Here is a 115,343-nt window from a genome sequence, read left to right as displayed (position 1 = left end):
CTGTTTTTCAATCAGCGTCTGGCGGAGTTGCTGACCTCGCTGTCGGATTACACCGCCGGCGTGTTGTTGGTGCTGCTGGCGTCGACGGTCTGGACGTTTTACGCGCTGGGTCAGAAGCAATTGCTGACGGTGTGGAATTCGTTGCAGGTGATGATGGTGATCTACCTGTTCTGCGCGTTGTTGCTGACACCATGGGTGCACCCGCTCGAAGCGCTGGAGCTGAGTCCGTTGCAGGGTTGGTTGCTGCTGGCGTGCTGCATGAACACGTTGATTGCCTATGGCGCGTTCGCCGAAGCGCTGGCGCATTGGGAGGCATCGCGGGTCAGTGCGACGTTGGCGATTACGCCGTTGGTGACGTTTGGCGCGGTGGCGATTGCGGCAGGGATCTGGCCGGAGTACGTGCATGCCGAGCAGATCAATGGACTTGGGTATGGCGGGGCGGTGTTGGTGGTGTTGGGCTCGGCGCTGGTGGCGTTGGGGCCGTCGTTGATTGCCGGGCTCAAGGCGCGGCGGATGAAGATTGCGGCCAGTTAGACCGCGTCGCCTCCATTCGCGAGCAGGCTCGCTCCCACAATTGACCGCGATCCCATGTCAGGAATGCGATCGAATGTGGGAGCGAGCCTGCTCGCGAAGACTGACTCACAGGCGCTGAAAATCTCAGCCCTTGGCCCCAGCCTCAATCATATTCTCCGGCCGCACCCACGCATCAAACTCTTCATCGGTCAGATAGCCCAACGCCAACGCCGCCTCACGCAACGTCAGCCCCTCGCTATAAGCCTTCTTGGCTATTTCCGCCGACTTGTCATAACCAATGTGCGGGTTCAGCGCCGTAACCAGCATCAACCCACGCTCCAGATGCCGCGCCATGACTTCCGCATCCGGCTCCAGCCCGGCAATGCAGTGCTGCTGGAAGTTGCTGCAGCCATCGCCAAGCAGGCGGATCGATTGCAGCAGGTTGTGGATGATCACCGGTTTGTACACGTTCAACTGTAGGTGACCCTGACTGGCGGCGATGCCGATCGTCACGTCGTTGCCCAGCACCTGACAGGCCAGCATCGACAGTGCCTCGCACTGCGTCGGATTGACCTTGCCCGGCATGATCGAGCTACCCGGTTCGTTCGCGGGTAGACGCACTTCGGCAAAACCGGCGCGTGGGCCGGAGCCGAGCAACCGTAGGTCGTTGGCGATTTTCATCAGCGCCACGGCGAGGGTTTTCAGCGCACCGGAGAGGCTGGTCAGCGGTTCGTGGCCGGCGAGGGCGGCAAACTTGTTTGGCGCGGTGACGAAGGGTAGGCCCGACAGCGCCGCCAGTTCGGCAGCAATCGCTTCACCAAAACCGTGCGGCGAATTCAACCCGGTGCCGACCGCGGTGCCGCCCTGTGCCAGTTCACACACCGCTGGCAGCGCGGCACGGATCGCCCGTTCGGCGTAATCCAGTTGCGCGATAAAACCGGACAATTCCTGACCGAAGGTGATCGGCGTCGCGTCCATCATGTGCGTGCGCCCGGTTTTCACCAGTTTCATGTGCCGCGCGGCGAGTTCGGCGAGGCCACCGGACAGCTCGGCAATCGCCGGCAGCAGTTGTTCCTGCACGGCTTGCGCGGTGGCGATGCTCATGGCGGTGGGGAAACAGTCGTTGGAGCTTTGCGAGCGGTTGACGTGATCGTTCGGGTGCACCGGCGTCTTGCCGCCGCGCGGATTGCCGGCCAGTTCGTTGGCGCGACCGGCGATCACCTCGTTGACGTTCATGTTGCTCTGGGTGCCGCTGCCGGTCTGCCAAACGACGAGCGGGAACTGGTCGTCATGCTGGCCGTCGAGGACTTCGTCGGCGGCCTGTTCGATCAGGCGGGCGATGTCAGCGGGCAGGTCGCCGTTGCGGTCGTTGACCCGTGCCGCGGCTTTCTTGATCAGGGCCAAGGCGTGCAGTACCGGCAGCGGCATGCGTTCCTGACCGATGGCGAAGTTGATCAGCGAGCGTTGCGTCTGAGCCCCCCAGTAAGCATCGTCCGGGACGTCGATCTGGCCCAGGCTGTCGGTTTCGATACGGCTCATCGTGCACACTCCTGTTGGTCTGTTTGCGCAGTTTAGGCCGGGTTCGGCCCGGGTGGTTCCATCGAATCGATTGTTGACCGGTAAAACCCCGCCAATCAAGCGCGGCAAGGCTTGGGGGGTTGAGCCGCAGCGATTTTTAGGCGCAGAATGGTCGCCCTTGGGGTTTTACCTCGCTTTGCTTAAAAGGAAACTCGATGACTCGTCTTCGTGCCATCTGTACCGCGGTTGCACTGGTTTGCGCCAGCGGCCAGGTGCTTGCCGATACCGCCAGCCACAACGCCAGTGCCGAAGCTTTCCTGACACTGGCCCACGCTGACAAACTGGGCACTCCGGTGTACATGCAAGTGCAGCAAATGTTCGCTCAGCGCTTTGAGCAGACCAAAGCCCCTGAAGCTAAAAAAGCCGTGCTGGAAACCTACCAGGCCAAGGCCAACGCCGCGCTGGATCAGGCCATTGGCTGGAACAAGCTGAAGCCGGACATGGTCAAGCTGTACACCACCAACTTCAGCGAATCCGAGCTGAAAGATCTGGTCGCGTTCTACCAGTCGCCACTGGGCAAAAAAGTCCTGGAAAAAATGCCGCAGCTGACTCAGCAATCGGCCCAGATGACCCAGGCCAAACTGGAAAGCGCCGTACCGGTAGTCAACAAGCTGCTGGAAGACATGACCAACGAGCTGGCCCCGAAAGGCGCTGCTCCGGCCAAGAAAAAGCCGTAAGCGGAGTTCGTGATGAGCATGCAACAACGCATCGAATCTACGCTGGGCCTGTTACAGCCTGAGCATCTGCAAGTGCTGGATGAAAGCCACATGCACAGTCGCGGGTTGCAGACCCACTTCAAGGCAGTGGTGGTCAGCGCGCAGTTCGAAGGCCTGAACCGGGTCAAGCGCCACCAGAAAGTCTACGGCACGCTCGGCGAGCTGATGGGCGAGTTCCATGCGTTGGCGCTGCACACCTACACCCCGCAGGAATGGGCAGAGACCGGCGCCGCCCCGGCATCGCCGACCTGTGCCGGAGGAAAGCAGCGATGAGCTTCAAGCGGAAAGCTGCAAGTAAAAGGCGGGTGTTCTTGGCTTGCCGCTTGAAGCTCGCCGCTTGAAGCTGCTTTTTTGCTAGAATCCGCAACGCGCCGCTCACCCGGCGCGTTTTTTTTTTGCATCCGGTTCACCCTTTGCGAGGGTAGCCACCTGGAGAAATAACCATGACACAACCGATTGTCGTGGCGGCACTGTATAAGTTCGTCACCCTCGAAGATTACGTCAACCTGCGCGAGCCCCTGCTGCAAGCGATGGTCGACAACCAGATCAAAGGCACCCTGCTGATCGCCGAAGAAGGCATCAACGGCACGGTGTCCGGCACTCGCGAAGGCATCGACGGCCTGCTCGCCTGGCTGAAGAACGACCCACGCATGATCGACATCGATCACAAAGAGTCGTACTGCGACGAGCAGCCGTTCTATCGCACTAAGGTCAAACTGAAGAAAGAAATCGTCACCCTCGGTGTCGAAGGCGTCGACCCGAACAAAAAGGTCGGCACTTACGTTGATCCGCAAGACTGGAACGCGTTGATCAGCGACCCGGAAGTGCTGTTGATCGATACGCGCAACGATTACGAAGTGTCGATTGGCACCTTCGAAGGCGCCATTGATCCGAAAACCACCAGTTTTCGCGAATTCCCTGACTACATCAAAGAACACTTCAACCCGGCCGTGCACAAGAAAGTCGCGATGTTCTGCACCGGCGGCATTCGCTGCGAGAAAGCCTCGAGCTACATGCTCAGCGAGGGCTATGAAGAGGTTTACCACCTCAAGGGCGGCATTCTGAAGTACCTCGAAGAGGTGCCGCAGGAAGAAACCAAGTGGCAGGGTGACTGCTTCGTGTTCGACAACCGCGTGACCGTGCGTCACGACCTCAGCGAAGGCGACTACGATCAATGTCATGCCTGCCGCACACCGGTCAGCGTTGAAGATCGCGCCAGCGAGCATTACGTCGCCGGCATCAGTTGCCCGCATTGCTGGGACAAGCTGAGCGAGAAGACCCGCCGCAGCGCCATCGACCGGCAGAAGCAGATCGAACTGGCCAAGGCGCGCAACCAGCCGCACCCGATCGGCTACAACTATAAGCAAGCATCCACCGAGGCTTAATCCATGTCTGCGCGCCTGCTCTATGTGATGGATCCGATGTGTTCGTGGTGCTGGGGTTTTGCTCCAGTGGCCAAGGCATTGGTGGAGCAGGCGCAGGCAGCCGGGGTCGAGCTGCATCTGGTGGTCGGCGGTTTGCGCACCGGCAGCGGCTCGGCGTTGGAGCCGACCACGCGGCGCTACATTCTCGAACACTGGCAAGCGGTCACCGAGGCTACTGGCCAGCCGTTCCAGTTTGACGGCGCGTTGCCCGACGGTTTTGTCTACGATACCGAGCCGGCCTGTCGCGCGATCGTCACCGCGCGCAGCCTCGCGCCGGATTGCGCGTGGACACTGGTCGGACTGATCCAGCACGCCTTCTACGCCGAAGGTCGTGATGTCACTCAAGCCAGCGTGCTGGTGGAACTGGCCGAGCAGGCCGGCGTGCCGCGTATCGAATTTGCTGCGTTGTTCGACCGTGCCGATCAGCACGAAGCCACGTTGGCCGATTTCAATTGGGTGCAGGATCTCGGCATCGCCGGGTTCCCGACCTTGCTAGCCGAGCGTAACGGTCAATTGGCGTTGCTGACCAACGGCTATCAACCGCTCAGCGAACTGTCGCCATTGCTCGGCCGCTGGCTGGAGCGCGCTGCCTGTGCCTGACCTGGCCGATGACACGCCAGCCGTAAAGCGTGTCGACCGGCTAAGCTGGGCAGAAGTCCGGCGATTGGCTCTCACACACAAAAAATCCCTGTGGATCGCTAACGGCGTGGCTGTTCTGGCGACGCTGTGCAGCGTGCCGATTCCGCTGCTACTGCCATTGCTGGTCGATGAAGTCTTGCTCGGCCACGGCGATGCGGCACTGAAAGTCATGAACCATGTGTTGCCCAGCATGTGGCAGCAAGCGGCGGGTTACATCGGCCTGATGCTGGTGGTGACGCTGACGCTGCGTTGCAGCTCGCTGTGCTTTGGCGTGTTGCAGTCGCGATTGTTTGCGCGACTGGCCAAGGACATCGTTTACCGCATCCGCGTACGCCTGATCGAGCGGCTCAAGCGGATCTCCCTCGGTGAATACGAAAGTCTGGGCAGCGGCACGGTGACCACGCACCTGGTCACCGATCTCGATACCCTCGACAAATTCGTCGGCGAAACCCTCAGTCGTTTCCTCGTGGCGATGCTGACCTTGGTCGGCACCGCGAGCATCCTCATGTGGATGCACTGGAAGCTGGCGCTGCTGATTTTGCTGTTCAACCCGCTGGTGATTTACGCCACGGTGCAGTTGGGCAAACGCGTCAAACACCTGAAGAAACTCGAGAACGACAGCACCGCGCGCTTCACCCAGGCGCTGAGCGAAACCCTCGACGCGATTCAGGAGATCCGTGCCGGCAACCGGCAGGGGTTCTTCCTCGGCAGGCTCGGCCTGCGCGCGCAGGAAGTGCGCAATTACGCGGTCAACTCGCAATGGAAAACTGACGCCTCCAACCGCGCCAGTGGTTTGTTGTTCCAGTTCGGTATCGATATTTTCCGTGCGGCGGCGATGCTCACCGTGCTGTTTTCCGACCTGTCGATCGGCCAGATGCTCGCGGTGTTCAGTTACCTGTGGTTCATGATCGGCCCGGTCGAACAACTGCTCAACCTGCAATACGCCTACTACGCCGCGGGCGGTGCGCTGACGCGGATCAACGAGCTATTGGCGCGAGCCGACGAGCCGCAGTATCCCGGCGGCGTCGATCCGTTCAAGGGTCGCGACACCGTCGGTATTCAGGTGCAAGGATTGAGCTTCGGTTACGGCGATGAACTGGTGCTCGATCAGCTCGATCTGTCGATTGCCCCCGGTGAGAAAGTCGCGATTGTCGGTGCCAGTGGCGGCGGCAAAAGTACTCTCGTGCAATTGCTGCTCGGGTTGTACACGCCGCTGTCCGGCACCATCCGCTTCGGCGGATCGACCCAGCAGGAAATCGGCCTCGATACGGTTCGTGAAAACGTCGCGGTGGTGCTGCAGCACCCGGCGTTGTTCAACGACACCGTGCGCGCCAACCTGACCATGGGTCGCACGCGCGACGACGAAGCCTGTTGGCAGGCGCTGGAAATCGCCCAGCTCGAAGCAACCATCCGCGCCTTGCCGGATGGCCTCGACAGCATCGTCGGCCGCTCCGGCGTGCGCCTCTCCGGTGGTCAGCGCCAACGTTTGGCGATTGCGCGGATGATCCTCGCCGAGCCAAAAGTGGTGATTCTCGACGAAGCCACCTCGGCCCTCGATGCCGCCACCGAATACAACCTGCATCAGGCCATGGCGCGCTTTCTCAACGGTCGCACCACGCTGATCATTGCCCACCGTTTGTCAGCGGTGAAGCAGGCCGATCGCGTGTTGGTGTTCGACGGCGGGCAAGTGGCCGAAGACGGCGATCATCAACAACTGATCGCCGATGGTGGTTTGTACGCCAAGCTCTACGGGCATTTGCAGCGCCACTGAGTTATCGGCATCCATGCCGCTTGCCGTGAGCCCAAACGCCTCCTAGTCTAGGAAGGTGGTCTGATCGGAAGGGATGATCAGGCAGTGCCATACAAGGGATCCCATGAAGCAAAAGCGGACGCTCGGAACGCCACGTTTGTTGGGCATCGTCTGGCCTTTCATTGCCGACGTGTTGTTTCAGGCGTTATTGGGCGGTGTCAGTCTTTATGTCCTGTCGGCCGTGCGTGGTTACGTGGCGGGCGAGAGCCTGTGGTCGAAAGGTCAGAAAGACGCCATTTATTACCTCAACCTGTACGCCGACAGTCGTGACGAGGCGATCTTCCTCAAGTATCAGGACGCCATTGCCGTGCCGCAGGGCGGTCATCAATTGCGCGTCGCCCTGGATCGTCAGCCGCCGGATCTGGAATCGGCGCGTGAAGGCATTCTCAAGGGTGGCAACCACCCGGATGACGTCTCCAGCCTGATCTGGCTGTACCTCAATTTTCGTCATTTCAGTTATCTGGAAAGGGCGATCGACCGCTGGACGGTGGGCGATGCCTATCTGGTGGAGCTGGATAACGTGGCTCGCGAGATGCACCACAGCATCACCGAGAACACCGCGTCCGATGCTGATGTTCGCCTCTGGAAAGCGCAGATTTTTGATATCAACGACGGCGTGACGCCGGCGGCCAAAGCGTTCAGTGATGCTTTGGGTGAAGGCTCGCGGGTGATTCTGCGGCTGTTGCTGTTTACCAACCTCGCCACCGCGCTGGGGTTGATCGTGCTGGCGCTGTTGCGCACACGCAAGTTGCTCAAACAACGCCACGCGTTTGCCGAAGCCCTGCAACTGGAAAAAGATCGTGCGCATGTCACGCTGCATTCGATTGGCGACGGGGTGATTACCACCGATGTCGACGGCGCTATCGATTATATGAACCCGGCTGCCGAGGCCCTGACCCACTGGAAAGCCGAGCAGGCTGCCGGGTTGCCGTTGGCGGCCTTGTTCAATTTGCTCGATGACAACGCGCAGGCCGAAGGGCTGACGCTGATCGAACACATTCTCAGCGGCCAGCTCAGTGGTGGCAGCGAACACTCCAAACTGATTCAGCGACTCGACGGCAGCACGGTGTCGGTGACGCTGGTCGGCGCGCCAATCCGTAATGCCGGCAAAGTCAGCGGTACGGTGCTGGTGTTGCACGACATGACCCAGGAGCGGCAATACATCGCCAATCTGTCGTGGCAGGCGACCCACGATGCGCTGACCGGGCTGGCCAACCGCCGCGAGTTCGAATATCGCCTGGAGCAAGCCCTGCACAACCTCACGCGGCAGGGCGGGCGACATGCGCTGATGTTCCTCGATCTCGACCAGTTCAAACTGGTCAACGACACCTGCGGTCACGCGGCGGGCGATGAGTTGTTGCGGCATATCTGCGCGTTGCTGCAATCAGGCCTGCGCGAGGGCGACACCCTGGCGCGGCTGGGTGGCGATGAGTTCGGGATCTTGCTGGAGAACTGCGCGCTGGAGGCAGCGGAGAAGATCGCCGACAGCCTGCGCCAGACCGTGCAGAACCTGCATTTCGTGTGGAAGGGCCGGCCATTTCTGACCACCGTCAGTATCGGCCTGGTGCATGTCGGTCAGACGCCGACCACCCTCGAAGCGTCGCTGCGCGCCGCCGACATGGCCTGCTACATGGCCAAGGAAAAGGGCCGCAATCGGGTGCAGGTCTATCACGCCGACGATTCGGAGCTGTCCCTGCGCTTCGGCGAGATGGCCTGGGTGCAACGCTTGCACATGGCACTGGAGGAAAACCGCTTCTGCCTGTACGCCCAGGAAATCGCTCCGCTGGGCGGCATTCAGGATGGCCGCGCGCACATCGAAATTTTGCTGCGCCTGCATGATGAATCCGGCCGGATGATTCTTCCGGACAGTTTCATTCCGGCCGCTGAACGTTATGGATTGATGAGTCAGTTAGATCGTTGGGTTGTGCAAAACGTATTTAAGGTTATTGCTCAATGTATTGCAGAAGAACATGAAGGCCCGTTGGCGATGTGTGCGATTAATCTGTCAGGCATTACTATAGGAGATGACGCGTTTTTGCACTTCCTGAGGGAACAGTTTGTTAACTATGCCATCCCGCCTGAAATGATTTGTTTTGAAATTACAGAAACCAGTGCTATTTCAAATTTAGGCAGTGCAATACGTTTTATTAATGAACTCAAAGGCTTAGGTTGTTACTTTTCGCTGGATGACTTTTGTGCCGGAATGTCTTCATTCGCTTACTTGAAACATTTACCTGTAGACTTCCTGAAGATCGACGGGAGTTTCGTAAAGGATATGCTGGACGACCCGATTAACCGCGCAATGGTCGAAGTGATCAATCACATCGGGCATGTCATGGGTAAGCAGACAATTGCCGAATTTGTTGAAACAACCCAGATCGAACAAGCCTTGCTTGAGATCGGAGTTGATTACGCTCAGGGTTACGTTATTGAGCGCCCGCAGTTGTTTACCTGTGACAGTTTGCAAAGTCGGCCCGCCAGACCGCAGCCGCTGTTATTCAAAGCGCCTGGCACGTTCCGTTGAAATCTCTTGCCGATCCTTATAATCACAAATCAAAAGGAGCCGAACAGTGATCGACACATTCAACCGAACCGGACCACTCATGGAAGCTGCAAGTTATCCTGCCTGGGCACAACAGCTCATTGAGGATTGCAGCGAGAGCAAGCGCCGGGTTGTCGAACATGAGTTGTATCTGCGCATGCGTGATAACAAGCTCAGCGCAAAAACCATGCGTCAGTACCTTGTCGGGGGCTGGCCGGTAGTTGAGCAGTTCGCGTTGTACATGGCGCAGAACCTGACCAAAACCAAGTTCGCCCGCCACCCGGGTGAAGACATGGCGCGGCGCTGGTTGATGCGCAATATCCGCGTCGAACTCAACCACGCCGATTATTGGGTGCACTGGAGTCGCGCGCACGGTGTCAGTCTCGAAGACCTGCAAGCACAACAAGTGCCGCCGGAACTGCATGCCTTGAGTCATTGGTGCTGGCACACCAGTTCCGCCGATTCGCTGATCGTGGCCATTGCCGCCACTAACTATGCAATTGAAGGCGCAACGGGTGAGTGGTCAGCGGTGGTGTGCTCCACTGGCGTCTACGCCGCCGCGTTCCCGGAAGAGGATCGCAAGCGCGCGATGAAGTGGCTGAAGATGCATGCGCAGTACGATGATGCGCATCCATGGGAAGCGCTGGAGATCATCTGCACGCTGGCGGGGATGAACCCAAGCAAGGCCTTGCAGACCGAGCTGCGTCAGGCGGTGTGCAAGAGCTACGACTATATGTACCTGTTCCTCGAACGGTGCATGCAACTGGAAACGTCCGAGCGTTTGCTGGTAAGCCGTGAGCGCAGGGCGGTAGTTACGCAGTAAAAAATGTTGGAGCGGGCTTGTGTGGCGAGGGGATTTATCCCCGATCGATTGCGAAGCAGTCGAAAATCAGCGAATTTGGTTTTGGGGCAGCTACGCTACCCATCGGGGATAAATCCCCTCACCACACAAGCCCGCTCCCACAGTTGTTTTGTGGTGTATGGGAGGGCTTAGCCCGCCATTGCCAAGCGGTTACGACCTTCGCGCTTGGCCACATACAGCGCACTGTCCGCGCGGCGCAACAGGCTCTCCGCCGATTCCCCCGGCAGCAGCGTCGAACAACCCAGACTCACCGTCAACTCGATCAACTGGCCATCGGCGTAATACTCGGCAGCCTGCGCCGCATAACGCAGTCGCTCGCCAACCATCGCCGCCGCCTCGCGGCTGGTGTTGGACAGCAGAATCAAAAACTCTTCGCCGCCATAACGAAAGACCATGTCGACGTTGCGCAGCTGACCCTTGATCGACGCCGCCACGGCTTTGAGCACGTTATCACCGGCGCTGTGCCCATGGCTGTCGTTGACGCGTTTGAAGTGGTCGATATCCAGCATCAACACAGACAGTGGCTGCCCGTGCCGGCGCGACATGTCGATCTCGCGTTGCAGGGTCTGCTCCATGGCAATGCGGTTGCCGGCGCCGGTCAGCGGATCTCGCAGAGCACTTTGCGTCGCGGCGCGGTAGAGCAGGGCGTTGCGCATCGGGTACAGCAGCGACGACAGCAGTGATTCGAGGTTGCCCTGATCCTGTTCGTTGAAACGCTGATTGCGGCGGAACACCAGTTCGCCCATGTGCTCGCCTTCGTGGCTCAAGCTGTAGCTGACCGAATGGTGACCGCGAGCGCCGAACTCCAGGCGCAGGTCGCTGCCCTGATGCACGTAGCTCAAGGCGTCCAGCGGCACGAGGCGTTGAACCTCACGGAAAAACAGCCCGAGGATACGCTGCGGTTCAAGACTGGTTTGCAGTTGCAGGCTCAGTTGCTGGCGCAACTGCGCAAGACTGGTCGGTCGCTCCAGCAAGGGAGGCAGTTGACCGAAGCCCAGGCGTTGCAATTTGGCGCTGTCGAAGTCAATTGCATTGGTCTGGGAGGGTGATTTCATATGGCGTGAACCCTTAGCAGTAAGTCTGTCTTACAGGCTGGGTGAGAGCGGCTATGGGCTGCGCGTCATACTGATCCATCAGTCCCGTAGGACGTTTGGCGTAAGTTTAGTCTGCCTGATGACGATTAGTAAGCTATCGAAATCGGCCTCGCCCCATTGCCTTCACGCGGCTTGCTTTGAGGAAAATTAGAGCGAAAGTCGTGCCATTCAGTTCATATTTGTTAAAACCGTTTTTATTCAATGGCTTGCGAGCTTTGGGGGAAAATTAGCGCTGGATAATTGACTAAATTGTGACGGCCGCGAGCGGCAAATGTTGGCCGCGACGGGAATCCGCCGCGGCAACAAAGCCGACGTATGGCACTACTGAGCGTTGAAAGCCTGGCCGTTGATGCCGGTGCTGTCCGGGCCCATCAGATACAGATACACCGGCATGATCTCTTCTGGCGTCGGGTTGTTCAGCGGATTTTCCCCCGGATACGCCTGAGCACGCATGCTGGTGCGAGTGGCGCCGGGGTTGATGCTGTTGGAGCGCACCGGCGCCACGGTTTCAACTTCGTCGGCGAGGGTTTGCATCAAACCTTCGGTGGCGAACTTCGACACCCCGTAAGCGCCCCAATAGGCGCGGCCCTTACGGCCGACGCTGCTGGAGGTAAAGACAACAGAAGCATCCTGCGACAGCTTGAGCAGCGGCAACAGGGTGCTGGTCAGCATGAACATGGCGTTGACGTTGATCTGCATGACGCGCATGAAATTTTCGCCAGACAACTGCTCGATCGGCGTGCGCGGCCCGATGATCGAGGCGTTGTGCAGCAGGCCGTCGAGATGGCCGAATTCAGCTTCGATCATCGCCGCCAGTTCATCGTATTGATGGGGCAGGGCGGTTTCGAGGTTGAACGGAATCACCGCCGGCTGCGGATGGCCCGCCGCTTCGATCTCGTCGTAGATCTGCGTCAGATTGGCTTCGGTCTTGCCCAGCAGCAACACGGTCGCGCCGTGAGCGGCGTAGGTTTTCGCCGCAGCCGCGCCAATGCCACGCCCGGCACCGGTGACCAGAATGACCCGATCCTTGAGCAATTCGGGACGAGCGGAGTAATCAAACATAAAAACCTCACAATCCATTAATAGCTAAAAGATCGCAGCCTGCGGCAGCTCCTACAGGGCAGTAAATATCTGTAGGAGCTGCCGCAGGCTGCGATCTTTTGACCTTGATCAGCAGCTGCAGAGCGCGCTATCGAGCACCTTGCGCAACTCCGACGGATGATCCACCACCACGTCCGCTCCCCAATGCCGCGGGTTGTCGTCCGGGTGGATGTAGCCAAACGTCACCGCCGCGGTTTTCGTACCGGCGTCGCGCCCCGATTCGATATCGCGCAGATCATCGCCCACAAACAGAACCGTCGATGGATCCAGATCAAGCATCTTGCACGCGAGGATCAATGGCTCCGGATCCGGCTTGCTGTTTTTCACGTGATCCGGGCAGATCAGTAGCGCCGAACGTTCTGCCAGCCCCAACTGCTGCATGATCGGCTCGGCAAAGCGCAGCGGCTTGTTGGTCACCACGCCCCAGATCAGATTGGCCTTTTCGATGTCGGCGAGCAGTTCGCCCATGCCGTCGAACAGCTTGCTGTGTACGGCGCAACCGACCAGATAGCGCTCAAGGAACTCAAGACGCAATTCCTCGAAGCCCGGCGATTCCGGATCCATCGAGAACGTCACCGCGACCATGGCTTTGGCGCCGCCGGAAATCTCGTCGCGAATGTGCTTGTCGTTGATCGGCGGCAGGCCACGATCGGCGCGCATTGCCTGGCAGATGGCGATGAAGTCCGGCGCCGTGTCGAGCAGGGTGCCGTCCATGTCGAAGAGAACCGCTCTGATGGCCATCGGCTTACTCCTCGCGCAGGGTCTGGATCATGTAGTTGACGTCAACGTCGCTGGCCAGTTTGTAGTGCTTGGTCAGCGGGTTGTAGGTCAGTCCGATGATGTCCTTGACGGTCAGACCGGCCATACGGCTCCAGGCGCCGAGTTCGGACGGGCGAATGAATTTCTTGAAATCGTGAGTGCCGCGCGGCAGCAACTTCATGATGTATTCAGCGCCGATGATGGCGAACAGGTACGCCTTCGGGTTGCGGTTGATGGTCGAGAAGAACACTTGGCCGCCCGGTTTGACCATGCGGAAGCAGGCACGGATCACCGAAGATGGATCCGGTACATGCTCAAGCATTTCAAGGCAGGTGACGACGTCGAACTGCTCAGGCATTTCTTCTGCGAGGTCTTCGGCAGTGATCTGGCGGTATTCGACGTTGACGCCGGATTCCAGCTGATGCAGTTGCGCGACCGCCAGCGGCGCTTCGCCCATGTCGATGCCCATCACGGTGGCGCCACGTTGGGCCATGGCTTCGCTGAGGATGCCGCCGCCGCAACCGACGTCGAGGACTTTCTTGCCGGCCAGATTGACCCGCTCGTCGATCCAGTTGACGCGCAGCGGGTTGATGTCGTGCAGCGGTTTGAATTCGCTTTCACGATCCCACCAGCGATGGGCCAGGGCTTCGAATTTGGCGATTTCGGCGTGGTCGACGTTGCTCATGTTAAATCCTCTAAAACTTGAAAAAGGTTGTAGCCCCGGTGTGTGTTCCGGGGTTTTTACGATTCTTTGTGGCCGCTGATGCGCTGGCCCCAGGCCCGGGCGGTGGCGCCCAGTTGTGCTTCGTCCAGTCGCGTCAGGCGGCGGTCGTCGAGCAGTTGTTTGCCGGCGACCCACAGATGCTTCACGCAGTCGCGGCCGGTCGCGTATATAAGCTGCGACACCGGGTCGTACACCGGTTGCTGGGCCAGGCCGGACAGGTCGAAAGCGACGATGTCGGCGGCTTTGCCGATTTCCAGCGAGCCGACTTGCGCTTCGATGCCCAGCGCACGTGCGCCGTTCAGGGTGGCCATGCGCAGCGCACGATGGGCGTCCAGCGCGGTGGCCGAACCGGCGACGGCTTTCGCCAGCAGCGCAGCGGTGCGGGTTTCTCCGAGCAAATCCAGATCATTGTTGCTCGCCGCGCCATCGGTGCCGACCGCAACGTTCACCCCAGCCTGCCACAAACGCTCGACCGGGCAGAAGCCGCTGGCCAGTTTGAGGTTGGATTCCGGGCAATGGATCACGCTGGTGTTGCTTTCTACCAGCAACGCCAGGTCGTCATCGCTGATCTGGGTCATGTGCACGGCCTGGAAACGCGGGCCGAGCAAGCCTAGGCGGCCGAGGCGAGCGATCGGGCGTTCGCCGAGCTTCTCCAATGACTGCTGAACTTCAAGCGCGGTTTCGTGCACATGCATATGAATCGATGCATCGAGCTCCTCGGCAATCACGCGGATTTTTTCCAGATTCTCGTCGCCGACGGTGTACGGTGCATGAGGGCCGAAGGTGATCTTGATGCGTTCGTGATGCTTCAAGTCGCCGAACAACTCGACGCCCTGACGAATGGCTTCATCGGCACTGCTCGCGCCCGGGATCGGGGAATCAAGGATCGGAATGGCGATCTGTGCACGGATGCCGCTGTTGTGCACGCGCTCGCTGGCGACTTTCGGGAAGAAGTACATGTCCGAGAAGCAAGTGATGCCACCCTTGATCTGCTCGGCGATGGCCAGATCGGTGCCGTCGCGGACGAAATCTTCATCGACCCATTTCGCTTCGGCCGGCCAGATGTGGTTTTCCAGCCAGGTCATCAGCGGCAGATCATCGGCCAGGCCGCGGAACAGCGTCATCGCCGCGTGGCCGTGGGCATTGATCAGGCCGGGGGCGAGCAGTACATCCGGCAATTCGCGGACTTCGCTGGCGTTACACTTCAATGCTTCGGCGCGCGGGCCGATAAACACAATGCGACCGTCGCGGATGCCCAGGCCATGCTCTTTGAGCACAACGCCTGCAGGTTCGACGGGTACCAGCCAGGTCGGCAGCAATAATAAGTCGAGCGCAATGGCAGGTTTCGGCATCGAGGGTCGGTTCCAGTGCTTTTGTAAAGGATGGCGAAGTATACCCGAGCGTCTTCGCGGGGGGATCGCTATAATCGGCGGCTTTTGTTCATGAGTGCGGGGTGTGGGATGCGCGATCGACTGTTGGCTGCGGAGAAAGTGAAGGCCATCGATTGGCGAGACGGCGCGCTGCACCTGCTGGATCAGCGTATTTTGCCGTTTGAAGAAACGTGGATTGCCTACACCACCGCCGCCGGCGTGGCTGAGGCGATTCGCTCGATGGTGGTGCGTGGCGCGCCGGCCATCGGCATCAGTGCGGCCTATGGCATCGTGCTCGCCGCGCGCGCGCGGATCGCTGAGGGTGGCGACTGGTACGCGGCGCTGGAAGAGGATTTTGCCTTGCTGGCTGATTCCCGTCCGACCGCGGTCAACCTGTTCTGGGCGCTCGGCCGTATGCACGATCGCCTTGATCGCCTGAAAGAAAACGCCGATCCGCTGGCGGCGCTGGAGGCCGAGGCGATCGCCATTCATGAAAGCGACCGAGAAGCCAACCTGACCATGGCGCAGCTCGGCGTCGACCTGATCCGCAAGCATCAGGGCAATGCTCAGGCGATTCTGACCCATTGCAACACTGGCGCGCTGGCCACAGGCGGTTTCGGTACCGCGCTGGGTGTGATTCGCGCAGCCTTTATTGAAGGCATGGTCGAGCGCGTTTACGCCGACGAAACCCGTCCGTGGCTGCAGGGTTCGCGCTTGACCGCGTGGGAACTGGCCAACGAAGGCATTCCGGTGACCCTGAATGCCGACTCCGCTGCTGCACACATCATGAAAACCAAAGGTGTGACCTGGGTGATCGTCGGTGCTGACCGCATCACTGCCAATGGCGACGTGGCGAACAAGATCGGCACCTATCAACTGGCGGTCAACGCCATGCACCACGGCGTGCGTTTCATGGTGGTGGCGCCGAGTTCGACCATCGACATGAACCTGGCCAGCGGCGACGACATCCCGATCGAAGAGCGCGATGGCGCCGAGTTGCTGGAAGTCGGCGGTAAGCGCGTCGGTGCCGACGTTGAAGCGTTCAACCCGGTGTTTGACGTGACGCCGGCGGATCTGATCGACGCGATCGTCACCGAGAAAGGCATCGTCGAGCGCCCGGATACCGCGAAAATGGCCCAGTTGATGTGCCGCAAACGCCTGCATTGATTGGCTGTGGCGCATGGAAGACCGCTATCGCGAGCAGGCTCACTCCTACAAGGTCTTGTGTCGAACGCAGAACCTGTAGGAGTGAGCCTGCTCGCGATGAGGCCCTAAATGTCAATAAACATCGCTAAACCAAGCCCCATTTCTGCATTCAAAGAAGCTCTAAGCCTCTCTCGTCCCCGTTAAGCCTGTCACCGGTCAACTAACTATGCTCCATGCGCATCTGGGGGATAGGTGCGTGGCGGCCTTTGTGATAACATCCGGCGTTTTCCGAGGCAGCTTCACGAAGCTGTCTTTACTGCGCAAATCCACGCTCCAATGTTGATTTGTCGTAAGTCGGCGCATGGCACTCGGCCGGCCCCGACGAGCTTCGTTGGTCCCATATGGATATGACGAAGTTTCACCAGAAAAAGGAATCAGGCTTCTCATGGGCGAACTGGCCAAAGAAATCCTCCCGGTCAATATCGAAGACGAGCTGAAGCAGTCCTACCTCGACTACGCGATGAGCGTAATCGTCGGCCGTGCACTGCCGGATGCGCGCGATGGCCTCAAGCCCGTGCACCGTCGCGTACTGTTCGCGATGAGCGAGCTGGGTAACGACTACAACAAGCCGTACAAGAAATCTGCCCGTGTTGTCGGCGACGTGATCGGTAAGTATCACCCGCACGGTGATACCGCGGTGTACGACACCATCGTTCGTATGGCCCAGCCTTTCTCCCTGCGCTACCTGCTGGTAGACGGTCAGGGCAACTTCGGTTCGGTCGACGGCGACAACGCTGCGGCGATGCGATACACCGAAGTGCGCATGACCAAGCTGGCGCACGAGCTGCTGGCTGACCTGCACAAAGAAACCGTGGACTGGGTGCCGAACTACGACGGCACCGAAATGATCCCGGCGGTCATGCCGACCCGTATCCCCAACCTGCTGGTCAACGGCTCCAGCGGTATCGCCGTGGGCATGGCGACCAACATCCCGCCGCACAACCTCGGTGAGGTCATCGACGGTTGCCTGGCGCTCATCGACAACCCTGAGCTGACCGTCGATGAACTGATGCAATACATCCCCGGTCCGGACTTCCCGACTGCCGCGATCATCAACGGTCGCGCCGGTATCATCGAAGCCTACCGCACCGGTCGCGGGCGTATTTACATGCGCGCTCGCTCGATCATTGAAGACATCGACAAAGTCGGTGGCCGTCAGCAGATCGTTATCACCGAACTCCCTTACCAGTTGAACAAGGCGCGTCTGATCGAGAAGATCGCCGAGCTGGTTAAAGAGAAGAAGCTGGAAGGCATCACCGAACTGCGCGACGAGTCCGACAAGGACGGTATGCGCGTCGTGATCGAACTGCGTCGCGGCGAAGTGCCTGAGGTGATCCTCAACAACCTCTACGCCCAGACCCAGCTGCAATCGGTATTCGGCATCAACATCGTTGCGCTGATCGACGGCCGCCCACGCATCCTGAATCTCAAGGATCTGCTGGAAGCCTTCGTCCGTCACCGTCGCGAAGTGGTTACCCGTCGTACCGTGTTCGAACTGCGCAAAGCGCGCGAGCGTGGTCACATCCTCGAAGGTCAGGCCGTTGCCCTGTCGAACATCGACCCGGTTATCGCCCTGATCAAAGCCTCGCCGACCCCGTCGGAAGCTAAAGAAGCGCTGATCAGCACGCCGTGGGAATCCTCGGCCGTGGTCGCGATGGTTGAACGTGCCGGTGCCGATTCGTGCCGTCCGGAAAACCTCGATCCGCAATACGGTCTGCGTGAAGGCAAATACTTCCTGTCGCCAGAACAGGCGCAAGCCATTCTGGAACTGCGTCTGCACCGTCTGACTGGTCTGGAACACGAAAAACTGCTGGCCGAGTATCAAGAGATCCTCAACCAGATCGGCGAGCTGATCCGCATCCTCAACAGCGCTGTGCGCCTGATGGAAGTGATCCGCGAAGAGCTGGAAGTGATTCGTGCCGAATACGGCGACGTGCGCCGCACCGAAATTCTTGATGCCCGTCTCGATCTGACCCTGGGTGACATGATCCCGGAAGAAGAGCGCGTTGTGACCATCTCCCACGGTGGCTATGCCAAGACCCAGCCATTGGCTGCGTACCAGGCTCAGCGTCGTGGCGGCAAAGGCAAATCGGCGACCGGCGTCAAGGATGAGGACTACATCGCTCACCTGCTGGTTGCCAACAGCCACACCACGCTGCTGCTGTTCTCCAGCAAAGGCAAAGTGTACTGGCTCAAGACCTACGAGATTCCGGAAGCGTCCCGCGCTGCCCGTGGTCGTCCGCTGGTCAACCTTCTGCCATTGAGCGAAGGCGAATACATCACCACCATGTTGCCGGTCGATCTCGAAGCCATGAAGCGTCAGGCTGAAGAAGAAGAGGCTGAAGGCGTTGAGGTTGATGTAGAGGAAATCGAAAACAGCAACGAGACCGACGAAGAACGTCGTGCCCGTATCAAGGCTGCTGATCGTAAAAAAGCGCCGTTCATCTTTATGTCGACCGCCAACGGTACGGTCAAGAAGACGCCGCTGGTGGCCTTCAGCCGTCAGCGCAGCGTTGGTCTGATCGCGCTGGAACTGGACGAAGGCGACATCCTGATCTCCGCGGCTGTCACCGACGGCGAGCAGGAAATCATGCTGTTCTCCGACGGCGGCAAAGTTACGCGCTTCAAGGAATCCGAAGTTCGCGCCATGGGCCGTACCGCCCGCGGTGTGCGTGGCATGCGTCTGCCAGAAGGGCAGAAGCTGATCTCCATGCTGATTCCGGAAGAAGGCAGCGAAATTCTCACTGCTTCGGCGCGCGGCTACGGCAAGCGTACGGCGATCACCGAGTTCCCTGAATACAAGCGTGGCGGTCAGGGCGTTATCGCCATGGTCAGCAACGAGCGTAACGGCCGTCTGGTCGGTGCGGTTCAGGTGCAGGACGGTGAAGAGATCATGCTGATCTCCGATCAGGGCACCCTGGTGCGTACCCGTGTCGACGAAGTGTCGAGCCTGGGCCGTAACACCCAAGGTGTGACGCTGATCAAACTGGCCAAGGATGAAACCCTGGTCGGTCTGGAGCGGGTTCAGGAACCTTCGGAAGTCGAAGGCGAAGAGCTTGAAGGGGAAGAGGGCGAGGAATTCGAAGGCACTGTCGTAAACGACGATGCCGGTGAAGACCAGCAACTCGACGCCGCAGCAGACGAAGAACCGCAAGAATAAGCGGACAAGCAAGGGGGCGGATGAGAATTCGCCCCCTTGTTATTTGTCCTGTTTGAAAATTTGCAACACTGTACGGGATCGTTCCCACGCCCTGCGTGGGAATGCCGCTCGGGACGCTCCGCGTCCCATGACGCAGAGCGTCATTGGATGCATCCCCACGCAGAGCGTGGGAACGATCATCCGCAGACCAAAAGATTTAAGTGACCACCAAATCAGAGCGAGATTGGATGTGAGCAAGCGAGCCTATAACTTCTGCGCCGGTCCTGCGGCGCTTCCTGAAGCTGTCCTGCAGCGCGCCCAGGGTGAACTCCTTGATTGGCACGGCAAGGGTCTGTCGGTCATGGAAATGAGCCATCGCAGCGATGAGTTCGTGTCCATTGCCACCCAGGCCGAGCAGGATCTGCGTGACCTGCTGAATATCCCGTCGAACTACAAAGTGCTGTTTCTGCAAGGTGGCGCCAGCCAGCAATTCGCGCAGATTCCACTGAACCTGTTGCCTGAAGGCGGTTCTGCCGACTATATCGACACCGGTATCTGGTCGCAGAAAGCCATCGAAGAAGCCTCGCGCTACGGCCACGTCAACGTCGCCGCCACCGCCAAGCCTTACGACTATTTCGCCATCCCGGGCCAGAACGAGTGGAACCTGTCGAAAGACGCCGCTTACGTTCACTACGCGCCGAACGAAACCATCGGCGGTCTGGAATTCCAGTGGATCCCGGAAGTCGGTGACGTGCCGCTGGTGGCTGACATGTCTTCCGACATTCTGTCGCGCCCGGTCGATATCTCGCGTTTCGGCATGATCTACGCCGGCGCGCAGAAAAACATCGGCCCGAGCGGCATCGTCGTCAACATCATCCGCGAAGACCTGCTCGGCAAGGCGCGCGCACTGTGCCCGACCATGCTCGACTACAAAGTCGCGGCGGATAACGGCTCGATGTACAACACCCCGCCGACCCTGGCCTGGTACCTGTCCGGTCTGGTGTTCCAGTGGCTGAAAGAGCAGGGCGGCGTTGACGCGATCGCCAAACTCAACGACGTCAAACAGCGCACGCTGTACGACTTCATCGACGCCAGCGGCCTCTACAGCAACCCGATCAACAAATCGGATCGCTCGTGGATGAACGTGCCATTCCGTCTGGCCGATGATCGTCTGGACAAGCCGTTCCTGGTTGGTGCCGAAGCGCGCGGTCTGCTTAACCTGAAGGGGCACCGCTCTGTGGGCGGTATGCGCGCCTCCATCTATAACGCCGTCGACATCACCGCGGTCAACGCGCTGGTGGCGTACATGGCTGAATTCGAGAAGGAACACGGCTGATGTCCGAGCAAGAACTCAAGGCACTGCGCGTTCGCATTGACGCTCTGGACACCAAAGTCATGGAGCTGATCAGTGAGCGTGCGCGTTGCGCCCAGGAAGTCGCGCGAGTAAAGATGGCCTCGCTGGCCGAAGGCGAAGTGCCGGTGTTCTATCGTCCTGAGCGTGAAGCTCAGGTGCTCAAGCGGGTGATGGAGCGCAATCAGGGGCCGCTGGGCAACGAAGAAATGGCGCGGTTGTTCCGCGAAATCATGTCGTCGTGCCTGGCGCTCGAGCAGCCGCTGAAAGTGGCTTACCTCGGCCCTGAAGGCACCTTCACCCAAGCGGCAGCCATGAAACACTTCGGCCACGCCGTCATCAGCAAGCCGATGGCAGCTATCGACGAAGTGTTCCGTGAAGTCGCCGCCGGTGCGGTGAATTTTGGCGTGGTGCCGGTGGAAAACTCCACCGAAGGCGCGGTTAATCACACGCTGGACAGCTTTCTCGAACACGACATGGTCATCTGTGGCGAAGTCGAACTGCGCATTCACCATCACCTGTTGGTCGGTGAAAACACCAAGACCGACAGCATCAGCCGCATCTATTCCCACGCGCAGTCGCTGGCGCAGTGCCGCAAGTGGCTGGACGCGCACTACCCGAATGTCGAGCGCGTCGCGGTGTCGAGCAACGCTGAAGCCGCCAAGCGGGTTAAAGGTGAGTGGAATTCGGCGGCGATTGCCGGTGACATGGCGGCCGGTCTGTATGGCCTGACCCGTCTGGCCGAGAAGATCGAAGACCGTCCGGACAACTCGACGCGCTTCCTGATGATTGGTAACCAGGAAGTGCCGCCGACCGGCGACGACAAGACTTCGATCATCGTGTCGATGAGCAACAAGCCCGGCGCGCTCCACGAGCTGCTGGTGCCGTTCCACGACAACGGGATCGACCTGACCCGCATCGAAACCCGTCCATCGCGCAGCGGTAAATGGACCTACGTGTTCTTCATCGACTTCGTCGGCCACCACCGCGATCCGTTGATCAAAGGTGTGCTGGAAAAGATCAGTCAGGAAGCAGTAGCACTCAAAGTGCTGGGTTCCTACCCGAAAGCAGTTCTCTAAGGGGCGGTAGCAAATGAGTGGCAACTTCCTCGCTCTGGCACAGCCGGGCGTGCAACAACTTTCGCCGTACGTTCCGGGCAAGCCTGTGGACGAACTGGCGCGCGAGCTGGATCTGGATCCGGCGAAAATCGTCAAACTGGCGAGCAACGAAAACCCGCTGGGCGCCAGTCCGAAAGCCTTGGCGGCGATCCGCGAAGAGCTGGCCGAGCTGACCCGTTATCCGGATGGCAACGGTTTCGCGCTGAAATCCCTGCTGGCCGAGCAATGCCGTGTCGAGCTGAACCAGGTCACCTTGGGCAACGGTTCCAACGACATTCTTGAGCTGGTCGCGCGCGCCTATCTGGCGCCGGGCCTTAATGCAGTGTTCAGTGAGCACGCGTTTGCGGTGTACCCGATCGCCACTCAAGCGGTCGGCGCTCAGGCCAAAGTGGTGCCGGCGAAGGACTGGGGGCATGACCTGCCTGCAATGCTCGCGGCCATCGACGCCAACACTCGCGTGGTTTTCATTGCTAACCCGAACAACCCGACCGGCACCTGGTTCGGCGCTGAAGCGCTGGACGAGTTCCTGCAGGATGTTCCGGAGCATGTGCTGGTGGTGCTGGACGAGGCTTACATCGAATACGCCGAAGGCAGCGATCTGCCGGACGGTCTGGATTTCCTCGCCGCGTACCCGAATCTGCTGGTGTCGCGCACCTTCTCCAAGGCTTATGGTCTGGCGGCATTGCGCGTTGGTTACGGTCTGTCGACCCCGGTTGTCGCCGATGTGCTCAACCGTGTTCGCCAGCCGTTCAACGTCAACAGCCTCGCCTTGGCAGCAGCCTGCGCAGCGCTGAAAGACGAAGAATATCTGGCGCAAAGCCGTCAGCTCAACGAATCGGGCATGCAGCAGCTGCAAGCCGGTTTCCGTGAGCTGGGCCTGAACTGGATCGAATCCAAGGGCAATTTCATCTGCGTCGATCTCGCACAAGTTGCAGCCCCGGTATTCCAGGATTTGCTGCGCGAAGGTGTGATCGTGCGTCCGGTGGCCAACTACGGCATGCCGAATCACCTGCGGGTGACCATCGGTCTGCCAGCGGAAAACAGCCGCTTCCTCGAAGCGCTGCGCAAGGTTCTGGCTCGTGGGTGATGTCACTGCAATGCAATCTGCTGCACCTATGATCGGTCGCCTTGTGGTGGTCGGTCTGGGGTTGATCGGTGGTTCGTTTGCCAAAGGCTTGCGTGAAAGCGGCGTATGCCGTGAAGTGGTCGGGGTCGATCTCGATCCGCAATCGCGCAAGCTCGCGGTTGAGTTGGGTGTGGTCGATCGTTGTGAAGATGACTTGGCGGCTGCATGCCAAGGCGCTGACGTGATTCAACTGGCGGTGCCGATTCTGGCCATGGAAAAAGTGCTCGCGCGTCTGGCGAGCATGGATCTCGGGCAGGCGATTCTGACTGATGTCGGCAGCGCCAAAGGCAATGTGGTGCGCGCGGCAACCGAAGCGTTTGGCGCGATGCCGCCGCGTTTCGTGCCGGGCCATCCGATCGCCGGTTCCGAGCAGAGCGGGGTGGAAGCCTCCAATGCCGAACTGTTCCGTCGTCACAAAGTGATTCTCACGCCGCTCGAGCAAACCGATCCGGCCGCATTGGCTGTGGTTGATCGTCTGTGGCGCGAATTGGGTGCCGACGTCGAGCACATGCAGGTCGAGCGTCACGATGAAGTGCTGGCCGCGACCAGTCATCTGCCACACCTGTTGGCCTTCGGTCTGGTCGATTCGTTGGCCAAGCGCAATGAAAACCTTGAGATCTTCCGTTACGCTGCCGGTGGTTTTCGCGATTTCACAAGAATCGCCGGAAGCGACCCGGTGATGTGGCACGACATCTTCCTCGCTAACCGCGAGGCTGTTCTGCGCACACTCGATACATTTCGCAGCGACCTCGACGCCTTGCGCGACGCGGTCGATGCAGGGGATGGGCACCAATTGTTGGGCGTCTTCACGCGCGCCCGGGTTGCCCGCGAGCATTTCAGTAAAATCCTGGCCCGCAGGGCCTATGTGGACGCTATGAATTCCAACGATCTGATCTTCCTGGCTCAACCTGGTGGCCGCCTGTCCGGTCGGATTCGCGTACCGGGCGACAAATCCATTTCCCACCGTTCGATCATGCTCGGTTCGCTGGCCGAAGGCGTCACCGAAGTCGAAGGCTTCCTTGAGGGCGAAGACGCTCTGGCGACCTTGCAGGCGTTCCGCGACATGGGCGTGGTCATCGAAGGCCCGCACCACGGCCGCGTGACCATTCACGGTGTCGGCCTGCACGGTCTGAAACCGGCGCCGGGCCCGATCTATCTGGGCAACTCCGGTACTTCGATGCGTCTGCTCTCCGGCCTGTTGGCTGCGCAGAACTTCGACAGTACTTTGACTGGCGATGCCTCGCTGTCCAAGCGTCCGATGAATCGCGTGGCCAATCCACTGCGTGAAATGGGCGCCGTGATTGAAACTGCTGCTGAAGGTCGTCCACCGATGACTATTCGTGGCGGTCACAAGCTCAAAGGCTTGACCTACACCATGCCGATGGCCAGTGCTCAGGTGAAATCCTGCCTGCTGCTCGCCGGTCTGTACGCTGAAGGCAAAACCACTGTGACCGAGCCCGCTCCGACTCGCGACCACACCGAGCGCATGCTGCGCGGCTTTGGCTACCCGGTCAGCGTTGAAGGCGCTACGGCTTCGGTTGAATCCGGCGGCAAACTGACGGCGACACACATTGAAGTCCCGGGCGACATCTCGTCGTCGGCGTTCTTCCTTGTGGCGGCCTCGATTGCTGAAGGTTCGGAGCTGGTGCTTGAGCACGTCGGCATCAACCCGACCCGTACTGGCGTTATCGACATCCTGCGTCTGATGGGCGCGGACATCACTCTGGAGAACCAGCGTGAAGTTGGCGGTGAGCCTGTCGCTGACCTGCGCGTGCGGGCAGCTAAACTCAAAGGCATCGAGATTCCGGAAGCGCTGGTTCCACTGGCGATCGACGAATTCCCGGTGCTGTTCGTCGCTGCGGCCTGTGCCGAAGGGCGCACCGTACTGACCGGCGCTGAAGAGTTGCGGGTCAAGGAATCGGATCGCATTCAGGTCATGGCGGACGGTTTGCTGGCGCTGGGCGTCAAGTGCGAACCGACTCCGGACGGCATCATCATCGACGGCGGCCAGATCGGCGGCGGCGAAGTGCATGGTCACGGCGATCACCGTATTGCCATGGCTTTCAGTGTGGCCTCGCTGCGCGCCACTGCACCGATCCGCATCCATGATTGCGCCAACGTCGCGACATCGTTCCCGAACTTCCTCGCATTGTGCGGGCAGGTCGGTATTCGTGTGGCACAAGAGGCTCAGTCGTGAACAACATTGCACCGGTCATCACCATTGATGGGCCAAGCGGCTCGGGCAAAGGCACTGTAGCCGGGATTCTGGCCAAGCGTCTGGGCTGGAACCTGCTGGATTCCGGTGCGCTGTACCGTTTGCTGGCATTTGCTGCGCACAACCATGGTGTTGATCTGACCAATGAAGAGCTGCTGAAGAAACTCGCCGCTCATCTGGATGTTCAGTTTATTGCGGCGACCGACGGTCAGTTGCAGCGCATCATTCTGGAAGGTGATGAAGTCAGCGATGTCATCCGCACTGAAAGCGTCGGTTCTGGTGCTTCTCAAGTGGCTGCATTGCCGGCCGTACGCGAGGCGCTGCTGCAGCGCCAGCGGGCTTTCCAGGAAGCGCCGGGCCTTGTCGCGGATGGTCGCGACATGGGCACTGTGGTTTTTCCAGGCGCACCGCTGAAGATTTTCCTGACCGCCAGTGCCGAGGAGAGAGCGCGCCGTCGATATTTGCAGTTGAAGGGCAAAGTCGAGGGTGTTAGTCTGTCGAGTCTGCTAGATGAGATCCGTGCGCGCGACGAGCGTGACACCCAGCGAGCGGTAGCCCCGCTTAAGCCGGCGGCTGACGCCATACAGCTGGATTCCACGGAGTTGTCCATCGATCAGGTGCTTGAACGCATCATGAGCGAGATCGCCATTCGCGATATCGCCGGGTGACCAAGAAGGCCACAGGGGACCAGTCATAGTCCTGCGGCGCTTCTTCTATATGAAACTAACCCACACCGTCTGGGGTGTGGAGATGGGCGTATCCTTCGCCCTCATTTACAGGAATTAAAATGAGCGAAAGCTTTGCGGAACTCTTTGAAGAAAGCCTAAAAACCCTGAACCTTCAGGCAGGCTCCATCATCACCGGTGTTATCGTTGATATCGATTACCAAGCTCGCTGGGTAACCGTTCACGCTGGCCTGAAGTCTGAAGCACTCATCCCGCTTGAGCAGTTCTACAACGACGCTGGCGATCTGACTATCAATGTCGGTGACGAAGTTCACGTTGCTCTGGACTCGGTTGAAGACGGTTTCGGTGAAACCAAGCTGTCCCGTGAAAAAGCCAAGCGCGCTGAGTGCTGGATCGTTCTGGAAGCAGCCTTCGCAGCTGAGGAAGTGGTCAAGGGCGTTATCAACGGTAAGGTTAAAGGCGGCTTCACTGTCGACGTTAACGGCATCCGTGCGTTCCTGCCAGGTTCCCTGGTTGACGTCCGTCCAGTGCGCGACACCACGCACCTGGAAGGCAAAGAGCTGGAATTCAAGGTCATCAAGCTGGACCAGAAGCGCAACAACGTTGTCGTTTCCCGTCGCAGCGTCCTGGAAGCCGAGAACTCCGCCGAGCGTGAAGCTCTGCTGGAATCCTTGCAGGAAGGCCAGCAAGTCAAAGGTATCGTCAAAAACCTCACCGATTACGGCGCATTCGTCGATCTGGGTGGCGTGGACGGCCTGCTGCACATCACCGACATGGCCTGGAAGCGCATCAAGCATCCTTCCGAGATCGTCAACGTTGGTGACGAAATCGACGTTAAGGTTCTGAAATACGATCGCGAACGCAACCGTGTTTCCCTGGGCCTGAAGCAACTGGGCGAAGATCCATGGGTTGCTATCAAAGCCCGTTACCCAGAAAGCACTCGCGTTACCGCTCGTGTAACCAACCTGACCGACTACGGCTGCTTCGCTGAGCTGGAAGAAGGCGTTGAAGGTCTGGTACACGTTTCGGAAATGGACTGGACCAACAAGAACATCCACCCTTCGAAAGTCGTACAAGTCGGCGACGAAGTGGAAGTTATGGTTCTGGACATCGACGAAGAGCGTCGTCGTATCTCCCTGGGCATCAAGCAGTGCAAATCTAACCCATGGGAAGATTTCTCTGGCCAGTTCAACAAGGGCGATAAAATCTCCGGCACCATCAAGTCGATCACCGATTTCGGTATCTTCATTGGTCTGGATGGCGGCATCGACGGTCTGGTTCACCTGTCCGACATCTCCTGGAACGAAGTTGGCGAAGAAGCTGTTCGTCGTTTCAAGAAGGGCGACGAGCTGGACACCGTTATCCTGTCGGTTGACCCAGAGCGCGAGCGCATCTCCCTGGGTATCAAGCAACTGGAAAGCGATCCGTTCTCCGAGTACGTTCAAGAGAACGACAAAGGCGCGATCGTTAAAGGCACTGTGAAAGAAGTTGACGCCAAAGGCGCCATCATCGTTCTGGCCGACGATATCGAAGCGACTCTGAAAGCCTCCGAAATCAGCCGTGACCGCGTTGAAGACGCGCGCAACGTTCTGAAAGAAGGCCAGGAAGTAGAAGCCAAGATCATCAGCGTTGATCGCAAGAGCCGCGTAATCCAGCTCTCCATCAAGTCGAAAGACGATGCTGAAGAGAAAGAAGCTATCCAAAGCCTGAAGGCTGAAGAAGCTCCTACTGGCGACACCACCATGGCGGCACTGCTGCGCCAGGCAATGGCCAAACAGAACTAAGTTCTGCTTGATCATTAAAAAGGGCGACTTCGGTCGCCCTTTTTTGTGCCTGCGATTTGGTGGAGAGGCACCTCTCGCGTGAAACCAATCTTGTTACTCAATTGTCTGTTTCTTTATTCGGATCAATCGTCTATTCGCGACTAGGCTTAGGCTGAAGATCGCAGTAGTCGGGCAGATTGCCTGGCATAAGGAAGTGAATGAACAAGTTTATCGTGTTGGTCGGTGTGCTGATGTTGGCGGGCTGCGCCACGAGCGCCAAGACGCATGTGGTGCGCGGCGTCAGCGGCATCGAGGTCGATTGCTCGGGATTGGGTTCGAGTTGGGAGAAGTGTCAAAAGCGCGCCACAAAAGAATGCAAAGGCGCAGGCTACAAGGTCATTACCAGATCCGATGATGCCAAGGATGATGATCAGTATCCTTTTGGCTTCAATCCTGCGGGCTACCTGACGCGCACGATGTTGGTGATGTGTCGAAAGGGTGGCCGTTTATAGAGCTTGTGCCCTGAAAACGGGCGTTTCAATGCGCAGGAAGATATGTCAATCCTTGGGCTGTTCAAAATCTTCCGGGCGTGCTAAAACCTTTCAAGCGCTGATCTAGCTGCTTGAAAAAGAAGGGAAAAATATGACGAAGTCGGAGTTGATCGAACGAATTGTCACCCATCAAGGGCTGCTCTCATCCAAGGATGTAGAACTGGCCATCAAGACCATGCTTGAACAAATGTCTCAATGTCTGGCCACCGGTGATCGAATCGAGATCCGCGGTTTTGGCAGCTTCTCCTTGCACTACCGCGCGCCGCGCGTTGGTCGCAATCCTAAAACCGGCCAGTCTGTGAGTCTGGACGGAAAATTCGTTCCGCATTTCAAGCCAGGCAAGGAATTGCGTGATCGGGTGAATGAGGAAGAGGAGGAGGGGGTTTGATCTTCGCGAAAGAAGTCCGAGGAGGCGCTAATGCGTAATCTCAAGCGCATGTTGCTTGGTGTGTTTATTCTGATGCTGGCGCTGATTATCCTGGCATTCATTCTTGAAAACCAACAATCGGTAGCGCTGTTGTTTTTTGGGTGGTCTGGGCCTCAACTTCCAGTATCGCTCGTTGTGGTTGTAGCGCTTCTTGCGGGAATGTTAATTGGCCCGGTACTCGGTTGGTTTTTGGGGCGCTCGTCCAGGTCAGCGCGCAAACGTCTCGTGTAAGAAGCATTCCGTGAGAGGCGCTCAGTGTTTTGCATCGCTGTTTGTCTATATCCATTAGTAAATCGTTCATTAAGCTGTAAAATGCAGCCCTTGTTCGGTAGTGGCAAATTCCCACATCGTTTCAGATAGGCTCTGCCAGAGGCCTGATGTTCGGTGGTTTTTTTGCATTCATGGATTGGACGGTGCTCGTTGGTGACACTGTCAGCAACTCAAGGGTATGGTTTCGCGTGAAAATTCTAGTTACCGGCGGCGCCGGTTTTATCGGCTCGGCAGTCATCCGTCACATCATCTCCAATACTCTCGACTCGGTCGTTAACGTCGACAAATTGACTTATGCCGGTAATCTTGAGTCCTTGGCTGACGTGAGTCAGAGCTCGCGTTATGCATTTGAACGCGTTGATATCTGCGACCGTGAACAAATCGATCGCGTGCTGCGTGAGCACCAACCGGATGCGATCATGCATTTGGCTGCCGAATCTCACGTTGACCGTTCTATTAGTGGTCCGTCCGAGTTCATCCAGACCAATATTATAGGCACTTACACCGTGCTGGAGGCTTCGCGCCACTACTGGGCGGCCATGGATGATGCACGCAAGGCCAACTTCCGCTTCCACCATATTTCCACTGACGAAGTTTATGGTGATCTCGAAGGCCCGGAAGATCTCTTCACTGAAACCACTCCATATCAACCAAGCTCGCCGTACTCGGCGAGTAAGGCGAGTTCCGACCACTTGGTTCGTGCTTGGGCGCGCACTTACGGTCTGCCGACATTGGTCACCAACTGCTCGAATAACTATGGCCCTTGCCACTTCCCTGAGAAATTGATTCCACTGATCATTCTCAATGCACTGGAAGGCAAGCCGTTGCCGGTTTACGGGAAGGGCGATCAGATTCGCGATTGGTTGTATGTCGAAGATCACGCACGTGCTTTGTATAAAGTCGTTACCGAGGGTGTCCTGGGTGAGACTTACAACATCGGCGGTCATAACGAAAAGCAAAACATCGAAGTGGTGCACACGCTTTGTGCACTGCTGGATGAGCTGCGTCCTGATTCCGCTAACCGCCCGCATGCAAGCTTGATTACTTACGTTCAGGATCGCCCGGGTCACGACCTGCGTTACGCGATCGACGCGAGCAAGATTGAGCGTGAACTTGGCTGGACGCCGGAAGAAACTTTCGAAACCGGTATTCGCAAGACAGTTGAGTGGTATCTGACCAACACTGAGTGGGTTGAGCACGTAAAGAGCGGCAGCTATCAGCAGTGGATCGACCAGAATTACGCCGATCGTTCGAATAAGGCATGAAAATCCTTCTTCTGGGAAAAAGCGGTCAAGTGGGCTGGGAGCTGCAACGCTCGCTTGCACCGCTAGGCGACCTGGTCGCACTGGATCGCCATTCGGCCAATGGCTTGAGTGGAGATTTGTCGGATCTGGAAGCATTGCGTGCGACTATTCGCCGGGTCAAGCCTGACTTCATAGTCAATGCAGCGGCTTATACAGCGGTCGATAAAGCTGAGGCCGAAACCGAGCTGGCTGACCGTGTCAACGGCCAGGCCAGTCAAGTGATGGCCGAAGAGGCTTCGGCACTGGGGGCGTGGCTGATCCACTACTCCACTGACTACGTTTTTGATGGTAAAGGGCTGGCACCATGGTTGGAAACAGCTGCAGTTTCTCCTGTGAATCACTACGGTGCGAGCAAGCTGGCGGGCGAGCGGGCGATCATTGCTTCGAAATGTAAGTACCTGATTTTCCGAACGAGTTGGGTCTATGGTTCACGGGGCAATAATTTTGCCAAGACGATGTTGCGCCTAGCCAAAGATCGCGAGACCCTCAGCGTAATCGCCGATCAGATTGGTGCTCCGACCGGGGCGGATCTGATTGCGGATGTGACCGCATTGGCTATTCGGCAGGTTCAGCACCAGCCCGAGTTGGCTGGCGTGTACCACTTGGCGGCGGCAGGCGAAGTGTCTTGGCACGGGTATGCTACGCATGTCATTGATTTCGCCAAGGCGAACGGTGAGGAACTGGCTGTTACGGTTATAAACCCAATCGATACCTCCGCCTACCCGACGCCAGCACGCCGCCCGCTGAACTCACGGTTGGACACTCAGAAGCTGCGTAATAATTTTTCTCTACACTTGCCGGATTGGCAGAGTGGTGTAACCCGAATGCTTAGGGAAGTTCTGAACAAATGACCACGACAAATCGTAAAGGCATCATTCTCGCTGGTGGATCGGGCACTCGCCTTCATCCGCTGACTCTAGGTGTGTCTAAGCAGATGTTGCCTATTTACGACAAACCTATGATCTTCTATCCACTTTCGGTGTTGATGCTTGCAGGGATGCGCGAAGTTTTGATCATTTCAACTCCTGAAGACTTGCCTAGTTTTCGCAAGCTTCTCGGTGATGGTGATCAGTACGGTATAAAGCTATCGTACGCTGTACAACCTAGCCCAGACGGACTTGCGCAAGCTTTCATTCTTGGAGAGGAGTTCATAGGAAATGACCCTTGTTGCCTCATTCTTGGAGACAACATTTTCTATGGTCAGCATTTTTCAGATAATTTGCGCTCGGCTAGCGCGCAAGAGCAAGGTGCCACGGTTTTCGGCTATCACGTTTCTGATCCAGAACGTTTTGGTGTTGTTGAGTTTGACTCGGCCGGTCGAGCCTTGAGCATCGAAGAGAAACCGCTCATTCCAAAGTCTAACTACGCTGTGACCGGCCTATACTTCTATGACAACAGCGTTGTCGAGATCGCCAAGAGTATCAAGCCTTCATCGCGAGGTGAGCTTGAGATTACTGACGTGAATCGTGCTTACCTCGACCAGAAAACACTCCATGTTGAAATGCTCGGCCGTGGTTTTGCATGGCTGGATACTGGCACCCACGATTCACTACTTGAAGCAAGCCACTTTGTGCATACCATTGAGCAAAGACAAGGGCTGAAAATCGCTTGCCTAGAAGAAATTGCTTATAACAATGGATGGATTAATGCAGAACAATTGGCAGCTCAGGCGGAATCAATGAAAAAAACGGGTTATGGACAATATCTGAAACGACTGTTGGATTCCAACGCGCACTGATATTGATGTTTATTTTCGCTCCTAAGTAGGCAATTTGCAGGATTAAAATGTCGGTTAGATCCCGAAAAGTCGCAGTCTTGTTAGCTGCCTACAATGGAATGGAATGGATAGAGGCGCAGCTGACCTCTATCCTCCATCAGTCGCTCGTGGATGTTACCGTTTACATAAGTGTTGATCCGTCCTCTGATGGAACGGAGTCATGGTGTGCACACTACGCGAAAATGCATCCTGAGATAGTCGTTCTTCCAGAGCATGGAAAATTTGGAAGTGCTTCACGGAATTTTTTCCGGTTAATTCGTGATGTGGATTTCGATACTTACGACTTCCTTGCGTTTGCTGATCAAGATGATTTATGGCACATCGATAAACTGTCGCGGGCAATTGAAGCCATTTGCGAGAAAAAAGTAGATGCTTACTCCAGTAATGTAACAGCGTTCTGGTCAGATGGTAGAACTCATCTACTGGATAAAGCACAACCCCAGGTTGCGTGGGACTACTTGTTCGAAGCGGCTGGCCCTGGTTGTACATACGTCATGACGAATGAACTTGCCACCTCCATGAAACATGCGGTTTGCCAGAACTGGATCAAGATACAAGATGTCAGCCTGCATGACTGGTATTGTTATGCCTTTGCTCGTAGCAATGGCTTTACCTGGTACATTGATCCAAGGCCGTCTATGGACTACCGGCAACACGCACGTAATCAGGTAGGTGCAAATAAGGGGTGGAAACCCTTACTGGCACGCTACAGTATGATTAATGACGGTTGGTGGTTCGGTCAAATCAAAATTTTATCACAACTTTTTGGGCGTGCTGCCTCACCAATAACTCATGATTGTTTGCGCTTGGGATGTCCGCAGTTAATACGTCTATCTTTTAAAGCGTGGCAATGTCGTCGCAGGAAACGCGATAAAATTTTATTTTTTATAATCTGTTGGGTCGGTGCATTTTCAGTGAGTAAGTTGAAATGACTGCATCGAGAGTATTGGTGACTGGAGCAAGAGGGCTGGTCGGCGAGGCATTAGTTTTTCGATTGATGGTGGACCAGAAGCATATACCCGTCGCAGCGGTCCGGGGTGTGACAAGATTAAGTGGCCTCTGCTCAGTATTGCCGCTGGAATTGACAGCTCCTGCAGATCTGCCTGATTTTACTCATATAGATGTAGTGGTGCATGCGGCGGCCCGCGTGCATGTGATGCGTGAAAACGTGACCGACGTCATGGAAGCATTTCGCAAGGTAAATGTAGAGGGAACCGTTCGTCTTGCACTCACTGCTGCAGCTGCAGGAGTGAAACGTTTCATTTTTATCAGTTCTATAAAAGTCAACGGTGAAAGCACATTGGCGGGCAAAGCTTTCCAGGCGGATGATTTACCTTACCCCGAAGATGCGTATGCCATTTCCAAATATGAGGCGGAGCAGAGGTTAAGACAAATAGGACAGGAAACGGGCATGGAGATTGTAATTATCAGGCCTCCGCTAGTCTACGGTCCCGGCGTAAAAGCTAATTTCCTGACGATGTTGAAATTCGTTGGGAAAAATATTCCTTTGCCGTTAGGAATGATAAAAAATAGAAAGAGTTTTGTTTCGATCTATAATCTTACTGATTTTATTGTGACGTGCATTGATCACCCAGGTGCAGCTAACAATACTTTCCTTGTCAGCGACGATTGCGATGTTTCAACAACAAAATTAATGCGGCTTTTGGCGTCCGCGATGAAGAAAAAGTCTCGGCTGGTGCCAGTCCCTAGTGTATTGCTCAAGACAGTCGGCATGCTGCTCTGCAAACGCGCGGTAGTGCATCGTGTTTGTGACTCATTACAAGTTGATATTAATAAGAATCGAATATTGTTAGGTTGGAGTCCACCGGTAAATATTGAGGTGGCGATACAGCGTACTGTGCACTTTTATCAGGAAAAAAGATAAAATGATGCTTTCTTTATTGCTGGCTGTATTGCTGGGGTCATGGGTATTAACATTTTTGATGATGCGCTATGCATTAGCCAAAAAAATGATCGATGTACCCAATGAGCGCAGTTCTCACACGACTCCGACCCCGAGGGGCGGAGGCGTTGCTATTGTAGTTGCCTTCAACTTGGCTCTACCGTGTCTTTCTCTACTGAATGTTTTAAGTCTGAACGCACTTTATGGGTTGTGGGGTGCGGGTATTGCGGTGGCGGTAATAGGATTCGCTGATGATCACGGACATATCCCTGCTCGCTGGCGCTTGCTAGGGCATTTTTCCGCCGCCTCTTGGGCGTTATATTGGATGAACGGGTTCGCACCACTGACTATCTATGATGCTCCAGTTGATCTAGGAGTGATGGGGACATTGTTAGGAATGTTTTATCTGGTGTGGTTACTTAATCTTTATAACTTCATGGATGGTATTGACGGACTGGCAAGCATTGAAGCCATTACTACTTGTTTAGGGTTGGCGCTTGTTTATTGGTGTAGCGGTTATTCAGATCAAATTTGGTTGGCTCTTCTGTTGGCGGCATCCGTTCTGGGTTTTTTATATTGGAACTTTTCTCCGGCGCGCATCTTTATGGGTGATGCAGGCAGTGGTTTTCTGGGTGTTTCATTAGCAGTCATTATTTTGTACGGTGCTTGGTTGTCTCCAGAATTATTTTGGAGTGGCCTTATATTGCTTGGTGCGTTCATCGTTGATGCAACATGGACGCTCATCGTCCGACTTGTAAACGGCGAAAAAGTACACGTTGCTCACAGTAATCACGCTTATCAGCACGCTGCGCGATACTTCGCCAGCCATAAACTCGTGACTCTTGGTGTTATCAGTATAAATATTGTATGGCTCCTGCCTTTGTCTCTGATGGTTGGATTGAAGATGCTGAGTGGGATAGTAGGTTTAATGATTGCGTATATCCCTATATGTATCTTGGTTTGGAAATTTAAAGGTGGGAGGCCGGCCTGATGGGAAGTAATACTAATCGAAAACTTGATGGTGCATGGCGCCAAATTATGGATAACACTCTAATTAAATTTTTGCTGACAGGTGGGCTCGCGACCTTGCTTCAGTATTTCATACTGTGGTGTGGAGTCGAATTTTTAGGACTGCTTGCTGCTACGGCATCCGGAATAGGGTACATGGCCGGCTCCATCGTTAGTTACTTTGTTAACTATTACTACACGTTTAACAGCACTCAGTCTCATACGGGAGCAGCGGCCAGATTTTACATCATGGTGTGTTTTGGCTGGCTTATGAATACTGTGATTGTCGGCTTGCTGGCTGATTTTATGAACTGGAATAAATGGATTGCACAAGGAATCGCTACGGCGATCGTTTTGATTTGGAACTTTTGTTCCTCTCGCTACTGGGTTTTTAAATCGGTGTGACATGAAAAAATTAATATCTGTTGTGGTGCCCGCTTATAACGAAGAAGAAGTAATCGAGCTTTTTCATAGTCGCATGAGTGAAGTCTTTGAACAGTTGTCAAACTATAATTGTGAGATGATTTTTGTTAATGACGGAAGCACTGATAAAACACAATTTTTAATGAATCAGTTGGCGAATCGAGATGATCGTGTCAGTACGGTCAATTTATCAAGAAATTTTGGTAAAGAAGCCGCTATGAGCGCCGGTCTGGATGTGGCGAAAGGAGACGCAGTCGCTATATTTGACGCGGACTTGCAAGACCAGCCAGAGTTGTTGCTAGCGTTTGTTGATAAGTGGGAAGAAGGTTTTGACGTAGCTTATGCCAAACGCACTCATTGCGACGGTGAATCTTGGTTAAAAAAATTTACGGCTTCAATTTTCTATAAGTTAATGCTGAAGATATCCAGGGTGAATATTCCGCAGGATACAGGTGATTGCCGCCTCATGAGCCGGCGTGTAGTTGATGCCTTGATCTCACTGAGGGAGCATCACCGCTTCATGAAAGGCCTGTTTGCTTGGGTGGGCTTTCCTTCGGTAGCGGTAGAGTATCGCAGAGATTCGCGAGCAGCCGGTGTTACCAAGTTTAACTATTGGAAATTGTGGAATTTTGCATTGGAAGGCATCACATCCTTCACAATTGCACCATTGAAAATAGCGAGCTATCTCGGTTTTATCGTCGCTTTGACCGCTTTTCTATTCGGTATTTTTATTATCTTGAAGACGTTATTCCTGGGCGATGTGGTCCGAGGGTACCCAACATTGATGGTGACAGTGCTATTTATAGGTGGTATCCAATTGTTTTTTATTGGCGTCCTTGGCGAGTATATCGGTAGGGTGTTTGGTGAAACCAAAGCAAGACCGCTGTACCTCATAGCAGAGCATAAGATTTCCCGTATTGCTTCAACGGCGAACGAGGTTGGCGATGAAAAATGATACGCTCGGGGAACTGTTTAAGAACAAAACTAACAATTTGAATTTAATGAGGTTGATTGCTGCTCTTGCCGTAATTTATGGTCATGCCTCAGCGGTTACTGGCAAAGGCCCTGCCGATATATTTTTACAATGGGTGGGTTATAAGTTTATCGGAGGCGTCGCCGTTGATGTCTTTTTTGTAATCAGTGGCTATTTGATCACCCAAAGTGCGTTGAGTAAAAATGGATTAATTTATTACTGTGCTTCAAGGATTCTTCGAATTTACCCTGGCTTGATAATGTGCGTGTTTTTCACAGTTTTCATTTTAGGTTTGAGTCTGACGAAAGCTCCCGATTATTTGCATTCCCAACAGGTGTGGGAATATTTTTTTGTGAATATCAGTGCTTTTAATACTGCATATTTTTTGCCGGGGGTGTTTGAAAATCTACATGACAAAGCCATAAACGGTTCTTTATGGTCTCTCGTGGTAGAAGTTCGACTGTACATTATCGTACTGGCGCTGGCGGTTTTGGGTGTTCTGAAAAAACGTTCAGTTTTCAATTTTCTGTTCTTTTTTAGTATTATCGCTGGTTACTTAAATCCCGAGTTCTGGAAGTTTCTGTTCCTCTATGAAAATCACCAGCATGTTGCCTTGATGTTTCTGATAGGTAGTTTTTGCCTTATCAATAAAGACGTCATTTATATCGGCCCGGGCGTTTTGCTGCTGCTGATGTTCTTCGCGGCGTCACAACACGGTACCCCCTCTTTCGGTGTTGCTTACACAATACTAATACCTTATTTGGTATTCTATTTGGCTTTTGCGCCAGGCTTTGGATGGTTTAACAAGTTTGGAGACTACTCTTATGGTGTTTACCTATACGGTTGGATATGCCAGCAACTTGTGGTCATGTGGTTACCTGAATCTACCAATTTTTCGTTGACCATACTAAGCAGTTTGCTGGCGTTCTCCTTTGCTTTTGCGTCTTGGCACCTGGTGGAAAAACCTTCGATCAACTGCCGTAAGTACTTTAAACCATCCTTTTCTAAACCTGCCTTGACTACTGAAGTTTAGAATCTTTTTGGGGAGTGGAATGCAATGAATTTGTTCCGTGAAAGAAACATTGATTATTTGATAATATTTAGTTTTGCAATAGTTGCTTTATTGCTGCTCATTGCTAACCCTGGTTATTTTAATCATGATGAGTTGCAGAAACTTGATCATATAAAAGCGAGCGGGCTTATAAGTTATCTCGAAACATATGTTGCATTACAGCAAGGAAGCAATTTTGGCGTTCCCGTACGTCCGTTCTCCTTTTTGATTCAGGGACTATTGGCTTTGTTCATGGAACGATTGCCAGTCGTAGTGCATCTATTTGCCGTTCTTACCCATGCTGCGGTTGGCTGTCTTATTTATAGTGCATGCAAGCAGTTAAACGTTAAGCGAACCTTGGCATTAACGATCTCTTTGATTTTCATCATCAACCCTCTGGGTATATTGGCAACAGGCTGGTCAGCTGCATTGATGGATCGGTGGTATATTCTGTTCGGTATTGCAGCCTTTATCTGCGCTGATCAGTACGTACGCTTGGGAAACAACTTATTCAGATTGTTATTGGTCTTTCTTTTTTCAGGCCTTTCAATGCTGTCTAAAGAAACTGCGGTTATTCTACCTGCGTTAATGTGTATTATCATTCTGGCAGACCCGCAGGTCATCAAAACAAAACGGTTTTGGCAAGCGGCTATTGTTTGGTGTTTGCCAGTTTTGTTGTTCATGCTCTATCGATTGCCGGCGCTGATTGCATCGTTTGGTAGTCCTGATGTTAGTGCTTATAAAGCATCTATACATAACGTGCCTGAGGGCGTTTTTGTATATTTGGCCTACCCGTTTCTTATCCTGACTGGTGAAGCAGGAAATTGGGTTTTTGTTTCAACGGTTAATATGTACGCGGCAATTGCCCTACACGCGCTGGTGTGCCTGGCGCTTGTGCGTGTTTACGGGTTGAAAGCTTTTTTCATATATGTATGTGGTTATTTTTTATTCCTCGCACCTGTTCTTCTAATTCCAATCAAGGCTGCGCATTATCTTTATGGCTCATCAATAATTTTGAGCGTTGGTGTGGGGGTTCTTATTATTCAGAACTGGAAAGAGTATCCAATTCCAAAAATAATAGGACTGAGCGCGCTTGCAGTTCTTTTTAGTCATACTATCTTTAATCAAGCATTTGTATATTCCATTGGCCAGTGCATGAACACTGCTCAAATTTCGACTGAGTCCGCCTATGCATCGAGTAATCGACCTGCTCGTGTTGATTTTCAAGCGGACGCCGGTGCTCCAGAGCACGTGCTTTATAGAATGGTGACCGGAAGGAATCGCATTGGCGATAGTTCCTCGTTGGAACTCAGTGTATCGAAGTCAGGCGCAGAGCTTCCAGACAACACTTTGGGTTTAAGAATGAATTCTCAATGCGTTGTATATTCCCCATTTAAGTAGAGAATTACTTATAGAGGGTTGGCTAAAATAGGCCCTTTGGAAAACGCTTATACAATTTGTTGGAACACTTATGTTAAACCGGCCCCTCATTTAGGGCCGGTTTGAATTGCAGGTGATGTGCATGCGGTACAGTCGTCTGGTTGCGTCTTGGTCAAGTGTATTCATACTCAGCGTAACGCTATGGGCATTAATTTGGTGGTTTGACCGTATTTCGCTTGGATTAGAGCCGGGCGTATACTTGTTTACATGGGGAAGTGTTGGTAACTTTTTGCCTTTTTTTATAATTTTCATATCCCTTTTGTTGCTAATTAATAGATTAGTTGCTCCTTTTTTGATCGCGTTAGCGTCGGGGGCTTTATTCTATTTTGCGAGTTTCAAAAAGAGTGAATTACTTGGCCGACCCTTGTCAAGTGAAGATATTCTTTTTGTCCGATATTTGGATCGTGGGGCGATTGATTTATTCAAAAGTTATATCGATATAAAATGGCTAGTGTTGTCGATTGTGATGGCGCTTATATTTGTATTTGTATTCATTTTTGTTGAAAGTAGGGTGTTTAGAAAGAGATCCATTGCAAGGCTTTTAGTTTCGTGTGTTTTTACCGGTATGTTGGCTATTGCGGGTTATTTTGGTTCTCCTGATAAATTTTACGATTTCAGACTGATGCGCTTTTCGTGGAACGATCAAACCAGTGTTTTGCACGCAGGTGTGATTAGCAAGATTATTTATAATTTTATTAAAGATAAGGCTGCCAACGATGAACCAGTGAATTATCGGGATGTTGATTATATCGTTGACAAATATGGTTCGGATCAAGGTGTATCTGCTTCTGTTTCCGACCAAGAGAATATGCCCGATATTATTATCGTACAGAGTGAAGCATTTTCCGATCCGGCTCTTTTTAAGGGGGCGGATGAACTGCGCGCTGCCGTGCCTGTTTACGCTGCCGCGGTTGAACAAGGGAGGGCAGGCTATATGAAGGTTCCTACGTTCGGTGGTGGCACTATACGGACGGAATATGAAGTTCTTTCAGGCTGCCCTTTATTGGCTTATCCAAAAATCGAGTTTCCTTACATGCAACTCGATTCTACTGATGTTGACGGACTCGCAGCTCAGGCAAAAAAAACGGGATATTCTACACTCGCGATTCACGGTAACACCGGCAGTTTTTGGAACAGGACCGAGTTTTTCAAGAAAGCACATTTCGATAAATTTCTAACTATCACCGATTTTTTGGAAGATTCGAAAAAAAACGGTTTCTTTATGTCGGATCAGAGTTTGACAGATTTGATTATTCATCAGTTTGATAATCATAACGAAAGGAAATTTGTTTTCGCTGTGAGCATAGAAGCGCATGGTCCTTATTCTTCAAAAGACTCCACCTTAGATAAGTATGGCAATAGCGGTATTCTTCGATCGTTAAGTCCAGAAGCACAATCTGAGTTGCAGACCTATATGGGGCACATACATAACGCAGATGCACAATTGGGTAGGCTTCATGATTATCTAGAGAAACGGAATAAGCCTTATATACTGGCTTTTTATGGTGATCATCTCCCTTCATTTGTTTCTGTATACAACGAACTATCGTTCAAGAATGGTCTTCCTGCAAAGTCACAACAGGTTCCATGGGTGGTATTCACAAATGTACCTGGTGAAGCTTTCAATATTCAGACTTCTTGGGCCCTTGGCGCAGCGATATTTAATAGGGCTGGAATAAGGTCGTCTCAATATTTAAATTTACTGAATGCTTTTGCACGAACGGAAGGGGGCAGTGCTTCAGAATCTGAACTTCAGGCACTGCATTCAGTGGTTAGATTGCAAGTGCAGGGAAAGTTTTCCGAATATATTAACCAAAGAGTATTGGGTAAGTGAAACTCAAACTTATTTTGCTTGTATTTTTGATTTTTGTGGCTTGTTACAAGTTTGCAGGTCGGGATGTAAATTTTGATGTGCAACCGCATCGTTTTGACTCATGCACCCAACCCGCTAATATTTCAGAGTTAAGCTGGGCTATTACTAAACCAGGCGTGACGTCTGTAGCTGTCTATGTGACGAAAGTCGGGGAGCCAGAGACGTTGTGGAGTTCTGGACCACTTATTAGAACGCTTAAAACGGGTGCATGGGTATCTGATGGGCTAACGTTTGTACTGAGGGATCAGAATAATAATTTCTTGGCTAGACGAACCGTAGATACCACGCGCTGCGTGGGCGCTGAATTCGGCGAATGATGAGAGTCATGATGGGTTAACGCAGGGGATATACAGCCTGCTAGATCATTTCGAATAACTCCGCAGCGTCGAACCTTGCATCCCAGTCATTCGCAACTCTGAACACTTCAGATTCTGCAGCGGTGGTTGTGTAATTTAGTGCGGATGAAATTGCTTCATTCATTTCAAGTCTGTGATCGCAGAGGTATACACCTTTTTCACCGCAATGCTGGTTCATTTCACCAAAGCGAGTTGAAATTATCGGCAAACCTAACGCTTTGTATTCATAATATTTTATAGGATCAACGGAGGCAGTTAACTCATTTCGTAAAAAAGGAATTATTGCAATGTCAAATGACAGCATTCTTACCAAAGCATCTTGATGGCTGCAAGGAGCGAAAATTTTCAGGTTCTCAGGGAGTCTTATGCTCGAACGGTTAAATACCGGTCCTATAACATGAACTAAATCATTTGGGCGCGATTCAGCAAGATCAATAACCCACTGCCAGTCAAACCAAGCACCGATTGTGCCTAAGTAGCCAAATACCCTGGGCGAGCCTGTACTCATTTTGCTCAACTTTGCCGGTAATAAAGATGAGTCAAGCCCATTAGGTACTAACTTTACATTGTTATGTTGTCTGCTCCACTTTGTTTTTAACTGCGTTGAAGATGCCATGACGACATTAGCATTCATCGCTATCTGCAACTCACGACGAGCCATAGCTGATCTTGAGAGCCCCTTGAAAAAGGTCGGGAAGTCATCCATTGCATCATAAACTGATTTGCAGTTCTTGAGCTCTTTGAGGATTTGCAGTGCTAGTACCGTGGGTTTGCCAACAACCAGCAGAGTTTCTTGCTGGTTAGAAAATTTTTTTATTTCTTGTATAAGTTCGGACCAATATAGCGTTCTGTTGAGCAGTCCAGATGCCGGAAGTGGTTCCAACGGTAACGCTCGAGGTTTGAGCACGCTTAACCAAGACTCAGAATGCGCGCCGTCAATTTTGTCGTTTACCCCAATTTTTTTGAAGTCGGCCAAACAAGGAAAACGACTTGGATAAGGTTCAACCCACAAAACATCGCCGCCGGTTTTCTTGTGAAACCAGCGGGCGAATTTTTGCGGTCTTTGCGCGAAACTAGTCCAGGCGACCGGTGACAGGTAAACCAGCCTTGTCAAGCGCAGAACTCTTTGAGAACTTCAACGATACGCTGAGCGCCCTTACCATCACCGTAAGGCGAAACGCCCCGTGCCATTGCCTTATAGGCTTGAGGGTCGTCTAGCAATTTTTGGGCTTCATTTAGAATAAGATCGTAATTTGGGCCTACGAGTTTTACTACGCCCATATCAACCGCTTCTGGTCGCTCAGTCTCGTCGCGAAGTACAAGTACCGGAATTCCCAGTGCTGGCGCCTCTTCCTGTACACCACCGGAGTCACTGATAATCAGGTAGGATTTTTTCATTGCGGCAATGAATGGCGAGTAATCCAGTGGGTCGCACAGAATAATGTTCGGCACCTCCGATAGCATCTCGTAGGCGATGTCTTTCACATTTGGATTAGGGTGAACTGGATACAAAATCTGCACATCCTGATTTCGCTCGGCGAGTGTTTTCAGGGCACGGCAAATATTTTTGAAAGGGGCGCCAAAGTTTTCACGACGGTGCGAAGTCACCAGTATCAAGCGTTTGCTGTCGTCAAGTTCGATTCCCAGGGTGAGATCTTTTGCAGCTGTCATTAACAATGCATCGATGACGGTGTTACCCGTCACGGTAATATCCTGATTAGCGATACCTTCACGCAGCAGATTGTCTTTTGAACTTTGGGTCGGGGCAAAATGCCATTTTGTCAAGCGCCCCGCCAACACGCGATTGGCTTCTTCCGGAAACGGGTTCTGCATATCCCACGTGCGGAGGCCAGCCTCCACGTGACCAAACGGTATACGGCGATAGAAGCAAGCGAGAGACATCGCGAAAACTGTCGTCGTATCACCTTGGGCGAGAACAACGTCAGGTTTTTCTTCAAGTAATACTTTATCCAGCTCCAACAGCAACCTGGCCGTCAGCTCCGTAAGTGTCTGGTTAGGCTTCATGATGTTCAGATCAATGTCGGGAACGATCCCGAAGAAACTCATCACTTGATCGAGCATGTGACGATGCTGTGCTGTTGCCAGTACCCGAACTTCGGCCCAAGACTGTTCCTTGAGGGCGAGGATCACGGGTGCCATCTTGATCGCTTCTGGCCGGGTGCCAACAGTGCACATAATTTTCATACAAACGTTCCTATGTAGATTTTATTAAATGACGAGCCATCTTGCTCGACGCATTGAATATCGAGTTAGCTGTTAGTTTCGTCATTTTTGTAGGCGTGTGGAGTCCAAGTGCCCCACTTTGCTTCATACGTAGCTTTATTTTGATCGAACAACGCCTGACGATCGGCACTTTTAAGCTTATTGAATGAAGCTGAAAGATGGTGATGGATAAATACGTCTTCAGCACAAGCAATCGTTAAGCCAAGTTGTTCGATTCGACGGCAGTAGTCGTCATCTTCAAAAAAGCCTCGCCCGAACGCTTCATCCAGTGGTCCTACATCCTCATAAACTTTGCGTGGAAACATGACGCAGAAAAATGCGACCGTTTGAATGGGCTGTAGTTTTCCGATGTGGCTAAGTGTGTATTTAGCTGCTTCGACCTGCATTTCTTCCATGTTTTGGTATGCAATCTGGATTTTTGCTTCATTGCCTATGTTGTTGGTAACTGGACCAACAATACCGACTGATTTGTTACGCTCCAGGTGGCGGTACATCGTACGAATCCAGCCCGGGGTGACAAATGTATCGTTGTTCAGAAGAACCAGAAACTCACCGTCAGCAATGGCCAAGCCTTGGTTATTCGCTGCGGCGAAACCGCGATTATCATCGTTCAGAATGATTTTACGATTTTCACCTTGAGACACCCAGTCCGTGAGGAGAGCGGGGGTTCCGTCAGCGGAAGCGTTGTCTACGACAATGATCTGAAGATTTTCGTGGTTGGAGTACTCGACGATACTGGCCAAGCAGGCTTTGGTGAGTTCGATGTTGTTGTACGTCACTACAACCACGCTCACTCGGGGTACGCACCGTTCTTGCTCAATGCGCTTGATCATCTGTACCGCGCGATGTCCCCATGTCTGATTTCTGGCAAATGCCTGGCGCGCAGGAATGCGCTCGGATGCATTTGGTGCCTCCAACTCTTCACTGATTGCACGAATGAAATCCTGAGTGGTCGGGCATGCATGTACCAGATTTTCGAATTGTTTTATCTCTGGCAAATCTACGGATACCACTGGTTTTCCGGCGCTAAGATACTCATAGACCTTGACTGGGTTGGTTGCAAGAGTTAGAGGAATCACTTGAAAAGGAAGTAAGCAGACGTCAAATGCGTGAACGTATTTTGGTAATTCGCCATAAGGCATTTCGCCTGTAAAAATCACGTTTTCCAGATGAGCAAGCTTTTCGCGAGCGCCAACAGTATCGGCACCAATCATCAGAATGCAATGTTGTGGAAACGCCCTGGCGACGTTCTCCATCAGCGTTACGTCGAACCACTCGGCAATTGCACCGTAATAACCGATGATCTTACGTTGCTGAGGATCGGTGTAAACGTTGCCAGGACGGTTGGCAAAGTGGTCGTATTCTCCAGCGTTTCGGATCAGAACCCTGTTCTGTGTGTGTTTTGAAACAATTTCATCAAGCCACGTAGAGGTTGTAATCGTAATGTCTGCGTTGCGCATCAAAGCGCGTTCAATAGACAACACTTCTTCGGATACATTACCAAACCCTTCGTGGTGATCCATGCAGTCATAAACTACTTCGCTATCAGGAAGCATGTTGCAGGTTTCGTACCAGAACGGATGTTGAATCATTGAAACGATTTGGCGGGTACCTGCCCAGTTCAGTACCTGTCCGATCGAACCTCTGAGTTGCTCTGAAATGTCGAAACTTGGCGCGGTGGTGTAGATTACCGGAGAGCCCTTAGCGTAAAGATTGATTTGGAACAGGCGGCCGTGCGTATCCAACTGCTCAACATGGAAGCCAGGTCTCGGGTCGTCAATCAAATTTACGGAAACATAAAAGACCCTGCGACCTGCGCCTGTCAGTGCTTGAGCCAGTTGTTGTGGTCGTTGATGACGGAAGTGCCAGTCAATTACCCCCCAAAATATATAGTCGGCAAGCCCTTCCTGTTGCGGAGCGGGACGCAGGGAGGGTAGCTCAAATAAATTAACGCTCATCAGCTGCGTTTTTACGGCGGAAATCGGAGCTTCAACAATCGTGGAGTATGAATGACGAACAGTCTTTTTCACTGCTGTCGAAAGCGGTAGCCTATGGTAGACACCACGCAGTTTGTTTTTTAACGAGCGTTTGTCTCCTGCAGTTATACCGTGGCGCGCGATGCGCATGGCGAGCCGCAGGGGCTTGGTCAGCATCCAGGACTTACTTTCGATGACCTTCGTATATTGAGCCTCAATAATATGGAGGTGTTCAACCTCGCTATTCAGCCTCTTGGCATCGGTGTGGAGCTGCTCAACAGTATTGTTAAGCTGTTCAACTTGGTTATGCAGTTGCTCAGCTTCACTGTGAAGTTGTTCAACTTTGCTATGAAGCTGGTCGACTACGAGGTTGTGAGCTTCGGCAGTGATGCGATGTGTTTCTTCGCTCGATTTCAATGCTGCTTGCGTTTCAGCGTGTATCAGCAACAGCTCTGTCTGGCGTGCCTCAAGGCTTTCGCGAACCTTTTCAAATTCGTCGTATTGTGTTTTCAGTAGTTGGCGGTGCAGGTCCATCTTGTCCCTTAACTGGCTGTTTGGTTCGATATTCAAATTTTTTAGGTAAAGCTTTGTAGCTTCGTGGTTGTCCAAGTTGGAGTAGACGAGAAGTATTTGCTCGCCTGGCCAATAATTCGGCTGATCCTGGGAGGTATCTGTAACACTGCTATGTGTCAGTGCCCAAGTCCCGAAGCTGGCAGGTATGTTATCGAAGTCAAACGAATAAAAATGCTCGTCGATCAGGTCTTTCTCTCTGAACGGTAGCAGGAGAGCAATGAATTTTTTCGCCTTTGTGCGCACCTTGTCCAGTACGTTCCATGGTTCAGCGAAATGCTCGAGCGTGTTGGATGAAAACAACACGTCCCATGCAGGACTGGAGCTTTCCCCGAGGAAGTCGTCACAGATAAACAAATGTTTGGGGTAAGCAGCGCGCGCTTTGGCGATTGCCTCGGGAGAGAAATCGACGCCAACGAGTTCTGGTAGTTGTAAACGGTTGGCGAGGTTTTGTGTTCCGTCTCCTTGCGCGCAGCCCCAATCGCACATCGTGAGCTGTTGATCTTTTATCTGATCTGTCAGCCAAGCCGGAAAACCGTTGACGGCAACTTCGCTGAAAAAAATGCTTTGCTCTCGGCCAAAATTTTCTTCCCAATCATTTGAGAACCGATAGTCCCAGTAAGTCTTGGAGTTAACTTCACCAGCCGGCTTTTTATCATCTGTCGTTTTTTTCATGGTGTAAGTGTTCCTGTTCTCACGGAATCATTTGAAATGACCATCGAGATTCTCGGCATGAATTGCCCGGAAGCGTTACCTATAAATGAAGAAGAAAAGTACTGTGCCCCTTCCACGTACTCATAGTAATGAATCGCTGCTGATGATCGGTTTTCAATGGCTGCAACCAGAAGATAGTCACCGGAGCACAAGTAATTGTCAACTTCAAAGCAAACTTCCTGAGTGTTACCATTATCAGCGGTGAAACTTAGTTTTTGATTCCAGGTGCTGCCAACGATAAGATCGCTACCTGCGAGATTTTTAAATGAGAACGAAACAGACAGTCCCTCAATTGTATTTAACGATTGAGTTTTAAATTTTATCTTGATGATCATCTTTTCGTGATCAGTGTAAAGATTCTTTTGGACACCTTCAGCATCGTAGACGCCAGCGCTCTGGATAATTCCAATGTGCGAACCCCATTGATTGATCGGTTGAAGAACCTCTCGCTTTTGGGGCTTGGCTTCGGGTGAATAAATGTCAGGGGCTTTCTCGGGCTTGCGGTCGAAAAGATGTTCGGTGTATTGCGCGGTAACAGGAAATACTTCACCGATGGCCCGAACAGTTCCTTTATCAAGCCACAGAGCACGGTCACATAGAGTCCGGACGGCTGCAACATCATGCGATACGAATAAAATGCTGACGCCGGACTCCTTCATCTGCTTAATGCGATCCAGGCATTTCGCCTGGAAGCGCGCATCGCCCACAGAAAGGGCTTCGTCAACGACTAGAATACTTGGTTTGGTATGCACGGCGACTGAAAATGCGAGGCGCACATACATCCCGGAGGAATAGGTTTTTACAGGCTGATCGATGAACTCGCCGATCTCTGCAAAAGCTTCTATGTCAGCGTATGCCGCTTCAATTTCCGCAAGCGTTAACCCTAGAATAGCGGCATTGAGATAAACGTTTTCTTTTCCGGTAAATTCGGGGTTGAAACCGGCACCAAGCTCAAGCAGCGCAGCGATACGTCCGCGTACGTGGATCTCGCCGCCACTCGGATTCAACGTGCCGCATAGCATTTGTAATAGCGTGGATTTTCCGGAGCCGTTGCTTCCAATTATACCTACCGTTTCGCCGGCTCTAACTTTGAATGAAGCATTTTTAAGAGCCCAGAATTCGTTGAAGTACTTTCGCTTTCCACGGAAGAGCATTTGTAGCAACCGCTGGTGCGGCTTGTTATACACTTCATAACACTTGCTCAGATTTTCGACGCTGATTACCGGATCAGAGTACATCGGCAAACCCCTTGCGCGTTTTTTGAAACCAGGCAAAACCACACCAAGCGACGACTCCGCCGATCACTAGCATTATGCTCCAAGTCAGAAGGTCTGGTACTTGACCGAAAATGAGCACGTTACGACTTTGCTCAATAATGTACGCCAGCGGGTTGATGCGTATCCAGACCTGATATTTCTCTGGAAGCGCTGTAACAGGAAAAAACACAGCGGACATAAACAACATGACTGTCGTAAACATTACTGTTATTTGCGTAATGTCTCGAAGGTAAACGCCGAGCGAAGCAAAAAGCCAACTAAGTCCCATGATACTGAGGAACAGTGGGAGTAAGACAAAGGGGAGTAGTATCGCTGTCCATGGAATGCTGTGTTTGAACACAAGCTGTGCCAGTAATAATACTACTAGACTGATCGCGGCGTGAAACAGCGCCGACATAAAAGCAACCCATGAAAGAACCTCGACCGGAAAAACTACCTTTTTTACATAGCTTACGTTTGAAGTTATTAGTCCGGGGGCTTTGTTTATGCACTCTGCGAATAAGCCATGGATGAGTAGTCCTACGAATAAAATGATTGCAAAGTCAGTTTTGCTTTCGTCGGCAGATACACCCCAGCGTGCTTTGAATACGACCGAAAATACGAAGGTGTATATAACAAGCATCAAAATCGGGTTGAAAAAAGACCATGATAGACCCAGCGTCGAACCGCGGTAGCGTCCGAGGACTTCGCGTTTGCTCAATTGCATTATCAAACGCTTGTTGCACCAAAAACTATTTATCATTTCTAACGGGCTAGCTGAATAATTTTTCATCAGTGTTTGACTCGATTTCTAATGCAGAGGCTTTGCGGCATTCAATTTTGGCAGTGATGAAATGCTACCCGTTTGTTGAGCAAGTCGGAAAAAGCTCAAATTGTTGGTACGAATCCATGCGTATATTGCCTTGAAAAAAGGAGCGACAGGTCGCTCAAGGGCTCGCCGGTTCGGTGAGCTCAGGGTTACGTTCGAGACGCGCATGGTATCGTATCAGGCTATGGAATTTCACCCTGTAATCGCCGTTTTTGATGCATTTAAAGTAGGCTCAGAACCCCCACGAGAATTCGGCGCTAAAGCCGGTCGGGCGTAGATAAACGCGGGCCATGGGAGAACGATGTCCTGTAATTTCGACGAAGGGTAGGCCTTTTGCGTGGGCTGGCAGTAGGCCATATCAAAGGAAGCAGTGCTATGGACGAACAAATTCGATGAGTTTTTGAGTTTTTTCCCGACCCTACGTAAGGTTTTGAAGGCTCTGGATACATATTTTTTCCCGACGCTCACACATTTTAAAGTCGGAAGCTCTGGAAGTGACACTGGCATATTGCCTTCTTTCAGGTGTCGCTGGGGGCTCCCCGCTCGAAGCCCAGTCGCCGCTGTTCGCGAGCCGCGTGGGGCACTTATTTCGTGTAATACTACATTTGATTCTGCAAAGAAAAATTCGATGAGGTGAGGGGAGCGCCAGACTTATGGATAAATTCAGGGTTTTCTTGCTGAGTCTGCCTCGACGGCAAAAACGGCTGCTGCAAGTGACGACGGACTGCTTGCTTGTTTGGTTAGCGCTGTGGCTCGCCTTTATCGTCCGCCTCGGCATAGACGATATGTACAATCCTTTTCGGGTTCACTTTTGGCTATTTCTCTGCGCTCCCATGGTCGCCATTCCGTTGTTTATACGATTTGGCATGTACCGGGCGGTAATGCGTTATTTCGGTAATGATGCGCTAGTTGTCATCATTAAGGCGGTGAGTCTTTCGTCTTTGATTCTGGCATTGGTGGTCTATTGGTACAGCAACCATGAAGCGGTGATTCCGCGTTCCATTATTTTCAATTACTGGTGGCTGAGCCTCGTGATTATCGGCGGATTACGCTTATGTATGCGTCAATATTTCATGGGTGACTGGTTCATTGCTGCCCAGCACGTACCCTTTACCAGTCGGGATGACGGCCTCACCAAGGTCGCAATTTACGGAGCCGGTGTTGCGGGTAATCAACTGGTTGCTGCGCTTCGAATGGGGCGCACCATGCGCCCGGTGGCTTTTGTTGATGATGATGCCAGTATCGCCGAACGTTCTATTTCCGGCCTTCAGGTCTACAAGCCCAGACACATCCAGCAGATGATCGACGTGACCGGGGCTGAGGAAATACTTCTGGCGCTGCCGTCTTCTACCCGCGCTAGACGTCGCGAAATCCTTAATTTATTGGAGGGCTTTCCCCTTCATGTCCGAAGCGTACCTAATTTTACTGACCTGGCCAGTGGCCGAGTTAAAGTCGATGATATACAGGAAGTTGACATCGCCGATCTTCTTGGGCGAGATGCGGTGCCAGCGCAGCCTGACCTTTTAGCGCGCTGCATTACGGGAAAAACTGTCATGGTCACGGGCGCAGGGGGATCTATAGGATCCGAACTGTGCCGTCAAATTTTTTCACTCAGCCCGACAACGCTGTTGTTGTTTGAACACAGTGAGTTCAATTTATACAGTATTCTTTCTGAACTTGAGCAGCGTGGATGCCGAGAAGCTGTCGCCGTGCGAGTGCTGCCTATTCTTGGCTCAATCCGCCATGTAGAAAAGTTGCACGACATCATGCAAACGTGGAAGGTTGATACGGTCTATCATGCGGCAGCCTATAAGCACGTACCCATGGTTGAGCATAATATCGCTGAGGGCGTTCTTAATAATGTCATCGGCACGCTAAATACAGCACAAGCGGCATTGCAGTCAGGTGTTTCTAACTTTGTTCTTATCTCGACCGACAAAGCCGTCAGGCCAACTAATGTAATGGGAAGCACTAAGCGGCTTGCAGAGTTGACTTTACAAGCGCTCAGCAGGGAAATTGCTCCGGTCATGTTCGGCGATAAGGCGAATGTCTCACAGGTCAACAAAACCCGCTTCACAATGGTGCGTTTCGGCAATGTGCTAGGCTCGTCCGGCTCGGTGATTCCGTTATTTCACAGTCAGATCAAGTCTGGTGGGCCACTGACAGTTACACACCCGAAAATCACTCGTTACTTCATGACTATTCCAGAGGCCGCGCAACTGGTTATTCAGGCCGGTTCAATGGGACAAGGTGGCGACGTCTTCGTGCTGGACATGGGCGAGCCGGTCAAAATTGTCGAACTTGCCGAGAAAATGATTCACCTGTCCGGCTTGAGTATTCGCTCTGATCGTAATCCGCATGGTGACATTTCTATTGATTTCACCGGATTGCGCCCTGGCGAAAAACTCTACGAGGAGCTTTTGATCGGGGATAACGTCGCAGCGACTTCGCACCCGATGATCATGACGGCCAGCGAAGATCATTTGCCCTGGGATGTGTTGAAGGGGCGCTTGAGCGAGCTGTTGGTTGCTGTCGAGAAGGATGATTACACCCGCGTCCGCCAACTCCTGCGAGAAACCGTCTCCGGCTACACCCCCGACGGCGAGATCGTCGACTGGATCTACCAGCAACGCCGTCTCGAGCCCTGATTGTTTCACATCCTGTAACGCTCGCATTTTTGACATGTACTCACCATGACCTAGGGTTGAAGAGCAGCTTGGGAAAAGCTGCTTCTCAATTCGATGTCATGGAGCTTCAACTATGCGTACCGGTTACTTCTATTCTTTGATTTTTGCTCTGTTTGCCAGCGTCTCGATCGCCGCAGTTGCGGCGCCTGTGACGCTCACAGAGTCTCTAAATACGCCTCACTCAATTGAAGTGACAGCAGTGCCAGAGCATCCAAAACTCGATCTCAATGACGCGGATGCGGCGACATTGCAGAAGGAGCTTTCCGGTGTCGGAGAAGCCAAGGCCAAAGCCATTGTTGCTTATCGTGAAACAAACGGTCCGTTTGCTTCGGTGGATGAGTTGCTGGAAGTGAAAGGCATCGGCAAGGCGATCCTCGATCGCAACCGTGACAAGCTGGAAGTGAACTAAGCTGATTGTTCAACGCCATGGGGCCGGTCATTGACCGGCCTTTCTGTTTTCTGGCGGGCAGATCCAGCAGGGGATTTCGCGAGCGTTCGTCGGACAGCTAAAAATTACGGCTATCATATTGCGTTTAAATTATGCCTATAATAATTTCGCGATCAATGATCGAAACCCATTTTCCTTTTGTGAATTTCAGGAGCACCGTCATGAATGCTGTTAAGCCCCAAGGTACCGCTCTCGTCACCGGCGCATCGTCCGGCATTGGTGCGATTTACGCAGAAAGGTTGGCTACCCGCGGGTTCGATTTGCTGCTGGTGGCGCGTGACGAGGAGCGTCTGGAAACCACCGCGAGCCATTTGCGCGAGGCCCACGGCATTCAGGTTGAAGTGCTCAAAGCGGATCTGACGCAAAAGGATGATGTGCTCAAACTCGAGCAACGTCTGCGCAGCGACTCAAGCATCAGCCTGTTGGTGAACAATGCCGGGGTTGCCGCTGATGGTCTGTTGGCCAATGCCGATATGGATAAGCTCGAGCGTCTGATTCAGCTTAACGTCACCACGGTGACTCGTTTGGCTTCGGCTGCGGCAGCGAGTTTTGCCAAAGCCGGACGCGGCACGATTATTAATATCGCCTCAGTAGTGGCGCTGTTCCCCGAGCGTTTCAACGCCACGTACAGTGCGAGCAAGGCTTATGTTTTGAGCCTGACTCAATCGCTGCATGCTGAACTCGACGGCACGGGCGTCAAGATTCAAGCCGTGCTGCCTGGCGTGACCCGAACCGAAATCTGGGAACGCTCCGGCATCGATGCCAGTGGCATTCCTGCAGAAATGGTCATGGAAGCGGGCGAGATGGTCGATGCTGCGTTGGCGGGCCTGGATCAGGGCGAGTTAATCACCATTCCATCCTTGCCTGATGCGGGCGAGTGGCAAGCGTTTGTTGCGGCCCGGCATGTCATGGCGCCGAACCTGTCCCGCAGTGCTGCGGCCAGTCGTTATAAGTAAGTCCCTTGCAAGTTGGTCAGAGGAAAGCGCGGTATGAATCAGCGTCGAATTGTAGTTACCGGGATGGGTCTGGTTTCGCCTTTGGGCAGTGATGTCGAAGTCGTTTGGCAGCGGTTACTGGGCGCGCGATCTGGTTTGCGCACTCTACCGGAAGCGGTGAGCGCTGATTTGCCCACCCGCGTCGGCGGCATAGTGCCAACGCTGGCGGAGGACGCCGAAGGCGGTTTCGATCCCGATCGCGCCACGCCACCGAAAGAACAGAAGAAAATGGATCGCTTCATTCTGTTCGCCATGGAGGCGGCGCGGCAGGCATTGGAGCAGGCAGGATGGCATCCGACCGACGCTGCGGGTCAGGAGCGTACGGCGACGATCATCGGTTCCGGCGTAGGTGGCTTCGGTGCGATCGCCGATGCAGTGCGCACCACGGACAGCCGTGGCCCACGACGTTTGTCGCCGTTCACCATTCCGTCATTTCTGGTGAATCTGGCGGCGGGTCATGTGTCGATCCAGCATGGTTTGAAAGGCCCCTTGGGTGCACCGGTAACGGCATGTGCCGCTGGCGTTCAGGCAATCGGCGATGCGGCCAGATTGATTCGAGTCGGCGAAGCGGACATTGCTGTGTGCGGCGGGGCGGAGGCGGCGATTGATCGGGTCAGCCTCGCTGGTTTTGCGGCAGCCCGAGCCCTGTCCAGCGGTTACAACGACACGCCGGAACGTGCCTCGCGTCCATTCGACAGCGGTCGCGATGGTTTCGTGATGGGCGAGGGCGCCGGGTTGCTGGTCATTGAGTCACTCGAGCATGCCCTTGCGCGTGGCGCTCAACCTTTAGCTGAATTGGTCGGTTATGGCACCAGCGCTGACGCGTATCACCTGACTGCCGGGCCTGAAGACGGCAGTGGCGCGCGGCGGACGATGGAGCTGGCACTGGCTCAGGCCGGCATTAAAGCCGCTGAGGTGCAGCATCTCAACGCCCACGCCACTTCAACGCCGGTCGGGGATCTGGGCGAGTTGGCGGCGATCAAAAGTGTGTTCGGTACAGAAAACAAAATCGCCGTGACTTCGACCAAATCGTCCACCGGACATTTGCTCGGCGCTGCGGGTGGGCTGGAGGCGATCTTCACGCTGTTGGCGATTCGTGATCAGGTGGTGCCGCCGACGCTCAATTTCGAAAACCCGGATCCGGCGAACGAAGGTGTCGACATCGTCCATGGCAAAGCACGTTCGATGCCAATCGAATATGCATTGTCGAACGGCTTCGGCTTCGGTGGGGTCAATGCCAGCGTGTTGTTCAAACGCTGGAAAGACTAGTCCTGCTGATTTTTTAGATGCGCGCGCGTAACGCCGAGGATGCGCTGGGCCAGCTCCGGATCTTCGACGCTGCGCGCGAGTACCAGCGCACCCAACAAAGTGGCCATGATGACGACGCTGCGATCAGCCGCGGTTTCGCCACCCAACGCGTTCTGCACTTGCTCAAGTCGTGCATTAAGCACAGCGTCGGTGGTAGGGCTTGGCTGTCCGCGCAAACCGAGCTCCGAAGACATGGTCGGTAACGGGCAGCCTTCATTGGGCGAGGTGTAGTGCCATTCGGACAGGTAACTGTCGATGAAGGCTTCCAGAGGTTGCTCTTCAGAAAACAACATCGCGCAGTGCGCATCGAGTTGTGCGCCGGCTTCTTGCAGGGCCTTCTCCACCAATTCGTCCTTGGATTTGAAGTGCGAGTAGAAGCCACCGTGGGTCAACCCCAGTGCCTTCATCAAGGGTTGCAAGCCTGTGGCGCCGATTCCGTCCTTGCGAAATCGTGCCGAGGCTTCCTTGATGATGCGCTGATGGGTCTGGGCTTTATGGTCCTGCGAGTAACGCATCTGAAACTCTCTCCGCAACAATGCCCCCATCTTAACCACACAAAATTAAATGGTGACTGTACTTCTACTTCTAAAAAGCATGCAGATAAGTCCAAAGCGTGTAAAAAACACAAACCCCGCCGATTGGGCGGGGTCTGGTTCAGCGGTCTTGCGCTTCTTTGGCGTCCGCTTCGGCGTTGCGTGCAGCCACGCGTTTGCGTTCTTCATCGGTCAGTTCGACCTTGTTGGCGGTGTCTCGCAACATCATCAAACCGCCAACGATCGAGCCGATTGCAACGACCAGAATCAACCAGGCATACCAGGGCATAACGGCTCTCCTTAATGGCAGATCGATCGACGAGGATTTCGCCGTGCGACGCTGCTTACCTCTTTTGAGCGAAGCGACTTCGCAGTGGTTCCATTCTAGGCCTGATATCCCCGCAGCACCTTAATTCCCTGTAGGAGCTGCCGAAGGCTGCGATCTGTTGATCTTTTGTTTTTAACAAGCAAAGTCAAAAGATCGCAGCGTGCCGCAGCTCCTACAGGGGACTTATTGGCCCGTGAGCATGGCGTCGGCCGGCGCATTGGCGCGCAACTGGCCGGTGAGCAGGAAGTAGCCGAAGCCCACGGCCATGAAGCCGAGGAAAATCAGCCCGATCAACGCGTTGAACCACGCCATCGCCACCAGGCACACCACCGCCAAAACCAGCGCGATCATCGGGATCAACGGATAGCACGGCGCGCGGAAAGTGCGCTCCAGATTCGGCTCCGATTTGCGCAGTTTGAACAGGCTGAGCATGCTCATGATGTACATCACGATCGCGCCGAACACCGCCATGGTGATCATCGCGGCAGTAAGGGTCATGCCGCCGAGGTTGATCAGGCCGTCGCTATAGATCGCCGCGATGCCGATGATGCCGCCGACAATGATCGCGCGGTGCGGCGTCTGGAAGCGCGAAAGTTTCGCCAGCGAAGCGGGCAGATAACCGGCGCGGGCGAGGGCGAAGAACTGCCGCGAGTAGCCGAGGATGATCCCATGGAAACTCGCCACCAACCCGAACAGGCCGATCCAGACCAGCATGTGCAGCCAGCCCGAGTTGTCGCCGACCACGGTTTTCATCGCTTGCGGCAGTGGGTCGTTGATGTTGGCCAAGGTGCGCCAGTCACCGACGCCGCCGGCAAAGAACATCACGCCCATCGCCAATAAAACCAGAGTGAGAATGCCGCTTATATAGGCCTTGGGAATCGTGCGTTTCGGATCCTTGGCTTCTTCGGCGGCCATCGCCGCGCCTTCGATGGCGAGGAAAAACCAGATCGCAAACGGAATCGCCGCGAACATGCCGGCAATCGCTGGCGCACCGAATACATCGGAACCGGCCCAGCCATTCAGAGCGAAGTTGCTGAAGCTGAAGGCCGGCGCGACCACGCCCATGAACACCAGCAACTCGGCGACGGCCAGCACGCAGACGATCAATTCAAACGTCGCCGCCAGTTTCACCCCGAGAATGTTCAAGCCCATAAAGACGATATACGCGCCGACCGCTGCGTGTTTCGGATCAAGCGCCGGAAACTGCACGTTCAGATAAGCGCCGATGGCCAGCGCAATCGCCGGTGGCGCGAAGACGAATTCGATCAGCGTCGCCAACCCTGCGATCAGCCCACCTTTCTCTCCGAAGGCGCGACGGCTGTAGGCAAACGGCCCGCCAGCATGGGGAATTGCGGTGGTCAGTTCGGTGAAGCTGAAGATAAAGCAGGTGTACATGGTCGCGACCATGAACGAAGTCACCAGAAAGCCCAGCGTGCCAGCGACGCCCCAGCCGTAACTCCAGCCGAAATATTCCCCGGAAATTACCAGGCCGACGGCGATGCCCCACAGGTGCAACGTGCCCAGCGTGGGTTTGAGTTGTGTGTTCATGCGCTTGCTCCCTGAACGGTTTGGAAAGCTCGGGGGAGGGCGCGTGCAGTGGGCGTGCCATTGCGGTGAAACAAGTCGTAATAAGTTGAATGGGGTCGTATCGGGGATGGTTGCAGTGGGATAGCTGCATTTTGTGCGCCAGTTGAGTGCGATGTTGGCGGTTATGCCGTCTTCGCGAGCAGGCTCGCTCCCACAGGAGAATGCATTATTAGGGCGAGCGCATTTCAAATTGTGAGAGCGGGCTTGCTCGCGAAGAGGCCCGCCCAGACACCGCAAAACCCAGATGTAACGCCCGCATAAACCCACTCTTTACGCTTTCTTTATGCCCAGCCAACCCCCTCGGTCTCGTTCCTTTACAGCCTCCTTTCCGACAATCACCCCACACGCGGCAATACGCCGTAACACGGAGATCTTCCATGAGCGTTCTGGACGGGGTGTCACTGCTACTGGCAGTGGGGCTGTTCATTTATCTGTTGGTTGCGCTGTTGCGCGCGGATCGGAACTAGGAGCGGCTATGCACAGTTATGACTATTGGCTGATCCTCGCGTTTTTTGCGTTGGTCTTGCTGCCGGCGCCGTTCCTCGGGCGCTTCTACTACAAAGTGATGGAAGGTCAGCGCACCTGGCTGACGCCGATTCTTGGCCCGGTCGAGCGCGGTTGCTACCGCATCTCCGGTGTCGATCCCGAGGCTGAACAGAGCTGGCAGAAGTACACCCTGGCGCTGCTGGCGTTCAACCTCGCCGGTTTCCTGCTGCTGTTCGCGATTCTGTTGTTCCAGGATCACTTGCCGCTGAATCCGCAGAACCTGCCGGGCCAGGAATGGACGCAGGCGTTCAACACTGCGATCAGTTTCATGACCAACACCAACTGGCAGTCCTACAGCGGCGAAGCGACCCTCAGCTACCTGAGCCAGATGGTCGGCCTCACCGTGCAGAACTTCGTCAGCGCTGCCACCGGCCTCGCCGTACTGGTCGCGCTGTGCCGTGGCATCGGCCGTAAATCGACGAAAACCCTCGGCAACTTCTGGGTCGACATGACCCGCGCAACCCTCTACGGCCTGCTGCCGCTGTGCCTGCTGCTGGCGCTGTATCTGGTCTGGCAGGGCGTGCCGCAAACCTTCGCGCAGTATGTGCATGCGGTGACGATGCAGGGCGTTGATCAGGTGATCCCGCTCGGACCTGCGGCCAGCCAGATTGCGATCAAGCAACTGGGCACCAACGGTGGCGGCTTCTTCGGCGTCAATTCGGCGCATCCGTTCGAGAACCCGACCGCGTGGAGCAACCTGTTCGAAGTCACCTCGATCATTCTGATCCCGGTGGCGCTGGTGTTCACCTTCGGTCATTACGTCAAAGACCTGCGTCAGAGCCGCGCGATCATCGCCTGCATGCTGGCGCTGTTTCTGATCGGCGGCGCGACCTCGTTGTGGGCCGAGTACCAACCGAACCCGACCCTGAACAACGCCGCCGTCGAACAGACCGCGCCGCTGGAAGGCAAGGAAGCGCGCTTCGGCACCACCGCCACCGTGCTTTGGTCGGTGACCACCACGGCCGCGTCGAACGGTTCGGTCAACGGCATGCACGACAGCCTCAATCCGCTCAGCGGCATGGTCGCGCTGGTCAACATGATGGTCGGCGAAGTGATCTTCGGCGGTGTCGGGGCCGGGCTCTACGGCATGTTGCTCAACGTGCTGATCGCGGTGTTCCTCGCCGGTTTGATGATTGGTCGTACCCCTGAATACCTCGGCAAAAAACTCCAGGCGCGGGAAGTGCAACTGTTGGTGGTGACCCTGCTGGTGATGCCGGTCGGCGTGCTAGTGCTCGGTGCGATTGCCGCAGCGGTGCCCAGTGCTGCGGCGACCATCAGCAACCCCGGCCCGCACGGTTTCAGCCAGTTGCTCTACGCCTACACCTCGGCGAGTGCCAACAACGGTTCGGCGTTCGGTGGCCTCAGCGCGAACACGCCGTTCCACAACTTGATGTTGGGTCTGGGCATGTTGATCGGTCGCTTCGGTTACATCCTTCCGGTGCTGGCCTTGGCCGGCAGTCTGGCGATGAAGAAAACCGCACCGATCGGCCAGAACAGCTTCCCGACCCACGGCCCGCTGTTCGTGACCCTGTTGACCGTGACCATTTTGCTGGTGGGCGGCCTGACCTTCCTGCCAACCCTGGCGCTCGGCCCAATCGCCGAACACCTGAGCATGGGCTTCTGAGGACTGAATGATGAATATGCCCGCAATCAAACCCGCTGCCGTCAAGGCGCCGGAACAAGCGAAAACCGCGATCTCGGCCCTGTGGCGGCCGGCGCTGGTGCAAGCTTTCGTCAAGCTCGACCCTCGGCAATTGAAGCGTTCGCCGGTGATGCTGGTGGTCGAACTGACCGCGATTTTCACCACCGTGCTGTGCTTCCTCCCGGATGCCGACGTGCCGACCTTCGTCGCCGCACAAATCGCTCTGTGGCTGTGGTTCACGGTGCTGTTCGCCAACTTCGCCGAGGCCTTGGCCGAAGGTCGCGGCAAGGCCCGCGCCGACAGTCTCAAGGCCGGCAGCGAAGGCCTCAGTGCGCGGCGCAAACAGGCCAATGGCAGCTTTCAGGTAGTGCCGGCGGCGAGTCTGCGCAAGGGCGATGTGGTGCGCGTCGAAGCCGGGGAAATGATCCCCGGTGACGGCGAAGTCATCGAAGGCATCGCGGCGGTCAACGAAGCGGCGATCACCGGTGAATCCGCGCCTGTGATTCGCGAGTCCGGCGGCGACCGTTCGGCTGTCACCGGCAACACCCGACTGGTGTCCGACTGGTTGCTGGTGAAGATCACCGTCAACCCGGGCGAGTCGACCCTCGATCGCATGATCGCCCTGGTCGAAGGCGCCAAACGCCAGAAAACCCCGAACGAAGTGGCGCTGGATATTCTGCTGATCGGCCTGACGTTGATCTTCTTGCTGGTCGTGGTGACGCTGCAACCGTTCGCCCATTTCGCTAACGGCAGCTTGCCGCTGGTGTTTCTGGTGGCGCTGCTGGTCACACTGATTCCGACCACCATTGGCGGTCTGCTGTCGGCCATCGGTATTGCCGGGATGGATCGTCTGGTGCGCCTCAATGTGATCGCCAAGTCTGGCCGTGCGGTAGAAGCGGCGGGCGACGTGCACGTGCTGCTGCTCGACAAGACCGGCACCATCACTTTCGGTAACCGTCGCTGCAGCGCGGTGTATGCCGCGCCGGGTGTGAATGGTCGTGAGTTGGCCGAGGGCGCGCTGTTCGCCTCGCTGGCCGACGACACCGCTGAAGGCAAGTCGATCGTCGAATACCTGCGCGGTCTGCATCCGCAAGCTGAACCGGCGCCGGAAACGCTGACGGGCGTGCCGTTCAGCGCCGAGACTCGTTTATCCGGCGTCGACTATCAGGGCCGTGTGTATCGCAAAGGCGCGGTGGATTCGCTGCTGAGTTTCCTCGGTCAGAAACGCGCGGATCTGGCCCCGGCGCTGGCGCGAGAAATCGACAAGATCGCGCAGAGCGGTGGCACGCCGTTGCTGGTTTGCGCGGACGGTAAATTGCTCGGTGCGATCCACCTCAAGGACGTGGTCAAACCGGGGATTCGTGAGCGTTTTGCCGAACTGCGCAAACTCGGGATTCGCACGGTGATGGTCACCGGCGACAACCCGCTGACCGCTGCGGCGATTGCTGCTGAAGCAGGTGTGGATGATGTGCTCGCCGAAGCCACGCCAGAGAAAAAACTCGCGCGTATTCGTCACGAGCAAAACGACGGTCGTCTGGTTGCGATGTGCGGCGACGGCGCTAACGATGCCCCGGCGCTGGCCCAGGCTGACGTTGGTATGGCGATGAACGACGGCACACAAGCGGCGCGTGAAGCGGCGAACATGGTCGATCTCGACAGCGACCCAACCAAGCTTTTGGACGTGGTGCAGATCGGCAAGGAATTGCTGGTGACCCGTGGTGCGCTGACGACCTTTTCCATCGCCAACGACGTGGCCAAATACTTCGCCATTCTGCCAGCGCTGTTTGCCTCTATTTATCCGCAACTGGGGGTGCTGAACATCATGCAGTTGACCAGCCCGCAGAGCGCGATTCTCTCGGCGATTGTGTTTAACGCATTGATCATCGTTGTGCTGATTCCGCTGGCATTGCGCGGTGTGCGCTTGCAGGCAGCGAGTGCGGCGGCGTTGTTGCGGCGCAATCTGTTGATCTATGGATTGGGCGGGATTCTGGTGCCGTTTGTGGGGATCAAGGCTATCGACATGTTGCTCACGGCCTTGCATTTGGTTTGAGGCTGGAAGAGCCCCTCACCCTAGCCCTCTCCCGGGGGGAGAGGGGACTGACCGAGGTGTTTGTGAGAGCTGCACCGACCTGAGATACCGAGCTGAACTCAGGTTTTGAAAAGCACAGCGATTGGCTCCCTCACCCTAGCCCTCTCCCGGAGGGAGAGGGGACTGATTGAGGGTGTTATTGAGAGCTGCACCGACCTGAGCTATCGAGTCGAACTCAGGTTTTGAAAAGCACAGCGATCGGCTCCCTTTCCCCTCGCCCCCTTGGGGGAGAGGGCTGGGGTGAGGGGGAAACGATCCCCCTGACACCCCACAAAAATCTGCCCAACGAATTCGAGGATTTTGAAATGTCCACAATGATACGTCCCGCCCTCAGCCTGCTGGTGCTGATGACCCTGGTCACCGGCGTCGCCTACCCGCTGGTGGTCACTGGCATCGCCCAGGTCGCTTTCCCCGAGCAAGCCAACGGCAGCCTCGTCCACGATGCCACCGGCAAAGTCCGCGGCTCGTCCCTGATTGCTCAGGATTTCGTCGGCGACGCCTGGTTCCATCCACGTCCTTCCGCCGGCGCTTTCGCCACCGTGTCCAGCAGCGCCAGCAACCTCGCGCCGAGCAACCCGGCACTCGCCACGCGGGTGATCGACGACGCCAACAAATTGCAGGTGCCAGGCCAGGGCCCGGTGCCGTTGGCGCTATTGACCACCTCCGGCAGTGGTCTCGATCCGCACTTGCCACCGGCGGCAATTGCCTATCAACTGGCGCGAGTCGCGGCAGCGCGCAACCTGCCGGTCGCGACCGTGCAGCAACTGCTCGATGCGCACATCGAACAGCCGCTGGTGGGGCCGCCGGTGGTCAATGTGCTGGAGCTGAACATGGCGCTGGAAAAACTGTAGAGATGATCGTTCCCACGCTCTGCGTGGGAATGCATCAATGGACGCTCCGCGTCCGCTTTGGTGGGACGCAGAGCGTCCCGGGCTGCATTCCCACGCAGAGCGTGGGAACGATCATCAGGAAGAGAGAGCATCAAGCATGAGCGACTCCGGCCGCGCCGACGCACTGTTAGCAGACCTGCCCCGCGATGGCCGTGGCCGGCTCAAGGTTTTCCTCGGCGCCGCCCCCGGTGTCGGCAAAACCTACGCCATGCTTCAGGCCGCGCACACGCAACTCCGTCAGGGCGTAAAAGTCCTCGCCGGCGTCGTCGAAACCCATGGCCGCGCCGAAACCGAAGCGCTCCTTGGCGGCTTGCCGCAGCAACCGCTGTTGCGCTCGGAATACCGTGGCGTGATGCTCGAAGAAATGGATCTCGACGGCATCCTCGCGGCCAAACCGAAACTGGTGCTGGTCGATGAGCTGGCCCACAGCAACGCCCCCGGCAGTCGCCACGACAAACGCTGGCAAGACATTCAGGAACTGCTCGCCGCCGGCATCGACGTGTTCACCACGGTCAACGTCCAGCACCTCGAAAGTCTCAACGATCAGGTGCGCGGCATCACCGGTGTGCAGGTGCGCGAAACCCTGCCGGACTGGGTGCTGCAAGAAGCCTACGAACTGCTGCTGATCGACCTGCCGCCGCGCGAATTGCTTGAGCGTCTGCGCGAAGGCAAGGTCTACGTGCCGGAGCAGGCGCGTGCGGCGATCGATGCGTTTTTCACCCAGACCAACCTCACCGCTCTGCGCGAACTGGCGATGCAAACCGCCGCCGCGCAAGTCGATAACGATCTTGCGCAAGGTTATCGCCAACTCGGTCAAGCCGCGCCGGCGGTGCGTGGCAGGTTGTTGGTCGGAGTCGATGGCGACGCGCAGGCCGAACGCCTTGTGCGCCACGCCAGCCGTGTCGCGCAGCGTCGGCATTTGCCTTGGAGTCTGGTGCACGTCGACAACGGCAGCGTGCGCGACGAGCAATCGCGGCTGCGTCTACAAAGCGCTCAGCAGTTGGCCGAGCGCCTCGGTGGTGAAGTGGTTTTATTGCGCGCCGGTGAGGTGGCGAAAACCCTGATTCAGCATGCCGCCGAACGTCGCGCGAGTCTGGTACTGGTCGGTCAGTCGCGACCGCGTTTGCGTCGTCGACTGTTCGGTGGCGGTCTCGCAGCGCGCTTACTGCGCCAAGCCCACGGTCTGGAAATCAACGTCCTCGACAGTGATCACCAACAGCATCAACCGCGTCAGCGCAACCCGCTGACGCTGGTGTGGTTCGACTATGCGCTGGCGCTGGTTGCCACGCTATTGGCCAGCGCTTTGGCGTGGGCGGTGTCGAGTGTGTTGCCGTTGCCGAACATCTCGCTGGTGTTCCTCGCGGCGGTGTTGCTGGTTGCAGTGCGCAGCAGCCTCGGCCCGGCGCTGGCGTGTGCAGCGCTGTCGTTTTTGACCTACGATTTTCTGTTCATTCCGCCGAATTTTTCCTTCAGCATCCAGCGCGAAGAAGACGTGTTGACCCTGCTGTTTTTCCTGTTGATGGCGGCGCTCACCGGCAACCTTGCGGCGCGTCAGCGTCGACAATTGCAGGCGTTGCGCGACACCCAGGAAGAGACCACCGAACTGCTCGATCTGTCGCGCAAACTCACCGCCGCCACCGATCGCCAGGCCGTGATCAGCGCCGCCGCGCAACACCTCAACGGCTGGAGCGATCTGCAACTGTGCCTGCTCAATCGCGACGGTCAGGGCGGCTGGAAAGTCGAGACTGGCGGGCCGCTGCAATTCACTGAATCCGAACGCGCCGCCGCCGATTGGGCCTGGCAACACGATCAACCGGCGAGCATGGGCACCGGCACGTTGCCGTTCGGGCGTTGGTGGTGGTGGCCATTGTCGGTCGAGGATGGGCCGCTGGCGCTGCTCGGCGTCTGCGCCAAAGAAGGCCAGACCTTGAGCGGCCAGCGCCGCCGTCTGCTCACCGCGTTGAGCCAGCCGCTGGCGCAGGCACTGGCCCGCGCGCAACTGGCCGACGATCTCGAAGCCGCACGCCTGCATGGCGAAACCGAGCAATTGCGCAGTGCGCTACTGGCCTCGGTTTCACATGATTTGCGCACGCCGTTGACCGCCATGCGCGGTAGCATCGACAGCCTGTTGGCGCTCGGCGAAGCGATCCCGTTGGAGGATCGTCGCGAGCTGCTCGAAGGCACGCGCGACGAAGCCGAGCGTCTTGATCGCTACATCCAGAATCTGCTCGACATGACCCGCCTCGGCCACGGCGCGTTGAAGCTGGCGCGGGACTGGGTGTCGCCGGCGGATATTGTCGGCAGTTCGCTCAATCGCCTGCGCGCGGTGCTGGCGCCGTTGCAGGTCAGCACCGAGGTGCCGGCCGAGTTGCCGTTGCTGTTCGTGCATGCAGCGCTGATCGAGCAGGCGTTGGTCAACGTGATGGAAAACGCCGCACGTTTTTCGCCAAATCACGGTCGTCTGCAATTACGCGCCGGCGCCGATGACAGCGAGATTTTCTTCTCGGTCAGTGACGAAGGCCCGGGAATTCCCGAAGACGAGCGCGCGAAGATTTTCGATATGTTCTACACCGCTGCACGCGGCGATCGCGGTGGGCAGGGCACCGGTCTTGGGCTGGCAATCTGTCAGGGCATGGTCGGTGCACATGGCGGACGAATCACCGTCGCTGACGGCATAGAAGGGCGCGGCACCTGCATAACTCTGCACCTGCCGTTGCAGGCGCAACCGGGGATGGACAATGAAGCCTGATGCCGACTGCGCTACTCTCTTGCCCATCTTTTGTGTTGATGTGAATTCATGAGCCAGACCGCGACCATTTTGGTCATCGACGACGAACCGCAGATCCGCAAATTCCTGCGCATCAGCCTCGCCTCACAAGGCTACAAAGTGCTCGAGGCTGGCACCGGCGCCGAGGGCCTGGCGCAAGCGGCGCTGAACAAACCGGACTTGCTGGTGCTCGACCTCGGCCTGCCGGACATGGACGGCCAGCAAGTGCTCCGTGAGTTTCGCGAATGGGCCACGGCACCAGTGCTGGTGCTGTCGGTGCGTGCCAGCGAAGGGCAGAAAGTCGAGGCACTGGATGGCGGCGCCAACGACTACGTGACCAAGCCGTTCGGCATTCAGGAATTTCTTGCGCGGGTGCGGGCGTTGTTGCGTCAGGCGCCGGCGGGGGAGGCGCAACAAGCGGCGTTGAGTTTTGGCCCGCTGACCGTGGATCTGGCCTATCGGCGGGTGCTGCTCGACGGCGTCGAAGTGGCGCTGACCCGTAAGGAATACGCAGTGTTGGCGCAACTGGCGCGGCATCCGGGGCGAGTCATCACCCAGCAGCAATTGCTCAAGGATATCTGGGGGCCGACGCACACCGAGGACAGTCATTATCTGCGGATCGTAGTGGGGCATTTGCGCCAGAAACTGGCGGATGATCCGACGCGGCCACGGTTTATTGTGACGGAGGCGGGGGTTGGGTATCGGCTTATGGAGTTTGTGGGATAGCTAAAAGATCGCAGCCTTCGGCAGCTCCTACAGGAGGACGCATTGCAATGTAGGAGCTGCCGAAGGCTGCGATCTTTTGATCTTTACTGCTGTTGCTCACTCTCATACCGATCCATCGTATCCCGCGCAATCTCCCGCCCCAGCGCGATCAATTCCGGCGCTTTGTAAAACTCGAAAAACCGGCAAACCCGCTTCGGCACGTTGATCAAAATATCCGGTGGATACCCGGCAATCTTGTACTGCGCCAACGAAGTCTGCATCACCTCGAAACTCTGGTTGATCAGATCCAGCAATGACGCCGGCCCGACGTTATCGATGATGAACGAACCCGTCGCCGATTTCGGTGCGCCTTCACGCTCAGGCGCGGCGGCCGGTTGCTGATTATCGGGGTCGGCGCCTTCCAGCCACGGATTGATATCCGCCGCTTCCGCACGCAACGCTTCCTGTTCCAGCTTCAACAACTGTTCAGCCTGGGTGCGGCGAAACGGCATCTTCGAGCCCAACGAACTGATCAAACTGTCGAAACGCGAACGAAACGCCGGCGGACGCTGGATCACCGGCAGTTTGTAATGCCGCTGGTTGGTCGAGTTGAGATTGACCGCGATGATCAAATCGCAGTGGCTGGACACCACCGGCACGATCGGCAGCGGGTTAAGAATGCCGCCATCGACCAGCATGCGGTTGCCTTGCATCACCGGGGTGAACAGGCTGGGAATTGCCGCCGAAGCGCGCATGGCCTGGTGCAGACAGCCTTCCTGAAACCAGATTTCCTGTTGATTGGTGAGGTCGGCGGCGACGGCAGTGTAGGGGATGCGCAGGTCTTCGATGTTGATCTCGCCGACGATTTTGCGGATCTGCCCGAAGACCTTTTCACCGCGAATTGCGCCGAGGCGGAAGCTGACATCGACCAGGCGCAACACGTCGAGGTAATCGAGGCTTTCGATCCAGTTGCGGTACTCATCAAGTTTGCCGGCAGCGTAAATCCCCCCAACCACCGCGCCCATCGAACAACCGGCAATGCAGGCGATTTCGTAACCGCGTTTTTCGATTTCTTCAATGACTCCGATATGGGCATAGCCCCGGGCGCCACCGGAGCCCAGTACCAGCGCGACACGCTTTTTCATCCAGCTTCCTCCCGACAAGGTTGCACAATGCACCCATCGGGCAAGCGGCTCAATCGCCGAGGTCGCTCAGCGGCGCAGTCGCGTCGTTTTTTCGATACTTCATGGCCGCGCGGGGCTATCCTTTTCGCCACCGCAGAATCACGGCCGCACAAGGCACTTTTTCGCCGCCGAACCGTCTTACCTGCACGACTGTTGACCTATTTTTGAGGTGTAAGTGATGAAAGCCTGGATCTGTGTGCCCTTGATCGCCCTGGCATTGGCCGGTTGCGCCGGCAAGACTGCGTACCGCGACAGTTGCGGCAGCCAGCTCGACACGGCGTGGCATGAGCTGGATCTGGCCAAGGCCGAAGGCTTTGCCGGCACCGTCAGTTATTCCAAAGCGTTGTCGTTGCTGACGGCGGCCAAAACCCAGCAGCAATTCGAAGGTTTCGAAGGTTGCGCGAGCAAGGCCGAGAAGGCGCGTTTCTACATTCGCGAATCCCGCGCCGGCCGTTAAGCGGTTGACCTGAAGCAAGGATGCTGCGCTGACGAGGCGCCAGACTCCTCCCCAAGACGTTCTGAAGGAGCAAGTGATGTCTGCGTTGGTTGATCGGTTGGTGGCTCATATCCTGAGCATTGAAGTGCGATTGCTCAGTTGCCAGGCGCGGCTGACGGCGCGTACTGATCCTGAGGCGCTGCATGATCTGCGCACTACGGTGCGCCGCTTGCGCAGTCTGTTGCGGCCATTGCGTGGCTTGCCCGGGGTTGAGCAACTGGAAGACGCGGCCTCGGCAGTCGGTCAATTGACCACGCCGTGGCGCGATCGTGAAGTGCTCGCGGCTTACTTGCTCGAACACGATCAACCCGAAGCGGCGCAGCGGCGCATGGCGCAAATGGCAGAGGCTTACCCAGCACTGGCGGCGAGTGCCGAGGTGGCCTCGCTGCTGATGATTCTCGACGCTTTTCCACGGTTTATTCGTGCGTCTCAGCGTCAGGGCTTGCTCAAAGGTCTGGCTAAACGCATCGAAAAACGCCTCGGCAAACAATGGAAGAATCTCGATCAGGCGCTGCATGATCCGGCGCATGATCGCCATCGTCTGCGTCTGTTGATCAAGCGTGTGCGTTACGGCATCGAGGCGTATCCAGAACTGGATCGCCTGCCGGAAGCGGCGCTGCCACGCTTGAAGTCTGCGCAAGGGGCTCTGGGCGATTGGCACGATTGCTGGCAGTGGCTGGCGAAAGCCGAACTGGAAACCGATCTGCAACCGTGTGTCGCCACCTGGCAGGCAGGTTTGATCCAAGCCGAGACCAAGGCCGATCGTGTGCTCGAAAAACTCAGCCGCACCTGCTTCAAATCCTGAACACCCACATCCCTTGTAGGAGCAGAGCTTGCTCGCGAAAGCGGTGTATCAGTCGATGAAGATGTCGCCTGATAGTCCGTCTTCGCGAGCAAGCTCTGCTCCTACAGGGGCGGAGGTGTCTGATCTGTCAGCGCATTTGACCGGAATAGACGCTGCGGTGCTCTCCGGCTGTGGTTAAGATCCCTGCATTCATTTTCGTTTCTGAGGTTGCCATGCGCTTTTGTGATCTGCTCGATGCGGTGCGCCGCCAGCCGGAACTGTCGATCCCCGCCGAATGGGCTCAGGGCCGCGCCAGTTTTGGCGGCCTCGTCGCCGCGCTGCAATACGAAGCCATGCGCGCCAAGGTGCCGGCGGATCGACCAGTGCGTTCGCTGGCGATCACCTTCGTCGGCCCGGTCGAGCCGGAAGTCCCGGTGAGTTTTGAAGTGGATGTGCTGCGTGAAGGCAAAGCCGTCAGCCAGGTGCTGGGCCGGGCGATGCAGAACGGTCAGGTGGTCACGCTGGTGCAAGGCAGTTTTGGCGCCTCGCGTCCTTCGGAAGTGGCGATTGCCGCTGAGCCTGCGCCGGACATGAAGCACTGGGACGAATGTCAGGAACTGCCGTACATCAAAGGTGTGCTGCCGGAATTCATGCGTCATCTGGCGATGCGCTGGACGATCGGCGGTTTGCCGTTCACCGGTAATTCTTCGCGGGACATGGGCGGTTGGGTGCGTTTGCGGGGAGACGTAAAAGAAGAGCCAGTGACCGAAGCGCACATTCTCGCGTTGGTCGACGCGTGGCCGCCGTCGCTGTTGCCGCATCTGAAGAAACCGGCCATGGGCAGCACGCTGACCTGGACCATCGAATTCGTTCAGCCGTTACGCGAGTTGAGCACGCTGGACTGGTGCAAGTACCGCGTGGAAACCGAGTACGCCGCCGACGGCTACGGGCATGCCGCCGCCAAGCTGTGGAGCGCGGAGGGCGAGTTGATTGCCATGAGTCGGCAGACTGTCACGATCTTCGCCTGACTCAATGCCGACGGTGACGCTCCCGCCAGGCGCGCCACCAGCCGCCGCTGAGAAAGAACCGTGGAAAAGTCAGAAACTGCTCGACCAGCAAACGTGAAATCGCGTCTTTGCGATCACTGAACGGCTCGGAGGCTTGCGCCTCCAAGCGGTGCCCGTGGCGTTGCAATCCCAGCGCCGCCACGATGCCAATCACGCCGATGGCGACACTGGCCAGGCTCAGGCTGAACACGCCAGAGACGATCAACAAAAACGCCACGATGAACAGCGGCACGGCAATCAGGTGCAACACCAGATTGGTCGGGTGCTGATGATTGCCCGGGTACGCGCGCCATTGCCATGCGGGAAGGTTGGGGTGTCGTTTGCCCATGATGTGGCTACTCCTCGATCCATGTTGAACACATGGATGAAGAATAGGCCGGGGCGGCGAGGGCGGCGAATCGAGGTTGGCTATTGAAGTGATAGGCGTCATGTTCGGATTCGATGTCGGCCCATCTGACGCCTTCGCGAGCAAGCTTTGCTCCTACAGATCCGTGCACAACTGTAGGAGCAAAGCTTGCTCGCGAAAGGCCCGTCAGAGTTTCAACTGCCCAATCGCCTTGCTCAATTCCCCAGCCAACGTCGCCAACTCATTACTGGTCGTCGCCGAATCCACCGTCTGCTGCACGGTGTTCTCGGTCACATCGCGAATGCTCACCACCGCCCGATTCATCTCCTCGGCAACCTGACTCTGCTGCTCAGCAGCCACGGCAATCTGCGTATTGCTCTCGCGCATCTGCGCCACTGCGCCGGTGATCTCGGCCAGCGCCGCGCCAGCTTCCTGCGCCTGCTGCACACAATCGTCGGCCTTATACGAACTCTCCTGCATGAAATCCACCGCATCGCGCGTGCCGGCCTGCAGCGCCGAAACCATCGTGGTGATCTCGTCAGTGGAAGCCTGCACACGTTTCGCGAGGTGGCGCACTTCATCGGCGACCACCGCAAAACCACGGCCCATTTCCCCGGCACGCGCGGCCTCGATGGCAGCATTGAGAGCAAGCAGATTGGTCTGCTCGGCGATGCTGTGAATCACGCTGACCACACCGTTGATCTTCTGACTGTCTTCAGCCAGGCGTTGAATCATTTCGGCCGTCTGCTGCACGCCGCTGGACAGACCGGCGATCGAATGCTGCACCCGCGCCACCACTTGCTGACCACTGCCGGCCAGACCGTCAGCGGTCTGCGACAAATCGCGGGTGGCGCCCGCGTGCTGGGCGATGTGATAGACCGTGGCGGTCATTTCATTGATCGCCGTGGCCGCTTGATCGGTTTCACTCTGCTGGCCGAGCATGCCGTGACGCACTTCGTCCATGCTCGCCGCCAGCCGCGCCGCGCCGACATCCAATTGCCTCGCGGTGTTGGCGACAGTGGTGACCACACGCTGATAACCCGCCTGCATCGCGTTGAACGCACTGGCCATCTGCCCGACTTCATCTGTGCAGGCCAATGGCACGCGGGCCGAGAGGTCGCCGCTTTTCTCGACGTGCAGCATCACGTCTTTCAGGGTGTTGAGTTGGCTGAGCAGGAAGCGGATCAATAGTTGTGAGGCGCCGAGCATGGCCAGCATCAGGATCAATACGGCCACGGCGAAGTTGGCGAAACGCTCATCGAATACCTGCGCCAGGCTCGGGCCATAAGCGATCACGGCGACGCGTTGACCGTCGGCACGGCTGAACACCTCGGCGCCCATCAACGGATTTTTGCCGAACAATGGCATCGGATTGATCTCGATCCAGCCGTTGCTGTCGGCGATTTCCAATAACGGTTGATCGTTGAGGCGCGGTGCTTCACCGCGTTTGAAGGTCAGCACTTGATCGGCTTTGGGCAGCGCTTGCCCGACCGGCCAGGCCTTGAGCAACTGCGCCTGAGCCTGCGCGGAGGCCTTTGATGCATGACTGCGCGCCTGTTGTTCGAGGTGTACGGCGTACAACACCAACAACAACGTGGTGACGAAGGCGACCGCGTTGACCGCCCAGAATTTGTATTTCAGCGAGATATTGCTAAGCCAGGCACCCATGGAGGTTTTCTCTGATAGCGGAAACAGCATTGGCAAGGTGCCAGTATTGTGCCGCTACGGAGGGATCTGGATTTGATGTGGGTCAAAAGATTAAAAGATCGCAGCCTGCGGCAGCTCCTACATTGGGAAGGTGTACACCCTGTAGGAGCTGCCGAAGGCTGCGATCTTTTGCGGCTTACACCAACGTTGGGAGATTGAAGAATGCGCGGGCGCACGCGGTGGTGTGCGCAGCCAGCTCTTCCCCGGTTTCCCCGCGATGCAGAGCAACCTCGCGCAACACCTCCGTCAGATACGCCGGCTCATTACGCCCGTTCTTCGGTTTCGGTCGCAACGTACGCGGTAACAAATAAGGCGCATCGCTTTCCAGCATCAGCCTTCCGCGTTTGATCTCTTTTACCAGCGGATGCAGATGCGTGCCCCGACGCTCGTCGCAGATCCAGCCGGTAATGCCGATGTGCAGATCCATGTCGAGATAACTGAACAGCGCTTTTTGCTCACCGGTGAAGCAATGCACCACTGCGGCAGGCAACTGATCGCGGAAGCCTTTCAGTATCTCCAGTAGTCGCTGACTGGCATCGCGCTCGTGCAAAAACACCGGCAACTGCAGCTCAACGGCCAGCGCCAGATGCTCTTCCAACACCTTCTCCTGCTGCGGACGCGGCGAGAAATCGCGATTGAAATCCAGCCCGCATTCGCCCACCGCGACCACGTTCGATTCCTTCAGCAAACTGCGCAAACGCCTGGCGCTGTCAGCGCTCCAGTCGCTGGCCGAGTGTGGGTGAATGCCGGCGGTGGCGAACAGCCGTTGACCGTTCTCATCCAGTTGCTGACACAGTTCCAGCGCCTGTTCGCTGCCCTCGACGCTGGTGCCGGTCAGCACCAGTTGGCAGACCCCGGCGGCGTAGGCGCGGTCGAGTACGGCCTGGTGTTTGTCGGCGAAACTTGGGTTGGTCAGGTTGACGCCGATATCGATGAGTTGCATGGTTGCTACCTCGGGCCGAAGGCCGGAAAGCATACCAGAGCTGTAGATTCATAAGAAAAGCCAAGAACTACAACGAGTTAAAGCTGTCTTTTGATGCCGCGAGACCCGTCTGATTGGCAGCAATGCCAACGCTGTGCCAGTCTCTCGCACCTTGCCAGCGCTCCAGGCGCTCTGTTTTCGTCGGTGATTTCGACCGTTCAGCGGTGAAATTGCCCCGTATTCTTTCCGGAGAGTGGATGGTTCGTCCCTCGGTTTTGTTGCTGTTGTGTGGATCGTTGCTGCTGCCGATGACGGCGGTTGCACGCCTGCCCGGGCCGCTGCAAGCCGTGCCGGCCGCCAAGGTGCGCGATCTCTCGGAGATCCGCAGCAGTCGCGTGTTGCGGGTGCTGGTCAATCAGAGCCGCAACAGCTCCGGTGAAGTCCAGGGCCAGGCGATCGGCGTCGAATACCATCGCTTGCGCGCCTTCGAGCAATACCTCAACGGTCACGCCCGTGACGGTCAGGAAATCACCCTCAAGATCATTCCCAAATCCAAGGATCAATTGCTCGGCGCCTTACAGCGTGGCGAAGGTGATCTGGTGGCGCCGGGAGAATTGCTCGACCTGCAACCGGGTCACGCGGTGGCCAGCAGCGAACCGATCGCCAGCAACGTGCCGCTGATCCTGGTCGGCATCAAGGGCGAGCGACGCTACACCAAGGTTGAACAGCTCTCCGGTAAAACCCTCGCCTTGCCGACTGGCAGCGCAGCGGGGGAGGCCGTCAGCCAACTGAATCAGAAACTGGCGCTGCACAAACTGGCGCCGATCAAGATTGAATGGGTCGATCCGACGCTGGCGGTCGAAGACGTGCTGGAAATGGTGCAGGGCGGGATTTTCCACCTGACCATCGTCGAGCAACCCATCGCTGAGCGTTGGGGCAAGATCCTGCCGAAATTGCGTTTTGATCGGCAGTTGATGATCAGCGAGCCAGGCGAAGAGTACTGGTTCGTCCGCCGCGACGCCTCGATGCTGCGGGCGAGCATTGATCGCTTCTTGACCGGCTACAAAAATCCGTCCAACGAAGATGCGGCGTTTCTGCGCATCTACCGTCGCCTCTATCAAGTTCACTATCCATTGGCCAAGGCTGATCGCCAGCGTCTGGAAAAACTGCGCCCGACCCTGCAAAAACACGCTGACGCGCAAAAAATGGATTGGCTGAACCTGGCGGCGCTGGCGTTCAAGGAGTCCGCGCTGCAACCCAATGCGCGCAGCGGCAGTGGCCCGACCGGGCTGATGCAGATCACCCCGTCCGCCGCGCAACGCGTCGGCGTCGACAATATTCAGAATCTCGATGCCAACGTGCAGGCAGGGGCCAAATACCTCGCGATGATCCGGCGCAAGTTCTTCAACAGTCCCAAGCTCAACGAGCGCGAGCGCATGGCCTTCACGCTCGCGGCTTACAACATCGGCCCGGAGCGGGTGCAAGGCATGCGCGCCGAAGCGCGACGGCGTGGCTTGAACCCCAATCAGTGGTTCTTCCAGGTCGAGCGCATTGCCATGGAGCAGGTGGGAATGGGGCCGGTCAGCTATGTTAATAGCGTGAACAAGTATTACTTGGCGTTCGACCGGGAGCGGGAGTCGTTGGAGCCCGGAGGACAAAAAGTAGCCTCACGGAAATGATCTAATAATTTGATTGTTATGGCGGAATAATTGCGCTTTTATCATGAAATTAACTGATTAATATAGCGGCCAACCAACACACACTTCTCGCAAAACAAGGAATGCTTCCATGAGCTCACTGATCAACAAAGTCCTGTTCACCCGCGCCGGTTACGGTCTGACCATCCTGCGCATCGCTGTCGGTGTGATCTTCGCGGCTCACGGTTCGCAAAAGCTGTTTGGACTGTTCGGTGGTTACGGTTTGTCCGGCACCGCGCAATACATGGACAGCATCGGTCTGCACCCGGGTTACCTGATGGCAACCTTGGCGGGTGGTACCGAGTTCTTCGCCGGTCTGGCGCTGATCATCGGTTTGCTGGTTCGTCCGGCGGCGCTGGGCCTGACCTTCCTGTCGCTGGTGGCGATCTTCACCGTACACATCAGCAACGGTTTGTTCATGGCCAACAACGGTTACGAATTTGCCCTGGCCCTGCTCGGTGGCAGCCTCGCGGTACTGATCGAAGGCGCCGGCAAACTCTCGGTGGATCGCGCCATCGCTGGCTGATCGCAAAACCCGGACAAAAAAAGGCCCGTATCGTGAGATACGGGCCTTTTTGTTTGTTACTGCGACTGCCTTGCTGCGCCGGGTTTAACCGCGACGGCGCAGGGCGTCGATACGCTCTTCCAGCGGCGGGTGGCTCATGAACATGCGCGCGAAGCCCTGCTTGATGCCACCGTTGATGCCGAAAGCATTCAGGGTGTCCGGCATATGCACCGGCAAGCCCTGTTCGGCGCGCAGACGCTGCAGGGCACCGATCATGGCGCTGGTACCGGCCAGACGTGCACCGGCTTCGTCAGCACGGAATTCGCGTTTACGCGAGAACCACATGACGATCGAGCTGGCCAGAATGCCCAGCACCAGTTCGGCGAAAATGGTCGCCACGTAGTAGGCGATGCCTTGGCCTTCTTCGTTTTTAAAGATCACTTTGTCGACGAAGTTGCCGATGATCCGTGCAAAGAACATCACGAAGGTGTTCACCACGCCCTGGATCAACGCCAGCGTGACCATGTCACCGTTGGCCACGTGGCCGATTTCGTGAGCCAGCACGGCCTTCACTTCATCGGGCGAAAAACGCTCAAGCAGGCCCTGACTGACCGCGACCAGCGCGTCGTTCTTGTTCCAGCCGGTGGCGAAGGCGTTCGCCTCGTAGGCCGGGAAAATACCGACTTCGGGCATCTTAATCCCGGCTTCGCGGGACAATTGCTCGACGGTTTGCAGCAGCCATTGCTCATGCCGGGTGCGTGGCTGGCTGATGATCTGGGTGCTGGTGCTCATCTTCGCCATCCACTTGGAGATGAACAGCGAGAACAGCGAACCGGCAAAACCAAAGACCGCACAGAAAACCAGCAGCTGACTAAGGTTGAGATCAACCCCGTTGGCCGCCATGAACCCGTTGAAGCCGAACAGGCTCAGGGTGATGCTGGCTATCAGCACGACCGCCAGGTTAGTGGCCAAAAACAGCAGGATGCGCATCATGGTTGTAGAAATCTCCTCAAGCTAAAGATGTAGCGTACTGCGGGGTATATAAGGTGCTGCAGCGGGCTATTCAACTGAGTGACTATTTCAAACTGTGTCCTACAGTGAATTCTTCGGTGCAAGGTTCATTTCCCACAACGTAAACCGACAGGTATGACAAACAGCCGCGACCCGTCGCGACTACGTCAGACGTACGTGATCGGTACGAGTCGCAAGTGTAGAAGGCGTACGCAAAGGGTGGGGCGCAGAAGTGTTGCCGAATCAGACAGTGCGCAACGTTCGGGGCGTTGCGCACTGCTGGCCTATTACTGGCGGTAGGACTTGAGGAAGTTGCCGATGCGGCCGATGGCCATTTCCAGATCATCGACGCGCGGCAGGGTGACCACACGGAAGTGATCCGGCCACGGCCAGTTGAACGCCGTGCCTTGCACCACCAGCAGCTTCTCGGAGAGCAGCAGATCGAGGACGAATTTTTCGTCGTTATGGATCGGACAGACTTTCGGATCGATTTTCGGGAACGCGTACAGCGCGCCCATCGGCTTGACGCAACTCACGCCCGGAATGTCGTTGAGCAATTCCCACGTGCGATTGCGTTGTTCCAGCAGACGCCCTTGCGGCAGCACCAGATCATTGATGCTCTGATAGCCGCCGAGTGCGGTCTGAATCGCGTGCTGGCTCGGCACGTTGGCGCACAGACGCATGTTCGCCAGCATGTCGATGCCTTCGATGTAGCTCTGCGCGTTGTGTTTCGGCCCGGAGATGGCGATCCAGCCCGAACGGAAACCGGCCACGCGGTAGGACTTCGACAGACCGTTGAAGGTCAGGCACAGCAGATCCGGGGCCAGCGACGCGGTGCAGATGTGCACGGCGTCGTCATACAGGATCTTGTCGTAGATTTCGTCGGAGAACACCACCAGGTTGTGCGCGCGGGCGATTTCCAGCATGCCCAGCAACACTTCCTTCGAATACACCGCGCCGGTCGGGTTGTTCGGGTTGATGATCACCATTGCTTTGGTATTCGGGGTGATCTTGGCCTTGATGTCGGCCAGATCCGGGAACCAGTCGGCGCCTTCGTCGCACAGGTAATGCACGGCGTTACCACCCGCCAGGCTCACGGCCGCCGTCCACAGCGGATAGTCCGGGGCCGGCACCAGCACTTCGTCGCCGTTGTTGAGCAGCGCCTGCAGCGACATCACGATCAGCTCGGACACGCCGTTGCCCAGGTAGATGTCTTCGATGCCGACACCTTCAACCTGCTTCTGCTGGTAGTACTGCATCACCGCTTTGCGCGCGCTGAACAGGCCTTTGGAATCGCTGTAGCCTTGCGCGGTCGGCAGGTTGCGGATCACATCCTGAAGAATTTCGTCCGGCGCCTCGAAACCAAACGGTGCCGGGTTGCCGATATTCAGCTTGAGGATGCGCTGGCCTTCCTCTTCCAGACGTTTGGCGTGCTTGAGCACCGGGCCGCGAATGTCGTAGCAGACGTTGGCGAGCTTGTTCGATTTGCTGAACTGCATGGCGATGTGATCCCGAAAATGAACGATCCAGACGCTGTATGAACTACCGTACTGGGATTCCTGCGTTTGCATGCCAACCGGGTGCCGGAACGTCACGCTGCAAAAAATCCGTTTGAGTGCATGTAACGCGGCTGCCAGACTGGCATCAAATGAGGCGCAATCATACGTGCCGCTCGATCCGTGGAAAAGGTACAGATCGGGCTTTTTCAGCCGCTGAGGTGTGATGATGGAAAAGTTGGAAAAAACCCTGGAAGAATGGCGTGAGATGCTCGACCCCGAGCAGTACAACGTTTGCCGTCTCAGTGCGACCGAACGACCGTTCTCCGGCAAGTACAATGCGACCAAAACCGACGGTGTTTATCATTGCGTGTGCTGCAATGAGCCACTGTTCGATTCCAAGACCAAATTCGACTCCGGCTGCGGCTGGCCGAGCTTCTACGCGCCCATCGGCGAAAGCGCGATGACCGAAATCCGAGACACCACTCACGGCATGATTCGCACTGAAGTGAAATGCGCGCGCTGTGACGCGCACCTGGGCCACGTGTTCCCGGACGGCCCGCCGCCGACCGGTCTGCGTTATTGCATCAATTCGGTGTGCCTGAACCTCGAACCACGCGAGTAACCTCACGATAAAACCCCTGTAGGCGCTGCCGAAGGCTGCGATCCTTTGATCTTGCTTTAAAAAACAACGTCAAAAGATCGCAGCCTTCGGCAGCTCCTACAGGGGGGAATCCGATAAATTAAATTGCACACAATTTAATTGCTCGCTATGTTTGCCCTTTGCCACTTCCTGCGGAGCCCGACCCATGAGCGACAACCTGCTGAATATCCCGTGCACCACCATCAAGGGTGAGCAAAAGACCCTGGCCGACTACGCCGGTAAAGCCGTGCTGGTGGTCAACACGGCGAGCAAGTGCGGTTTCACCCCGCAATACAAAGGACTCGAAGAACTGTGGCAGACCTACAAGGATCAGGGCCTGGTGGTGCTGGGCTTTCCGTGCAATCAGTTCGGCAAGCAGGAGCCGGGCAATGAAGGCGCGATCAGTGAGTTCTGCGAGCTGAATTTCGGCGTGAGTTTCCCGCTGTTCAAGAAGATCGACGTCAACGGCGCCGATGCGCACCCGCTGTTCGTGCAATTGAAAAAGCGTGCGCCGGGTCTGCTGGGTTCGCAGGGCATCAAGTGGAATTTCACCAAGTTCCTGATCGGCAAGGATGGTCAACTGGTCAAGCGTTTCGCCCCGACCACCAAACCACAGGATCTGAACGGCGAGATCGAAGCGCTGCTGAAATGAACAGCCTGTCCGTCGATTCGATGCAGCTCGACAACCAGTTGTGTTTCAAGCTGTACGCCGCATCCCGCGCAGTGATTCGCGCCTACAAGCCGATGCTTGATCAGCTCGGCCTGACCTATCCGCAATATCTGGTGATGCTGGTGTTGTGGGAGTGGCAGGAAAGCGCCCCGGAGCAACCGACGGTGAAAGCGCTGGGCGAACGTCTGGCACTGGATTCCGGGACGCTGACGCCGCTGCTCAAGCGTCTGGAGCAAATGCAATGGGTGCAGCGCCAGCGTTCGGCCCGCGATGAGCGAGAGGTGCATTTGAGCCTGACCGCCGCCGGACAAGCATTGCGTGAGCAGGTCGGGCCGCTCAAAGCAAAATTGTTGTGCGACAGCGGCGTGGATCTCGACCGGCTCAACGAATTGCGCAACGGCCTCGATCACTTGCTCGGGCAGATCAAGGCTTTGGCGTAATCGGCACCCATTGATCAAGCAGCGCTGCCAGTTCTTCGCGGCGAAACGGTTTGGCCAGATAGTCGCTCATGCCCGCCGCGCGGCAGCGTTCACGTTCTTCGGACATGGCGTTGGCGGTCAGGGCGACGATCGGCAATTGTGGCCAGCGCCCGCTCTGGCGAATCTGCCGACTCGCTTCGTAGCCGTCCATCACCGGCATGTTGCAGTCCATCAGCACCATGTCGAAATCATGGAATTCCAGTTGATCCAACGCCTCGGCACCGTGAGCCGCGACCACCACTTCGCAGCCAAGCTTGCCGAGCATGCCTTTGGCCACCAGTTGATTGACCGGGTTGTCCTCGACCAACAGAACCCGAGCGCGTCGAAGCGAGGGTGCAGCCTCAAGAGGTGTGTCACCGACGTCGGTGATGTCCGCTTGCAAGGTTCTGCGCAGATTCTGATACAGCGCGTTGCGAGCCAGCGGTCGCGCCTGCTGCTGCAGTGGCGCCAGCGCCGCGGCTTCTTCGCTGGGCAGAAAACTGCCATAAGCGGTGACCAGTAAAATCGGCGCCTTAATGGTGGGGCGCAGGCCGAACAGGCATTCCGGGCAATCGGTGATCAATACGTCAGGCGTGCGGCCCAGCAATGAATCATCAATCGTGCACTGGTCGTATTCGATGCCCCAGCCCGGCAGCAAACTTTTCAGCAGTTCTGCCAGGCCACTGCTGCCAGCGGTGATGGCGAGGACTTTGCCGTGCAGCGGTGCCGGAGCGATCGCGCGGGTATGGCTGGGCAGCGGCAGTTCGGCACAGAACTGGCTGCCGAAACCGGCCTCCGAACTGATCGTCAGACGGCCCTGCATGGCTTCGCACAGGTTGTAGGTCAATGCCAGACCCAGCCCGGTGCCGCCATATTGCCGGGTGATGCCAGCGCCAGCCTGAGTGAACGGCTGGAAGATTTTCACCTGCGCTTCCTGCGCGATGCCGATCCCGGTGTCACAGACTTCGATGCGCACGCCATCCTTATAGGCCGACAAGCGCACATCGACGCGACCGAAACGGGTGAACTTCAGCGCGTTCGACAGCAGGTTGCTGACGATCTGCCGAACCCGGGTCGGGTCGCCGAGTACCAGCGCGGGGAAGTGCGGATCGATCAGGCAGGTCAGTTCGACGCTCGGCGCAGCATTCTGCGAGAGCAGATTGGCGGTGTCCTCGACCAGCGCACCGAGGTCGAACGGAATGTGTTCGAGCTCCAGTTGCCCGGCATCGAATTTCGACAGATCGAGAATATCGTTGAGCAATTCCACCAGCACTTTGCCCGAGTCGTGGGCGATCGCCAGTTGTTGTTGCTGTTCGGCGTTCAGCGGGCCGTCCAGCGATAGCGCAATCATCCCCAGCAAGCCGTTGAGCGGCGTGCGGATTTCATGGCTCATGTTGGCGAGAAACGCCGAGCGTGCCTCGGCCATGTCCAACGCGGTGCTGCGGGCGACTTCGAGCTCCTGATTGGATTGGCTGAGCCGCGTGTTGATCGCCTTGAGTTCAGCGGTGCGCGAGGAAACGATGGTTTCCAGTTGGCTGAGGTAATCGGTCAGGCGGTTTTCCGCGTTGCGGCGCTGCTGGATTTCCGTGGCGATGTTTTCGAATTGCTGATTGGCGACTTTGACCAGCACACCAATTTCGTCATTGGCATGCCCGGCGGGGCATTCCAGAGTTGTCGGTTCTGCGCTGCGCGGATCGCGACTGCTGAGTTCGCGAATCACCCGCACCAGTGGTTTGGTGAGCATCACGTAGAACAACGCCAGCAGAATGCCGGTAAGAATCAGGCTGCGGGCGAAACCGTTGAGCAAGGTGATTTCCGCCCGGCGCAGAAAGCGGCTGCCAAAGGCGTAGGTGTCGACTTCAAGGCTCAGCACCCCTAGCGATTCGGTGGGCAGGTGGTCGAGGTAGAGGCGGTCTTCGAACTGGCGTTTGGCGCCGAACAGGGCATCGCTGATCATCCGGTAGCCGCTTTGCAGCTCGGGACGTTTGACGCTGGCCAGCACCGTATCGTTGTTATCGGTCAGTTGCGCGGAAATGATGGCCGGCGAACGTAGCAGGCCGAGGGTGAGTTCCTGGGCCAGTTCGGCGTCGATGTTGTAAGCGATGCGAGACGCCGGATTGTGGCTGATTTCCAGCAAAGACAGGATTTCACGGTTGATGGAAGCGTCTTCACTGGCATAATCGATGCCGATTTGCAGCAGGCTGAGCAGCGTGCCCAGAATGAACCCGACCAGCACAGTAAGCTTGGCTTGCTTGTACGACAGCCGTTGGGTGAATTTGATATCCATGGGGTGTTGAACCACTTCCGTTTCCCTTCGCTGCTCAAGCATAGTCGATCATGTATGGATACCGAGGTTCCCGAATCGCCTTGTAACAAGGCTGGGTGCGGGACTTTAAGTCTGTGTGTCGTGGCTGGATCGCCATCATCACTGTGAACGAGCCCGAGGAAAAGACGTGGATTCCCGATTGAATGCTTTTCTTGAACGCGCCGAGTCGGTTCTGGCGCGGATCGAACCCTTGTTGCCGGCACCGCGTCCGGTGATCGACTGGAACACTTGCCTGGCCGCGCGCTGGCAGCGTGACGGGCGCAGCGGTTATTTGCTGCCGCTGGAAGTCAGCCTCGACATGCGTCTGTCCGACCTGATCGGCGTTGATCGTCAGCTCGAACAACTGGGCCGCAACACCCAGCAATTCCTCGACGGCATGCCGGCCAACCACGCCTTGTTGTGGGGCTCGCGTGGCACTGGTAAATCGTCGCTGGTGCGCGCACTGCTGGCGGAACACGCCGCAGCCGGCCTGCGTTTGATCGAGATCGAACGCGATCATCTGGCCGACCTGCCGCGCGTGGTCGAGCAGATCGGCAAACTGCCACAGCGCTTTGTGTTGTTCTGCGATGACTTGTCGTTCGAATCCGGTGAAGGCGATTACCGCGTGCTGAAAAGCGTGCTGGACGGCTCGCTGGAACAGGCGCCGGACAATGTCTTGTTGTACGCCACATCGAACCGTCGCCACCTGGTGCCGGAGAAGGAAAGCGACAACGAAAACTGGAAACGCGTCGACGGTGAGTTGCACCCAAGCGAAGCGGTGGAGGACAAGATTGCTCTGTCGGATCGCTTTGGCCTGTGGCTGTCGTTCTACCCATTCACCCAAGAACACTTCCTCGACGTCGTTGAACACTGGATCGGCCAGTTGGCCGCCAAAGCCAATCTGAGCTGGCAGCGCGACGAAGAGCTGGACATCCTCGCCGTGCGTTGGGCCACTGGCCGCGGCAATCGCAACGGACGTTGCGCGTACCAATTCGCCCGCTACTGGGTGGGACTGAAATTGTTGGAGCACAAGGCATGATTGATTTGCAACAAAGCGGCCAAGGTCTCGAAGGCTATGGCATGTTGGCCGCGCAACTGGAATCGCTGCTGGCGGACGAAGGCGATTTCATCGCCAACGCCGCGCAGTTTTCGGCGTTCCTGTTTAACCAGCTCGATGACCTGAACTGGGCGGGTTTCTACCTCAACCGCAACGAAGAGCTGGTGCTCGGCCCGTTTCAAGGGCAGATCGCTTGCGTGCGCATTCCGTTTGGTCGCGGTGTCTGCGGCGCAGCGGCGGCAACCTTGCAGACGCAGCGAGTCGAAGACGTTCACGCGTTTCCCGGCCATATCGCTTGCGACAGCGCGTCGAACAGTGAACTGGTCGTGCCGTTGGTCAAGGACGGTCGCCTGATTGGCGTGCTCGACCTCGACAGCCCGAAGCTGGCGCGTTTTGGCGCTGACGATCAGGCCGGCATCGAGCAACTGGCGGCGATTTTCCTGCGCCTGACCGACTGCTGATCATGCGCTGACGCCAGCCTTGCGGAGCAGGCTGGCGGGATCCACCGCATCGATCTGCAGCGGATCAAGAAAGCGCGTGGCGTACTGCAAATACACGCCTTCGTTGATGAACAGGCCGAACAGCTCAGGATCAATGTGCGACTCGTGGCTCATTGTCGCCATGATATTCAGCGCCTCGCTCAAGGATTTGGCCTTTTTGTAAGGCCTATCTGCCGCCGTCAGTGCCTCGAAAATATCGGCAATCGCCATCATCCGTGCCGGCAGGCTCATTTCTTCGCGTTTCAGACGTTTCGGATAACCGGTGCCGTCCATTTTTTCATGATGGCCGCCGGCGATTTCCGCGACGCTGTCCAGATGCCCGGGGAAGGGCAGGTGGCTGAGCATCAGGATCGTCTGCACCATGTGATGGTTGATGATGTAGCGTTCTTCGCGGGTCAGCGTGCCGCGGGTGATGCTCAGGTTGTACAACTCGCCGCGGTTGTATTTGTAGCGTGGCACGTCGAGTTTGAACCCCCACGGATTGTCTTCCGGAATCAGCTCACTGTCGGCGCGTTCGAGCAAGTGTTCGGGCTTGTCCGCCAGCAGTTTTTCCCGCACCGGCAGAGTCGGCGCCGAGGTTCGCGACTGGCGACGGTTTTCTTCCCATGACACCCCCAAACGATCGTCGAGTGTGCGCATCCATGTGCGCTGGCCCAGCTCATTCAGTCGTTGCAGATCCGCTTCGGCCATCGCCTCACTGCCCAGATTGCAGCGGGCGACGAAGGCGAAATCGTCATCCAGTGCCGACAACGTGGTGTCGCGCAAAACGCTCAGCTGTTCTTCGTTACCGCCCATGGCCAGTGCTTGCCAGTAGCTGATCCAGGCATCGCGTTTGAGCACCTCAAAGCGGGTGCGAATCTCATGGATACGGTCGTTGATGGTCTCCAGTTTGGTGGCCTTGTCGACCACGTATTCAGGCGTGGTGACCTTGCCGCAATCGTGCAGCCACGCGGCAATGTGCAGCGCCTCCCATTCATCTTCGCTGGGTTGATAGGCCTTGAAGGCTGGGTCGTGACTGGCTGCCGCCGCATGAGCGAGCATTAGGGTCAGTTCCGGCACGCGCTGGCAATGGCCGCCGGTGTAGGGGCTTTTTGCATCGATGGCGCCGGCCAGCAATTGAATGAAGGCGTCCAGCAGTTGTTTCTGTTTGGCCTGCAACCGTTGGCTTTCGATGCTCACCGCGGCGGCGCCGGACACGGCCTGGAGAAAGGCGATGCGATCCGGTCGCAGTTTTTCCAGATCGGCGGACGTGCCGCTGTCGTTCACCAGCAAGATCAGCAGGCCGATGGTTTCGTTGTGGCGGTTGCGCAGGCGAATGCCGATCAGGTGCACGCGCGGCGAAGCCATCGCGAGCAAGACTTTTTGCAGGTCGCCGGCCTGTTCGAAACCCAGGTTGCTCACCACGTTGTCGGCGTGTGCCAGCTCTTGAAACCATGCCGGACCTTGATGTGCCTGCAGGTCGTGGCCCTGAATAGCGAAATCTTCGAGGGTTTGCGCGGTGCCGTCGATGACCACCCCGTAAGGTTCCATGCGGTTGCCGTCGCTTTCGCGCAGGTAGATCAGGCCTGCCTGAGCCTGGGCGATCTGCACGGTTTCGAACAGCACTCGCTGTAACAGCGGCGCGAATCGGGTTTCGGCACAAAGGCTGTCGGTGATGCGGAAGAAACTCGCCAGCGTGTCTTTCATTCGCGCCATCGACACACTCAATTGATCAACTTCAAGCACTGGCGAGCGCCGGGTCAGGGGGAAATTGAAATCGAAACTGCGGATCGCGTCGGCCTCCTTGACCAGCGCGTGCAGGGGTTTGACCAGAATTCGTGAGATCAACCAGCCCAGCGGCAGGCACAGCAGTAACGTCGCGAGGGTAATCAGCGCACCTTGCCAGCGCATGCGATAGGCGTCGACCAGCAACTCGTCCTCTGGCACCAGCAAGGCCAATTGCAGACCACGCGGCCCACCTTCCTGCATGCTACTGCGGGCGACGATCCATTGGCGACCTTCGGATTCCAGGCGATTGCCTTTGTGCGCGCCGGACAGCAACGCATGCAATTGCGGACTGAGATCAGTCACCTTGGCCAGCCGTGCGGTGCGATCGTCGACGATCAGACGGCTGCTGTCGGGGTAGGCCACGGCATTGCCGTCAGCATCGAACAAGGCGATTTCGGTGGCCGGGGTGACCACGTGTTTGGTCAGCGTCGCGGACAGCGCTTCCAGCGTCAGGTCGGCGCCAATCACGGCGTTTTCGCCACTGCGCCGGGCGAGGGTGGTGCCGACATTGTGGGTGGAGAAAAATACGTAGGGTTCGGTGGTGATTTGCTCGGCCTGCTGTCGGGCGCTGGTAAACCAGGCGCGGGTACGCGGGTCATAAAGGTCTTCGGGGTTGTCCTGCCGGGTGATCGGCGTGAGCGATTGATCAAAGAACAGCGATTGCGACCGTGGCTGGCCATCGGCACCGTGCTCAATGCTCCAGACCTGAAACGCGGCGGCCTCCGGTGCTTTGAGCAGGGTTTTCAAAGCACCATTGCGCAACGGTCGCACCATGAAGAAATCACCGTTTGCATAACCCAGATACAGCGAGGCCAGATCCGGATTGTCCGTCAGTGACTGGCTGAATGGCCTGAGCAAAGGCAGCCGCTGTTCCAGCGCCAAGGCCTGTGTGGCTGGGTTGTCTGCCAGCAGGCTGAGCAGATGGCGAATCGGCTGATAGGTAGCGTGCAGGTCGACGCGTACATCCTGTTCGATGCGGTTGAACAGCTTTTCGCTGCTCGAGAGGATGATTTGCGTGGTCTGTCGGTAATTGAACAGTCCCAGGATCACCCCGGTAAGCAGCAATAGAAACGTAAACATGACGCTGATGTGCACATGCAGAGGGAACCGGCGTTGTTCCGGGCGCAGTGGGCTGGGCATTTCTGGCTCTCCAAAAGGTTTAACTCACTGCTCAGCGCCCAAGCATAGTTAAGGCACAGTCATTTTGCCTTGGTCGGCCAATGCCAATTGTTGCTGCAACGCCTGCTCCAGTTCGAGCATCACCTGATTGCTCGCCGCACAGCGCCGCGCAATCTCGTCTGCCGACATTGACTGGTTGCAGGCTTGTTCCAGTGCGTCGCAGCATTCGATCACTCGCGAAGCCTGTGCAATGCGTGCCGCGCCTTTGATCTTGTGGGCGACCAGCGCCAATGCCTGGCAGTCGTTCTGCGGCGACAGCGCGAGTAATTCTTCACGGTCGAGGCGGCTGCTTTTGAGCAACTCGGCCAACAATCGCCGACCCTGTGCAGGGTTGCCGCCGGTCAGCAAGTTCAGGCTTTGCAGGTTGAATGCCGGCGATTGAGGGGCCGGGGTGATGCCGTCCACCCAGTGGCTCAGTTGGCTCAGGCTCAAGGGCTTGAACAGGCAGTCGTCCATCCCGGCCTGTTTACAGCGCAGGATTTCCTCGGGCTGAGCATTGGCGGTGAAACCCAACACCGTGCACGGCGGGCTATGGTTCTGCTGCTCATGCAGGCGTATCGCGCGGGTCAGGTCATAGCCGTTCATCAACGGCATGTTGCAGTCGGCGATCACCAGATCGAATTGACCTGCTTTCCACATGTCCAGTCCGCTGCTGCCGTTTTCGGCGAGGCTGCACTGGTGTCCCAGAAACTCCAGTTGCTGACACATCAGCAGACGATTGGCGGGGTGATCATCCACCACCAATACGTTGAGTGGGGCGAGTGATGCCTTGATCGGCGGCTCGGCTTTGCGGGTGATCACTTCGGCGGGAAATGTTTCCAATGGCAGGGAAATACACACCTGAGTGCCGATCCCGGGATGGCTGCTCAACTGCAGTTTTCCACCCATCATTTCGCACAGGCTGCGACTGATCACCAGACCCAGACCCGCGCCACTGCGGGCTTGCTGAGCGCTGTTCTCCGCTTGGGCAAAAGGCTCGAACAGACGCTGCTGATCTTCGGCGCTAATGCCCACGCCACTGTCTTGTACGGTCAGTTGCATCAATGAACGCGCCGGATCGTCGGTTTTCATCAGATCGAGAGTGATCCTGATTTGGCCGTGCTCGGTGAATTTGATCGCGTTGCTGATCAGGTTTGACAGCACTTGCTTGAAGCGCAGCGGATCCAGTTGCACGTCGACCGCCAGTTGCGGCGGGTTGAACGTCATGTGCAGTGACAGGTTTTTTTGCCGCGCCAGACCATCGAAGATGCGCGTAACAGACGCCACCGTTTCGACCAGGTTGACCCGCTCCGGGCTCAGGCTCAGGCGCCCGGATTCGATTCGCGCGATATCCAGAATATCGCCGATCAGACCCAGCAGATCCTTGGCCGAGTGGTAGGCGGTGTCGATCGATGAGCGACCGGGGTGCTGCTGATCCATGCGTTTGAGCGTCAGTTCGAGCATGCCGATGACCGCATTCATTGGCGTGCGGATCTCGTGGCTCATCGTCGCCAGAAAGGTACTTTTCGCACGATTCGCATCGTCGGCCTGCTCTTTGGCCGTGCGCAGTTCCTCGAACAGCTGGCGGCGTTCGCTGATGTCGATCCAGCCGCCGATGATGCCTTGCACGTCTGCGCTGGAGTCACGATAGGGCAGGATCCAGTGATAGATCGTCAGCCGCCGATTGCCGATGTGCAAGGGACGGTCGAGCACCAGCGGCTTGCCTTGGGCGATGACTCGCTGATAATCCGCCTGGAATGCCTGGGCTTCGAAGGCGTTGCTCAGCGTGCCCTGCATGACGCTTTTGCCGATCACGTCTTCTCGTTTGGCGTTGAAGGCTTCGAGGTAGCTGTCATTGCAGCTTTGCAACAGTCCTTGCCGGTCACGCACGTAGATCGGGTGCGGCGTGCCATTGACCAGTGAACGCATGAATTCGAACTGGTCGTTGAGCGCCCGTTCCGCGGCTTTGCGCTGGTTGATCTGGCGGCGCATATAAGCGTTCCACGCCAGCAACAACAGCAAAACCACGCCGGCAGCCCCGATAACTTGATAGAACAGGCGTTGATAATTGCGCCAGGTGTTCTGCGAGGCCGAAGTGTAGCCGCGCCAGCGACCATTGATCACACCCAGTTCTTCGGGGGCGATGCTCAGCAGGGCTTTGTTGATGATCGAACTCAGCTCGGTATTGTCGCGCGCCGTGGCCAGAGAAAAGGCAGCCTGACCGGTGCCGATGGTGGTGGTGATCTGCAGCGCCCGCTCGAAAATCCGCGAAGAGATGAAGTAGTTGGCGATCACCAGAGAATTCACCGCGCCTTCAACATGACCTTCGGCCAGCAGCGAAACCGCGCTGAAGGTGTCCGGTGTCTCGATCAACTGGATGCGTGGAAATTCGCGGCGCAGGTACTCGACCATTGGATTGCCTTGCGCAATCGCGATCGGTTTGTCTTTGAGCTGGCCCAGATTGGTCGGGCTGCCCGCACTCTTGCGGGTCAGCAGGACGTAAGAGTTTTCCAGATAAGGGCGACTGAAAGTCAGGGTCTCTTCGCGCTCGGCGGTCGGCAGAAGCGCGGCGATGAGGTCGGCCTGGTGGTTGTCGATCTGTTTGACCATTTCGGCATCATTGCGGCTGCGTCGGATGTCGAAACGCAGGCCGGTACGCAGACGGATCAGCTCCAGCAGGTCGGCGCTGATGCCGCGAAAATTGCCATCGCCGTCGAAGAACGTCAGCGGCGCGTAAGCCTCGTTGACCAGTACGCTGACCACGGGATGCTGCTTGAGCCAGGCCTCTTCGCGGCGGGTCAATTGCAGTTTCTGATCGGTCAGCAACATGTCGCTGCCGGCGCTCCAGCGTTTGGCGATGTTCTCGCGCACACTGCGCGGCACCGCTTTGAGTACCGTGTTGATGACGTCCAGCAGCTGCGGATTGTTGCGGCGCACGGCGAAGCTGAACCCTTGGGCTTCCTGTTTGCCGAAGTTGGCCATGCGCACGTTGTTGAGGTAACCCTTGTTGATCATGTAGTGCGTGGACAGGGTGTCGCCGAGAAAGACATCGGCCTGGTCGAATGCCACCGCGTTAATTGCGTTCTGGTACGACGGATAGCAGGTGATCAGCGCTTTGGGGTACAGCGCCTTGACCTCGGCCAGCGGCAAATAGTGATAAACCATGCTCAAACGCAGGCCAGCCAAGCCTTCGCTCAGGGAGCGGGTTTCGCCTTCGCGTGTCACCAGCACCGGCTGGTCGACCGCGTAGGGCTCGGACAGAGCCAGATTGGCGTTGCCGGCTTCGTAGCCGTTCGCCGTTCCGAGCAGGTCGACCTGGCCATCCAGCAACGCGCGAATAGCGGCATCCCGCGAGGGGAAACGTTGAATGCGGATCGGCAGTCCGGTGGCTTCGCTGAGGAAACCGGCGTAGTCGGCAGTCAGGCCTTCATAATCGCGGCCACTGACGGTCATGTCGAACGGCGGGTAATCCGGTGCCGAGGTGCCCAGCACCAGTTCGCTGCGGGTGTGCAACCACTGTCGTTGCGACGCCTCGAAGGTGACCGATAGCGATTCGCCGGTCGAACGACTGAATAAGGCATACACCGGTGATTCGCCAACCATGGCGAACACGTTTGAGCTCAGCAACAGGCTTGCACTCAACGCTATTAAATAGTCCTTTAAACGACTGGGCATGCGGGCTCTCACACGAGTGCGTTACGTTTGGCCATTTCGATTAGTTCAACAAGGGATTTGGCTTTGAGTTTTTGCATTAAGCGTTTTTTGTAAGTGCTCACGGTTTTATTACTGAGAAACATGCCTTTGGCGATTTCCTTGTTAGTACGACCCTGGGCAAATAGTTGTAACACCATGAGTTCGCGGTCGTTGACCGATTTGAATAATTCAAGTTCAGCATAACGAATGTCATCGCTACGTACAGGATTCAATGCCTGACTCGGGAAATAGTTGTAACCGGAAAGTACTGCCTTGATTGCACTGACCAGTTCACTCAAGTCTTCCTGCTTGCACACGTAACCCGAAGCGCCGGACTGCATGCAGCGAATGCCGAACAAAGTCGGGCACTGGGCGGTGAGCACCAGGGTTTTCAGGCAGGAACCCATGGCGTTGAAGCGGGCCAGCACTTCGAGCCCGTCGAGCTTGGGGATGCTGATGTCGAGGATGATCAAGTCAGGCATGCACTCGCGCACCATTTGCATGGCATCGACCCCATTATCGGTTTCGCCGACGACCTTATAGCCTTCATGTTCCAGCAGCATGCGAACGGCAAGACGGATGACCGGGTGATCGTCGACAATAAAAACGGAGTTCATAATCAAATCCCATACAAGCACGAATAAAGCGCGCACCTTAGCTCAGATGTATGAACGCTCGTATGAGCGGACATGGCTCTAGGTGCGTTATAGGATAATTCCTACAATTACTTGGGAATGGGACTACGGGTGATTAGGTTTGACGTAAGGAAGGGCTGTTTCAAATGTCGCGGGTTTGCGCAGAGTGTTTTGCAAGTGCGGGTCGCAACTGGGGTTTTATAGTGTGTTTAATATTTGTTTGAATTGCGCCGCAAAAGAGGGTGCATCATAGCTAGCAGAGACCTTCGATAATGGTTACACCCGACCGGCGCCGGTCGGGTGCAAACGGATCAATGACTGGAGCGCCCGGTCATTTCCAGTGCCATGTCGCTGGCGTAGCTGTCGGTCATGCCGGCGATGAAATCGATCATGCGCAGAAACGAACTGTGTAACGACGCCTGTGGATCCGGCGCGTTATTGCCCAACAAGTCGAGGATGCGGCGGCTTTTGAACGACGGCGTGCGGCCATTGTGTTGTTCCAGCGCCGCGCCACAAAACGAGTTGAGGAGGATTTCCAGCGTGGTGTACGCGCCGATTTCATGCAGGGTTTTGCGCTTGTCCTGAAAGATCTTTTTGCGCGCAATGTCCTTGGCATTCAGTACGCAACGCTTGGCCGGACCGTGCATGTGTTCCACCAGATCGCCGTGCAAGGTGCCGGCGAGGAGGGCGTCTTGCTGTTCGACGAAGGCTCGCGCCGCCGCGTTTGTCAGGTGTTCGATGGCTTTGCCGCGCAGGATAGCCAGTTTGCGCCGACGTGAATCCTGCGGGCCGAGCTGGCGATAGGTTTCCGGCAGGTCGTCACCGACCAGACCGAGCAGCAGCGATTCGACCTCGGCGTACTCCAGCAGCTCCATCTCGAGGCCGTCTTCGAGGTCGATCAGCGCGTAGCAGATGTCGTCGGCGGCTTCCATCAGATACACCAATGGATGACGCGCCCAGCGCTGGTCTTCGATTTGCGGCAGACCTAGTTTATGAGCGATCTGCTCGAGCAGCGGCAATTCGCTCTGGTAGCAGCCGAACTTGTGCTTTTTGTAACCGAGGGAATCGGCGTGACGCGCAGTCCACGGGTATTTCAGGTAGGTGCCGAGGGTGGCGTAGGTCAGACGCGTACCACCGTCGAACTGGTGGTATTCCAGTTGCGTGAGCACGCGGAAACCCTGGGCGTTGCCTTCGAAATTGAGGAAGTCTCCGCGCTCGGCCTCGCTCATGCCATCGAGCCAGCCACGTCCGGCAGCCTGTTGGAACCAGTGGCGAATCGCATCTTCGCCGGAATGGCCGAATGGCGGATTACCGATGTCATGAGCCAGACACGCCGATTGCACGACCATACCGAGGTCAGCGGGGTCGCACCATTCCGGCAGAGCACTGCGCAGGGTTTCGCCGACGCGCATGCCCAGCGAGCGGCCGACGCAACTGACTTCCAGCGAGTGGGTAAGGCGCGTGTGAATGTGATCGTTGCTGGTGACCGGGTGCACTTGCGTCTTGCGTCCCAGGCGACGAAACGCGCCGGAGAAAATAATGCGGTCATGGTCTTTGTGAAAAGGGCTGCGGCCGAGTTCTTGCGGGCTGTGCAGCGGCTTTCCGAGGCGTTCGCGGTTGAGCAGGGTCTGCCAATCCAAGGCTGATTCTCTCCGTCTGGATAACTGATGCCCTAGCTTCCCGGTTCAGCCCCGTGCCTGCAAGCGGAACTACAGTCCCGCCGCATCAATATCGATCAGCAGCAGTCGTTCACCATTGTCGAAAAACTGTCCGGCGGTGAGGCAGTACTGGTTGCTGGTGGCATCGCGGTAGGTGTTCGACAGGGTCAGACGGCGTTCTTCCCAGCCTTCGGCGAGCAGATGATAGAAGTACGGGCGCCACGACCAGTTGTGCCCCAGATAGCGGTTGTCGGCGAACCAGCCGTTCTGCCGCCATTCCAGATTGGGCGTCAGTTGTGTGCCGTGGCGGTCGCATTGGTAAAACCGCAGCAGCCACGGAAAGGCATCCAGTTGCGGCAATGCAGTCAAGGGCGCGCGGGCCTGAGCCCAGGTTTGCAGGATCGTCATCAGTTCGCTGAGTTGCTGGCGCATCTGCATCAATCGCCCGCGTTCGTTGAGCTTCTGCCTGACATAGCGTTGGCGAAGTTCAGCGAAGCGTTGCACAAATGCGTCGGCGGGGAAGAAGTCTTGCTGGGCACGTGCGAACAGAAAACCCTGCACGTAACGCGAGCCACACTCCAGGGCAAAATTCAGCTGCGCTTCGGTCTCGACACCTTCGGCGATGATCCAGCAGCCGGTCTTTTCTGCCATCTGTGCCAGCGCTTTGACCACGTCACTGCTGGGCCCGCCCAACGCGGCCGCCTGGAACAGGCGCATGTCGAGTTTGAGGATGTCTGGCTGCAAGGCCAGCACTCGATCAAGCTGCGAATAGCCCGCGCCAAAGTCATCAATGGCGATTCGCGCTCCGGCCTGACGATAGCGCGCGACCACTTCGGCCAGGCGTTGGCTATTGCCGCCTAGTTCGGTGATTTCGAAGACGATCCGCTGCGGATCGACATCATGCCGAGCCAGTTGCTTGAGACTGGGCAAGGCTTGGTCGGGGCGCAGACGACTGATCCAGCGTGGCGACATGTTCAGGCTGAGAAACCAGTCTGTCGGCGCTTCATGCAGACGGCTCAAGGCGTTGTCACGGATCTGCCGGTCGAGGCGGCGCAGGGCAATGGCTGGCACGCGCGGGTCGGCGAAAAGCGGCCCGACCGAATTCAGTTGTCCATCAGCCTGACGCAGGCGGCCCAATGCTTCAACGCCGGCAATGCGTCCGGTGGCAGTATCGATAAAAGGCTGAAAGCAGGCGAGCGGTTGCCCGTCGATCACGGGGCCTCCTTAGTCGTTCTTGTTCTGGTTGAACCCTGCCGACCGGGTAGGCATGCAGGATTGAACCTCTGGATAAGAGGTTCATCCCGCCGGTGTTGCAAGAATGTAGCCAGATGCGTCAGTTCAGCGTTTGCCAGAGCTTTGCATGACCAGTCTGATCAATGGCCCAAGGCTGGTGCCGAGACGGATCAGACGGGTCAGACCACCGACGCCGCCGCTTTTCGCGCCTTTGCCGGTGATGAAACCCAGCAGCGTTACCGCCGCCACACCCCATAACGGCGCGTGTTTGATGCCGAAGCCGCCTTGCAGGTTTTGCGTCATGCCGCGCATGCGCTGCAGGGGTTGCAGCACTTGCGCGGTTTCGTGGCGGATTTCCTGACGGTGCATTTCCATGCGCAGACGGATCAGTGCCTTGCGCATTTCCCGTCGCGAACCATTGTGCGGAAGTTGAGGCAGGCTCATGGCAATAGGCGCTCCCGGTCGTTGGCCAGCTCTTCGAGCGTGCCGTGGAAAGGCGAGGACTCATCGAAGATCGCGGCTTTCAGGCGCAGCCCGCAGAAGATCGAGGCCAGGGTGTAAAAGACGCACAGGCCAATGATCGCGGCAAGACGATAGGTGTCCCAGAAGATGATCATCACCAACGTCGATAAACCCACCAGCAACAACAGGGCAAAGACCAGCGCCAGACCCGCGAACAGCAACAGGCTGACGGTACGTGATTTCTGCTCCTGCAATTCGATGCCGAACAATTCGACATGGCTGTGCAGCAGACCGAGAACGGCGGCGCCCAGACGCCGCGTGGAGGAGGCGGTGCCCGCTGTCGGGCCGGATTCACCGATCGACATGATCAGCGCCGAGTGGCCAGCAGGCCAATGAGGAAGCCGACGCCAGCGGCGATCCCCACCGATTGCCAAGGGTTGGCCGACACGTAGTCTTCGGTAGCGGAAACCGCAGCCTGACCGCGTTCGCGCAGGGTGTCTTCGGTCAGCTTCAGGGTTTCGCGGGCGCGCAACAGGCTGTCGTGGATCTGCTCACGCAGTTCATCTGCCTGATCGCCGGCCAGGGTGGCGGTGTGCTCGAGCAACCGTTCGGTGTCGGCGACCAGTGTCTGGAAGTCGTTCATCAGGATTTCTTGAGCAGTCTTTGCCTTGATGCTGGCCATGGGTGGATCTCCGTAGTTGGCTTTCTGATGCGTTCGAGTATGAGCCTTGCGCGAAGGTTCAGTACAAATGACTGGTACAACTTTTGCTATCTCGTGGTGCGTGGCCCGGTCGCTGTGCGCTGTTGCCGGGCGTACGCGCTGGAAAACCTTAACTCAAATAATCCCGGTACGTGTCAGGACATCGACCTCGTGCGCCAAAGCAGTTCACTGACAAATCCCTTCAGTGACTGCGTGGTCGCAACTTGGTGCATGAAATGCCCGCATGAACCGCTTTGGTGCCTTTTTCGCCTTTAGGTCTGCCTGCTTATGGAAAATCTGCAAAGCGCTGTGGACACCCTGGTGCACAGCTCCAACACCTTGTTCATTTTGATCGGTGCAGTGATGGTGCTGGCGATGCACGCCGGTTTCGCCTTTCTGGAAGTCGGTACGGTTCGCCAGAAAAACCAGGTCAACGCCTTGGCGAAAATCCTCAGCGATTTCGCCGTCTCGACCCTGGCCTATTTCTTTATAGGCTATTGGCTCTCTTACGGCGTGACCTTCATGCAACCGGCGGCGGTACTCAACGCTGATCACGGTTATGGCTTGGTGAAGTTTTTCTTCCTGCTGACCTTCGCGGCGGCGATCCCGGCGATCATTTCCGGTGGCATTGCCGAGCGCGCGCGCTTCGTTCCGCAGTTGTGCGCGACGGCACTGATCGTGGCGTTCATCTATCCGTTTTTCGAAGGGATGATCTGGAACGGCAACTACGGTCTGCAAGCGTGGCTGACGGCGCAGTTCGGCGCGCCGTTCCATGACTTCGCCGGTTCCGTGGTGGTGCATGCGATGGGCGGCTGGCTGGCGCTGGCGGCGGTGTTGTTGCTCGGCCCGCGCAATGGACGTTATCGCGATGGACGCTTGGTGGCGTTTGCACCGTCGAGCATTCCGTTTCTCGCGCTGGGCTCGTGGATTCTGATTGTCGGCTGGTTCGGCTTCAACGTGATGAGCGCGCAGACGCTGCAAGGCGTCAGTGGGCTGGTGGCAGTCAACTCGTTGATGGCGATGGTCGGCGGCACCATGGCGGCGTTGATCGTCGGGCGCAATGACCCGGGCTTCCTGCACAACGGCCCCTTGGCCGGGTTGGTAGCGATCTGTGCCGGTTCCGACTTGATGCACCCGGTGGGCGCATTGGTCACCGGCGCGATTGCCGGTGCGCTGTTTGTCTGGTGCTTTACCGCTGCGCAGGTGAAATGGCGTATCGACGACGTATTGGGTGTGTGGCCGTTGCATGGTTTGTGTGGTGTATGGGGCGGGATTGCCTGTGGCATCTTCGGCCAGACCGCGCTCGGTGGCCTCGGCGGCGTCAGCCTGATCAGCCAGTTGCTCGGCAGCGCACTCGGCGTCGCGGTAGCGCTGATCGGTGGCTTTGTCGTGTACGGCGCGATCAAGGCCTTGCATGGGCTGCGCCTGAGTCAGGAACAAGAGTATTACGGCGCGGATCTGTCGCTGCACAAGATTGGCGCGGTGAGTCAGGACTAGGCTTCTTCATCGTCGGCACCGGGATAAAAACCGTGCAACAGGCGATAGCGGTCGATGCGCACTTGATCGACTTGTTCCTGCACTTGGTGTGCGGGCAGACCGAGCATGATCAACGCGTGTGAGGCGAGCATCAGGCTCGACTCCAACAACTCCGGCACCACTTCGGTGGCGCCGGCGGCTTTCAGTTCACTCCATTGGCTGTCGTCGCGGGTGCGCACCAGAATCGGTATGTGCGTGTTGAGTCGGCGCGCTTCTTTAAGAATGCCCAGGGCGACATCGCTTTGATCGACGGCGATCACCAATAAGCGGGCGCGCAACAGGCCGACGGCGGTGAGCAGATCGCCGCGCGCGGAATCCCCATAATGCACATCGCTCTCGCCAGAGGCCGCTTCCTGAACGCGAACCGGATCATTGTCCAAAGCAATGAACGGTTGTCCGGCGTTGCGCATGAAGCGGCCGATGGATTGGCCGACACGACCGTAGCCACAGATCACCACGTGCTTGTCGAGGTCAGCGTTGAGCGCGCTGATTTCTTCGATCTGCGCTTCCTGATTGGGCTTGCGGTGCAGGGCAGCGGCGATGCGTGGTGCGGCGCGTAACAGCAGCGGCGTCAGCACCATCGAGCAGAACGTCGCCGCCAGCAGCAAGGCGCCGAGTCTTTCCGGCAGCAGACTGCTTTGCTGCATCTGCGCCATCAGCGCGAAGCAGAACTCGCCGCCCTGGGCCAAGGCGAGACCGCTGCGCCACGCGGTTTCGCTATCGCTACCGCGCCACTTCACCAGTAGCGCGACGACGATCCCCTTGATCACCATCAAACCGACCGTGAGCCCAAGAATCAGCAAGCCATCGCTGACAAACAGTTGCAGGTCGATCAGCATGCCGATGCTGACGAAAAACACCCCGAGCAAGATGTCGCGGAACGGCCGGATATCGGCTTCGATCTGATGCCGGTAATGACTCTCGCCGAGCAACATGCCGGCGAGAAACGCGCCGAGGGCAGGGGACAAGCCGAGCAAGTGCGTCAGCCACGCCGTCAGCAGCACGATCACCAGCGCCAACAGCACGAATAATTCCGCGGAGCGCGAAGCCGCCACCTCATGAAACAGCCGTGGCAGCAACCAGCGACTGGCGAGCAGCAGACCGACAAACAGCACCACGGTTTTCGCCAGCGTCAGGGGCAGGGCCCAGTACCAGGCCTGTGCGCTGCTGCCGGCGAACACCGGCACCAGCGTCAGTAGCAAAACCGCCACCACGTCCTGAAACAGCAACACGCCGATCGCGTTCTGGCCGTGGCTGCTGAACACTTCGCCGAGACTGCCGAGTTCCTTGGTGACAATCGCCGTTGACGACAACGACAGCCCGGCGCCGAGCAACAAAGCGGGCGTCACCGGCATGCCCAGCAAAATCAGGATCAGACCCAGAAGCGCGGTGCTGATCAGCACCTGCTGACTGCCCAGCCGGAATACCACTTGGCGCAACGCAATCATCTTCGATAGAGAAAATTCCAGCCCGAGCGAAAACAGCAGGAACACCACGCCCAATTCAGCCACGTCCGGCAGATGCTCACTCTCGTTGACCCAGTCGAAAGCACTCGGCCCGACCAGCAAACCCACGAATAGGTAACCCAGCACCGGTGGCAATCGCAGACGGCGGAACAGGGCAATCACCACGAGGGACGAGGCGAGGATGATCAACAGGTTGGCAAACACTAGACACTCCGATGTCAGGCTCTGGCTGTTCAAGCGTAGAGGCAAAAAGAGCGGGAGGATCACGTAATTGCGATTTCTGCGGACTGATTTGCATCAGGGTTTTGCGCGAAAGCGCTGTCGGAAAGGCTCAAGCCTTTGGGCGGCGGTGGGTCGACGGGTTTTGCGCTGCGGCCTAGAATAGGCGCACTCTTTTTGTGGTCGAGCCCATCATGCCTCCTGAATGTCAGCTGTTCGGCACCCTTGGATGCCATTTGTGCGAATTGGCCGAAGCCGAGCTGATGCCTTTTGTCGAGCACGGTTTGCTGGTGGAACTGGTCGACATTGCTGACGACGAGTCGTGGTTCGAGGCTTACAGTCTGCGCATTCCAGTGCTGCGCCGCATCGACACCGGCGCGGAATTGGGCTGGCCGTTCAATGCTGATCAGGTTGTAGCGTTCCTTCAATAGTCGGTTTTCTGCATCCTCCCCGCCGGTCGCGACCGCGCATCCATTCCTTGGCAGTTTGCCAAATATTCGGTTACTGTATGTTCATACAGTAATTGGGTTGGCCTGCTGCATTCTGTGTTTTTTGCAGGGTGTGAGCAGGTGAGCCGGACGTCAGAGGGATGCACCGTGGTCAATGTCGAACAGTTGAAGAACAGCGTGAACCGGATGTCGGTTGACGTGGTGCGCGAGGCCGTCGCCGAATTGCGCCTCGACGGCTTGGTCACGGAAGGCAAGACGCCCTTCAATAAGGTCCATTTCAATACGTGCTTTGCCGAGATCGAGGCGCTGTTTCAGCGTGCCGGTTATCACAAGCAACTCGACGTAGTCGGTTATCAGGGCTTGCTCTACGCCTTGTATGACCCGGGTCGCTGGGAGGCGGTCGAGGTGTTGCGCTGGCTCAAGGAGTTCACTGAGGCGGCGGCGCTCAAGTCGATTCCGGCGTGAGGATTCTGCGCTAGGTTCGTTTCCCTCAGTGTTGGATAATGCCGGCCTGCACTGAGGGTTAGAATTTTCGTATGTCCACATCTCCATTTTCCGCTGCACACAATCAGGCCAGCACCCTGTATCTGCCACCGGGTTCCTGGTCGACGGTGCTTGATTGTTTGTGCGAGCACTTCCGGGCCATCGGCCGTGAGCAGTGGCTGGATCGTATCGCCCGTGGCCGAGTGCTGGACGGTAATGGTCAACCGATCTCGGTGGATCTGCCGTACAAGGAAGGTCTGCGCATTCACTACTTCCGTGAAGTGCCGGACGAGAAACCGATCCCGGTGGTCGAGTCGATTCTCTACGCCGACGAGCATCTGGTGGTGGCGGATAAACCGCATTTCCTGCCAGTGACCCCGGCCGGTGAGTACGTCGAACAGACGCTGCTGCGGCGTTTGATTCGGCGTCTGGACAATCCTCATCTGGTGCCGCTGCACCGCATCGACCGGCACACCGCCGGGCTGGTGATCTTCTCGGCTAATCCGCAAACGCGCTCGGCGTATCAGTCACTGTTCCCGACCCGGCAGATCGACAAGCGCTACGAAGCCATCGCGCCAGCGCTGCCTGAGCTGAATTTCCCGTTGGTGCACAAAAGTCGTCTGGTCGATGGCGAGCCGTTTTTCCGCATGCAGGAAGGGCCGGGCGTCAGCAATACGGAAACGGCAGTCGAAGTTCGCGAGAAGAACGGCGATCTGTGGCGCTATGGCCTGTACCCGGTCACCGGCAAAAAACATCAACTGCGTGTGCACATGAGCGCATTGGGCGCGAGCATCTGCAACGATCCGTTTTACCCGGATGTGTTGAAAGACGTTGAAGATGACTACGCCAATCCGCTGAAACTGTTGGCGCAGGGCCTGCGTTTCATCGACCCGGTCACTGGCGAGGAGCGCGAATTCGAAAGCCGCATCACCTTGCAGTGGTGATGTCGCTTATAGCTGCTGATTCTTGACACTGTACGGTCACGTTATCTAGCATGTGTTTATGCGCCGATTTAAACAGCTACTTGCGGGGCGCCAGGTGACTTCAACAGTTGCCGTCAGAAGCCGGAACAGGGCTTCGAAATACCGCTAAAGCGCTGGTTCGGTGTTGCCTCTCACCTGCCATGCAGACTTTTGAGGCAGAGACACGACCAATGAATGCACTACGCCCTCCTGCACGTCCCGCGCCGATCACCGCGCATATCACTCAACGCAACCCGAAAATCCTGCTTGGCGGCAAACATCAGCCGACGCTGTTGCGTTATCTCGATGGTTGGCCACGCCGCAGCGGCGGCCCTGCCGCATTCCTGATCCAGTTTGTCGAAGACGGCGAGTCGCTGGCGCGGTTTGCCAGTGACAGTTTTGATCTGGCAGTGATTCAGGCGCCAAGCGCGGAAGACGCGCCGGAAATGATCAAGCAACTGACCCGCGTTGCGCGGCAAGGCCTGATCACCCGCCGCTGACTTTTCAGAGATATTCGATCGCCACGATGTAGACGAACTGTTCTCCGGTCGGCGTTTGCACGCGCACCTCTGCGTCCAGCGCCTTGCCGATCAAGGCGCGGGCCAGTGGCGAATCGATGCTGATCAAACCGAGTTTCAGATCCAGTTCATCGGGGCCGACGATGCGGTAACGCGATTGCTTGCCGTCTTCGTCCTCGATCGTGACCCACGCACCGAAGTAAACCTTGTTCGGGTCGCTGGGTTTTTCGCTGACCACCTTGAGTGCTTCCAGACGTTTGGTCAGAAAGCGCACGCGGCTGTCGATCTCGCGCAGCATCTTCTTGCCGTAAGTGTATTCGGCGTTTTCAGAGCGATCACCTTGCGCCGCAGCCTCGCTGACCGACTGCGTCACCTGCGGGCGACGCACATGCCACAGCTCATGGAATTCGGCACGCATCCGCGCTTCACCTTCGGGGGTGATCAGCGCGGTGCCAGCGGGGCGGGGAGGGCGGTAACGACTCATGGCAACTTCTTGTGGTTAAGTCCGCTGGAGTCTATCAACCCTCGCGCAACACTGTCAGCGGACTTGCGTTGAGCGCCCGGCGCGTACCGAATACACCGGCGCCACCGATCAGCGCCGCGCCTATCAATGGCAGCACCAACAACCATGGATGCGGATGCCACGGCAGGTCGAAGGCGTAGCGATAGAGCACCAGACTCACCACTTCCGAACCGATGGCCGCGAGCAAACCGCTGACCGCGCCGAGCAAACCGAACTCGATGCGCCGCGCCTTGATCAGCAATTGCCGTTCCGCGCCCAGCGCACGCAACAACGCGCCTTGGCGAATACGTTCATCCAGCGTCGCTTGCAGGCCGGAAAACAACACCGCCATCCCGGCCGCCAAAACAAACAACAACACATATTCCACGGCCAGGGTGACTTGGGCGAGGATGCTGCGCAGCTGTTCGAGCAGGGCTTCGACCTGCAGGATGGTCACCGCCGGGAAGGCGCGCGACAGCTCGACAATCTGCTGATCATGACCCGGTGCCAGATAGAAGCTGGTCAGGTAGGTCGCTGGCAGATCTTTCAAGGTGCCCGGCTGGAAGATCATGAAGAAGTTCGGCTGGAAGTTATCCCAGTTGATCTCGCGCAGGCTGGTGACCTTCGCTTCACGATTGACCCCGCCGACAGTGAACACCAGATGATCGCCAAGCTTCAGTTTCAGACTCTCTGCAACTTTACCTTCGACCGACACACCGGGTACGTCGTCCGACTGTTGTCCGCTCCACCATGACCCTGCGGTGATTTTGTTACCAGTGGGCAAATCGGCAGCCCAGGTCAGGCTCAGGTCGCGTTGTATCGCACGATCCCCCGCCGAGTCCTTGCTGACGATCTGCTGTACCGGATCGCCGTTGATGCTGATCAGTCGGCCCGGCACTACCGGATACAGCGGCGCCGCTTGGGCTGACACGTTTATCAGGTGATCGCTGAACGCCTGTTTAACGGCGGGCAGAATGTTCAGGGCAAAGTAGTTAGGGGCATTTTTCGGCAACTGGTTTTGCCAAGTGTCGAGCAGTTCGCCACGCAGTAGCGCGATCAACGCCATCGACAACAGGATCAAACCGAAGGCCAGCGATTGACCGGCGGCGGCCAAGGGATGACGCAGCAACTGGCCCAGACCCAGGCGCCACGGCAGCGAAGCGCGGGCGAGCATGCGGCGCAGACTTTTCAGCAGTAAGAGCAGCAAACCGCCAAGCACCAGCGCGGCAACCACACCGCCGCCGAGCAAGGCAAATGTCAGCAGCAGATCCAGACTCAAACGCCACATGATCAAGCCGAGCGCGCCGAGTGCCACGCCATAAACCATCCAGGTGCTCGACGGAATAGGCAGCATGTCGCGACGCAGAACTCGCAGCGGTGGTACGCGACCCAGTGCCGCGAGCGGCGGCAGGGCGAAACCGGCCAAGGCTACGAGCCCGGTGCCGATCCCGGCTATCGCCGGAAACAATCCGCCTGCAGGTACATCGCTCGGCAACAAATCATGCAATAACGCGAACAAGCCCAACTGCGCCAGCCAACCGAGCAGCGCACCGCTGAGGGCAGCGAGCAAGCCAAGTACGGTCAGTTGAATACTGAACAGCAGCATGGTTTCCCGGCGCGACAGTCCGAGGCAGCGCAGTAACGCGCTGGCATCGAAACGGCGACTGGCAAAACGGTTCGCCGACAACGCCACTGCTACACCGGCCAACAGCACTGCGACCAGGCTGGCCATGTTCAGATAACGTTCGGCCTTGCCCAGCGCGCCACCAATTTGCCGGTTACCGTCGCGGGCATCCTGAATGCGCTGGTTGGCCGCGAGGCCCGGTTTGATCAGTTGCCGATAGGTTTCCAGCGCCTGCGGTTCGCCGCGCCACAGTTCGCGATAACTCACCCGGCTGCCCGGTTGCACCACGCCGGTGGCGGCGAGGTCGTCGAGGTTGATCAGGACCCGTGGGGTCAGGCTATAAAAGTTGCCGGCGCGATCCGGTTCGTAAGTCAGGATGCGTGTCAGCTTCAGCGTTTTCATGCCGACGTCGATGCTGTCGCCGATCTTCAGATCCAGCGCTGTCAGCAAGCGTGCTTCGACCCAGGCTTCGCCGGGCTGCGGTTCGCCGCCGATGTCTTCAGGCGCGAAGGGTGCCGGTGCACTTTTCAGTTCACCGCGTAATGGATAGGCGCGATCGACGGCTTTGATGCTCGACAACTGAATGCCGTTGTCGGTGGCGATGACGCTGGAGAACTCCACCACTTGCGCATGATTCAGGCGCAACTCGGTGCCGCTTTTGATTTGTTCCTCGCGGGCCGGTGAGCTGCCTTCAAGCACTAGATCGGCGCCGAGAAACTCGGTGGCGCGCAACATCATCGCGCCGTTCAACCGGGCGCCGAAGTAACCGATGGCGGTACTGGCCGCCACGGCCACCACCAATGCAAAGAACAACACGCGCAATTCGCCGGCGCGGGCATCGCGCAGCAATTGGCGAATGGCGAGACTGAACAGACGCAACAGCGGCAAACGTGCCATCAAGGCTCCAGAGGGGCGACCAACAGCCCGGCTTCAAGACGGATCAGGCGCCGGCAGCGATGGGCCAGGCGTTCGTCGTGGGTCACCAGCACCAGGGTGGTGCCGCGTTCCTTGTTCAACTCGAAGAGCAAGTCGCTGATGCGCTCGCCGGTGTGGCTGTCGAGGTTGCCGGTGGGTTCATCGGCGAACAGCACATCAGGCTCGGCGGCAAACGCACGGGCAATCGCTACACGCTGCTGCTCGCCACCGGAGAGCTGGCGCGGCGAGTGAGTCAGGCGCTGACCGAGGCCGACGCGCTGGAGCAATTCGGTCGCACGCTCACGCGCGTCTTTGCGGCCGTCGAGTTCCAGCGGCAGCATGACGTTTTCCAGCGCATTGAGGCTGTCGAGCAATTGAAACGATTGGAAGACGAAGCCAACGTGCTCGGCGCGAATGCGTGCGCGCTGGTCTTCATCGAGATTGCTCAGGCTTTGCCCGGCAAGGATGACTTCGCCGCTGCTCGGCAGGTCGAGGCCGGCGAGCAGGCCGAGGAGGGTGGATTTGCCGGAACCGGACGCGCCAACGATGGCCAGGCTGTCGCCCTTGTTCAGTTCCAGGCTGAGTTCGTGCAGGATAGTCAGTTCACCTTCCGCGCTGGGAACCACTTTGCTGAGGTTCTTCGCGGTGAGAATGCTTGAGCCCATGGAGAATCCGATGCGTGTGTGGTTTTTGAGTGCTGGCCTGGCCGTTATGTGCATGGCCCAGAACGCAGCGGCGGGTACTGTCCTGATCGTTGGCGATAGTATCAGCGCCGGTTTCGGGCTGGATACCCGCTTGGGGTGGGTGTCGTTGCTCGAACAACGGCTCAAACAGGAGGGTTTCGACGATAAAGTCGTCAATGCCTCGATCAGCGGCGACACCAGTGCCGGAGGCCAGGCGCGCCTGCCGGCGCTGCTTGCAGAGCATAAGCCGGAACTGGTGATCCTCGAACTGGGCGGCAACGATGGCTTGCGCGGAATGCCGCCAACTCAATTGCAACAAAATCTTGCCTCGATGATCGACAGCTCGCGCCAGAGCGGTGCCAAGGTGTTGTTGCTCGGTATGCAGCTGCCGCCCAACTACGGCAAGCGTTACACCGATGCTTTTGCCGAGGTCTACGGCAAACTCGCCGACGATAAAAAGATCCCGCTGGTACCGTTTTTCCTCGACGGCGTCGGCGGTCATCCGGACTTGATGCAGGCCGATGGATTACACCCGGCGGTCGGGGCTCAGGGCAAGTTGCTGGAAAATGTCTGGCCGACGCTAAAACCGCTGTTATGAGGCTTTTCTAAGGGCAGGCTTTCGGCTAATGTGGCGCCCCCTTATTCGGAGCCCCAGATGTCGCGTTCTGCCTGGTCCCTGTTTGCCTACCAACTGATCGAGCCTGACGAGCAGCTGGATCTGTTCGCCTGCCAGGAAGTGCGGGTGCATTTGGTGACGCGTCAGCTCGAACTCGGTGGCTCGGCTGATCGAACCCTGTGTGGCAGCCTGCTGCCCGCGCAACCACGCTGGTCGAGTGTTGATCGCCGGGTGTTTCAGGATCAGCGTCTGTGCTCGCTGTGCCGGGCGATTCTGGAGTCGCAGAAGCGTGGCACGTCGCCGATCTGGCCGGAGCTGCGTTTCGAGCTCTGATCTTGTAGGAGCCGAGCTTGCTCGCGAAGAGGCCGTGTCAGTCAACACTTCTGGCGACTGACACACCGCCTTCGCGAGCAGGCTCGCTCCCACCCAAAGCACCTTGCATCGCCTGCTGCAGGGTGGTCTCCCCGAAATTTCAAAGTGCGGTGTACAATCGCGCTCTTATACCCTTGTTGATCATGCGAAGGATTTTCCGGATGTTGCCGCGCTTGCCTGCCGTCACCCGCTGCCTGTCACTTGCCGCCCTGTGTGTGGCCGGTCCCGTTGCTGCATTGGAGTTTCCCCTGCCACCACCCGGTGAAGACATCATCGGTCAGGTGCAGGTGATCAAAGCCAAGTACGAAGATACCTTCGCCGATCTGGGCACGACCTACGATCTGGGCTATTCGGAAATGGTCGCGGCCAACCCGGGCGTCGATGCCTGGTTGCCGGGCGCCGGCACTGAAATCGTCTTGCCGACCCGTTTCATCCTGCCGCCGGGCCCGCGCGAAGGCATCGTGATCAACCTCGCCGAGTACCGCCTCTACTACTTCCCGAAGGGCAAGAACGTGGTTTACACGTTCCCGCTGGGGATTGGCCGTGAAGGTTGGGGTTCGCCGATCGCGCACACCACCATCACCGCGAAGACGCCGAACCCGACCTGGACGCCGCCAGCGTCGATCAAGGCTGAGCACGCCGCTGATGGCGATCCGCTGCCGAACGTCGTGCCGGCCGGCCCGGACAACCCGTTGGGGCCGTTCAAGTTCAACCTCGGCACGCCGGGTTACCTGATTCACGGTTCGAACAAGAAATTCGGTATCGGCATGCGTACCAGCCACGGTTGCTTCCGCATGTTCAACAACAACGTGCTGGAGATGGCCAGCATGGTGCCGGTCGGCACGTCGGTGCGCATCATCAACGATGCCTACAAGTTCGGCAGCAGTGGCGGCAAGGTGTACCTGGAAGCGCACACGCCGATTGACGACAAGGGCAACCCGTCGGTGGTCGACAAACACACGGCGGTCATCAATGCGATGCTCAAGCGTGAAGACGTCACCAGTAACCTGCGGGTGAATTGGGATGTAGTACGCGATGTGGTCGCCGCTGAAGATGGTCTGCCGACAGAAATCGGCACGCCGAGTGCGTCGGCACCGATTGTCTCGAGTGCGCCGATCGATCTGCAGCAGTAAGCTGGCGATCAAGAACCCGTCGATGCCCAAAGCGTCGGCGGGTTTTTTATTGCCCGGACAAAAGTACCAGGCACAAAAAAGCCGATCCAGACATCGGATCGGCTTGATAACAATCCCGAAGGACTATTACTTGCGGCTTGCTTTGTCCAGCATGCGCAGAGCACGCTCGTTAGCTTCGTCAGCAGTCTGTTGTGCTTTTTGAGCAGCAGCCAGAGCTTCATCAGCTTTACGGTAAGCTTCGTCTGCACGAGCCTGGGAGCGAGCAGCTGCGTCTTCAGTAGCGGTCAGACGTGCTTCGGTTTCTTTCGATGCGCTGCTGCAACCGGTAGCCAGAACTGCGGCCAGAGCCAGAGCAGAGAATTTCAGAACGTTGTTCATCGTGTTCCCCTTCAAGGACTTTCAATTAAGTGACTGTCTCCTCCGATTGAGGAAATAGCCGGCGTACATACTACCCATTACTTGTAGTAAGTAAACTGACGTAGCGCAAGATGCAAAAAAAATTGTAGGCGTTGATTCTTTTTCGAGCAACTTTTAACTGCGCTGTTTAAAAAATAAACAGCTGCAAGCCCCGCGCTGAGCGAGTTAATGGGAAAAAGTTCCCGTTGTGATGGTTGTTTTTGCAGTCTTGGCTAAAGTCTGTCTATATCAATTCGTCCATACTTTCATTGCGATTTTGCGTGGTGCATCACCTATCTTTATGTTTCGTGAGGTGACTTTAAAAAAGGCTGCACGTCTTAAGTCTCAACATCCGGCAATGTTCAGGTGAGCGGCCCGGGAAGATCTTCTCCCACGCCACCCCTGCGTCCATCGGAGCAACCCCCGTCAACTGGCTTGATGACGAGCGCACCTTGAGCATTTTTGCCAATGGTGCCTACTATTTATCAGGTGCTCGGTTGCGCGAGATCGGTGTGGCTCTTCTCGGTGTCCAACAGGCACGGGGTGGCGTAGATGTTCCTTCGCCGGAAAAACATCGGTAAGGTAGGGGTCAGAATTCAAGACCCGCGAGGAGTAGTGATGAGCGAGGCGTTGTCCATCCACCATGACCAGGCTGGTCATCAGTTCGAGACCAATGTGGACGGTCATCGTGCCTATCTGACCTATATGGATCTGGGGAAACAGACCCTGGATATCTATCGCACGTTCGTGCCCAACGCCCTGCGTGGCCGGGGCATAGCGGCAGCGCTGACCGAAAGCGCGCTGCAGTACGCCGAAGAAATGGGCTACACGGTGATTCCGTCGTGCTCCTACGTCGAGCGCTATATGGAGCGCCACCAGCGCCGCGCCGCGAAGATCTGAATCGCACACAAAAAAACGCCGGGCATTGCCCGGCGTTTTTTTATGCCTGCGAAACCTCGATCAGTTGCGCTGACGTTTCGGCAGCACGTCTTTGAGCTTGGCGTGCATGCTGCGCAGGGTGGTCTCGGTGGCCGACCAGTCGATGCAGGCATCGGTGATCGACACGCCGTATTGCAGATCGGCGAGGTCTTTCGGAATCGCCTGGCAGCCCCAGTTCAGGTGACTTTCGACCATCAGGCCGATGATCGACTGGTTGCCTTCAAGGATCTGGTTGGCGACGTTTTCCATCACCAATGGTTGCAGGGCCGGATCCTTGTTGGAGTTGGCGTGGCTGCAATCGACCATCACGTTCGGCTTGATCTTGGCTTTGTTCAGCGCCTGTTCGCACAGGGCAACGCTGACCGAATCGTAGTTCGGCTTGCCGTTGCCACCGCGCAGCACCACGTGACCGTAGGCGTTGCCTTTGGTGGTGACGATCGACACGCCACCTTCCTGGTTGATACCGAGGAAGCGGTGCGGGCTGGAGACTGACTGCAAGGCGTTGATCGCAACCGTCAGGCCGCCGTCTGTGCCGTTCTTGAAGCCGACCGCCGAGGACAGGCCGGAAGCCATTTCACGGTGAGTCTGCGATTCAGTGGTGCGCGCGCCGATGGCCGACCAACTGATCAGATCCTGCAGATACTGCGGGGAGATCGGGTCGAGGGCTTCAGTGGCGGTCGGCAGGCCTTTTTCGGCCAGATCCAGCAGCAACTGGCGACCGATGTGCAGGCCGTCCTGAATCTTGAACGAGTCGTCCAGGTACGGATCGTTGATCAGGCCTTTCCAGCCGACGGTGGTGCGCGGCTTCTCGAAATACACGCGCATGACCAGATACAGGGTGTCGGAGACTTCCTCCGCCAGCACCTTCAGGCGATCGGCGTATTCGTGGGCAGCCTTGATGTCGTGGATCGAGCACGGGCCGATCACTACGAACAGACGGTGGTCGGTGCCATCAAGAATGTTGCGAATGACTTCGCGGCCCTTGGTGACGGTGCGCAGGGCGGCGTCGCTCAGAGGGATATCACGCTTGAGCTGATCAGGAGTGATCAGGGTCTCGTTAGAGGCGACGTTTAGGTCGTTGATCGGTAAATCAGCCATCGTTTACTCGTCAGGTCACGGGTGCCGGCCGCCAGCGATCCCCGCGCGGCGGAGCACAGCAGATTTAAGCGCGTCGGGGAGCGGAACCTTAGCGCGTAAAGCGCCTGCTCGACAATGGGCAAAAGGTGCTTTAGTCCAGCGCTGGCTGCGCAAAAGCCTTGCGCACGCTGTCATGGGAGAACTCATCGGCGTGTTGCTCGACCCATTGCAGGGCCACAGCCTGAATTTCCTGCAGGTCATCGTGGGTTTCGTTCATGCGGCAGTAGCGCTCGATCTGACACACCTGCTCACCCATTCGTGCGCTGAACAGCGTCTGCTCATCGGTAAACGCGATCCCCACCAGATAACCTTTTTTACGCCGCAAACACCACGCCACGTAGCCCGGATAACAGATGTCGGTGTTGAGCGTCGGCATGCGCACTTGCAGCGCCGTGCCATGGCGCCAGGCACGGTGGTAATTGCAAGCGATGCCGCCGAGGCTGATAGTGTGCAGCTGTTGCCTGGAAATACATTCAGGCTTGAGCAAGGTTAATTCAACCGGCACCTCGTCCGGATGAGGAATGAAACGTCCCATGAGCACAGACTCCCTGTGTCGGCCATTTGACATTGTTTCCCCCAGTATAGTGGTCGAATCCGAACTGACCGATTTCGACGCCGACCAACGGCTGCTGGCGATGAGCGGCGTTTCCCTGGTGATTTTCACCAGTGTCGGCTGCGCGAGTTGCCGCTATGCCCGCGAAGTATTGCCGGGGATGGCGCTGGCGGCCGATCGCGTGTGCTGGATCGACGCTGGCGACAACGGTGGCTTGGTCGAGCGTTATCAGGTCTTTCATTTGCCGGCGCTGTTTGTGGTGCGCGACGGCGAGTTCTTTGGAGCGGTGCACTCACGCCTGACCGCCGATGCACTCAACGAAGCATTGGCGCAGGCGCTGGGTCGAATTGCAGAGGAGTTGCCATGATGGCGGCAGTGAATAAGCCGGTGATCGGGATTATTGGTACCGGCGCAATCGGGGGATTTTACGGTGTGATGCTGGCGCGGGCCGGTTTTGATGTGCACTTTTTGCTGCGCAGCGAATTCTCGGCAGTCGCCGAGCGCGGTTTGCAGGTGAACAGCGCGGTGCATGGCCAGATGACGCTGAACCCGGCGCAAGCCTATTCGTCAGCTGAAGACATGCCCAAGTGTGACTGGCTGCTGGTGGGCGCAAAAACCACCAGCAACGCTGATCTGGCGCCGGCAATCATTCAAGCCGCCAAGCCGGATGCGAAAGTGCTGTTGCTGCAAAACGGTCTGGATGTCGAAGACAGTTTACGTGCGCTGTTGCCTGATTCGCTGCATCTGCTCGGTGGTCTGTGTCTGATCTGCGTGCATCGCGAGGGGCCGGGTCTGGTGACGCATCAGGCGCTCGGCGCGGTCAACGTTGGTTATCACAGCGGCTCGGCGATTGATGATGTCGCGCGCATGGCGATCGTCGAGGAGGGCGCCGAGCTGTTCCGTACCGCCGGTCTTGATTCGCAAGCGATGCCCAATCTGCACCAGGCACGCTGGCAGAAACTGGTCTGGAATATCCCTTATAACGGTCTCTCGGTATTGCTCGGCGCGGGCACCACGCCGTTGATGGCCGATGCCGACAGCCGCGCGCACATCCAGGCATTGATGGCCGAAGTGGTTGAGGGCGCCAAAGCCTGCGGCCACGACATGCCGCCCGGTTACGCCGGTTTCCTGTTCACGATGACCGAGAAAATGCCCGACTACTGGCCGAGTATGTACCACGATTTTTTACACAAGCGTCCGCTGGAACTCGAAGCGATCTACGCTCGACCACTGGCGGCAGCGAAAGCGGCAGGCTGTGACTTGCCGCGTATCGAAGCGCTGTACCGCAATTTAAGCTTTATCGACCGACGCAACGTTTAGGTCGGTTTTTTGTAAGGGGCGGGGGAAGGCATGGCCAAGAACATCGATGACAAACTGGTGCTGGCGATTTCGTCGCGGGCCTTGTTCGACCTGAGCGAGAGCCACAAGGTGTATCTGTCGAGCGGCGTCGAAGCCTATCGGCAATATCAGATCGAACACGAAGACGAGATTCTCGCGCCCGGCGATGCCTTCCCGCTGGTGGAAAAACTCCTGGCACTCAACACTCGCCTCGGCCGCGCGCGGGTCGAGGTGATTCTGGTGTCGCGCAACAGCGCCGATACTGGCCTGCGCGTGTTCAACTCGATTCACCATTATGGGCTGGCGATTTCCCGCGCGGCGTTTGTCGGCGGACGCAGTCCTTATCCGTACCTGAAAGCCTTTGGTTGTGATCTGTTTCTGTCGACCCACGCCGAGGATGTGCGTGCGGCGCTGGACGCTGGTTTTGCGGCAGCAACCATTCTGTCCGGTGGCGCCAGCCGTGCCGCCAGCGACGAATTGCGCATCGCCTTCGATGGTGATGCGGTGATTTTTTCCGACGAGTCGGAGCGTGTGTATCAGTCCGGCGGGCTGGAAGCGTTTCAGGCCAAGGAACGCGAATCAGCGCGCGAGCCATTGCGCGGCGGGCCGTTCAAAGGCTTTCTGGCTGCGCTCAATTTGCTCCAGCGCGAATTCCCCGATGACGATTGCCCAATCCGCACGGCGCTGGTTACCGCGCGTTCGGCACCGGCGCACGAGCGGGTCATTCGCACGTTGCGCGAGTGGGATATTCGTCTCGACGAATCGCTGTTCCTCGGCGGTCTGACCAAATCGGCGTTCCTCGAAGCGTTCGCCGCTGACGTGTTTTTCGACGATCAGGCCGGGCATTGCGAGGCTGCCCGCGAAGTGGTTGCCACCGGCCATGTCCCCCACGGCATCAGCAACGAACCAGCGGTCTAAAGCCCAAACGGTTCAAGACGTTGCGCCGCACGTCGTAGTCGCCAAGGCACTGCTAAGCTGAATCAAATCTCCGCCATGTTGGCTCGCGAGGAGGTCATATGATTCGTTCGATGCTGTATGCCACTGACCTCGGTCTGTACGCACCGTTAGTGATGCAGCATGCCCTGGCGTTGGCGCGAACATTCAATGCTGACCTGTACGTGGTGCACGCGGTGGAGCCGATGGGGCTGTTCGCCGAATCGGTGTTGCAGAGCTATCTCGATGAGCAGGCATTGAACGAATTTCATAGCCAAGGTCTGAAAACAGTCATCGCCAATATCGAGCAGCGGGTGCTGGAAAGCTTTCGTGAAGAATTGGGCGATGAAGGCGAACAAGACTTGCAGCGCATTCGCGCGGTGCGCGTGCTGCAGGGTGATCCGTCACAGGTGATTCTCGACCAGGTGCAGAAGCTCTCTGTCGACTTGCTGATCGTTGGCAGTCATAGCCATGGGGTTGGCGCAGAAACGCCGTTGGGGCGAACGGCGGCGCGGGTTCTGCAATTATCGAAGGTGCCGGTTTATCTGGTGCCGCTGGTTGAGCGTCGGCGCAGTGAGGATCGCTGAAGCAGAATAATGGCACTTTGACAAAAAAGTTCTAGATTTATTCTTCAAACCATTAATATAGTTATATACCGTCGCTGATGCCCGTGGCGTCTACCTGCTTTGAGGGATACATATGAAGCTTCAACAATTGCGCTACATCTGGGAAGTGGCGCACCACGACCTCAACGTTTCCGCTACAGCCCAAAGCCTTTACACCTCGCAACCGGGCATCAGTAAACAAATCCGTCTGCTGGAAGACGAACTCGGCGTCGAAGTATTTGCCCGCAGCGGCAAGCACCTTACCCGCGTCACCCCGGCCGGCGAGCGCATCATCACCACCGCCGGTGAGATTCTGCGCAAGGTCGAAAGCATCAAGCAGATCGCTCAGGAATTCTCCAACGAGAAGAAGGGCACCCTGTCGATCGCCACCACGCACACCCAGGCGCGTTATGCCTTGCCGCCGGTGATCAGCAATTTCATCAAGCAATACCCTGACGTCGCATTGCACATGCACCAGGGTTCGCCGATGCAGATCGCAGAAATGGCCGCTGACGGCACCGTCGATTTCGCCATTGCCACCGAAGCGCTGGAACTGTTCGGCGATCTGGTGATGATGCCGTGCTACCGCTGGAACCGCTGCGTGGTCGTGCCGCAGGGTCACCCGCTGACCAAACTGCCGAAGCTGACTCTGGAAGCACTGGCCGAATACCCGATCGTGACTTACGTGTTCGGGTTCACCGGCCGTTCGAAACTCGACGAAGCCTTCAGCCATCGCGGCCTGACGCCGAAAGTGGTGTTCACCGCTGCCGACGCCGACGTGATCAAAACCTACGTACGTCTGGGTCTGGGCGTGGGCATCGTCGCCAAAATGGCGGTCGACGCCAAACTCGACAACGACCTGGTAGTGCTGGACGCCAGCGAGCTGTTCGAATCGAGCATCACCAAGATCGGTTTCCGTCGCGGCACCTTCCTGCGTGGTTTCATGTGCGACTTCATCGAGAAGTTTGCGCCGCACCTGACCCGCGAAGTGATGGCCAAAGCCATTCAGTGCCACAACAAGCAGGAGCTGGAAGAGCTGTTCGACGGCGTCGAACTGCCGGTTCACTGATCCGTTGAATCAGAGCACCTCGGTGACAGCAAACTGTTGCCGGGTGCCCGCCACCAGAATCTCCACCTCATCACCTTCGCACTTGCCCAGCAGACTTTTGCCCAGCGGCGAGCGCGGCGTGATGACGGTAATCGGCTGACCGACCACGTCGACTTTCAGGCCTGCCGCGTCCGGCGCCAGAAACAGCCACTGCTCGCGACCCTTTTCATCCTCCAGACCGAGCAGGGCGCCGATTTCGATCCCGCGATTTTCGTCGTAGGCACGCAACGTCAAGTTCTGGCACAGCGCCAGTGACTGGCGAATTTCCTCGACCCGCTTCGCCTGACCCGCCGCCAGATACGACGCCTCCAGTCCCAGCGTGTCGTACTTGTTTTCGGCGATGTTCTCTTCGTGGGTCGCGGTTTCGTAGGCGGTTTGCGCCGCACGTTCGGCGATGTCGAGGTCGATGCGCAGCTTGTCGAGAATCAGTTGGTGGACGGTGTGCTTGTTCATGGTCAATCGCAGAATTGCAAAACGTTGGTGCGGGATTTTTCGCTTGGAGCCGTCTGATCTTGCTGCAGCCAGAACTGGCAGTTGGGGTTCGACTGATTGCGGCTGCTGTTGCGCGCCTGATCCAGACGATCCTGCTGTTCATTTTTGCGCAGGTTTTCTTCGTACTGCTGGAACAGTTGGCTTTGCGGCGGAATGTCCGGCTGAACCGGAATCGCCGCTGGAGGTTTGGCGACTTGCTGAACGGCTTGAGCGACCGGCGCCAATTGTTCAGCGAACAGAAAACGGGAAAGCACCCAGCAAGTCAGCGCGATGGCGAGAAAGCCTAGCCACATGCCCAAAGCAATGCTGCCGGTCAGGCGCAGCGCACTAAGCTGAACAGGCAAGGGGCGACGCGGGTTTGGGCGGTAGGGCATGGCTGCCTCCTGGCGGATGATTGCGGGCGAGCGGTGATTGTCGCACGAAGATTAATCGCCGTCGGCTCTTCTGCGCGAGGTGATTTATGCGGACAATTGCAGCTTTTGCCAACGGGAGTCTTGAATGTCGGAACTGAAACCCCGCTGGGATATTTTCTGCACCGTGGTCGACAACTATGGCGACATCGGCGTGACCTGGCGTCTGGCTCGGCAATTGGTCGCTGAGCATGCTTTGCCGGTGCGCTTGTGGGTCGATGATCTGCGTGCGTTTGAGCGTATCTGTCCCGAGATTGATATCAACGTCGCGCAGCAATTTCAGCAAGGCGTCGAGGTGCGGCACTGGCCGAGCGAGTGGTTGCACACCGAGGCGGCCGATGTGGTGATCGCTGCGTTTGCCTGTCAGCTGCCGAGTGATTACATGGACGCCATGGCCGAGCGCGAGAAGCCGCCGCTGTGGATGAACCTTGACTATCTGAGCGCCGAAGACTGGGTGATCGGTTGCCACGGGCTGCCGTCGGTCAAATACAAAACCGTGCAGAAGTTCTTCTTTTTTCCGGGATTCCAGCCGGGGACAGGCGGTTTGCTACGTGAGCGCGGATTGCTGCTGCGTCGTAGGCAATTTCAGCAGGATGCTCAGGTGCAGCGAACATTCCTGCAAGGTCTGGGGATTGATCGCGCCGAGGGTGCGCAACTGATCTCGCTGTTTGCCTACGAGAATGCAGGGCTGGCCAGTTGGCTTGATGTGTTGGCGGCGGACAGTCTGCCGACGCATCTGTTGGTGCCGGAAGGGCGCGTGCTGGGTGATGTCGCCCAGTGGCTGGACGTGGAAACGCTGAGTGTCGGCGCGATTCATGTACGCCAGTCGTTGACCGTGCAAGTGCTGCCGTTCGTCCGACAGGATCAATACGATCATCTGCTGTGGTGCTGCGATTTTAATGCGGTGCGTGGCGAAGATTCGTTCGTGCGCGCGCAATGGGCTGGGCGGCCGATGCTCTGGCACATCTATCAGCAGGACGAAGACATCCATCTGGACAAGCTCGATGCCTTCCTCACGCTTTACACAAAAGGCTTGTCGCCGGCCGCTGCTGAGGCGATGAACGGTCTGTGGCGGGCGTGGAGTGCCGGTCAGCCGATCGGTGAACACTGGCTGGCGAGCCGCAAACACTGGCCAGAACTGCAGGAAAATGCGCAAAAATGGTGTCTGGAACAAGGCTTGCAGGCCGATCTTGCCGCAGCGCTGGTACAGTTTTACCTAAATTGGATATGATACGCGGCCTAGATTTTTGTAAATCCCATCCAAATTCGGATATTCGCAATGAAAACTGGTAAAGAACTGAAACCCGGTACCGTGATCCGTCTCGAAAACGATCCTTGGCTGGTTCAGAAAGCTGAATTCACCAAGTCGGGCCGTAACAGCGCGATCATGAAGACCAAGCTGAAAAACCTGCTGACCGGTTACAAGACCGAGATCGTTTACAGCGCTGACGACAAACTGGACGACGTAATCCTCGACCGCAAAGAAGCGACCCTGTCCTTCATCAGCGGCGACACCTACACGTTCATGGACACCACTGACTACACCATGTACGAGCTGAACGCTGAAGACATCGAAGCCGTTCTGCCTTTCGTTGAAGAAGGCATGACCGATGTTTGCGAAGCGATCTTCTTCGAAGAGCGTCTGGTTTCCGTAGAGCTGCCGACCACCATCGTGCGCGTAGTTGACTACACCGAAGGTTCGGCTCGTGGCGACACTTCCGGCAAAGTCATGAAGCCAGCCAAACTGGCCAACGGTACTGAGCTGCAAGTTGCTGACTTCATCGAAATCGGTGACAAGATCGAAATCGACACCCGCGAAGGCGGTTCCTACAAAGGCCGTGCTAAATAAGCATCGGTTTTTGCGGAAAGAAAAAGCCCGACCATTGAGTCGGGCTTTTTTGTGTCTGAAAGAAAGATCAAAAGATCGCAGCCTGCGGCAGCTCCTACAGGGATCGGTGTAGGAGCTGCCGCAGGCTGCGATCTTTTGCTTTGTTTACACAGTGACGTGCAAGCGGACGTCGACATTGCCACGGGTGGCGTTGGAGTACGGGCAGACCTGGTGCGCGGCGTCGACCAGCGATTGCGCGTCGGCTTGTTCCAGGCCTGGCAGGCTGATGTGCAGATCGATGTCCAGACCAAAACCGCCGGGGATCTGACCAATGCCGACGTGGGCGGTGATCGATGCGTCATCCGGGATTTTGCGTTTGGTCTGGCTGGCGACAAATTTCAGTGCGCCGATGAAGCAGGCCGAGTAGCCGGCGGCAAACAGTTGCTCAGGGTTGGTCGCCGCGCCGCCAGCACCGCCGAGTTCTTTCGGGGTGGCGAGTTTGACGTCGAGGATGTTGTCGCTGGAGATCGCACGACCATCACGGCCGCCAGTGGAGGTTGCGATTGCGGTGTAGAGAGTTTGCATGGTGAGAGCCTCGTAGGGTGTGATGTGTTGCGCTAATTGTTTGCGCGCTAAGTAAGTGCGAAGTGAATGTATCGCACGAATATTTAGCGCGCAATATAAATTTTAAAAAATGATTCGCGTTGATTGGCGATTGTTTGCTGAAACACTTGTAGGAGCTGCGGCACGCTGCGATCTTTTGATC

The 115,343-nt window shown here is 56.8% G+C and carries 106 protein-coding genes (1 of these 106 running past the window's edge); 67 read left to right on the top strand and 39 right to left on the bottom strand.

Annotation, left to right across the window (positions count from 1 at the left end; all coding sequences use genetic code 11):
* Positions 1–534 carry the 3' portion of a DMT family transporter gene (locus QMX93_RS03495; protein ID WP_282352715.1) on the top strand. Its footprint begins 426 nt before the window's first position, so 534 of the gene's 960 nt are visible here — the last part of the coding sequence; its start codon lies beyond the left edge, outside the window; the stop codon is at positions 532–534.
* 123 nt (positions 535–657) lie between these two features.
* On the opposite strand, the gene QMX93_RS03490 is transcribed toward QMX93_RS03495, so the two are convergent.
* Positions 658–2,052: a class II fumarate hydratase gene (locus tag QMX93_RS03490; RefSeq protein ID WP_053122487.1), complete on the bottom strand. Its 1,395-nt coding sequence runs from the start codon at positions 2,050–2,052 to the stop codon at positions 658–660.
* A 194-nt stretch (positions 2,053–2,246) separates the two neighbouring features.
* On the opposite strand from QMX93_RS03490, the gene QMX93_RS03485 reads away from it, so the two are divergent.
* From QMX93_RS03485 to QMX93_RS03455, 7 genes are all read left to right on the top strand, one after another.
* Positions 2,247–2,768 carry a DUF2059 domain-containing protein gene (locus tag QMX93_RS03485; RefSeq protein WP_053122485.1) on the top strand — a complete coding sequence of 174 codons (522 nt, stop codon included), beginning with the start codon at positions 2,247–2,249 and terminating at the stop codon, positions 2,766–2,768.
* Positions 2,769–2,780: 12 nt separating this feature from the next.
* A complete protein-coding gene (locus QMX93_RS03480; protein WP_158835708.1) occupies positions 2,781–3,080 on the top strand; it encodes a BolA family protein in 300 nt (99 codons plus the stop codon).
* A 170-nt stretch (positions 3,081–3,250) separates the two neighbouring features.
* Positions 3,251–4,192, top strand: coding sequence for a rhodanese-related sulfurtransferase (locus QMX93_RS03475; RefSeq protein WP_053122483.1), 942 nt, complete (start codon positions 3,251–3,253; stop codon positions 4,190–4,192).
* A 36-nt stretch (positions 4,193–4,228) separates the two neighbouring features.
* Positions 4,229–4,831 (top strand): DsbA family protein, encoded by a 603-nt coding sequence (locus QMX93_RS03470; RefSeq protein ID WP_282352764.1) that lies wholly within the window; start codon positions 4,229–4,231, stop codon positions 4,829–4,831.
* Entirely contained in the window at positions 4,824–6,641 is a 1,818-nt protein-coding gene (locus QMX93_RS03465; protein ID WP_212543755.1) for an ABC transporter ATP-binding protein, read from the top strand. Before QMX93_RS03470 ends, QMX93_RS03465 begins: the two co-directional genes overlap by 8 nt.
* 103 nt (positions 6,642–6,744) lie before the next feature.
* Positions 6,745–9,204 carry an EAL domain-containing protein gene (locus QMX93_RS03460; protein WP_282352702.1) on the top strand — a complete coding sequence of 820 codons (2,460 nt, stop codon included), beginning with the start codon at positions 6,745–6,747 and terminating at the stop codon, positions 9,202–9,204.
* 46 nt (positions 9,205–9,250) lie between these two features.
* Positions 9,251–10,045, top strand: coding sequence for an iron-containing redox enzyme family protein (locus tag QMX93_RS03455; RefSeq protein ID WP_053122475.1), 795 nt, complete (start codon positions 9,251–9,253; stop codon positions 10,043–10,045).
* A 167-nt stretch (positions 10,046–10,212) separates the two neighbouring features.
* Here QMX93_RS03455 and QMX93_RS03450 read toward each other — a convergent pair whose 3' ends face one another.
* The 5 genes from QMX93_RS03450 to QMX93_RS03430 all read right to left on the bottom strand — a co-directional run bounded on the left by QMX93_RS03450 (position 10,213) and on the right by QMX93_RS03430 (position 15,114).
* Positions 10,213–11,139 carry a GGDEF domain-containing protein gene (locus tag QMX93_RS03450; protein ID WP_282352699.1) on the bottom strand — a complete coding sequence of 309 codons (927 nt, stop codon included), beginning with the start codon at positions 11,137–11,139 and terminating at the stop codon, positions 10,213–10,215.
* A 360-nt stretch (positions 11,140–11,499) separates the two neighbouring features.
* Positions 11,500–12,240 carry a YciK family oxidoreductase gene (locus QMX93_RS03445; RefSeq protein WP_282352698.1) on the bottom strand — a complete coding sequence of 247 codons (741 nt, stop codon included), beginning with the start codon at positions 12,238–12,240 and terminating at the stop codon, positions 11,500–11,502.
* Between the two features lie 108 nt (positions 12,241–12,348).
* Positions 12,349–13,020 (bottom strand): N-acetylmuramic acid 6-phosphate phosphatase MupP, encoded by a 672-nt coding sequence (gene mupP, locus QMX93_RS03440; protein WP_038364376.1) that lies wholly within the window; start codon positions 13,018–13,020, stop codon positions 12,349–12,351.
* Between the two features lie 4 nt (positions 13,021–13,024).
* Positions 13,025–13,723 (bottom strand): bifunctional 2-polyprenyl-6-hydroxyphenol methylase/3-demethylubiquinol 3-O-methyltransferase UbiG, encoded by a 699-nt coding sequence (ubiG, locus tag QMX93_RS03435; RefSeq protein WP_282352694.1) that lies wholly within the window; start codon positions 13,721–13,723, stop codon positions 13,025–13,027.
* A gap of 56 nt (positions 13,724–13,779) precedes the next feature.
* Complete coding sequence (locus tag QMX93_RS03430) at positions 13,780–15,114, bottom strand: TRZ/ATZ family hydrolase (protein WP_282352692.1); 1,335 nt, start codon at positions 15,112–15,114, stop codon at positions 13,780–13,782.
* A gap of 108 nt (positions 15,115–15,222) precedes the next feature.
* Between QMX93_RS03430 and mtnA the strand changes: the two genes are divergently transcribed.
* The 23 genes from mtnA to QMX93_RS03315 all read left to right on the top strand — a co-directional run bounded on the left by mtnA (position 15,223) and on the right by QMX93_RS03315 (position 41,053).
* Positions 15,223–16,299 carry an S-methyl-5-thioribose-1-phosphate isomerase gene (gene mtnA / locus QMX93_RS03425; RefSeq protein ID WP_282352690.1) on the top strand — a complete coding sequence of 359 codons (1,077 nt, stop codon included), beginning with the start codon at positions 15,223–15,225 and terminating at the stop codon, positions 16,297–16,299.
* A 424-nt stretch (positions 16,300–16,723) separates the two neighbouring features.
* Complete coding sequence (gene gyrA, locus QMX93_RS03420) at positions 16,724–19,498, top strand: DNA gyrase subunit A (RefSeq protein ID WP_053122466.1); 2,775 nt, start codon at positions 16,724–16,726, stop codon at positions 19,496–19,498.
* Positions 19,499–19,727: 229 nt separating this feature from the next.
* Positions 19,728–20,813: a 3-phosphoserine/phosphohydroxythreonine transaminase gene (gene serC / locus QMX93_RS03415; protein WP_053122464.1), complete on the top strand. Its 1,086-nt coding sequence runs from the start codon at positions 19,728–19,730 to the stop codon at positions 20,811–20,813.
* Positions 20,813–21,907, top strand: a complete 1,095-nt coding sequence (gene pheA / locus QMX93_RS03410) for a prephenate dehydratase (protein ID WP_007908404.1) — start codon at positions 20,813–20,815, stop codon at positions 21,905–21,907. Before serC ends, pheA begins: the two co-directional genes overlap by 1 nt.
* A 13-nt stretch (positions 21,908–21,920) precedes the next feature.
* Positions 21,921–23,033: a histidinol-phosphate transaminase gene (hisC, locus tag QMX93_RS03405; RefSeq protein WP_282352686.1), complete on the top strand. Its 1,113-nt coding sequence runs from the start codon at positions 21,921–21,923 to the stop codon at positions 23,031–23,033.
* A gap of 28 nt (positions 23,034–23,061) precedes the next feature.
* A complete protein-coding gene (locus QMX93_RS03400) occupies positions 23,062–25,269 on the top strand; it encodes a bifunctional prephenate dehydrogenase/3-phosphoshikimate 1-carboxyvinyltransferase (RefSeq protein ID WP_246541539.1) in 2,208 nt (735 codons plus the stop codon).
* Entirely contained in the window at positions 25,266–25,955 is a 690-nt protein-coding gene (cmk, locus tag QMX93_RS03395; protein ID WP_053122460.1) for a (d)CMP kinase, read from the top strand. The genes QMX93_RS03400 and cmk overlap by 4 nt, the downstream gene beginning before the upstream one ends.
* A gap of 119 nt (positions 25,956–26,074) precedes the next feature.
* Positions 26,075–27,757, top strand: coding sequence for a 30S ribosomal protein S1 (rpsA, locus tag QMX93_RS03390; protein ID WP_053122458.1), 1,683 nt, complete (start codon positions 26,075–26,077; stop codon positions 27,755–27,757).
* A gap of 197 nt (positions 27,758–27,954) precedes the next feature.
* A complete protein-coding gene (locus QMX93_RS03385; protein ID WP_282352676.1) occupies positions 27,955–28,248 on the top strand; it encodes a hypothetical protein in 294 nt (97 codons plus the stop codon).
* Positions 28,249–28,378: 130 nt separating this feature from the next.
* The gene (gene ihfB, locus QMX93_RS03380; RefSeq protein ID WP_003189779.1) at positions 28,379–28,675 is read left to right on the top strand and encodes an integration host factor subunit beta; all 297 of its coding nucleotides are present in this window, start codon (positions 28,379–28,381) and stop codon (positions 28,673–28,675) included.
* A 30-nt stretch (positions 28,676–28,705) separates the two neighbouring features.
* Positions 28,706–28,945 (top strand): lipopolysaccharide assembly protein LapA domain-containing protein, encoded by a 240-nt coding sequence (locus tag QMX93_RS03375; RefSeq protein WP_212543749.1) that lies wholly within the window; start codon positions 28,706–28,708, stop codon positions 28,943–28,945.
* Between the two features lie 227 nt (positions 28,946–29,172).
* On the top strand, positions 29,173–30,249 hold the full coding sequence (gene rfbB, locus QMX93_RS03370) for a dTDP-glucose 4,6-dehydratase (RefSeq protein ID WP_282352671.1): 1,077 nt from the start codon (positions 29,173–29,175) through the stop codon (positions 30,247–30,249).
* Entirely contained in the window at positions 30,246–31,139 is an 894-nt protein-coding gene (gene rfbD, locus QMX93_RS03365) for a dTDP-4-dehydrorhamnose reductase (RefSeq protein ID WP_212543747.1), read from the top strand. Before rfbB ends, rfbD begins: the two co-directional genes overlap by 4 nt.
* The gene (rfbA, locus tag QMX93_RS03360; protein WP_282352669.1) at positions 31,136–32,026 is read left to right on the top strand and encodes a glucose-1-phosphate thymidylyltransferase RfbA; all 891 of its coding nucleotides are present in this window, start codon (positions 31,136–31,138) and stop codon (positions 32,024–32,026) included. The genes rfbD and rfbA overlap by 4 nt, the downstream gene beginning before the upstream one ends.
* A gap of 47 nt (positions 32,027–32,073) precedes the next feature.
* Positions 32,074–32,997 carry a glycosyltransferase gene (locus tag QMX93_RS03355; protein ID WP_212543745.1) on the top strand — a complete coding sequence of 308 codons (924 nt, stop codon included), beginning with the start codon at positions 32,074–32,076 and terminating at the stop codon, positions 32,995–32,997.
* On the top strand, positions 32,994–33,950 hold the full coding sequence (locus tag QMX93_RS03350; protein WP_212543744.1) for an NAD-dependent epimerase/dehydratase family protein: 957 nt from the start codon (positions 32,994–32,996) through the stop codon (positions 33,948–33,950). The genes QMX93_RS03355 and QMX93_RS03350 overlap by 4 nt, the downstream gene beginning before the upstream one ends.
* Before the next feature lies 1 nt (position 33,951).
* The gene (locus QMX93_RS03345; RefSeq protein ID WP_212543743.1) at positions 33,952–34,959 is read left to right on the top strand and encodes a glycosyltransferase family 4 protein; all 1,008 of its coding nucleotides are present in this window, start codon (positions 33,952–33,954) and stop codon (positions 34,957–34,959) included.
* Complete coding sequence (locus QMX93_RS03340) at positions 34,959–35,381, top strand: GtrA family protein (protein WP_282352662.1); 423 nt, start codon at positions 34,959–34,961, stop codon at positions 35,379–35,381. The genes QMX93_RS03345 and QMX93_RS03340 overlap by 1 nt, the downstream gene beginning before the upstream one ends.
* A 1-nt stretch (position 35,382) precedes the next feature.
* Positions 35,383–36,354, top strand: a complete 972-nt coding sequence (locus tag QMX93_RS03335) for a glycosyltransferase family 2 protein (RefSeq protein ID WP_282352660.1) — start codon at positions 35,383–35,385, stop codon at positions 36,352–36,354.
* Positions 36,344–37,405: an acyltransferase gene (locus QMX93_RS03330; protein WP_212543740.1), complete on the top strand. Its 1,062-nt coding sequence runs from the start codon at positions 36,344–36,346 to the stop codon at positions 37,403–37,405. The genes QMX93_RS03335 and QMX93_RS03330 overlap by 11 nt, the downstream gene beginning before the upstream one ends.
* 24 nt (positions 37,406–37,429) lie before the next feature.
* Positions 37,430–38,824, top strand: coding sequence for a hypothetical protein (locus QMX93_RS03325; RefSeq protein ID WP_282352658.1), 1,395 nt, complete (start codon positions 37,430–37,432; stop codon positions 38,822–38,824).
* 121 nt (positions 38,825–38,945) lie between these two features.
* Entirely contained in the window at positions 38,946–40,697 is a 1,752-nt protein-coding gene (locus QMX93_RS03320; RefSeq protein WP_282352655.1) for an LTA synthase family protein, read from the top strand.
* On the top strand, positions 40,694–41,053 hold the full coding sequence (locus tag QMX93_RS03315) for a hypothetical protein (RefSeq protein WP_282352651.1): 360 nt from the start codon (positions 40,694–40,696) through the stop codon (positions 41,051–41,053). Before QMX93_RS03320 ends, QMX93_RS03315 begins: the two co-directional genes overlap by 4 nt.
* A gap of 40 nt (positions 41,054–41,093) precedes the next feature.
* On the opposite strand, the gene QMX93_RS03310 is transcribed toward QMX93_RS03315, so the two are convergent.
* The 5 genes from QMX93_RS03310 to QMX93_RS03290 all read right to left on the bottom strand — a co-directional run bounded on the left by QMX93_RS03310 (position 41,094) and on the right by QMX93_RS03290 (position 48,645).
* Positions 41,094–42,206, bottom strand: coding sequence for a glycosyl transferase (locus QMX93_RS03310; RefSeq protein ID WP_282352648.1), 1,113 nt, complete (start codon positions 42,204–42,206; stop codon positions 41,094–41,096).
* The gene (gene wecB / locus QMX93_RS03305; protein WP_282352645.1) at positions 42,203–43,297 is read right to left on the bottom strand and encodes a UDP-N-acetylglucosamine 2-epimerase (non-hydrolyzing); all 1,095 of its coding nucleotides are present in this window, start codon (positions 43,295–43,297) and stop codon (positions 42,203–42,205) included. Before wecB ends, QMX93_RS03310 begins: the two co-directional genes overlap by 4 nt.
* A gap of 65 nt (positions 43,298–43,362) precedes the next feature.
* A complete protein-coding gene (locus tag QMX93_RS03300; RefSeq protein ID WP_282352642.1) occupies positions 43,363–46,557 on the bottom strand; it encodes a glycosyltransferase in 3,195 nt (1,064 codons plus the stop codon).
* Positions 46,554–47,834: an ABC transporter ATP-binding protein gene (locus tag QMX93_RS03295; RefSeq protein WP_282352638.1), complete on the bottom strand. Its 1,281-nt coding sequence runs from the start codon at positions 47,832–47,834 to the stop codon at positions 46,554–46,556. Before QMX93_RS03295 ends, QMX93_RS03300 begins: the two co-directional genes overlap by 4 nt.
* Positions 47,824–48,645 carry an ABC transporter permease gene (locus tag QMX93_RS03290; protein ID WP_282352635.1) on the bottom strand — a complete coding sequence of 274 codons (822 nt, stop codon included), beginning with the start codon at positions 48,643–48,645 and terminating at the stop codon, positions 47,824–47,826. The genes QMX93_RS03295 and QMX93_RS03290 overlap by 11 nt, the downstream gene beginning before the upstream one ends.
* 689 nt (positions 48,646–49,334) lie before the next feature.
* On the opposite strand from QMX93_RS03290, the gene QMX93_RS03285 reads away from it, so the two are divergent.
* The 4 genes from QMX93_RS03285 (at position 49,335) to fabF (ending at position 54,080) form a co-directional block, all read left to right on the top strand.
* On the top strand, positions 49,335–51,329 hold the full coding sequence (locus tag QMX93_RS03285) for a nucleoside-diphosphate sugar epimerase/dehydratase (RefSeq protein WP_282352633.1): 1,995 nt from the start codon (positions 49,335–49,337) through the stop codon (positions 51,327–51,329).
* 112 nt (positions 51,330–51,441) lie between these two features.
* On the top strand, positions 51,442–51,777 hold the full coding sequence (locus QMX93_RS03280; RefSeq protein WP_282352631.1) for a helix-hairpin-helix domain-containing protein: 336 nt from the start codon (positions 51,442–51,444) through the stop codon (positions 51,775–51,777).
* Positions 51,778–51,977: 200 nt separating this feature from the next.
* Entirely contained in the window at positions 51,978–52,772 is a 795-nt protein-coding gene (locus QMX93_RS03275) for an SDR family oxidoreductase (protein ID WP_282352629.1), read from the top strand.
* A 33-nt stretch (positions 52,773–52,805) separates the two neighbouring features.
* Positions 52,806–54,080, top strand: a complete 1,275-nt coding sequence (gene fabF, locus QMX93_RS03270) for a beta-ketoacyl-ACP synthase II (protein ID WP_282352627.1) — start codon at positions 52,806–52,808, stop codon at positions 54,078–54,080.
* On the opposite strand, the gene QMX93_RS03265 is transcribed toward fabF, so the two are convergent.
* The 3 genes from QMX93_RS03265 to eat all read right to left on the bottom strand — a co-directional run bounded on the left by QMX93_RS03265 (position 54,077) and on the right by eat (position 56,528).
* A complete protein-coding gene (locus tag QMX93_RS03265; protein ID WP_282352625.1) occupies positions 54,077–54,634 on the bottom strand; it encodes a TetR/AcrR family transcriptional regulator in 558 nt (185 codons plus the stop codon). The two genes, fabF and QMX93_RS03265, sit on opposite strands and share 4 nt — an antisense overlap.
* Before the next feature lie 139 nt (positions 54,635–54,773).
* A complete protein-coding gene (locus QMX93_RS03260) occupies positions 54,774–54,941 on the bottom strand; it encodes a DUF2897 family protein (RefSeq protein WP_080896048.1) in 168 nt (55 codons plus the stop codon).
* Between the two features lie 222 nt (positions 54,942–55,163).
* Positions 55,164–56,528 carry an ethanolamine permease gene (gene eat / locus QMX93_RS03255; protein ID WP_053122419.1) on the bottom strand — a complete coding sequence of 455 codons (1,365 nt, stop codon included), beginning with the start codon at positions 56,526–56,528 and terminating at the stop codon, positions 55,164–55,166.
* Positions 56,529–56,944: 416 nt separating this feature from the next.
* Here eat and kdpF point away from each other — a divergent pair, with 416 nt between their 5' ends.
* The 6 genes from kdpF (at position 56,945) to QMX93_RS03225 (ending at position 65,227) form a co-directional block, all read left to right on the top strand.
* Positions 56,945–57,034: a K(+)-transporting ATPase subunit F gene (gene kdpF, locus QMX93_RS03250; protein ID WP_007899818.1), complete on the top strand. Its 90-nt coding sequence runs from the start codon at positions 56,945–56,947 to the stop codon at positions 57,032–57,034.
* 8 nt (positions 57,035–57,042) lie between these two features.
* Positions 57,043–58,737 carry a potassium-transporting ATPase subunit KdpA gene (kdpA, locus tag QMX93_RS03245; protein ID WP_159811558.1) on the top strand — a complete coding sequence of 565 codons (1,695 nt, stop codon included), beginning with the start codon at positions 57,043–57,045 and terminating at the stop codon, positions 58,735–58,737.
* Positions 58,738–58,747: 10 nt separating this feature from the next.
* A complete protein-coding gene (gene kdpB / locus QMX93_RS03240) occupies positions 58,748–60,805 on the top strand; it encodes a potassium-transporting ATPase subunit KdpB (protein ID WP_282352618.1) in 2,058 nt (685 codons plus the stop codon).
* Between the two features lie 344 nt (positions 60,806–61,149).
* Positions 61,150–61,695 carry a potassium-transporting ATPase subunit KdpC gene (gene kdpC, locus QMX93_RS03235; protein WP_159811560.1) on the top strand — a complete coding sequence of 182 codons (546 nt, stop codon included), beginning with the start codon at positions 61,150–61,152 and terminating at the stop codon, positions 61,693–61,695.
* Positions 61,696–61,831: 136 nt separating this feature from the next.
* Positions 61,832–64,483 carry a sensor histidine kinase KdpD gene (locus tag QMX93_RS03230; protein ID WP_282352609.1) on the top strand — a complete coding sequence of 884 codons (2,652 nt, stop codon included), beginning with the start codon at positions 61,832–61,834 and terminating at the stop codon, positions 64,481–64,483.
* A 48-nt stretch (positions 64,484–64,531) separates the two neighbouring features.
* Positions 64,532–65,227 (top strand): response regulator, encoded by a 696-nt coding sequence (locus QMX93_RS03225; RefSeq protein WP_053122408.1) that lies wholly within the window; start codon positions 64,532–64,534, stop codon positions 65,225–65,227.
* Positions 65,228–65,310: 83 nt separating this feature from the next.
* Here QMX93_RS03225 and QMX93_RS03220 read toward each other — a convergent pair whose 3' ends face one another.
* Positions 65,311–66,351, bottom strand: a complete 1,041-nt coding sequence (locus QMX93_RS03220) for a patatin-like phospholipase family protein (RefSeq protein WP_159811562.1) — start codon at positions 66,349–66,351, stop codon at positions 65,311–65,313.
* A gap of 217 nt (positions 66,352–66,568) precedes the next feature.
* On the opposite strand from QMX93_RS03220, the gene QMX93_RS03215 reads away from it, so the two are divergent.
* The 3 genes from QMX93_RS03215 (at position 66,569) to QMX93_RS03205 (ending at position 68,698) form a co-directional block, all read left to right on the top strand.
* Entirely contained in the window at positions 66,569–66,847 is a 279-nt protein-coding gene (locus tag QMX93_RS03215) for a hypothetical protein (protein ID WP_053122404.1), read from the top strand.
* 76 nt (positions 66,848–66,923) lie between these two features.
* Entirely contained in the window at positions 66,924–67,691 is a 768-nt protein-coding gene (locus QMX93_RS03210; protein ID WP_282352601.1) for a CHAD domain-containing protein, read from the top strand.
* Positions 67,692–67,903: 212 nt separating this feature from the next.
* Positions 67,904–68,698: an acyl-CoA thioesterase domain-containing protein gene (locus QMX93_RS03205; RefSeq protein WP_053122383.1), complete on the top strand. Its 795-nt coding sequence runs from the start codon at positions 67,904–67,906 to the stop codon at positions 68,696–68,698.
* 1 nt (position 68,699) lies between these two features.
* Here the strand turns inward: QMX93_RS03205 and QMX93_RS03200 are convergent, their stop codons facing one another.
* From QMX93_RS03200 to QMX93_RS03190, 3 genes are all read right to left on the bottom strand, one after another.
* Positions 68,700–69,065 carry an Mpo1-like protein gene (locus QMX93_RS03200; RefSeq protein ID WP_053122382.1) on the bottom strand — a complete coding sequence of 122 codons (366 nt, stop codon included), beginning with the start codon at positions 69,063–69,065 and terminating at the stop codon, positions 68,700–68,702.
* 204 nt (positions 69,066–69,269) lie between these two features.
* The gene (locus QMX93_RS03195; protein ID WP_053122380.1) at positions 69,270–70,751 is read right to left on the bottom strand and encodes a methyl-accepting chemotaxis protein; all 1,482 of its coding nucleotides are present in this window, start codon (positions 70,749–70,751) and stop codon (positions 69,270–69,272) included.
* A gap of 175 nt (positions 70,752–70,926) precedes the next feature.
* Positions 70,927–71,733, bottom strand: coding sequence for a TatD family hydrolase (locus QMX93_RS03190; RefSeq protein WP_282352596.1), 807 nt, complete (start codon positions 71,731–71,733; stop codon positions 70,927–70,929).
* 236 nt (positions 71,734–71,969) lie between these two features.
* On the opposite strand from QMX93_RS03190, the gene QMX93_RS03185 reads away from it, so the two are divergent.
* Both QMX93_RS03185 and QMX93_RS03180 read left to right on the top strand, forming a co-directional pair.
* A complete protein-coding gene (locus tag QMX93_RS03185; protein ID WP_282352594.1) occupies positions 71,970–73,391 on the top strand; it encodes a transglycosylase SLT domain-containing protein in 1,422 nt (473 codons plus the stop codon).
* Positions 73,392–73,500: 109 nt separating this feature from the next.
* Positions 73,501–73,935: a DoxX family protein gene (locus tag QMX93_RS03180; RefSeq protein ID WP_053122374.1), complete on the top strand. Its 435-nt coding sequence runs from the start codon at positions 73,501–73,503 to the stop codon at positions 73,933–73,935.
* Between the two features lie 84 nt (positions 73,936–74,019).
* On the opposite strand, the gene htpX is transcribed toward QMX93_RS03180, so the two are convergent.
* Both htpX and QMX93_RS03170 read right to left on the bottom strand, forming a co-directional pair.
* On the bottom strand, positions 74,020–74,907 hold the full coding sequence (gene htpX / locus QMX93_RS03175; protein WP_053122372.1) for a protease HtpX: 888 nt from the start codon (positions 74,905–74,907) through the stop codon (positions 74,020–74,022).
* Between the two features lie 305 nt (positions 74,908–75,212).
* Positions 75,213–76,424, bottom strand: a complete 1,212-nt coding sequence (locus tag QMX93_RS03170; protein WP_016770856.1) for a pyridoxal phosphate-dependent aminotransferase — start codon at positions 76,422–76,424, stop codon at positions 75,213–75,215.
* Positions 76,425–76,650: 226 nt separating this feature from the next.
* On the opposite strand from QMX93_RS03170, the gene msrB reads away from it, so the two are divergent.
* From msrB to QMX93_RS03155, 3 genes are all read left to right on the top strand, one after another.
* Positions 76,651–77,046 carry a peptide-methionine (R)-S-oxide reductase MsrB gene (msrB, locus tag QMX93_RS03165; RefSeq protein WP_053122371.1) on the top strand — a complete coding sequence of 132 codons (396 nt, stop codon included), beginning with the start codon at positions 76,651–76,653 and terminating at the stop codon, positions 77,044–77,046.
* 184 nt (positions 77,047–77,230) lie between these two features.
* Entirely contained in the window at positions 77,231–77,716 is a 486-nt protein-coding gene (locus QMX93_RS03160; protein WP_053122369.1) for a glutathione peroxidase, read from the top strand.
* The gene (locus QMX93_RS03155) at positions 77,713–78,174 is read left to right on the top strand and encodes a MarR family transcriptional regulator (protein WP_053122367.1); all 462 of its coding nucleotides are present in this window, start codon (positions 77,713–77,715) and stop codon (positions 78,172–78,174) included. The genes QMX93_RS03160 and QMX93_RS03155 overlap by 4 nt, the downstream gene beginning before the upstream one ends.
* Here QMX93_RS03155 and QMX93_RS03150 read toward each other — a convergent pair.
* Positions 78,158–80,479 (bottom strand): response regulator, encoded by a 2,322-nt coding sequence (locus tag QMX93_RS03150; RefSeq protein WP_282352587.1) that lies wholly within the window; start codon positions 80,477–80,479, stop codon positions 78,158–78,160. The two genes, QMX93_RS03155 and QMX93_RS03150, sit on opposite strands and share 17 nt — an antisense overlap.
* Positions 80,480–80,645: 166 nt before the next feature.
* On the opposite strand from QMX93_RS03150, the gene QMX93_RS03145 reads away from it, so the two are divergent.
* A complete protein-coding gene (locus tag QMX93_RS03145) occupies positions 80,646–81,536 on the top strand; it encodes an ATP-binding protein (protein ID WP_282352585.1) in 891 nt (296 codons plus the stop codon).
* Positions 81,533–82,015 (top strand): GAF domain-containing protein, encoded by a 483-nt coding sequence (locus QMX93_RS03140; RefSeq protein WP_282352582.1) that lies wholly within the window; start codon positions 81,533–81,535, stop codon positions 82,013–82,015. Before QMX93_RS03145 ends, QMX93_RS03140 begins: the two co-directional genes overlap by 4 nt.
* On the opposite strand, the gene QMX93_RS03135 is transcribed toward QMX93_RS03140, so the two are convergent.
* The 8 genes from QMX93_RS03135 to QMX93_RS03100 all read right to left on the bottom strand — a co-directional run bounded on the left by QMX93_RS03135 (position 82,016) and on the right by QMX93_RS03100 (position 93,342).
* Positions 82,016–84,961, bottom strand: a complete 2,946-nt coding sequence (locus tag QMX93_RS03135) for an HD domain-containing phosphohydrolase (RefSeq protein ID WP_282352579.1) — start codon at positions 84,959–84,961, stop codon at positions 82,016–82,018.
* Between the two features lie 48 nt (positions 84,962–85,009).
* A complete protein-coding gene (locus QMX93_RS03130) occupies positions 85,010–88,654 on the bottom strand; it encodes a transporter substrate-binding domain-containing protein (protein ID WP_282352577.1) in 3,645 nt (1,214 codons plus the stop codon).
* Positions 88,655–88,662: 8 nt separating this feature from the next.
* Positions 88,663–89,289, bottom strand: a complete 627-nt coding sequence (locus QMX93_RS03125) for a response regulator transcription factor (RefSeq protein WP_053122385.1) — start codon at positions 89,287–89,289, stop codon at positions 88,663–88,665.
* Positions 89,290–89,618: 329 nt separating this feature from the next.
* On the bottom strand, positions 89,619–90,947 hold the full coding sequence (locus tag QMX93_RS03120; RefSeq protein WP_053122321.1) for a deoxyguanosinetriphosphate triphosphohydrolase: 1,329 nt from the start codon (positions 90,945–90,947) through the stop codon (positions 89,619–89,621).
* A 69-nt stretch (positions 90,948–91,016) separates the two neighbouring features.
* Positions 91,017–92,180 (bottom strand): EAL domain-containing protein, encoded by a 1,164-nt coding sequence (locus tag QMX93_RS03115; protein ID WP_282352575.1) that lies wholly within the window; start codon positions 92,178–92,180, stop codon positions 91,017–91,019.
* Between the two features lie 123 nt (positions 92,181–92,303).
* Positions 92,304–92,642: a hypothetical protein gene (locus tag QMX93_RS03110; RefSeq protein WP_053122317.1), complete on the bottom strand. Its 339-nt coding sequence runs from the start codon at positions 92,640–92,642 to the stop codon at positions 92,304–92,306.
* Positions 92,639–93,025, bottom strand: a complete 387-nt coding sequence (locus QMX93_RS03105; protein WP_008079909.1) for a phage holin family protein — start codon at positions 93,023–93,025, stop codon at positions 92,639–92,641. Before QMX93_RS03105 ends, QMX93_RS03110 begins: the two co-directional genes overlap by 4 nt.
* A gap of 2 nt (positions 93,026–93,027) precedes the next feature.
* A complete protein-coding gene (locus QMX93_RS03100; RefSeq protein WP_053122315.1) occupies positions 93,028–93,342 on the bottom strand; it encodes a YqjD family protein in 315 nt (104 codons plus the stop codon).
* Positions 93,343–93,648: 306 nt separating this feature from the next.
* Here QMX93_RS03100 and QMX93_RS03095 point away from each other — a divergent pair, with 306 nt between their 5' ends.
* Positions 93,649–94,857, top strand: a complete 1,209-nt coding sequence (locus tag QMX93_RS03095) for an ammonium transporter (RefSeq protein ID WP_053122313.1) — start codon at positions 93,649–93,651, stop codon at positions 94,855–94,857.
* Here QMX93_RS03095 and QMX93_RS03090 read toward each other — a convergent pair.
* Entirely contained in the window at positions 94,854–96,566 is a 1,713-nt protein-coding gene (locus tag QMX93_RS03090; RefSeq protein ID WP_282352569.1) for a monovalent cation:proton antiporter-2 (CPA2) family protein, read from the bottom strand. The two genes, QMX93_RS03095 and QMX93_RS03090, sit on opposite strands and share 4 nt — an antisense overlap.
* Before the next feature lie 209 nt (positions 96,567–96,775).
* Here QMX93_RS03090 and QMX93_RS03085 point away from each other — a divergent pair, with 209 nt between their 5' ends.
* The 4 genes from QMX93_RS03085 (at position 96,776) to QMX93_RS03070 (ending at position 98,975) form a co-directional block, all read left to right on the top strand.
* On the top strand, positions 96,776–97,012 hold the full coding sequence (locus QMX93_RS03085; protein WP_159811579.1) for a glutaredoxin family protein: 237 nt from the start codon (positions 96,776–96,778) through the stop codon (positions 97,010–97,012).
* Positions 97,013–97,177: 165 nt separating this feature from the next.
* Positions 97,178–97,495 (top strand): transcriptional regulator, encoded by a 318-nt coding sequence (locus QMX93_RS03080; protein ID WP_053122309.1) that lies wholly within the window; start codon positions 97,178–97,180, stop codon positions 97,493–97,495.
* Positions 97,496–97,566: 71 nt separating this feature from the next.
* Complete coding sequence (locus tag QMX93_RS03075) at positions 97,567–98,457, top strand: pseudouridine synthase (RefSeq protein ID WP_212543710.1); 891 nt, start codon at positions 97,567–97,569, stop codon at positions 98,455–98,457.
* 209 nt (positions 98,458–98,666) lie between these two features.
* The gene (locus QMX93_RS03070) at positions 98,667–98,975 is read left to right on the top strand and encodes a hypothetical protein (RefSeq protein ID WP_003226820.1); all 309 of its coding nucleotides are present in this window, start codon (positions 98,667–98,669) and stop codon (positions 98,973–98,975) included.
* Positions 98,976–98,979: 4 nt separating this feature from the next.
* On the opposite strand, the gene greB is transcribed toward QMX93_RS03070, so the two are convergent.
* From greB to QMX93_RS03055, 3 genes are read right to left on the bottom strand one after another with little or no spacing between them, the layout of a single operon-like run.
* Positions 98,980–99,477, bottom strand: coding sequence for a transcription elongation factor GreB (gene greB, locus QMX93_RS03065; protein ID WP_053122307.1), 498 nt, complete (start codon positions 99,475–99,477; stop codon positions 98,980–98,982).
* A 34-nt stretch (positions 99,478–99,511) separates the two neighbouring features.
* On the bottom strand, positions 99,512–102,016 hold the full coding sequence (locus QMX93_RS03060) for an ABC transporter permease (RefSeq protein ID WP_282352563.1): 2,505 nt from the start codon (positions 102,014–102,016) through the stop codon (positions 99,512–99,514).
* Entirely contained in the window at positions 102,016–102,699 is a 684-nt protein-coding gene (locus QMX93_RS03055; protein ID WP_159811583.1) for an ABC transporter ATP-binding protein, read from the bottom strand. The genes QMX93_RS03060 and QMX93_RS03055 overlap by 1 nt, the downstream gene beginning before the upstream one ends.
* A 10-nt stretch (positions 102,700–102,709) precedes the next feature.
* Between QMX93_RS03055 and QMX93_RS03050 the strand changes: the two genes are divergently transcribed.
* From QMX93_RS03050 to QMX93_RS03040, 3 genes are all read left to right on the top strand, one after another.
* On the top strand, positions 102,710–103,315 hold the full coding sequence (locus QMX93_RS03050) for an arylesterase (protein ID WP_053122303.1): 606 nt from the start codon (positions 102,710–102,712) through the stop codon (positions 103,313–103,315).
* Positions 103,316–103,372: 57 nt separating this feature from the next.
* Positions 103,373–103,666 (top strand): hypothetical protein, encoded by a 294-nt coding sequence (locus QMX93_RS03045; RefSeq protein WP_007908575.1) that lies wholly within the window; start codon positions 103,373–103,375, stop codon positions 103,664–103,666.
* Positions 103,667–103,866: 200 nt separating this feature from the next.
* A complete protein-coding gene (locus QMX93_RS03040) occupies positions 103,867–104,838 on the top strand; it encodes a L,D-transpeptidase family protein (protein ID WP_159811584.1) in 972 nt (323 codons plus the stop codon).
* Between the two features lie 126 nt (positions 104,839–104,964).
* Here QMX93_RS03040 and oprI read toward each other — a convergent pair whose 3' ends face one another.
* On the bottom strand, positions 104,965–105,216 hold the full coding sequence (gene oprI / locus QMX93_RS03035; RefSeq protein WP_003199355.1) for an outer membrane lipoprotei OprI: 252 nt from the start codon (positions 105,214–105,216) through the stop codon (positions 104,965–104,967).
* Positions 105,217–105,852: 636 nt separating this feature from the next.
* Between oprI and QMX93_RS03030 the strand changes: the two genes are divergently transcribed.
* The gene (locus QMX93_RS03030) at positions 105,853–106,134 is read left to right on the top strand and encodes a GNAT family N-acetyltransferase (protein ID WP_003226804.1); all 282 of its coding nucleotides are present in this window, start codon (positions 105,853–105,855) and stop codon (positions 106,132–106,134) included.
* A gap of 60 nt (positions 106,135–106,194) precedes the next feature.
* On the opposite strand, the gene QMX93_RS03025 is transcribed toward QMX93_RS03030, so the two are convergent.
* On the bottom strand, positions 106,195–107,271 hold the full coding sequence (locus QMX93_RS03025; RefSeq protein WP_053122298.1) for a 3-deoxy-7-phosphoheptulonate synthase: 1,077 nt from the start codon (positions 107,269–107,271) through the stop codon (positions 106,195–106,197).
* A 130-nt stretch (positions 107,272–107,401) separates the two neighbouring features.
* Positions 107,402–107,845 (bottom strand): PilZ domain-containing protein, encoded by a 444-nt coding sequence (locus QMX93_RS03020; protein WP_053122296.1) that lies wholly within the window; start codon positions 107,843–107,845, stop codon positions 107,402–107,404.
* On the opposite strand from QMX93_RS03020, the gene QMX93_RS03015 reads away from it, so the two are divergent.
* The 5 genes from QMX93_RS03015 (at position 107,844) to cysB (ending at position 111,808) form a co-directional block, all read left to right on the top strand.
* Complete coding sequence (locus QMX93_RS03015) at positions 107,844–108,230, top strand: thioredoxin family protein (protein ID WP_282352554.1); 387 nt, start codon at positions 107,844–107,846, stop codon at positions 108,228–108,230. The genes QMX93_RS03020 and QMX93_RS03015 overlap by 2 nt on opposite strands.
* A complete protein-coding gene (locus tag QMX93_RS03010; RefSeq protein WP_282352551.1) occupies positions 108,227–109,183 on the top strand; it encodes a putative 2-dehydropantoate 2-reductase in 957 nt (318 codons plus the stop codon). The genes QMX93_RS03015 and QMX93_RS03010 overlap by 4 nt, the downstream gene beginning before the upstream one ends.
* A gap of 30 nt (positions 109,184–109,213) precedes the next feature.
* Positions 109,214–110,119 (top strand): 5'-nucleotidase, encoded by a 906-nt coding sequence (locus tag QMX93_RS03005; protein WP_282352548.1) that lies wholly within the window; start codon positions 109,214–109,216, stop codon positions 110,117–110,119.
* 98 nt (positions 110,120–110,217) lie between these two features.
* Complete coding sequence (locus QMX93_RS03000; RefSeq protein WP_053122288.1) at positions 110,218–110,721, top strand: universal stress protein; 504 nt, start codon at positions 110,218–110,220, stop codon at positions 110,719–110,721.
* A 112-nt stretch (positions 110,722–110,833) separates the two neighbouring features.
* Positions 110,834–111,808, top strand: a complete 975-nt coding sequence (gene cysB / locus QMX93_RS02995; RefSeq protein ID WP_282352531.1) for an HTH-type transcriptional regulator CysB — start codon at positions 110,834–110,836, stop codon at positions 111,806–111,808.
* Between the two features lie 9 nt (positions 111,809–111,817).
* Here cysB and QMX93_RS02990 read toward each other — a convergent pair whose 3' ends face one another.
* The gene (locus QMX93_RS02990) at positions 111,818–112,300 is read right to left on the bottom strand and encodes a transcription elongation factor GreAB (RefSeq protein ID WP_282352528.1); all 483 of its coding nucleotides are present in this window, start codon (positions 112,298–112,300) and stop codon (positions 111,818–111,820) included.
* A gap of 2 nt (positions 112,301–112,302) precedes the next feature.
* Positions 112,303–112,713 carry a hypothetical protein gene (locus QMX93_RS02985; RefSeq protein ID WP_282352525.1) on the bottom strand — a complete coding sequence of 137 codons (411 nt, stop codon included), beginning with the start codon at positions 112,711–112,713 and terminating at the stop codon, positions 112,303–112,305.
* A gap of 124 nt (positions 112,714–112,837) precedes the next feature.
* Between QMX93_RS02985 and earP the strand changes: the two genes are divergently transcribed.
* Together earP and QMX93_RS02975 are read left to right on the top strand one after the other, a co-directional pair.
* Positions 112,838–113,980 (top strand): elongation factor P maturation arginine rhamnosyltransferase EarP, encoded by a 1,143-nt coding sequence (gene earP, locus QMX93_RS02980; RefSeq protein ID WP_282352523.1) that lies wholly within the window; start codon positions 112,838–112,840, stop codon positions 113,978–113,980.
* Positions 113,981–114,028: 48 nt separating this feature from the next.
* Positions 114,029–114,598 (top strand): elongation factor P, encoded by a 570-nt coding sequence (locus QMX93_RS02975; RefSeq protein ID WP_007908599.1) that lies wholly within the window; start codon positions 114,029–114,031, stop codon positions 114,596–114,598.
* Positions 114,599–114,742: 144 nt separating this feature from the next.
* Here the strand turns inward: QMX93_RS02975 and QMX93_RS02970 are convergent, their stop codons facing one another.
* Positions 114,743–115,162: an organic hydroperoxide resistance protein gene (locus QMX93_RS02970; RefSeq protein WP_034155242.1), complete on the bottom strand. Its 420-nt coding sequence runs from the start codon at positions 115,160–115,162 to the stop codon at positions 114,743–114,745.
* Between the last annotated feature and the right edge of the window lie 181 nt (positions 115,163–115,343).

Source organism: Pseudomonas sp. PS01303 (assembly GCF_029959385.1).
GTDB lineage: Bacteria > Pseudomonadota > Gammaproteobacteria > Pseudomonadales > Pseudomonadaceae > Aquipseudomonas > Aquipseudomonas rustica.
The sequence above is the reverse complement of the archived record's forward strand: the minus strand, read 5'-3'. Positions and strand labels throughout refer to the sequence as shown.

Coding starts and splice junctions, on each gene's coding strand:
- wecB (WP_282352645.1), bottom strand. CDS start 43,297: ATGAAAATTATGTGCACTGTTGGCACCCGGCCAGAAGCGATCAAGATG.
- QMX93_RS03205 (WP_053122383.1), top strand. CDS start 67,904: ATGCGCTTTTGTGATCTGCTCGATGCGGTGCGCCGCCAGCCGGAACTG.
- greB (WP_053122307.1), bottom strand. CDS start 99,477: ATGAGTCGTTACCGCCCTCCCCGCCCCGCTGGCACCGCGCTGATCACC.
- QMX93_RS03350 (WP_212543744.1), top strand. CDS start 32,994: ATGACTGCATCGAGAGTATTGGTGACTGGAGCAAGAGGGCTGGTCGGC.
- QMX93_RS03030 (WP_003226804.1), top strand. CDS start 105,853: ATGAGCGAGGCGTTGTCCATCCACCATGACCAGGCTGGTCATCAGTTC.
- cysB (WP_282352531.1), top strand. CDS start 110,834: ATGAAGCTTCAACAATTGCGCTACATCTGGGAAGTGGCGCACCACGAC.
- QMX93_RS03375 (WP_212543749.1), top strand. CDS start 28,706: ATGCGTAATCTCAAGCGCATGTTGCTTGGTGTGTTTATTCTGATGCTG.
- ubiG (WP_282352694.1), bottom strand. CDS start 13,723: ATGAGCAACGTCGACCACGCCGAAATCGCCAAATTCGAAGCCCTGGCC.
- QMX93_RS03320 (WP_282352655.1), top strand. CDS start 38,946: ATGCGGTACAGTCGTCTGGTTGCGTCTTGGTCAAGTGTATTCATACTC.
- QMX93_RS03155 (WP_053122367.1), top strand. CDS start 77,713: ATGAACAGCCTGTCCGTCGATTCGATGCAGCTCGACAACCAGTTGTGT.
- QMX93_RS03045 (WP_007908575.1), top strand. CDS start 103,373: ATGTCGCGTTCTGCCTGGTCCCTGTTTGCCTACCAACTGATCGAGCCT.
- rfbD (WP_212543747.1), top strand. CDS start 30,246: ATGAAAATCCTTCTTCTGGGAAAAAGCGGTCAAGTGGGCTGGGAGCTG.
- QMX93_RS02990 (WP_282352528.1), bottom strand. CDS start 112,300: ATGAACAAGCACACCGTCCACCAACTGATTCTCGACAAGCTGCGCATC.
- QMX93_RS03285 (WP_282352633.1), top strand. CDS start 49,335: ATGGATAAATTCAGGGTTTTCTTGCTGAGTCTGCCTCGACGGCAAAAA.
- QMX93_RS03015 (WP_282352554.1), top strand. CDS start 107,844: ATGAGCACAGACTCCCTGTGTCGGCCATTTGACATTGTTTCCCCCAGT.
- QMX93_RS03010 (WP_282352551.1), top strand. CDS start 108,227: ATGATGGCGGCAGTGAATAAGCCGGTGATCGGGATTATTGGTACCGGC.
- QMX93_RS03025 (WP_053122298.1), bottom strand. CDS start 107,271: ATGGCTGATTTACCGATCAACGACCTAAACGTCGCCTCTAACGAGACC.
- QMX93_RS02975 (WP_007908599.1), top strand. CDS start 114,029: ATGAAAACTGGTAAAGAACTGAAACCCGGTACCGTGATCCGTCTCGAA.
- QMX93_RS03400 (WP_246541539.1), top strand. CDS start 23,062: ATGATCGGTCGCCTTGTGGTGGTCGGTCTGGGGTTGATCGGTGGTTCG.
- QMX93_RS03470 (WP_282352764.1), top strand. CDS start 4,229: ATGTGTTCGTGGTGCTGGGGTTTTGCTCCAGTGGCCAAGGCATTGGTG.
- QMX93_RS03020 (WP_053122296.1), bottom strand. CDS start 107,845: ATGGGACGTTTCATTCCTCATCCGGACGAGGTGCCGGTTGAATTAACC.
- gyrA (WP_053122466.1), top strand. CDS start 16,724: ATGGGCGAACTGGCCAAAGAAATCCTCCCGGTCAATATCGAAGACGAG.
- QMX93_RS03295 (WP_282352638.1), bottom strand. CDS start 47,834: ATGTACTCTGATCCGGTAATCAGCGTCGAAAATCTGAGCAAGTGTTAT.
- rfbA (WP_282352669.1), top strand. CDS start 31,136: ATGACCACGACAAATCGTAAAGGCATCATTCTCGCTGGTGGATCGGGC.
- QMX93_RS03345 (WP_212543743.1), top strand. CDS start 33,952: ATGATGCTTTCTTTATTGCTGGCTGTATTGCTGGGGTCATGGGTATTA.
- msrB (WP_053122371.1), top strand. CDS start 76,651: ATGGAAAAGTTGGAAAAAACCCTGGAAGAATGGCGTGAGATGCTCGAC.
- QMX93_RS03290 (WP_282352635.1), bottom strand. CDS start 48,645: ATGAAAAATTATTCAGCTAGCCCGTTAGAAATGATAAATAGTTTTTGG.
- QMX93_RS03480 (WP_158835708.1), top strand. CDS start 2,781: ATGAGCATGCAACAACGCATCGAATCTACGCTGGGCCTGTTACAGCCT.
- QMX93_RS03330 (WP_212543740.1), top strand. CDS start 36,344: ATGAAAAATGATACGCTCGGGGAACTGTTTAAGAACAAAACTAACAAT.
- QMX93_RS03100 (WP_053122315.1), bottom strand. CDS start 93,342: ATGGCCAGCATCAAGGCAAAGACTGCTCAAGAAATCCTGATGAACGAC.
- QMX93_RS03125 (WP_053122385.1), bottom strand. CDS start 89,289: ATGAACTCCGTTTTTATTGTCGACGATCACCCGGTCATCCGTCTTGCC.
- QMX93_RS03185 (WP_282352594.1), top strand. CDS start 71,970: ATGGTTCGTCCCTCGGTTTTGTTGCTGTTGTGTGGATCGTTGCTGCTG.
- QMX93_RS03130 (WP_282352577.1), bottom strand. CDS start 88,654: ATGCCCAGTCGTTTAAAGGACTATTTAATAGCGTTGAGTGCAAGCCTG.
- QMX93_RS03200 (WP_053122382.1), bottom strand. CDS start 69,065: ATGGGCAAACGACACCCCAACCTTCCCGCATGGCAATGGCGCGCGTAC.
- QMX93_RS03005 (WP_282352548.1), top strand. CDS start 109,214: ATGGCCAAGAACATCGATGACAAACTGGTGCTGGCGATTTCGTCGCGG.
- oprI (WP_003199355.1), bottom strand. CDS start 105,216: ATGAACAACGTTCTGAAATTCTCTGCTCTGGCTCTGGCCGCAGTTCTG.
- htpX (WP_053122372.1), bottom strand. CDS start 74,907: ATGATGCGCATCCTGCTGTTTTTGGCCACTAACCTGGCGGTCGTGCTG.
- QMX93_RS03160 (WP_053122369.1), top strand. CDS start 77,231: ATGAGCGACAACCTGCTGAATATCCCGTGCACCACCATCAAGGGTGAG.
- QMX93_RS03050 (WP_053122303.1), top strand. CDS start 102,710: ATGCGTGTGTGGTTTTTGAGTGCTGGCCTGGCCGTTATGTGCATGGCC.
- ihfB (WP_003189779.1), top strand. CDS start 28,379: ATGACGAAGTCGGAGTTGATCGAACGAATTGTCACCCATCAAGGGCTG.
- rpsA (WP_053122458.1), top strand. CDS start 26,075: ATGAGCGAAAGCTTTGCGGAACTCTTTGAAGAAAGCCTAAAAACCCTG.
- QMX93_RS03140 (WP_282352582.1), top strand. CDS start 81,533: ATGATTGATTTGCAACAAAGCGGCCAAGGTCTCGAAGGCTATGGCATG.
- QMX93_RS03220 (WP_159811562.1), bottom strand. CDS start 66,351: ATGAAAAAGCGTGTCGCGCTGGTACTGGGCTCCGGTGGCGCCCGGGGC.
- fabF (WP_282352627.1), top strand. CDS start 52,806: ATGAATCAGCGTCGAATTGTAGTTACCGGGATGGGTCTGGTTTCGCCT.
- QMX93_RS03135 (WP_282352579.1), bottom strand. CDS start 84,961: ATGCCCAGCCCACTGCGCCCGGAACAACGCCGGTTCCCTCTGCATGTG.
- QMX93_RS03275 (WP_282352629.1), top strand. CDS start 51,978: ATGAATGCTGTTAAGCCCCAAGGTACCGCTCTCGTCACCGGCGCATCG.
- QMX93_RS03450 (WP_282352699.1), bottom strand. CDS start 11,139: ATGAAATCACCCTCCCAGACCAATGCAATTGACTTCGACAGCGCCAAA.
- QMX93_RS03265 (WP_282352625.1), bottom strand. CDS start 54,634: ATGCGTTACTCGCAGGACCATAAAGCCCAGACCCATCAGCGCATCATC.
- eat (WP_053122419.1), bottom strand. CDS start 56,528: ATGAACACACAACTCAAACCCACGCTGGGCACGTTGCACCTGTGGGGC.
- earP (WP_282352523.1), top strand. CDS start 112,838: ATGTCGGAACTGAAACCCCGCTGGGATATTTTCTGCACCGTGGTCGAC.
- QMX93_RS03260 (WP_080896048.1), bottom strand. CDS start 54,941: ATGCCCTGGTATGCCTGGTTGATTCTGGTCGTTGCAATCGGCTCGATC.
- kdpC (WP_159811560.1), top strand. CDS start 61,150: ATGTCCACAATGATACGTCCCGCCCTCAGCCTGCTGGTGCTGATGACC.
- QMX93_RS03300 (WP_282352642.1), bottom strand. CDS start 46,557: ATGAAAAAAACGACAGATGATAAAAAGCCGGCTGGTGAAGTTAACTCC.
- QMX93_RS03385 (WP_282352676.1), top strand. CDS start 27,955: ATGAACAAGTTTATCGTGTTGGTCGGTGTGCTGATGTTGGCGGGCTGC.
- QMX93_RS03190 (WP_282352596.1), bottom strand. CDS start 71,733: ATGCAACTCATCGATATCGGCGTCAACCTGACCAACCCAAGTTTCGCC.
- QMX93_RS03180 (WP_053122374.1), top strand. CDS start 73,501: ATGAGCTCACTGATCAACAAAGTCCTGTTCACCCGCGCCGGTTACGGT.
- QMX93_RS02985 (WP_282352525.1), bottom strand. CDS start 112,713: ATGCCCTACCGCCCAAACCCGCGTCGCCCCTTGCCTGTTCAGCTTAGT.
- QMX93_RS03490 (WP_053122487.1), bottom strand. CDS start 2,052: ATGAGCCGTATCGAAACCGACAGCCTGGGCCAGATCGACGTCCCGGAC.
- QMX93_RS03215 (WP_053122404.1), top strand. CDS start 66,569: ATGAAAGCCTGGATCTGTGTGCCCTTGATCGCCCTGGCATTGGCCGGT.
- QMX93_RS02970 (WP_034155242.1), bottom strand. CDS start 115,162: ATGCAAACTCTCTACACCGCAATCGCAACCTCCACTGGCGGCCGTGAT.
- mtnA (WP_282352690.1), top strand. CDS start 15,223: ATGCGCGATCGACTGTTGGCTGCGGAGAAAGTGAAGGCCATCGATTGG.
- QMX93_RS03040 (WP_159811584.1), top strand. CDS start 103,867: ATGTTGCCGCGCTTGCCTGCCGTCACCCGCTGCCTGTCACTTGCCGCC.
- QMX93_RS03335 (WP_282352660.1), top strand. CDS start 35,383: ATGAAAAAATTAATATCTGTTGTGGTGCCCGCTTATAACGAAGAAGAA.
- QMX93_RS03225 (WP_053122408.1), top strand. CDS start 64,532: ATGAGCCAGACCGCGACCATTTTGGTCATCGACGACGAACCGCAGATC.
- QMX93_RS03340 (WP_282352662.1), top strand. CDS start 34,959: ATGGGAAGTAATACTAATCGAAAACTTGATGGTGCATGGCGCCAAATT.
- QMX93_RS03445 (WP_282352698.1), bottom strand. CDS start 12,240: ATGTTTGATTACTCCGCTCGTCCCGAATTGCTCAAGGATCGGGTCATT.
- QMX93_RS03075 (WP_212543710.1), top strand. CDS start 97,567: ATGTCCACATCTCCATTTTCCGCTGCACACAATCAGGCCAGCACCCTG.
- QMX93_RS03055 (WP_159811583.1), bottom strand. CDS start 102,699: ATGGGCTCAAGCATTCTCACCGCGAAGAACCTCAGCAAAGTGGTTCCC.
- QMX93_RS03110 (WP_053122317.1), bottom strand. CDS start 92,642: ATGAGCCTGCCTCAACTTCCGCACAATGGTTCGCGACGGGAAATGCGC.
- QMX93_RS03060 (WP_282352563.1), bottom strand. CDS start 102,016: ATGGCACGTTTGCCGCTGTTGCGTCTGTTCAGTCTCGCCATTCGCCAA.
- mupP (WP_038364376.1), bottom strand. CDS start 13,020: ATGGCCATCAGAGCGGTTCTCTTCGACATGGACGGCACCCTGCTCGAC.
- QMX93_RS03070 (WP_003226820.1), top strand. CDS start 98,667: ATGAATGCACTACGCCCTCCTGCACGTCCCGCGCCGATCACCGCGCAT.
- QMX93_RS03430 (WP_282352692.1), bottom strand. CDS start 15,114: ATGCCGAAACCTGCCATTGCGCTCGACTTATTATTGCTGCCGACCTGG.
- QMX93_RS03325 (WP_282352658.1), top strand. CDS start 37,430: ATGAATTTGTTCCGTGAAAGAAACATTGATTATTTGATAATATTTAGT.
- kdpF (WP_007899818.1), top strand. CDS start 56,945: ATGAGCGTTCTGGACGGGGTGTCACTGCTACTGGCAGTGGGGCTGTTC.
- QMX93_RS03460 (WP_282352702.1), top strand. CDS start 6,745: ATGAAGCAAAAGCGGACGCTCGGAACGCCACGTTTGTTGGGCATCGTC.
- QMX93_RS03230 (WP_282352609.1), top strand. CDS start 61,832: ATGAGCGACTCCGGCCGCGCCGACGCACTGTTAGCAGACCTGCCCCGC.
- QMX93_RS03150 (WP_282352587.1), bottom strand. CDS start 80,479: ATGGATATCAAATTCACCCAACGGCTGTCGTACAAGCAAGCCAAGCTT.
- pheA (WP_007908404.1), top strand. CDS start 20,813: ATGTCCGAGCAAGAACTCAAGGCACTGCGCGTTCGCATTGACGCTCTG.
- QMX93_RS03085 (WP_159811579.1), top strand. CDS start 96,776: ATGCCTCCTGAATGTCAGCTGTTCGGCACCCTTGGATGCCATTTGTGC.
- QMX93_RS03210 (WP_282352601.1), top strand. CDS start 66,924: ATGTCTGCGTTGGTTGATCGGTTGGTGGCTCATATCCTGAGCATTGAA.
- kdpA (WP_159811558.1), top strand. CDS start 57,043: ATGCACAGTTATGACTATTGGCTGATCCTCGCGTTTTTTGCGTTGGTC.
- QMX93_RS03485 (WP_053122485.1), top strand. CDS start 2,247: ATGACTCGTCTTCGTGCCATCTGTACCGCGGTTGCACTGGTTTGCGCC.
- QMX93_RS03355 (WP_212543745.1), top strand. CDS start 32,074: ATGTCGGTTAGATCCCGAAAAGTCGCAGTCTTGTTAGCTGCCTACAAT.
- QMX93_RS03170 (WP_016770856.1), bottom strand. CDS start 76,424: ATGCAGTTCAGCAAATCGAACAAGCTCGCCAACGTCTGCTACGACATT.
- QMX93_RS03195 (WP_053122380.1), bottom strand. CDS start 70,751: ATGGGTGCCTGGCTTAGCAATATCTCGCTGAAATACAAATTCTGGGCG.
- kdpB (WP_282352618.1), top strand. CDS start 58,748: ATGAATATGCCCGCAATCAAACCCGCTGCCGTCAAGGCGCCGGAACAA.
- hisC (WP_282352686.1), top strand. CDS start 21,921: ATGAGTGGCAACTTCCTCGCTCTGGCACAGCCGGGCGTGCAACAACTT.
- QMX93_RS03095 (WP_053122313.1), top strand. CDS start 93,649: ATGGAAAATCTGCAAAGCGCTGTGGACACCCTGGTGCACAGCTCCAAC.
- QMX93_RS03475 (WP_053122483.1), top strand. CDS start 3,251: ATGACACAACCGATTGTCGTGGCGGCACTGTATAAGTTCGTCACCCTC.
- QMX93_RS03280 (WP_282352631.1), top strand. CDS start 51,442: ATGCGTACCGGTTACTTCTATTCTTTGATTTTTGCTCTGTTTGCCAGC.
- QMX93_RS03000 (WP_053122288.1), top strand. CDS start 110,218: ATGATTCGTTCGATGCTGTATGCCACTGACCTCGGTCTGTACGCACCG.
- QMX93_RS03105 (WP_008079909.1), bottom strand. CDS start 93,025: ATGTCGATCGGTGAATCCGGCCCGACAGCGGGCACCGCCTCCTCCACG.